This is a genomic window from Bacillota bacterium (assembly GCA_013178045.1).
GTDB lineage: Bacteria > Bacillota > Ch66 > Ch66 > Ch66 > Ch66.
On sequence record JABLXP010000002.1, the window covers coordinates 57,672 to 173,014 of the forward strand.

At 51.1% G+C, this 115,343-nt stretch carries 120 protein-coding genes, 1 tRNA gene and 1 pseudogene (2 of these 122 cut by a window edge); 116 read left to right on the plus strand and 6 right to left on the minus strand.

Annotation, left to right across the window (positions count from 1 at the left end; genetic code table 11):
• The 35 genes from HPY81_02025 to tnpB all read left to right on the plus strand — a co-directional run.
• Window positions 1-395: the 3' portion of a monovalent cation/H+ antiporter subunit D family protein gene (locus HPY81_02025; GenBank protein ID NPV26237.1), read on the plus strand. It extends 1,201 nt beyond the left edge of the window; only the last 395 of its 1,596 coding nucleotides appear in the window; the start codon falls outside the window, past its left edge; it ends in the stop codon at window positions 393-395.
• 60 nt (window positions 396-455) lie between these two features.
• The gene (locus HPY81_02030; protein NPV26238.1) at window positions 456-701 is read left to right on the plus strand and encodes a hypothetical protein; all 246 of its coding nucleotides are present in this window, start codon (window positions 456-458) and stop codon (window positions 699-701) included.
• A complete protein-coding gene (locus HPY81_02035) occupies window positions 694-2,469 on the plus strand; it encodes a Na(+)/H(+) antiporter subunit D (protein NPV26239.1) in 1,776 nt (591 codons plus the stop codon). Before HPY81_02030 ends, HPY81_02035 begins: the two co-directional genes overlap by 8 nt.
• Before the next feature lie 261 nt (window positions 2,470-2,730).
• The gene (locus HPY81_02040; protein ID NPV26240.1) at window positions 2,731-3,561 is read left to right on the plus strand and encodes an NAD(+)/NADH kinase; all 831 of its coding nucleotides are present in this window, start codon (window positions 2,731-2,733) and stop codon (window positions 3,559-3,561) included.
• A gap of 4 nt (window positions 3,562-3,565) precedes the next feature.
• Window positions 3,566-4,141, plus strand: a complete 576-nt coding sequence (locus HPY81_02045; protein ID NPV26241.1) for a methyltransferase domain-containing protein — start codon at window positions 3,566-3,568, stop codon at window positions 4,139-4,141.
• Window positions 4,142-4,145: 4 nt separating this feature from the next.
• On the plus strand, window positions 4,146-4,598 hold the full coding sequence (gene argR, locus HPY81_02050; protein NPV26242.1) for an arginine repressor: 453 nt from the start codon (window positions 4,146-4,148) through the stop codon (window positions 4,596-4,598).
• Window positions 4,599-4,619: 21 nt separating this feature from the next.
• A complete protein-coding gene (recN, locus tag HPY81_02055) occupies window positions 4,620-6,323 on the plus strand; it encodes a DNA repair protein RecN (protein NPV26243.1) in 1,704 nt (567 codons plus the stop codon).
• Between the two features lie 271 nt (window positions 6,324-6,594).
• Entirely contained in the window at window positions 6,595-8,073 is a 1,479-nt protein-coding gene (gene spoIVB, locus HPY81_02060) for a SpoIVB peptidase (GenBank protein NPV26244.1), read from the plus strand.
• A gap of 75 nt (window positions 8,074-8,148) precedes the next feature.
• On the plus strand, window positions 8,149-8,913 hold the full coding sequence (spo0A, locus tag HPY81_02065) for a sporulation transcription factor Spo0A (GenBank protein ID NPV26245.1): 765 nt from the start codon (window positions 8,149-8,151) through the stop codon (window positions 8,911-8,913).
• Between the two features lie 224 nt (window positions 8,914-9,137).
• Window positions 9,138-10,262: a M20/M25/M40 family metallo-hydrolase gene (locus HPY81_02070; GenBank protein ID NPV26246.1), complete on the plus strand. Its 1,125-nt coding sequence runs from the start codon at window positions 9,138-9,140 to the stop codon at window positions 10,260-10,262.
• Between the two features lie 22 nt (window positions 10,263-10,284).
• Entirely contained in the window at window positions 10,285-10,830 is a 546-nt protein-coding gene (locus HPY81_02075; GenBank protein NPV26247.1) for an NUDIX hydrolase, read from the plus strand.
• A gap of 28 nt (window positions 10,831-10,858) precedes the next feature.
• Window positions 10,859-12,043 carry a TIGR00375 family protein gene (locus HPY81_02080; protein NPV26248.1) on the plus strand — a complete coding sequence of 395 codons (1,185 nt, stop codon included), beginning with the start codon at window positions 10,859-10,861 and terminating at the stop codon, window positions 12,041-12,043.
• Between the two features lie 86 nt (window positions 12,044-12,129).
• Window positions 12,130-12,762 (plus strand): stage II sporulation protein M, encoded by a 633-nt coding sequence (spoIIM, locus tag HPY81_02085; protein NPV26249.1) that lies wholly within the window; start codon window positions 12,130-12,132, stop codon window positions 12,760-12,762.
• Between the two features lie 138 nt (window positions 12,763-12,900).
• Window positions 12,901-13,164, plus strand: a complete 264-nt coding sequence (locus HPY81_02090; protein ID NPV26250.1) for a hypothetical protein — start codon at window positions 12,901-12,903, stop codon at window positions 13,162-13,164.
• Window positions 13,165-13,259: 95 nt separating this feature from the next.
• Complete coding sequence (xerD, locus tag HPY81_02095; GenBank protein ID NPV26251.1) at window positions 13,260-14,147, plus strand: site-specific tyrosine recombinase XerD; 888 nt, start codon at window positions 13,260-13,262, stop codon at window positions 14,145-14,147.
• A gap of 38 nt (window positions 14,148-14,185) precedes the next feature.
• Entirely contained in the window at window positions 14,186-15,361 is a 1,176-nt protein-coding gene (locus tag HPY81_02100) for a phosphopentomutase (protein ID NPV26252.1), read from the plus strand.
• Between the two features lie 18 nt (window positions 15,362-15,379).
• Window positions 15,380-16,705 (plus strand): pyrimidine-nucleoside phosphorylase, encoded by a 1,326-nt coding sequence (locus HPY81_02105; protein NPV26253.1) that lies wholly within the window; start codon window positions 15,380-15,382, stop codon window positions 16,703-16,705.
• A gap of 197 nt (window positions 16,706-16,902) precedes the next feature.
• On the plus strand, window positions 16,903-17,055 hold the full coding sequence (locus HPY81_02110; GenBank protein ID NPV26254.1) for a DUF1540 domain-containing protein: 153 nt from the start codon (window positions 16,903-16,905) through the stop codon (window positions 17,053-17,055).
• A gap of 64 nt (window positions 17,056-17,119) precedes the next feature.
• Window positions 17,120-18,271 carry a D-alanyl-D-alanine carboxypeptidase gene (locus HPY81_02115; GenBank protein NPV26255.1) on the plus strand — a complete coding sequence of 384 codons (1,152 nt, stop codon included), beginning with the start codon at window positions 17,120-17,122 and terminating at the stop codon, window positions 18,269-18,271.
• Between the two features lie 233 nt (window positions 18,272-18,504).
• Window positions 18,505-18,870, plus strand: coding sequence for a hypothetical protein (locus HPY81_02120; protein NPV26256.1), 366 nt, complete (start codon window positions 18,505-18,507; stop codon window positions 18,868-18,870).
• A gap of 181 nt (window positions 18,871-19,051) precedes the next feature.
• On the plus strand, window positions 19,052-19,408 hold the full coding sequence (gene spoIIAA, locus HPY81_02125) for an anti-sigma F factor antagonist (protein NPV26257.1): 357 nt from the start codon (window positions 19,052-19,054) through the stop codon (window positions 19,406-19,408).
• A 19-nt stretch (window positions 19,409-19,427) separates the two neighbouring features.
• Entirely contained in the window at window positions 19,428-19,877 is a 450-nt protein-coding gene (locus HPY81_02130; protein NPV26258.1) for an anti-sigma F factor, read from the plus strand.
• Window positions 19,878-19,887: 10 nt separating this feature from the next.
• The gene (sigF, locus tag HPY81_02135; protein ID NPV26259.1) at window positions 19,888-20,661 is read left to right on the plus strand and encodes an RNA polymerase sporulation sigma factor SigF; all 774 of its coding nucleotides are present in this window, start codon (window positions 19,888-19,890) and stop codon (window positions 20,659-20,661) included.
• Window positions 20,662-20,812: 151 nt separating this feature from the next.
• Complete coding sequence (locus HPY81_02140; GenBank protein ID NPV26260.1) at window positions 20,813-21,007, plus strand: dodecin domain-containing protein; 195 nt, start codon at window positions 20,813-20,815, stop codon at window positions 21,005-21,007.
• Between the two features lie 124 nt (window positions 21,008-21,131).
• Complete coding sequence (gene spoVAC / locus HPY81_02145; protein ID NPV26261.1) at window positions 21,132-21,659, plus strand: stage V sporulation protein AC; 528 nt, start codon at window positions 21,132-21,134, stop codon at window positions 21,657-21,659.
• An 18-nt stretch (window positions 21,660-21,677) separates the two neighbouring features.
• Window positions 21,678-22,697, plus strand: coding sequence for a stage V sporulation protein AD (gene spoVAD, locus HPY81_02150; GenBank protein NPV26262.1), 1,020 nt, complete (start codon window positions 21,678-21,680; stop codon window positions 22,695-22,697).
• A 29-nt stretch (window positions 22,698-22,726) separates the two neighbouring features.
• Window positions 22,727-23,095: a stage V sporulation protein AE gene (spoVAE, locus tag HPY81_02155; GenBank protein ID NPV26263.1), complete on the plus strand. Its 369-nt coding sequence runs from the start codon at window positions 22,727-22,729 to the stop codon at window positions 23,093-23,095.
• Between the two features lie 21 nt (window positions 23,096-23,116).
• Window positions 23,117-23,701: a stage V sporulation protein AE gene (locus HPY81_02160; GenBank protein ID NPV26264.1), complete on the plus strand. Its 585-nt coding sequence runs from the start codon at window positions 23,117-23,119 to the stop codon at window positions 23,699-23,701.
• The gene (locus HPY81_02165) at window positions 23,685-25,211 is read left to right on the plus strand and encodes a spore germination protein (GenBank protein ID NPV26265.1); all 1,527 of its coding nucleotides are present in this window, start codon (window positions 23,685-23,687) and stop codon (window positions 25,209-25,211) included. The genes HPY81_02160 and HPY81_02165 overlap by 17 nt, the downstream gene beginning before the upstream one ends.
• Before the next feature lie 182 nt (window positions 25,212-25,393).
• Window positions 25,394-26,425, plus strand: coding sequence for a hypothetical protein (locus tag HPY81_02170; protein ID NPV26266.1), 1,032 nt, complete (start codon window positions 25,394-25,396; stop codon window positions 26,423-26,425).
• The gene (locus HPY81_02175; protein NPV26267.1) at window positions 26,397-27,503 is read left to right on the plus strand and encodes a CoA protein activase; all 1,107 of its coding nucleotides are present in this window, start codon (window positions 26,397-26,399) and stop codon (window positions 27,501-27,503) included. The genes HPY81_02170 and HPY81_02175 overlap by 29 nt, the downstream gene beginning before the upstream one ends.
• Window positions 27,500-28,492, plus strand: a complete 993-nt coding sequence (locus HPY81_02180; protein NPV26268.1) for a 2-hydroxyglutaryl-CoA dehydratase — start codon at window positions 27,500-27,502, stop codon at window positions 28,490-28,492. Before HPY81_02175 ends, HPY81_02180 begins: the two co-directional genes overlap by 4 nt.
• A 123-nt stretch (window positions 28,493-28,615) precedes the next feature.
• A complete protein-coding gene (locus HPY81_02185) occupies window positions 28,616-29,989 on the plus strand; it encodes a TrpB-like pyridoxal phosphate-dependent enzyme (protein ID NPV26269.1) in 1,374 nt (457 codons plus the stop codon).
• Between the two features lie 384 nt (window positions 29,990-30,373).
• Window positions 30,374-30,682 (plus strand): hypothetical protein, encoded by a 309-nt coding sequence (locus HPY81_02190; GenBank protein ID NPV26270.1) that lies wholly within the window; start codon window positions 30,374-30,376, stop codon window positions 30,680-30,682.
• Window positions 30,683-30,703: 21 nt separating this feature from the next.
• Complete coding sequence (gene tnpB / locus HPY81_02195; protein NPV26271.1) at window positions 30,704-31,822, plus strand: IS200/IS605 family element transposase accessory protein TnpB; 1,119 nt, start codon at window positions 30,704-30,706, stop codon at window positions 31,820-31,822.
• Window positions 31,823-31,957: 135 nt separating this feature from the next.
• Here the strand turns inward: tnpB and HPY81_02200 are convergent, their stop codons facing one another.
• Entirely contained in the window at window positions 31,958-34,123 is a 2,166-nt protein-coding gene (locus tag HPY81_02200; protein NPV26272.1) for an amylo-alpha-1,6-glucosidase, read from the minus strand.
• A 518-nt stretch (window positions 34,124-34,641) separates the two neighbouring features.
• On the opposite strand from HPY81_02200, the gene lysA reads away from it, so the two are divergent.
• The 5 genes from lysA (at window position 34,642) to HPY81_02225 (ending at window position 40,565) form a co-directional block, all read left to right on the plus strand.
• Complete coding sequence (gene lysA, locus HPY81_02205) at window positions 34,642-35,988, plus strand: diaminopimelate decarboxylase (protein NPV26273.1); 1,347 nt, start codon at window positions 34,642-34,644, stop codon at window positions 35,986-35,988.
• A gap of 147 nt (window positions 35,989-36,135) precedes the next feature.
• Entirely contained in the window at window positions 36,136-38,142 is a 2,007-nt protein-coding gene (locus HPY81_02210; protein NPV26274.1) for a spore germination protein, read from the plus strand.
• 2 nt (window positions 38,143-38,144) lie between these two features.
• The gene (locus tag HPY81_02215) at window positions 38,145-38,819 is read left to right on the plus strand and encodes a GerAB/ArcD/ProY family transporter (GenBank protein NPV26275.1); all 675 of its coding nucleotides are present in this window, start codon (window positions 38,145-38,147) and stop codon (window positions 38,817-38,819) included.
• Window positions 38,820-38,824: 5 nt separating this feature from the next.
• Window positions 38,825-39,277, plus strand: coding sequence for a GerAB/ArcD/ProY family transporter (locus tag HPY81_02220; protein ID NPV26276.1), 453 nt, complete (start codon window positions 38,825-38,827; stop codon window positions 39,275-39,277).
• The gene (locus HPY81_02225; protein ID NPV26277.1) at window positions 39,234-40,565 is read left to right on the plus strand and encodes a Ger(x)C family spore germination protein; all 1,332 of its coding nucleotides are present in this window, start codon (window positions 39,234-39,236) and stop codon (window positions 40,563-40,565) included. Before HPY81_02220 ends, HPY81_02225 begins: the two co-directional genes overlap by 44 nt.
• A 41-nt stretch (window positions 40,566-40,606) precedes the next feature.
• Here HPY81_02225 and HPY81_02230 read toward each other — a convergent pair whose 3' ends face one another.
• The gene (locus HPY81_02230; GenBank protein NPV26278.1) at window positions 40,607-40,789 is read right to left on the minus strand and encodes a hypothetical protein; all 183 of its coding nucleotides are present in this window, start codon (window positions 40,787-40,789) and stop codon (window positions 40,607-40,609) included.
• A 183-nt stretch (window positions 40,790-40,972) separates the two neighbouring features.
• On the opposite strand from HPY81_02230, the gene HPY81_02235 reads away from it, so the two are divergent.
• From HPY81_02235 to HPY81_02280, 10 genes are all read left to right on the plus strand, one after another.
• The gene (locus HPY81_02235) at window positions 40,973-43,624 is read left to right on the plus strand and encodes a CBS domain-containing protein (GenBank protein ID NPV26279.1); all 2,652 of its coding nucleotides are present in this window, start codon (window positions 40,973-40,975) and stop codon (window positions 43,622-43,624) included.
• Entirely contained in the window at window positions 43,605-44,270 is a 666-nt protein-coding gene (locus HPY81_02240; protein NPV26280.1) for a site-2 protease family protein, read from the plus strand. Before HPY81_02235 ends, HPY81_02240 begins: the two co-directional genes overlap by 20 nt.
• On the plus strand, window positions 44,267-44,992 hold the full coding sequence (locus tag HPY81_02245; protein ID NPV26281.1) for a segregation/condensation protein A: 726 nt from the start codon (window positions 44,267-44,269) through the stop codon (window positions 44,990-44,992). The genes HPY81_02240 and HPY81_02245 overlap by 4 nt, the downstream gene beginning before the upstream one ends.
• Window positions 44,993-45,016: 24 nt before the next feature.
• On the plus strand, window positions 45,017-45,532 hold the full coding sequence (gene scpB / locus HPY81_02250) for an SMC-Scp complex subunit ScpB (GenBank protein ID NPV26282.1): 516 nt from the start codon (window positions 45,017-45,019) through the stop codon (window positions 45,530-45,532).
• Between the two features lie 65 nt (window positions 45,533-45,597).
• Window positions 45,598-46,377: a DUF2953 domain-containing protein gene (locus HPY81_02255; GenBank protein ID NPV26283.1), complete on the plus strand. Its 780-nt coding sequence runs from the start codon at window positions 45,598-45,600 to the stop codon at window positions 46,375-46,377.
• Window positions 46,313-46,738: a sporulation protein YtfJ gene (ytfJ, locus tag HPY81_02260; protein ID NPV26284.1), complete on the plus strand. Its 426-nt coding sequence runs from the start codon at window positions 46,313-46,315 to the stop codon at window positions 46,736-46,738. The genes HPY81_02255 and ytfJ overlap by 65 nt, the downstream gene beginning before the upstream one ends.
• A 77-nt stretch (window positions 46,739-46,815) precedes the next feature.
• Window positions 46,816-47,412, plus strand: coding sequence for a spore maturation protein (locus HPY81_02265; GenBank protein NPV26285.1), 597 nt, complete (start codon window positions 46,816-46,818; stop codon window positions 47,410-47,412).
• A 2-nt stretch (window positions 47,413-47,414) separates the two neighbouring features.
• The gene (locus tag HPY81_02270; protein ID NPV26286.1) at window positions 47,415-47,948 is read left to right on the plus strand and encodes a spore maturation protein; all 534 of its coding nucleotides are present in this window, start codon (window positions 47,415-47,417) and stop codon (window positions 47,946-47,948) included.
• 148 nt (window positions 47,949-48,096) lie between these two features.
• Window positions 48,097-48,957 carry a chemotaxis protein gene (locus HPY81_02275; protein NPV26287.1) on the plus strand — a complete coding sequence of 287 codons (861 nt, stop codon included), beginning with the start codon at window positions 48,097-48,099 and terminating at the stop codon, window positions 48,955-48,957.
• A 12-nt stretch (window positions 48,958-48,969) separates the two neighbouring features.
• Window positions 48,970-49,731: an rRNA pseudouridine synthase gene (locus HPY81_02280; GenBank protein ID NPV26288.1), complete on the plus strand. Its 762-nt coding sequence runs from the start codon at window positions 48,970-48,972 to the stop codon at window positions 49,729-49,731.
• Window positions 49,732-49,764: 33 nt separating this feature from the next.
• Here HPY81_02280 and HPY81_02285 read toward each other — a convergent pair whose 3' ends face one another.
• Window positions 49,765-50,265, minus strand: a complete 501-nt coding sequence (locus tag HPY81_02285) for a hypothetical protein (protein ID NPV26289.1) — start codon at window positions 50,263-50,265, stop codon at window positions 49,765-49,767.
• A 251-nt stretch (window positions 50,266-50,516) separates the two neighbouring features.
• Here HPY81_02285 and HPY81_02290 point away from each other — a divergent pair, with 251 nt between their 5' ends.
• From HPY81_02290 to HPY81_02375, 18 genes are all read left to right on the plus strand, one after another.
• Entirely contained in the window at window positions 50,517-50,981 is a 465-nt protein-coding gene (locus tag HPY81_02290) for a hypothetical protein (protein NPV26290.1), read from the plus strand.
• 35 nt (window positions 50,982-51,016) lie between these two features.
• The gene (locus HPY81_02295) at window positions 51,017-51,871 is read left to right on the plus strand and encodes an HDOD domain-containing protein (GenBank protein NPV26291.1); all 855 of its coding nucleotides are present in this window, start codon (window positions 51,017-51,019) and stop codon (window positions 51,869-51,871) included.
• A 297-nt stretch (window positions 51,872-52,168) separates the two neighbouring features.
• The gene (locus tag HPY81_02300) at window positions 52,169-52,354 is read left to right on the plus strand and encodes a P-II family nitrogen regulator (protein NPV26292.1); all 186 of its coding nucleotides are present in this window, start codon (window positions 52,169-52,171) and stop codon (window positions 52,352-52,354) included.
• Between the two features lie 26 nt (window positions 52,355-52,380).
• Window positions 52,381-53,751 carry an ammonium transporter gene (locus tag HPY81_02305; GenBank protein NPV26293.1) on the plus strand — a complete coding sequence of 457 codons (1,371 nt, stop codon included), beginning with the start codon at window positions 52,381-52,383 and terminating at the stop codon, window positions 53,749-53,751.
• 204 nt (window positions 53,752-53,955) lie between these two features.
• Window positions 53,956-54,645: a tyrosine-protein kinase family protein gene (locus HPY81_02310; GenBank protein ID NPV26294.1), complete on the plus strand. Its 690-nt coding sequence runs from the start codon at window positions 53,956-53,958 to the stop codon at window positions 54,643-54,645.
• Window positions 54,646-54,652: 7 nt separating this feature from the next.
• Complete coding sequence (larE, locus tag HPY81_02315) at window positions 54,653-55,498, plus strand: ATP-dependent sacrificial sulfur transferase LarE (GenBank protein NPV26295.1); 846 nt, start codon at window positions 54,653-54,655, stop codon at window positions 55,496-55,498.
• Complete coding sequence (gene larB / locus HPY81_02320; GenBank protein NPV26296.1) at window positions 55,476-56,231, plus strand: nickel pincer cofactor biosynthesis protein LarB; 756 nt, start codon at window positions 55,476-55,478, stop codon at window positions 56,229-56,231. Before larE ends, larB begins: the two co-directional genes overlap by 23 nt.
• A gap of 186 nt (window positions 56,232-56,417) precedes the next feature.
• A complete protein-coding gene (locus tag HPY81_02325; protein ID NPV26297.1) occupies window positions 56,418-56,963 on the plus strand; it encodes a hypothetical protein in 546 nt (181 codons plus the stop codon).
• 130 nt (window positions 56,964-57,093) lie between these two features.
• Window positions 57,094-57,408, plus strand: coding sequence for a J domain-containing protein (locus HPY81_02330; GenBank protein NPV26298.1), 315 nt, complete (start codon window positions 57,094-57,096; stop codon window positions 57,406-57,408).
• A gap of 622 nt (window positions 57,409-58,030) precedes the next feature.
• Window positions 58,031-58,726: a response regulator transcription factor gene (locus HPY81_02335; GenBank protein NPV26299.1), complete on the plus strand. Its 696-nt coding sequence runs from the start codon at window positions 58,031-58,033 to the stop codon at window positions 58,724-58,726.
• Window positions 58,726-60,501: a phosphate regulon sensor histidine kinase PhoR gene (gene phoR / locus HPY81_02340; GenBank protein NPV26300.1), complete on the plus strand. Its 1,776-nt coding sequence runs from the start codon at window positions 58,726-58,728 to the stop codon at window positions 60,499-60,501. The genes HPY81_02335 and phoR overlap by 1 nt, the downstream gene beginning before the upstream one ends.
• Before the next feature lie 145 nt (window positions 60,502-60,646).
• On the plus strand, window positions 60,647-61,507 hold the full coding sequence (gene pstC / locus HPY81_02345; GenBank protein NPV26301.1) for a phosphate ABC transporter permease subunit PstC: 861 nt from the start codon (window positions 60,647-60,649) through the stop codon (window positions 61,505-61,507).
• A gap of 5 nt (window positions 61,508-61,512) precedes the next feature.
• On the plus strand, window positions 61,513-62,349 hold the full coding sequence (gene pstA / locus HPY81_02350) for a phosphate ABC transporter permease PstA (protein NPV26302.1): 837 nt from the start codon (window positions 61,513-61,515) through the stop codon (window positions 62,347-62,349).
• A 30-nt stretch (window positions 62,350-62,379) separates the two neighbouring features.
• A complete protein-coding gene (locus tag HPY81_02355; GenBank protein NPV26303.1) occupies window positions 62,380-63,141 on the plus strand; it encodes a phosphate ABC transporter ATP-binding protein in 762 nt (253 codons plus the stop codon).
• A 12-nt stretch (window positions 63,142-63,153) separates the two neighbouring features.
• The gene (gene phoU, locus HPY81_02360) at window positions 63,154-63,828 is read left to right on the plus strand and encodes a phosphate signaling complex protein PhoU (protein NPV26304.1); all 675 of its coding nucleotides are present in this window, start codon (window positions 63,154-63,156) and stop codon (window positions 63,826-63,828) included.
• A 76-nt stretch (window positions 63,829-63,904) separates the two neighbouring features.
• The gene (locus HPY81_02365) at window positions 63,905-64,618 is read left to right on the plus strand and encodes a metallophosphoesterase family protein (protein ID NPV26305.1); all 714 of its coding nucleotides are present in this window, start codon (window positions 63,905-63,907) and stop codon (window positions 64,616-64,618) included.
• Between the two features lie 213 nt (window positions 64,619-64,831).
• On the plus strand, window positions 64,832-64,975 hold the full coding sequence (locus HPY81_02370; GenBank protein ID NPV26306.1) for a hypothetical protein: 144 nt from the start codon (window positions 64,832-64,834) through the stop codon (window positions 64,973-64,975).
• A 659-nt stretch (window positions 64,976-65,634) separates the two neighbouring features.
• Window positions 65,635-66,471 (plus strand): phosphate ABC transporter substrate-binding protein, encoded by an 837-nt coding sequence (locus HPY81_02375; GenBank protein ID NPV26307.1) that lies wholly within the window; start codon window positions 65,635-65,637, stop codon window positions 66,469-66,471.
• A 71-nt stretch (window positions 66,472-66,542) separates the two neighbouring features.
• Here HPY81_02375 and HPY81_02380 read toward each other — a convergent pair whose 3' ends face one another.
• Entirely contained in the window at window positions 66,543-68,357 is a 1,815-nt protein-coding gene (locus HPY81_02380) for an SH3 domain-containing protein (GenBank protein NPV26308.1), read from the minus strand.
• Window positions 68,358-68,627: 270 nt separating this feature from the next.
• Here HPY81_02380 and HPY81_02385 point away from each other — a divergent pair, with 270 nt between their 5' ends.
• The 24 genes and pseudogenes from HPY81_02385 (at window position 68,628) to spoIVA (ending at window position 90,705) form a co-directional block, all read left to right on the plus strand.
• The gene (locus tag HPY81_02385) at window positions 68,628-69,044 is read left to right on the plus strand and encodes a hut operon positive regulator HutP (protein NPV26309.1); all 417 of its coding nucleotides are present in this window, start codon (window positions 68,628-68,630) and stop codon (window positions 69,042-69,044) included.
• A 21-nt stretch (window positions 69,045-69,065) separates the two neighbouring features.
• A complete protein-coding gene (aroH, locus tag HPY81_02390; GenBank protein ID NPV26310.1) occupies window positions 69,066-69,437 on the plus strand; it encodes a chorismate mutase in 372 nt (123 codons plus the stop codon).
• 100 nt (window positions 69,438-69,537) lie between these two features.
• The gene (gene aroF / locus HPY81_02395) at window positions 69,538-70,362 is read left to right on the plus strand and encodes a 3-deoxy-7-phosphoheptulonate synthase (GenBank protein ID NPV26311.1); all 825 of its coding nucleotides are present in this window, start codon (window positions 69,538-69,540) and stop codon (window positions 70,360-70,362) included.
• 14 nt (window positions 70,363-70,376) lie between these two features.
• Window positions 70,377-70,751, plus strand: a complete 375-nt coding sequence (locus tag HPY81_02400) for a hypothetical protein (protein ID NPV26312.1) — start codon at window positions 70,377-70,379, stop codon at window positions 70,749-70,751.
• Window positions 70,752-70,980: 229 nt separating this feature from the next.
• Window positions 70,981-71,994 carry a 3-deoxy-7-phosphoheptulonate synthase gene (gene aroF, locus HPY81_02405; GenBank protein NPV26313.1) on the plus strand — a complete coding sequence of 338 codons (1,014 nt, stop codon included), beginning with the start codon at window positions 70,981-70,983 and terminating at the stop codon, window positions 71,992-71,994.
• A 21-nt stretch (window positions 71,995-72,015) separates the two neighbouring features.
• Window positions 72,016-73,134, plus strand: a complete 1,119-nt coding sequence (locus HPY81_02410) for a prephenate dehydrogenase (protein NPV26314.1) — start codon at window positions 72,016-72,018, stop codon at window positions 73,132-73,134.
• 26 nt (window positions 73,135-73,160) lie between these two features.
• On the plus strand, window positions 73,161-74,462 hold the full coding sequence (gene aroA / locus HPY81_02415) for a 3-phosphoshikimate 1-carboxyvinyltransferase (protein NPV26315.1): 1,302 nt from the start codon (window positions 73,161-73,163) through the stop codon (window positions 74,460-74,462).
• Window positions 74,463-74,603: 141 nt separating this feature from the next.
• Window positions 74,604-75,278 (plus strand): (d)CMP kinase, encoded by a 675-nt coding sequence (locus HPY81_02420; protein NPV26316.1) that lies wholly within the window; start codon window positions 74,604-74,606, stop codon window positions 75,276-75,278.
• The gene (locus HPY81_02425; protein ID NPV26317.1) at window positions 75,278-75,895 is read left to right on the plus strand and encodes a 1-acyl-sn-glycerol-3-phosphate acyltransferase; all 618 of its coding nucleotides are present in this window, start codon (window positions 75,278-75,280) and stop codon (window positions 75,893-75,895) included. The genes HPY81_02420 and HPY81_02425 overlap by 1 nt, the downstream gene beginning before the upstream one ends.
• 39 nt (window positions 75,896-75,934) lie before the next feature.
• A complete protein-coding gene (locus HPY81_02430) occupies window positions 75,935-78,004 on the plus strand; it encodes a bifunctional 4-hydroxy-3-methylbut-2-enyl diphosphate reductase/30S ribosomal protein S1 (protein NPV26318.1) in 2,070 nt (689 codons plus the stop codon).
• 67 nt (window positions 78,005-78,071) lie between these two features.
• Window positions 78,072-78,284: a zinc ribbon domain-containing protein gene (locus HPY81_02435; protein NPV26319.1), complete on the plus strand. Its 213-nt coding sequence runs from the start codon at window positions 78,072-78,074 to the stop codon at window positions 78,282-78,284.
• Window positions 78,285-78,389: 105 nt separating this feature from the next.
• Window positions 78,390-79,007, plus strand: coding sequence for a molybdenum cofactor guanylyltransferase (locus tag HPY81_02440; protein ID NPV26320.1), 618 nt, complete (start codon window positions 78,390-78,392; stop codon window positions 79,005-79,007).
• A complete protein-coding gene (locus HPY81_02445) occupies window positions 78,997-80,058 on the plus strand; it encodes a type 2 isopentenyl-diphosphate Delta-isomerase (GenBank protein NPV26321.1) in 1,062 nt (353 codons plus the stop codon). The genes HPY81_02440 and HPY81_02445 overlap by 11 nt, the downstream gene beginning before the upstream one ends.
• 188 nt (window positions 80,059-80,246) lie before the next feature.
• Entirely contained in the window at window positions 80,247-81,011 is a 765-nt protein-coding gene (locus HPY81_02450; GenBank protein ID NPV26322.1) for a DUF1614 domain-containing protein, read from the plus strand.
• Window positions 81,004-82,239 carry a stage II sporulation protein P gene (locus HPY81_02455; GenBank protein ID NPV26323.1) on the plus strand — a complete coding sequence of 412 codons (1,236 nt, stop codon included), beginning with the start codon at window positions 81,004-81,006 and terminating at the stop codon, window positions 82,237-82,239. Before HPY81_02450 ends, HPY81_02455 begins: the two co-directional genes overlap by 8 nt.
• Complete coding sequence (locus tag HPY81_02460) at window positions 82,239-83,129, plus strand: hypothetical protein (GenBank protein NPV26324.1); 891 nt, start codon at window positions 82,239-82,241, stop codon at window positions 83,127-83,129. Before HPY81_02455 ends, HPY81_02460 begins: the two co-directional genes overlap by 1 nt.
• Before the next feature lie 72 nt (window positions 83,130-83,201).
• Window positions 83,202-83,393: a hypothetical protein gene (locus HPY81_02465; protein ID NPV26325.1), complete on the plus strand. Its 192-nt coding sequence runs from the start codon at window positions 83,202-83,204 to the stop codon at window positions 83,391-83,393.
• 9 nt (window positions 83,394-83,402) lie between these two features.
• Window positions 83,403-83,870, plus strand: a complete 468-nt coding sequence (locus tag HPY81_02470) for a DUF3189 family protein (protein NPV26326.1) — start codon at window positions 83,403-83,405, stop codon at window positions 83,868-83,870.
• The gene (locus HPY81_02475; GenBank protein NPV26327.1) at window positions 83,867-84,325 is read left to right on the plus strand and encodes a DUF3189 family protein; all 459 of its coding nucleotides are present in this window, start codon (window positions 83,867-83,869) and stop codon (window positions 84,323-84,325) included. The genes HPY81_02470 and HPY81_02475 overlap by 4 nt, the downstream gene beginning before the upstream one ends.
• Before the next feature lie 98 nt (window positions 84,326-84,423).
• The gene (locus HPY81_02480) at window positions 84,424-85,812 is read left to right on the plus strand and encodes a DUF512 domain-containing protein (GenBank protein ID NPV26328.1); all 1,389 of its coding nucleotides are present in this window, start codon (window positions 84,424-84,426) and stop codon (window positions 85,810-85,812) included.
• A gap of 56 nt (window positions 85,813-85,868) precedes the next feature.
• Window positions 85,869-87,200: a ribosome biogenesis GTPase Der gene (gene der / locus HPY81_02485; protein NPV26329.1), complete on the plus strand. Its 1,332-nt coding sequence runs from the start codon at window positions 85,869-85,871 to the stop codon at window positions 87,198-87,200.
• 14 nt (window positions 87,201-87,214) lie between these two features.
• Complete coding sequence (gene plsY, locus HPY81_02490; protein ID NPV26330.1) at window positions 87,215-87,814, plus strand: glycerol-3-phosphate 1-O-acyltransferase PlsY; 600 nt, start codon at window positions 87,215-87,217, stop codon at window positions 87,812-87,814.
• 32 nt (window positions 87,815-87,846) lie between these two features.
• The gene (locus HPY81_02495; GenBank protein NPV26331.1) at window positions 87,847-88,881 is read left to right on the plus strand and encodes an NAD(P)H-dependent glycerol-3-phosphate dehydrogenase; all 1,035 of its coding nucleotides are present in this window, start codon (window positions 87,847-87,849) and stop codon (window positions 88,879-88,881) included.
• Window positions 88,882-89,227: 346 nt separating this feature from the next.
• A pseudogene (gene spoIVA / locus HPY81_02500) lies at window positions 89,228-90,705 on the plus strand (stage IV sporulation protein A).
• Window positions 90,706-90,871: 166 nt separating this feature from the next.
• On the opposite strand, the gene HPY81_02505 reads toward spoIVA, so the two are convergent.
• Window positions 90,872-91,615: a ZIP family metal transporter gene (locus tag HPY81_02505; GenBank protein NPV26332.1), complete on the minus strand. Its 744-nt coding sequence runs from the start codon at window positions 91,613-91,615 to the stop codon at window positions 90,872-90,874.
• 206 nt (window positions 91,616-91,821) lie between these two features.
• On the opposite strand from HPY81_02505, the gene HPY81_02510 reads away from it, so the two are divergent.
• From HPY81_02510 to HPY81_02535, 6 genes are all read left to right on the plus strand, one after another.
• Complete coding sequence (locus tag HPY81_02510) at window positions 91,822-92,274, plus strand: ACT domain-containing protein (protein NPV26333.1); 453 nt, start codon at window positions 91,822-91,824, stop codon at window positions 92,272-92,274.
• A 31-nt stretch (window positions 92,275-92,305) separates the two neighbouring features.
• Window positions 92,306-93,601: a homoserine dehydrogenase gene (locus tag HPY81_02515; GenBank protein ID NPV26334.1), complete on the plus strand. Its 1,296-nt coding sequence runs from the start codon at window positions 92,306-92,308 to the stop codon at window positions 93,599-93,601.
• Entirely contained in the window at window positions 93,602-94,534 is a 933-nt protein-coding gene (locus tag HPY81_02520; GenBank protein ID NPV26335.1) for a homoserine kinase, read from the plus strand.
• 51 nt (window positions 94,535-94,585) lie between these two features.
• A complete protein-coding gene (locus HPY81_02525; protein NPV26336.1) occupies window positions 94,586-95,791 on the plus strand; it encodes a cofactor-independent phosphoglycerate mutase in 1,206 nt (401 codons plus the stop codon).
• A gap of 218 nt (window positions 95,792-96,009) precedes the next feature.
• Window positions 96,010-96,087: transfer RNA gene (locus HPY81_02530), tRNA-Pro, on the plus strand.
• Window positions 96,088-96,310: 223 nt separating this feature from the next.
• Entirely contained in the window at window positions 96,311-96,895 is a 585-nt protein-coding gene (locus HPY81_02535) for a hypothetical protein (GenBank protein NPV26337.1), read from the plus strand.
• Window positions 96,896-96,953: 58 nt separating this feature from the next.
• Here HPY81_02535 and HPY81_02540 read toward each other — a convergent pair whose 3' ends face one another.
• Window positions 96,954-97,157 carry a hypothetical protein gene (locus HPY81_02540; GenBank protein NPV26338.1) on the minus strand — a complete coding sequence of 68 codons (204 nt, stop codon included), beginning with the start codon at window positions 97,155-97,157 and terminating at the stop codon, window positions 96,954-96,956.
• 218 nt (window positions 97,158-97,375) lie between these two features.
• On the opposite strand from HPY81_02540, the gene HPY81_02545 reads away from it, so the two are divergent.
• The 18 genes from HPY81_02545 to HPY81_02630 form a co-directional block, all read left to right on the plus strand.
• Window positions 97,376-98,167, plus strand: coding sequence for a fumarylacetoacetate hydrolase family protein (locus HPY81_02545; protein ID NPV26339.1), 792 nt, complete (start codon window positions 97,376-97,378; stop codon window positions 98,165-98,167).
• A 104-nt stretch (window positions 98,168-98,271) separates the two neighbouring features.
• Window positions 98,272-98,649 carry an S-adenosylmethionine decarboxylase proenzyme gene (locus HPY81_02550; protein NPV26340.1) on the plus strand — a complete coding sequence of 126 codons (378 nt, stop codon included), beginning with the start codon at window positions 98,272-98,274 and terminating at the stop codon, window positions 98,647-98,649.
• Window positions 98,650-98,856: 207 nt separating this feature from the next.
• Window positions 98,857-99,639, plus strand: a complete 783-nt coding sequence (locus HPY81_02555; GenBank protein NPV26341.1) for a hypothetical protein — start codon at window positions 98,857-98,859, stop codon at window positions 99,637-99,639.
• A 31-nt stretch (window positions 99,640-99,670) separates the two neighbouring features.
• The gene (locus tag HPY81_02560) at window positions 99,671-101,116 is read left to right on the plus strand and encodes a menaquinone biosynthesis decarboxylase (protein ID NPV26342.1); all 1,446 of its coding nucleotides are present in this window, start codon (window positions 99,671-99,673) and stop codon (window positions 101,114-101,116) included.
• A complete protein-coding gene (locus HPY81_02565) occupies window positions 101,103-101,957 on the plus strand; it encodes a UbiA family prenyltransferase (GenBank protein ID NPV26343.1) in 855 nt (284 codons plus the stop codon). Before HPY81_02560 ends, HPY81_02565 begins: the two co-directional genes overlap by 14 nt.
• A 17-nt stretch (window positions 101,958-101,974) precedes the next feature.
• Window positions 101,975-102,613 carry a UbiX family flavin prenyltransferase gene (locus tag HPY81_02570; GenBank protein NPV26344.1) on the plus strand — a complete coding sequence of 213 codons (639 nt, stop codon included), beginning with the start codon at window positions 101,975-101,977 and terminating at the stop codon, window positions 102,611-102,613.
• A gap of 59 nt (window positions 102,614-102,672) precedes the next feature.
• Entirely contained in the window at window positions 102,673-103,641 is a 969-nt protein-coding gene (locus HPY81_02575) for a heptaprenyl diphosphate synthase (GenBank protein ID NPV26345.1), read from the plus strand.
• 33 nt (window positions 103,642-103,674) lie between these two features.
• Complete coding sequence (tatC, locus tag HPY81_02580) at window positions 103,675-104,517, plus strand: twin-arginine translocase subunit TatC (protein ID NPV26346.1); 843 nt, start codon at window positions 103,675-103,677, stop codon at window positions 104,515-104,517.
• A gap of 329 nt (window positions 104,518-104,846) precedes the next feature.
• Complete coding sequence (fdnG, locus tag HPY81_02585; GenBank protein ID NPV26347.1) at window positions 104,847-107,909, plus strand: formate dehydrogenase-N subunit alpha; 3,063 nt, start codon at window positions 104,847-104,849, stop codon at window positions 107,907-107,909.
• Window positions 107,909-108,712, plus strand: a complete 804-nt coding sequence (locus HPY81_02590; GenBank protein ID NPV26348.1) for a 4Fe-4S dicluster domain-containing protein — start codon at window positions 107,909-107,911, stop codon at window positions 108,710-108,712. The genes fdnG and HPY81_02590 overlap by 1 nt, the downstream gene beginning before the upstream one ends.
• Window positions 108,702-109,358 (plus strand): formate dehydrogenase, encoded by a 657-nt coding sequence (locus HPY81_02595; GenBank protein ID NPV26349.1) that lies wholly within the window; start codon window positions 108,702-108,704, stop codon window positions 109,356-109,358. Before HPY81_02590 ends, HPY81_02595 begins: the two co-directional genes overlap by 11 nt.
• 287 nt (window positions 109,359-109,645) lie before the next feature.
• Window positions 109,646-110,479: a formate dehydrogenase accessory protein FdhE gene (locus HPY81_02600; protein NPV26350.1), complete on the plus strand. Its 834-nt coding sequence runs from the start codon at window positions 109,646-109,648 to the stop codon at window positions 110,477-110,479.
• A 15-nt stretch (window positions 110,480-110,494) separates the two neighbouring features.
• On the plus strand, window positions 110,495-110,683 hold the full coding sequence (gene tatA / locus HPY81_02605) for a twin-arginine translocase TatA/TatE family subunit (GenBank protein NPV26351.1): 189 nt from the start codon (window positions 110,495-110,497) through the stop codon (window positions 110,681-110,683).
• A 151-nt stretch (window positions 110,684-110,834) separates the two neighbouring features.
• The gene (locus HPY81_02610) at window positions 110,835-111,476 is read left to right on the plus strand and encodes a bifunctional precorrin-2 dehydrogenase/sirohydrochlorin ferrochelatase (GenBank protein NPV26352.1); all 642 of its coding nucleotides are present in this window, start codon (window positions 110,835-110,837) and stop codon (window positions 111,474-111,476) included.
• Window positions 111,452-112,771 (plus strand): glutamyl-tRNA reductase, encoded by a 1,320-nt coding sequence (locus HPY81_02615; protein NPV26353.1) that lies wholly within the window; start codon window positions 111,452-111,454, stop codon window positions 112,769-112,771. The genes HPY81_02610 and HPY81_02615 overlap by 25 nt, the downstream gene beginning before the upstream one ends.
• A 12-nt stretch (window positions 112,772-112,783) precedes the next feature.
• Window positions 112,784-113,719 (plus strand): hydroxymethylbilane synthase, encoded by a 936-nt coding sequence (hemC, locus tag HPY81_02620; protein ID NPV26354.1) that lies wholly within the window; start codon window positions 112,784-112,786, stop codon window positions 113,717-113,719.
• On the plus strand, window positions 113,712-115,244 hold the full coding sequence (cobA, locus tag HPY81_02625) for a uroporphyrinogen-III C-methyltransferase (protein NPV26355.1): 1,533 nt from the start codon (window positions 113,712-113,714) through the stop codon (window positions 115,242-115,244). Before hemC ends, cobA begins: the two co-directional genes overlap by 8 nt.
• A 34-nt stretch (window positions 115,245-115,278) precedes the next feature.
• Window positions 115,279-115,343 carry the 5' end (the start) of a radical SAM protein gene (locus tag HPY81_02630; GenBank protein NPV26356.1) on the plus strand. It continues 1,114 nt past the right edge of the window, so the window shows 65 of its 1,179 coding nt (coding positions 1-65); it begins with the start codon at window positions 115,279-115,281; the stop codon falls past the right edge of the window.

Genomic DNA, 115,343 nt, shown 5'->3' on the forward strand with positions numbered 1-115,343 from the left:
GGTATCTTTCCTTGGGCGCACTAGAAGCTCAACAGTTGCTAGTGATAGTTGTTTTGCTAATCAGCTCTCTGCTTAACGCGGGTTATTTTTTGCCGATCATTTACGCAGCTTTCTTTAAGGAAGCGCTGCCGACCGAAAATCAGCAACAAGATCAGCTATCGACGGTGAGGGAACTGCCGAAACCGATATTGACAGCGGCCCACCTTGGTATTGTGGCCACTCAGCCGGATTCTTTCAGGCAAGCCTCAGTTTTCAGCAAAATAAGGGCGAACGAAGCGCCGCTTTTGATGGTCATTCCACTGTTGATCACTGCTGGTGCGGTGATAGTCCTCTTTTTCTGGCCGTCATTGTTCCTTACCCTGGCCAGAATGGTAGTGGCTGCAGTAATGGCGTAAGCTTTTTGGCTGTGTGTTGTTCATTGATATTGGCTGGAAAACAGGCCTGGAGGTGAAAAGATGCAGACAATTATCGCATTTTTTGAGCGGCCAGAGATTAGTAGAGCTGTTCGCCGGTTGTTTATTGTCAGCTTGGTATTTCTGGTGATGGCAGACTTTTTTATCGATAAACATCCTTTCTTTTATTGGGAGAATATCCCAGGATTCTATGCACTTTATGGGTTTATTGCTTGCAGCCTGATTGTGGCGGTATCAAAACTCCTTGGCAAATACTGGCTACAAAAACAGGAGGATTACTATGAGTAATTATTTTCCACCAGCTATTCTTTTCATCATTGGGGCTCTTTTAATTCCTTTTTTTAGAGGCCGGGTAAGGCAGGCCTTTATTGTACTCCTTCCCAGTCTGGCCTTTGTTAACCTGTTCATGTTACCGGAAGGTATTGGCTGGACATATAGATTTTTAGACTATGAGCTTATTTTAGCACGTGTTGACCGTTTAAGTATGGTTTTTGGCTATATTTTCGTAATTATGGCTTTCGCCGGGGCGATTTACTCACTTCATGTCAAGAATACTTTGGAGCATATAGCGGCTTTTATCTATGTGGGTAGTTCGCTAGGGGTTGTTTTTGCGGGGGATTATTTGTCCTTATATGTCTTTTGGGAAGTAATGGCCTTCAGTTCAGTTTGTCTGATCTGCGCGAGTAAAACCAGGGCTTCTCAAGCGGCTTCATTCAGATATATTCTGGTGCATATTTTTGGCGGCCTTGTCCTGCTGGCCGGCATTATATTCCATGTATCGACGACTGGTTCGATTAAATTTGAATATTTGGGCTTAAGTGGACTGGCTTCGTATTTGATTCTATTCGGTTTTGCTTTGAATGCCGCTATTCCCCCGCTTTCAGCATGGCTGTCTGACGCCTACCCGGAAGGAACTGTTGCTGGGACCGTTTTTTTAAGTGCGTATACGACGAAAACGGCTGTTTATACTTTGGCCAGGGCATTCCCAGGAACAGACATTTTAGTCTGGGCGGGGACCATTATGACCCTGTATGGGATTGTCTATGCTATTCTAGAAAATGACATGAGGCGAGTCTTAGCATACAGCATTATTAACCAGGTTGGGTTTATGGTAGCTGGGATTGGAATCGGGACTGCCATGGCTTTAAATGGCGCTACCGCTCATGCTTTTGCCCACATTTTGTACAAGGCATTGTTAATGATGTCAGCCGGAGCGGTCCTTTTCATGACTGGTCGGAGCAAGACCACGGAGTTGGGCGGGTTATATAAATCCATGCCGATCACTTTGCTGTTTTGTCTGGTCGGGGCGGCCTCAATATCTGCTTTTCCATTGACGGGCGGATTTGTTTCCAAGTCAATGGTTATTGTCGCGGCTGGTGAAGAAAAAAAGACGGCGATCTGGCTGCTCTTAAATCTGGCCTCAGCGGGAGTCTTTTTACATGCGGGGATTAAATTCCCTTACTTTGTATTTTTCGCCAAAGATTCTGGATTAAGACCGAGTGAACCGCCAGTGAACATGTTGATTGGAATGGGCATTCTGGCGTTCCTGTGCATTTTTATTGGTGTATTCCCAGGTGTGCTTTATCACATCCTGCCCTTCCCGGTAGAATACGTTCCGTATACAGCTGCCCATGTCGTCGGTCAGCTCCAACTGTTGATGTTTTCAGCGTTAGCCTTCTTTATACTATTACCATACCTGCAGCGGACAAATACGATCACTCTGGATACAGATTGGATCTATCGAAGAGGAGCACAGCGCCTGCTGTCATTGGCGGGAACTCCTTTGATCCGGCTAAGTGACAACTTGAGCTGGTTCTTTAATGAGGGCATGCCAAAGTTCTTGGTCTGGTTTGGGCAAAACCCACCCGGAGCGCTGAAAATTGCGGCCGATACCATTGTCTTGTCTTTCAGCGGCCAGAAAAAGCGAGCGGAGTTAAAGAAACAGTTAGAAATGGAAAAAGAGCTTTATCCGGCCGACAGACTTTATCCCTGGTCGATCGGAGCGGCTGTATCACTGGTTTTATTGCTCTTTTTTGTCTATTTGTTTTTCTTATAACTTATTAATCAAAAAATAATGAAGAATTAAGAAACAAGCTTTTCTGGCTTGTTTCTTATATTATGGACAAGAGGTTCTTTGAGAAAAAGGAGAAAATAACTATTTGTAGAAATAAAATTAGTAAATATATAGACAAAATAATACTACGATTATAGAAGCGATGATTTTTCCACCATATAATATTCAGATGTTTTTCGGGGAGAAAAAGGGAGAGAATGAATGCAAGGCAAACCACCAAAAGTTGTGGGAATAAAACTCAATTTGAAAAAAATAGCTGCTTTAGGGATTGTGCAAAACGTTGTGGCTTGGTTGATTCGCAATGGAATTAGCGTCCGTCTGCCGGCGGAAGCAGACCGCGACTGCGGCTTAGAGAAATTCAGTTGCCCTGATAACCAGTTTTATCAGGGCCTGGATTGTTTGCTGGTGCTGGGCGGGGACGGGACGCTTCTACAGGCAGCCCGCTCAGTGGTTGGTCGCTCGATCCCGTTGCTGGGAGTGAATCTCGGTCACCTGGGATTTTTGACTGAACTGGAAGTGGCTGACCTTTATGAAGGACTTGACCGACTGGTTAAAGGTGACTATCACCTGGAAGAGCGGATGATGCTCAAGACAGAGGTAATCAGATTTGGCCAGATGATTAATACTACCTATGCCTTAAATGACGTGGTGGTGGCCAAGGGTTCGTTTGCTCGGATTATTGACCTGGAATGCTACATTGATAACAATTATTTTACGACATACCGCGGTGACGGAATCATTATGGCCACACCGACGGGCTCGACCGCATATTCTTTATCCGCCGGTGGGCCCATTGTTTGTCCGACTTTCGAGGTCATTCTACTTACCCCGATCTGTCCCCATACCTTCTACTCCAGACCATTAGTAATATCCCCGCGTCAGACGGTGAAGATCGCCATTGCGCAGCCAGCTCAAGAAGTAATCATGACGATTGATGGTCAGACTAGTATCCGCTTGGAGCAAACGGATCAAATCATCGTTAGCCGGGCGGAGTTGTCTACCACCCTAATTAAATTAAGAGGCCGGCACTTCTTTGAGGTGCTGCGGGGCAAACTAACGCCGGGGGAAACTTGAATCAATGCAGAGGCTGTTTCCTAATGGGGTACAACTGGCCCACCGGTATCTCGCTGAGGTGGTCTGTGCCGGGGATAAGGTGATCGACGCCACTGCTGGTAATGGTCATGACACCTGCTTTTTGGCTAGACTGGTTGGCCCGGCCGGCAAGGTTTACGCTTTTGATATCCAGGCAGGAGCTTTGCAGCGTACGGCCGGACGCCTGGCGGAAGCCGAAGTGATTGACCGGGTGAAACTAATCTGTGCCAGCCATGAACAAATGGAGGATTTTGTCTCGGAACCGGTCAGCGCGGTGATGTTTAATCTGGGTTATTTACCCGGTAGTGATCATAAAATTATCACCCAGCCAGCGTCTACACTGCGGGCGCTAGCGGCGGCCACCCGGTTGCTACAGGTGGGTGGGTTGATCACGGTCGTGGTGTACCCGGGCCACCCGGGTGGATTAGACGAGAGTCGAGCAGTTGATGACTGGGTGGCGGGATTAGCCCAAGCCCAGTGGGACGTGGTCAAATTTTCTTTTCCTAACCGGGTGCATCATTCACCGTACTTAATTGTGGTTCAAAGAAGGGGGGATGGATAGATCGATGAAGACAAGGCGACATTTGAAGATCTTGGAGATCATCGAAAGCCGGGCAATACAAACCCAGGAGGAACTGGCGGAAGAACTGCGAAAAAATGGTTTTGATGTCACCCAGGCCACAGTTTCCCGTGATATTCGGGAGCTCCGGTTGGTCAAGGTTCCCTGGGGGGATGAGGCGTATCGCTACTCTGTCCCGCGTGAACATACCCCAGGAAATGTCCAGGAGCGTATGAAGCGGTTGTTTAAAGACTCGGTGACCCACATCGATAACAGTGAAAACCTGATCATCATCCGCACTCTGCCGGGAACCGCGCATGCGGTGGCCTCCACCATTGATAATGCCAACTGGCCGGAAATAATTGGCACAGTCGCTGGTGATGATACCATTCTGGTGGTGGTTAAACCCAAAGACTTAACTGAGGCTGTTCAGCAAAAATTTGAGAGTCTGCTGGGTTAGAGGATTAGGAGGAAGAAGAAGATGCTCCTTGAACTGAACATCCAGAACGTGGCGCTGATCGAACAGCTCCGGTTGAATTTTTCGCGTGGTTTGAACGTCTTAACTGGCGAAACTGGGGCGGGCAAATCAATTATTATTGACGCGGTCAGTCTGCTTTTGGGTGGGCGAGCCTCGGTAGATTATATCAGAACCAACGAGGACCGGGCGGTGGTTGAGGGGGTCTTTCAGTGTCAAGGCCATGTAGAGGTCAGCCGGTGTTTGCATGAGCTTGGTATCGAACTGGAAGAGGATGGAACGCTGATCCTGCTGCGTGAGATTACCCGAACGGGACGCAACATCTGCCGGGTCAATGGCCGGACGGTTCCTCTCTCGGTGTATCGCGAGCTAGGACAGAATTTGGTTGAAATACATGGACAGCACGAAAATCAGCGGCTGCTTAATTCTAACCAGCATCTGCCTCTGCTGGACAACTTTGGAGGTGGCGAATTACTGGGCCTGGTTAATGAACTGCAGGGGATTTACCGGGCAATAGGGGCGGTGAGGAAGGAACTTGAGCGGTGGACTGGTAACGAAAAAGAGGTGGCTCGACGGCTTGATCTACTGCAGTATCAGATTGAAGAGATTGATGCCGCCCGGCTTCGGGTAGACGAAGAACTCCAGCTGGAAAATGAGAGAACCCGGCTCATGTATGCGGAAAAGCTGGCCAGCCAGACTGAACGGGCATACCAGTATATTTTTGCTGGAGGCAAGCAGCAGGCAGCTGCGTTTGATTTGATTGGCCGGGCAGTTGCTGAACTCCGCGGTTTAGTGGGGATCGATCCGTCTTTAAACCAAATACTGGAGAATCTGGAGTCAACCCAGTACCTGCTGGAAGACATGGCTCGCGAACTCAGGACTTATCGGGAAAACATCGAGTTCAACCCCCAGCGTCTGGATGCGGTTGAACAGCGGTTGGAACTAATTCGCCAGCTAAAACGCAAATATGGCGACTCCATTCAGGAGATATTACGGTATCGAACAGAAGCAGTGGCTGAGCGGGAGGAGATCCGGCGCAGCGGCGACAAAATCACTGCCCTGAGTGCAGAACTGCAGCGGTTAGAGCAGGAATTTGCTGACCGGGCTACTATCCTGTCGGCTCGGAGAAAAGAGGCGGCACGGCGGTTAGAGGTCTTAATAAAACGGGAACTATCCGACCTGGCTATGGAAAGTACCCAGTTTCAGGTTAGTTTGCGTCTTCGCCAGAACTGGACCAGTTCCGGGTATGATGAGGTAGAGTTCCTGATTTCTCCTAACCCAGGTGAACAACCGCGACCGTTGAGCAAGATCGCCTCTGGTGGCGAACTGTCACGAATCATGCTGGCAATTAAGACTATCCTGGCTGGTGTCGATGGGATCCCTACCTTGATTTTTGATGAGATTGACACTGGCATCGGTGGGCGAGCACTGCAGGGGGTTGCCCTGAAGCTTGAGCAGGTAGCGCGGGATTGCCAGGTGATCTGTGTCACCCACGCTCCCCAGATCGCCAGCTTTGCTGAGACGCATTTTTGCATTACCAAAGAAGTCCAGGGAGAGCGGACCCGCACCCAGGTGAGAGCCCTGACCGCTGATGAGCGAGTGGAGGAGATTGCACGGATGCTGGGTGGGGCTGAAGTGACTCCTTTAACCCGCCAGCATGCCCGGGAGATGCTTCAATTAGCTAGAAGTGCAAACACCCAGGCCAACTAAAGGAATTGTTGCCATGATGAATTCAGATCATGGTTTTTTTGTTTTTTGTGCTCTGATGTAATTTAACATGATTTACCATACCAATAAAAAATAATAATTCAGGGTAATTGTTGAGAGGTTTCAAGGTTTAACCATCGGATACAGTAATTTATCATTATAAATGGTCAATATTCAGGTTAAATTAAGATTACAACCTGCAGGTAACAATACAAATTACAAATTAAAAAATTAAAAATTGAGGAGGGTTTGAAGAACTAAAACCAGGGAGACGGTGGAGGAGCGTGATCATCGCTTGCGAAACCAGTTTTGTCATCGAATTTTGGGTTTGTTGCTGATTGCCCTGGTTATTTCCATCTGTTGCACTCCAGAATTGCAAAGATATTTTTCCTTGCCCAGTGAACAGCGGTTAGCGGTTGGTGACCAACTTCTGATATTAAATCATCTACCGAAAAATGTTTTATCTCGGCTCACTGTCTCGTTGCAAGACACGTCGGAAGGTATTTTAGGCTTAAATGGGGAAGTAATTCAAAGGAGTTTTTCCCTGGCCAGCGGGAATCCTGTCGCACTGCAGCCCGGTAGGACGAATCTACAGTTTCGGTTGTTTGGCTTCATTCCGATTAAAAAGATGGTGGTGGACGTTGTCCCACCCTTGCGTTTAATCCCAGGCGGTCACTCAATCGGGGTGTTGCTCCACGGTGAAGGGGTAGTGGTCATTGGATTTTCTCCCATCAAGGATATTTCTGGCAAGTTATGTGACCCGGCTCAGGACAGCGGTATTCAAATTGGGGACGTCATTGTAAGTGTTAATGGGCAGACAATTAACAGCGATGATGAAGTTGCCTATCTGATCGACAAACTGGGACAGGAAAACCAGGAAGCCCATCTGGTTATAAGACATAATGAGACAATGAAGGAAATATTTCTTAAGCCGCATTATTGTACAGAAACCAAACGCTGGCGCATTGGCCTGTATGTTAAAGATGGAGCGGCCGGTGTGGGAACACTGACTTTTTATGATCCCGATACCAGGCAGTACGGAGCTCTGGGCCACATTATTTCAGATGCCGATAGCAACCAGGCCATCGAAGTTAAAGGTGGTCGGATTGTCGCGGCTTCAGTTGAAGGAATCCAACCCGGGAGGCGCGGTCAACCCGGCGAAAAAATTGGCATGTTTTTGGATAATCAATGTATTAGAGGAACAATTGAAAAGAATTCACGGTACGGTATTTTTGGCAAGCTAAATACGGATCTGATTAACTCTCTCTATACTCAGCCGCTGCCGGTGGCTCTGGCCAGCCAGGTTAAAGAAGGTGATGCTCAAATATTAACTGTTATTAATGGTGAACAGATTGAGTCTTTTGCCATTAAAATTGAACGTGTTCTTCCCTTTCGGACTGACGGAAAAAGTCTGGTGATCCGAGTTGTTGACCAGCGGTTGCTTTCTTTGACTGGCGGCATTATTCAGGGCATGAGTGGCAGTCCGATCATTCAGGATGGCCGGTTGGTCGGCGCAGTTACCCACGTATTTGTTAATGACCCGAGTCGCGGATATGGAGTGCTGTTAGAATTTATGCTCAAAGAAATGGACTACCTAAAAAATCGCGTATCTTTAAACACCGGGGAAGTTTTTTTCTTCCCCGGTTTAATTTATGAGCGTCGAATTATCATATATCACCCGGAAATTAAATGGCAAAATCTTAAATTATGTCGCAATTCCTTGAAGTCAGCAGATTTTTTCTTTTATTATTAAAGAAGGATAATGAAGTATAGCGTCGAAATGATATTAGAAAAAAGTGCAAAATTAAGTAAGAGGGGGCAGGAAACAATAATGGCCAAGACAATAAAAGTATTAATTGCCGACGATAATCGGGAATTCTGTGAGATTCTTCGAGAATATTTAAACAGTCAAGATGATTTCGATTTGGTTGGGGTTGCCAATAACGGAGCGGAAGCCCTTGAGGTCATCAGACAAAAGGAACCTGATATCGTAGTTTTAGATATAATTATGCCGCACCTTGACGGTATCGGTGTGCTGGAGAAACTCGGTGGAGCCAACTTTCCCCATCGGCCCAAGGTGATCATGTTAACGGCTTTTGGTCAGGAAGCAATGACCCAGCGGGCAGTTGAATTGGGTGCTGATTATTTTATTTTAAAACCTTTTGATATTGATGTTTTGGGAACACGGATTAGACAATTGGCCAACGGGCACGCTGCTCCTGCTCATACCCCGGTCAAGACCCGCAACTTGGATGTAGAGGTAACCAATATTATCCACCAAATGGGCGTACCGGCACATATTAAGGGGTATCAGTATCTGCGCGATGCGATCCTGCTGGTTATTGGTGATGTTAATCTGCTGGGAGCGGTCACTAAAGAACTCTATCCTATGATCGCACAAAAGTACAATACTACGCCGAGTCGAGTGGAACGGGCGATTCGCCACGCGATTGAACTGGCCTGGGATCGGGGTAATGTCGAGATGATGAATAAATTCTTTGGCTATACCATCAACGTGGAGCGGGGTAAACCAACCAATTCTGAATTTATTGCCATGGTGGCGGACAAATTAAGAATTGGTACCAAGAATTAATTGCCTAGGTTGATCATACACAATAAACACCGCTTATATAAATAAATGGTTTTCAACCACTAAATGGAGGTGTTTTTTAGATAATTCTTAAAGCTGCATTTTGATTAGAACCTGTCAGTTAATGAAATCTCTGGCAGGTTTTTGTGTTTTTGATTAGTTGTCAGCTGTTGGATCGAGTGGTATGATTTGTGGAGAAATACTGAGACGGAAAGGGTGTGCTGTCAGTGATTAACGAAGAGCGGATACTCCAGGAATTCCTATCTCTGGTCGCGATCCCTTCGGAGTCGGGACAGGAGCGCCAACTGGCAGATTTGTTGAAGCAGAAACTGACCGAACTGGGTTTTGCTGTGGAAGAGGACGGCGCCGGTCAGCCGTGGGGATGGAACACAGGTAATCTGATTGGTCGACTGCCGGGGACGGTTAATGTGCCGGCCCTCTTGCTTTCGGCGCATATGGATACCGTGGTGCCCGGCGTTGGGGTAAAACCTGTGGTCCGAGATGGGTTGATCACCTCAAGTGGCGACACTATTCTAGGAGGAGACGATAAGGCCGGCATCGTCGCTATTCTGGAAACCCTGCGGGTGATCACCGAGCAGCAAATCCCCCACGGGCCCCTTGAGGTGGTGTTTACCATTGGTGAAGAACAGGGGTTGCGCGGCGCTAAAGGGTTAAACTCCCGTCAACTGCAGGCAAAATTCGGCTATGTCCTGGACAGTTCAGGTGCACCAGGGACGATCGTCGTCCAGGGGCCGGCCCAGTACCAGATTGAAGCCGTTGTACAGGGAAGGGCGGCCCACGCGGGGATGAATCCCGAAGATGGAATCAACGCCATCCAGGTGGCTGCCCAAGCTATCGCCAGGATGAAACTGGGGCGGATTGACGAAGAGACCACGGCCAACATCGGTTTGATTGAAGGCGGGCAAGCCAGGAATATTGTCCCTGAAAAGTGCTATGTGAAGGGAGAAGCCCGCAGCCTTAATCGGGCCAAATTGGAGGCCCAGACCCAGGCGATGTGCGCTGCTTTTCGTGTGGCGGCGGAAGAAGTGGGGGCGCAAATTGACCTGGAGGTCGAATTGCTATACGATGAACTGGCTCTGGGTGAACATGACGAGGTGGTCAAAATCGCCGTGACCGCTGCCCAGCGACTGGGGTGGGAGCCGAAACTGGTAAAAACGGGCGGTGGAAGTGATGCCAATATTTTTCATGCCCGGGGCATCCCGACAGCCAATCTGGGTATCGGTATGACGCAGGTGCATACCACTCAGGAACGAATTGCGGTGGCCGATTTAGTTGACAATGCCCGTTATCTGGTGGAAATTATTCGCCTGGTAGGAGAAAGGGAGAAATAAATACGTAAATAAGGAGGATAACATGGAAAGTTTTGCAGAAAAGACGATTTCTTCACGGCGGATCTATGAGGGGAAGATGATCAACCTGCGAATTGACACGGTCGCCTTACCGGATGGAGCCGCGGCCGAGCGGGAGATTGTCGAACACCCGGGGGCGGTGGCGGTGGTGGCTTTAACCGCAGGGGGGGAAATCTTACTGGTCCGCCAGTTTCGCAAGCCGATTGACCGGGTGACATTGGAAATTCCGGCGGGTAAACTGAAAGCCCAGGAAGACCCTTTTCTTTGTGCCCAACGTGAATTAGAGGAAGAGACGGGTCATCAGGCTAAGGACTGGCGGCTTCTTTTCACCTACTTCACCACTCCCGGGTTCAGTGACGAGATCATGTACCTGTACCTGGCCCAGGGTCTTACGGCTACCGAACAATGTTTAGACCCCGATGAATTTATCGAAGTAGTCAGGGCGCCAATCGGTCAGGCCAGACAAATGATTACCACGGGTGAAATCCAGGACGCCAAGACAATCATAGGTATTCTAATGGCGAGCGAACTCATAAATAAGCAATTTTGACAATGGATTAATCGAACGAGGTGGGTTGATGCGCGACTACTTTGCTGATTTACATATTCATTTAGGGCGAACTCTCAACAACCAGCCAGTGAAGATTACCGCGTCGCCGAACCTCACGCTCCGCAACATCCTAACAGAGTGTCAGTTGCGGAAAGGTTTAGACCTGGTCGGGATTGTGGATACCGCTTCACCCGGTGTTCTGGCTGAACTGGAACAAATGGTCAAGGCGGGAGAACTGGAGCCATTGGCTGACGGTGGGTTAAGGTTTAAAGACCGGGTAACCCTGATTCTGGGGGCTGAGTTCGAAACCACTGAACCGGACGGAGGTCAGGCTCACTGGCTGGCTTATTTCCCCAGTCTTGAGCAAATGTGGAAATTCAGCCGGGTCATGTCCCGCTACGTACGGAATCTCAACTTAAGCACGCAGCGGTGTCAGCTGTCAGCAACCCAACTGGCTGAACTGGTCTGGGAAATTGGTGGTCTGTTTGTCCCTGCCCATGCCTTTACGCCGCACAAGAGTGTTTATGGGAGCTGCATTTCCCGCCTGACAGCCCTTTTCCCTGCGGACTGGAAAAGAATCGTTGCTCTGGAATTGGGCCTCAGCGCCGACAGCGACCTGGCTGATCACCTGGCTGAACTGCGAACGGTGACCTATTTGAGCAATTCCGATGCCCACTCTCTGGAGAAGATCGGACGGGAGTATAACGTGGTGCGGTTGGCCAGGCCGTCGTATGAGGAACTGGTCAAGGCGCTCCAGAACGCAGAAGGCCGGCAAATCGTTGGCAATTACGGGTTGGACCCGCGTCTGGGCAAGTATCACCGTTCTTCCTGTCTGCTCTGTCATACCATTGCCCGGGACATACCACCCCCGGTTTCTAACTGTCCCAACTGTGGAAGTGAGCGGATAGTGAAAGGAGTGCTCGACCGGTTGGTCGAAATTGCGGATTATTCAGTACCGGTACATCCACCGCAGCGAGCACCGTACTACCACCAGATTCCGCTCCGGTTTCTCCCCGGAGTTGGGGAACGCACGGTTACTCATCTGATCGACAGGTTTGGTAGTGAAATGGCAGTTTTGCACGCCGCCTCACCCGGGGAATTGGCGGAAGTAATCGGGGAAAAAACGGCAGAACTGATTATACAAGCCCGTCAGGGGAAGCTGAACCTGGCGGCCGGGGGAGGTGGCCGCTACGGACGGGTCATTGAAATATGACAGTACTACCAGAGAATTCTCCAGCATAAATATTTATCAGGCGACCAAATCATTGCCAATATCCACCAGTGCTGGAGAGATGAGATATGTATGGTCGGGTTCATCAGGCTCTTGGCAAATACCTACGGAATAACCTGCTGTTATATGCTTTAATCATCCTTTTTTTTATCACCGGGATCGTCTTTGGTGCCTTGGGAGTTAGAACTTTAAACGTCAAACAGGAATTGGAGTTGGTCACCTACGTTGATCGGTTTTTGTTTACCATTGATCCGGCCAGCCTCAGCAGTCAGTTGATCGCCCAGCACGCGATCACTAATAACCTTAAACTGATTTTGACAATCTGGTTTTTAGGTTTGACGGTGATTGGCATTCCGATAATTATTGGCCTGGTTTTTACGCGGGGCTTTGTGCTCGGGTTCACGGTCGGCTTCCTGGTGTACCAAAAGATGTGGTCGGGAGTCGTGCTTACCTTAACGGCTATCTTGCCCCAAAACCTGTTAAACATCCCGACACTGGTGGTGGCTGGCGTCACGGCGGTGTCTTTTTCTACCTATTTAGTAAGGGGTCGCTTCCAACCAGGGGCGGCCGCTCTCTGGGGTCAATTTATCAACTATTCGTTGCTTATGTTAATGCTATGTTTGGTTGCCGGGCTGGCGGGAATCATCGAGGCTTACATTTCTCCCCTGGCCATAAAACTGGTAACTGTTTATTTCCCATAAAGCCAATATCCTATCCCTCCCCTGGAGCGCAGTCTGGTTCAGGCCACGACTGCGTTCCTGGCTTTTACGTTCTAAGTGGGAATGATAAATCATATGAATGGACTAGGCTAAATGGGACAGCGGGGAGGTGAGGGTTCCGTGATCATTATTACGATCAGCAATCTGCGGCGCAAATTGATCACCTTAGTACAACTGGCACTGCTGATAGCGTTCCTTGGCGGGGTGGTTCCCCAGCTGCTGGCCCTGGCCGGCCGTCAGTTCTTTACCAGTCAACCTGGTAACAGGGAGCGAGGGCTGAGAGTGGAACAAACTGATCCCAAGATTGTGCCGGTAACCAGTAAGCAAACCCTGGATCGTTTCGTAATTAAACTGCGGGAGTTTTATCAGGTAGAGAAACAGTAGCATTTTTTGGAACTATGAGAGGAATTTTGAGATTTTTGTTGAAAAAAGGATTATACATCTTCCAATCGGATACTGCTGGTCAGAGGGGTTTCGAAATGCAGAGAATGGTGGATGAATTTATCCGGTACTTGACCGTTGAACGCGGACTGGCGAAGAATACCCGCGTCTCATATAACCAAGATCTGGATCAGTTTTTGCGCTACCTTACCAGCAACGGGCTGAAGGATTGGGCAGATGTCACCAAATCAGTGATTCTGGGCTACCTTTACCAGATGCAGAAGAAAGGTCGAGCAGCAGCGACCATTTCCCGACACCTGGCGGCTTTGAAGTCATTTTTTCATTTTCTTTTTATGGAGGGGATGGTGAGCAAAAATCCAACTGATAATCTGGAATCACCCCGTTTAAACAAACGGCTCCCACAGATTTTGTCCGTGGCTGAAGTTGACCTCCTCTTAGAGCAGCCGAACTGTCAGAAGCCCATGGGTCTGCGGGATAAAGCCATGCTGGAACTGCTCTACGCCACCGGTATTCGGGTGTCGGAGTTGGTTTCTTTGGATATCGATCATGTTAATCTGGAACTGGGATACATCCGCTGCTTTGGTAAAGGTGCAAAGGAACGGATTGTTCCCTTGGGAACGGTAGCGACCAGATATGTGGAAGAATACTTGACCCGGGCCCGAGGCAAACTATCAAAAGCACCGCTGGAACGGGCTTTGTTTATCAACCACCACGGCCGGCGCATGACCAGGCAGGGTTTTTGGAAATTGCTTAAACAGTACGCCCAAATGGCGAAAATAAATAAGACGATTACCCCTCATACTCTGCGGCACTCTTTTGCCACACACCTACTGGAAAACGGGGCTGACCTGCGTTCGGTGCAGGAAATGTTGGGGCATGCCGATATTACGACAACCCAGATCTACACGCATTTGACTAAAACCAGGTTAAAAGAGGTATACGAGAAGGCGCACCCCCGGGCATGAACGTTGACTCATTTCCGCTATGATTGGAGGAGTAGCGTGTGATAAATCGCATCGTCCTGATCGTTTTAGACAGCGCTGGCGTAGGCGCAATGCCCGATGCTGGCGACTATGGTGACGAAGGCAGCAATACCCTGGGAAACATTGCCGCTAAGGTTGGCGGGTTGAACCTGCCCAATTTAGGTGTTATGGGACTGGGAAACATTATTCCCATTGAAGGAGTGCCTCCGGTGGTGGAGGCACGCGCTGCTTTTGGCAAAATGGCCGAGCGTTCGGCGGGGAAAGACACCACCACTGGACACTGGGAAATTGCCGGGATTATTCTGGAGCGGCCCTTCCCCACATACCCCGACGGCTTTCCCCCAGAGGTAATCCGGGAGTTCGAACGCCGGATCGGCCGATCCGTTCTAGGGAATAAGGTGGCTTCTGGGACGGAGATCATCAAGGAATTGGGGGCCGAACACATGAAAACCGGCCGCCCAATTGTTTATACCTCGGCAGACAGCGTTTTTCAGATCGCTGCCCATGAGGAGGTTATTCCCCTGGCGGAACTCTATCGGATGTGTCAGATCGCCAGAGAGATGCTGGTTGGCCCACACGCTGTTGGTCGGGTGATCGCGCGTCCGTTTATTGGTGAACCGGGTAATTTTACCCGCACAGCAAACCGCCACGATTACTCACTCCCGCCACCCACCCCGAATCTACTGGAACTGATCGTTCAGGCCGGCCAGAGCGTAGTGGGCGTGGGTAAGATCAATGATATTTTCGCCGGTCAGGGGATTACCAAATCGATCCACACTGAGAATAATCTCGATGCCCTTGAGCAGATTGTTCAACAGGTACGGCAGCCGCAGCACGGGTTATTATTTGCTAACCTGGTAGATTTTGATATGGTTTACGGTCACCGCAATGATATCGAAGGTTATGCCCGCGCCCTGGAACAGTTTGACCAGTATCTGCCGCAAATTATAGCTGAACTCCAGCCGACCGATGTGCTGATGATTACGGCCGACCATGGTTGTGACCCGACCACGGTCAGCACTGACCACTCCCGGGAATACGTTCCCCTCCTGATTTTTGGTGAAACGATCAGGCCCAACGTCAATCTTGGGGTGCGGTCAACGTTTGCCGATTTAGGAGCCACCGTGATTGACCTGTTAGGTGCGGGGCAATTACCAGTCGGTCAGAGCATGGCTAAGCAAATTTTAAAACATTAGTCGTCTGAGGTGAGGAAAATGCGTGTTTACGACATCATCCTCAAAAAACGGCGGGGTTTGGAACTCAGTACTGAAGAGATTGAATTTTTGATCCAGGGGTATACCCGGGGGGAGATCCCCGATTACCAGATGTCAGCCTGGGCGATGGCCGTGTTTTTTCAGGGAATGAATGCCCGGGAAACGGCAGATTTAACCATGGCCATGGTACGCTCAGGTGACCAGGTCGATCTCAGCCGCATCAAGGGGATCAAAGTTGATAAACACAGCACCGGCGGGGTGGGGGACACCACGACCCTGGTGCTGGCGCCGTTAGTGGCGGCCGCCGGGGTACCGGTGGCCAAAATGTCCGGCCGGGGCCTGGGGCACACGGGAGGAACCTTAGACAAATTTGAATCCATCCCCGGTTTCCAGGTTGAACTAAGAATAGAAGAATTCATTAATAATGTTAACACCGTTGGCGCGGCGGTGGTTGGGCAGACGGGCAACCTGGCCCCGGCAGACAAGAAGCTTTATGCCTTACGCGATGTGACCGCTACGGTGGACAGCGTTCCCCTGATTGCCAGCAGCGTCATGTCCAAGAAGATTGCCGCGGGGGCCGACGCCATTGTGCTCGATGTGAAGACGGGGAGTGGCGCTTTTATGAAGACCCTGGAAGGCTCGTTTGAACTGGCGGAGGCGATGGTTAAGATCGGCCAGGCAACTGGCCGGCGCACCGTGGCCGTGATCACCGACATGGATCAACCCCTTGGGCTGGCGGTTGGCAATGCGGTGGAGGTCAGGGAAGCCATCGCGACGCTCCAGGGAAAAGGGCCGGCCGATCTCGCTGAGCTCTGTCTGACCTTAGGCAGTCAGATGCTGGTGTTGGCCGGGGTGGTCAGCAATGAGCAAGCGGCCCGATTAAGGCTCAAGGAACTCCTGACTTCCGGGGCTGCCCTGGCTAAACTGAAGGAGATGGTTGTCGCCCAGAAGGGAGACCCGGCAGCGATCGATAACCCGGCGTTGCTCCCGACGGCGGTGGAGCAAATCGCTGTCCCCTGCCCGTCAGCGGGATACGTGACCAGGATTGAGGCGGAGGAAATCGGCCATATCGCCACCATGCTGGGGGCAGGCCGAGAGACGAAGGAATCAGTGGTTGACCCGGCGGTGGGAATTGTTCTCAATAAGAAGGTGGGGGACCGGGTGGAAGTCAACGAACCGCTGGCTTTTTTACACGTCAACCGGCTTGAACGTGTAGAAGAGGCCCGGGGACGTTTAATCAAGGCCTACTCTATTGGGCTGGAACCGCCGCTACCACCCAAGTTGATCTATGGTCTGGTTACAGAAAAGGGACGAATTTATTTTTAATCAATTTTGAAGAATATATTACTGCTAGATTAACAAGGTGGAGATGTCCAGCAAGTGGACAAACCGCCTTGTTTTTTTATGTATAGTTATTTAGCAAATTGAAAAAACTAATTGTGTCTGGTTTTGGCACAATTTAGAAGCGGTGGAGGCCGCTTCGCTGTTAGATTGTGGAGGAGGTGAAACCGTTGAAGGACCGTCTGGAAAATGTCAAATGTTCAGTGAGCGACTGCCGGCACTGGGCAAGTGGCGAGCAATGCACTGCCTCGGCTATTGAAATTAGTGTTGACGGCGGTGGAAAAGTAGCCGGCAGCTCAGTGGCCACCCGGTGCCACACCTATGAAAAGAAATAGCCGATGCCAACCAGAACACTTCTGAAGAGGTGTTCTGGTTACGCTTTGAGGAGGGATGTTCAAGATGCGAAAACTTTTTTCTGTGGCGCTTGTGCTTGGCTGCGCGCTCTTCTTCTCTCTATTTCCTGTTGTGCCAACGCAGGGGGCAGAACTAGAGCTTGAGTCATCATCCGCTGTTTTACTAGACGCGAGTTCGGGACAGGTCTTGTATGAAAAGAACAGTCACGCGCGGCGATCGCCGGCCAGTGTGACTAAATTAATGACCTTGGTCGTGGCGTGGGAGGCAATTGAAGCCGGCAAGGCCAGTTTGAGTGATCAAGTGGAAACCAGTGCCAATGCCGCAAATCTTGGTGGCTCGCAGATCTGGTTGGAACCAGGTGAAAAAATGTCTCTGCAGGATTTGTTAATCGCCATCGCGGTCGGCTCAGCCAATGATGCCTGTGTCGCTGTGGGTGAGCACATTTTTGGTTCCCACGAGGCGCTGGTGGCCAAAATGAATGAGAAGGCAACAGCGCTTGGCTTAAAAGATACCCACTTTGCCAATGCCTACGGCTACACTGACCCCAATCACTATACTTCTGCTTACGACATGGCGCAGATCGGTCGTTATGCCCTGCGCTACCCGACAATCATGCAGTGGGTGGGGACAAAAGTCTATGACATTAGAGGTGGCAAACCCCGTCTGTATAACCGTAATAAGTTGCTGTGGTGGTACAAGGGGGCAGACGGTTTCAAGACTGGTTGGACGTCTGAGGCCGGATATTGTCTGGCTTCGACCGTAGAACGGGACGGCTTCCGTATGGTGGCCTGTACCCTGGGTTCACCCCGAATATACGGTAATTTTCGGGATTCAATGAAACTGTATGATTACGGCTTTAAGAAATATTCCTTCAAACAACTGGCGCCAGCTGGACAGACCTGTGGGACGGTGGCTGTTAGCAAGGAGGCGGTTTCCCAAGTGGAAGCGGTTGTCCGACAACGCGTTGGTGCGTTGGTTGTCAAAGGGCAGGAACAAGGAATTACTACGCGGGTAGAACTGCCAGTCCGGGTGGAAGCCCCAGTGAAACAAGGACAAAAACTGGGCGAGATCGTCGTTCTCAGAGGAAATGAAGAAATCAACCGGGTTGACCTGGTGGCCAAGGAAGAGGTTAGTCGGGGCTCATTTACGCAACAGATTCTGAAGATGCTTAAGGCTGTAATTGAGTGCAAATATTAATGTTTTCCGACAAGAGGCAAGAGACACAGTTTTCTATAGTCTCTTGTCTCAAGCATTTTTACTATAATAATAAAATATTTATTTATACAAGAGAAAGTGAAAACAATCACAAAAATTTATTGTAAAATTCGCCGGTAAGTATTACAATATAAGTGAAAAGAAGCACAAACTTAATATTAATATTTGATTAGGCAATATGAACAATAAAACTTATTTAGAAAGGGGGGACAGGAATGACTTTCGTCCAGGAAACACAAACCAAAATGATGCTGGATCTTTTTGAAGGATTTGCGGAGAATACGCTGGTGTACCAGAAATTTAAAAACACCTTGCCCTATGACACATATTTTGCACCAAGCGTGGCCCTGTTAAAGATCGCTGAACACTACACGGTTGATTTCTGGCTAAAGAATCATCCGGTACCGGGCGATCTGCAAATATTTAGTTGGAAAAAAGGTGAGTCATTGACTGATGCCGAGGTGCGCGAGAAAGCAATTCGGGCCCAATTGCGGCAATTGATCCAAGAATACGCGGAATACCGAGAAAGGTTTGTTCAGAAATGGGGGGCCAAGGTGATCGAAGCCTGGCTGGCCGGTTAACTAACACTTCATCATAACCTTCCATGATTATTGACCTCCAAGGAGGTCTTTTTTTTTCTCTTTTCTTATAGATCGACAATGTTTTTGGAATTATTAGGCAGGAATCCTAGCGCTCCTTGTAGAACAGATTCACTTGATTTTGTCCAACTGATTTAGCCTTTGACTAGGGGGATGCCAGCCTATGCGCCTCGAAATGAACCAGACTAGAGATACTCTGATTGTGCGGGCCCACGGGGAAATGGATTTAGCCGTGGCGGATCAGCTCCGTACGGAGATTGACCGGCGATTGGATGAAACGCCGGTTAGGAATCTGATTATCGAGCTAGCCAACGTCTCGTTCATGGATAGTTCCGGCCTGGGGGTGCTTCTGGGACGTTACAAGCGGATCAGCCGCGGCGGGGGTAAAATGGCTCTCATCCGACCGCAACCTCAGGTGCGGAGGGTTCTCGAACTTTCCGGGATCACGCGTATCATTGGGATTTACGAATCAGACATAGAAGCGCTCAAACAGATGCCAACCAACCAGGGGTTGAAATGACCAGGGGGAGGAACCAGCTATGACAATCAAAAACCAGATGAAAATCGAATTCCTAAGTATCCCGGAGAATGTGGCTTTTTCACGTGTGGTGGTTGCTTCATTTGCTGCCCAGCTTGACTTTACCTTGAATGACCTGGAAGAAATAAAGGTCGCGACTTCCGAGGCGGTTTCCAATTCGATCATTCATGGCTATGAAAATCAACCGATTGGTATGGTGCGAATCAAAGCCACCATCGATGATCGCACCCTGGAGATTATCGTGGAAGATGATGGCAAAGGTATTGCTGATATCGAACTGGCGACCCAACCGGCTTACTCTTCTGACCCGGAGCGGATGGGACTGGGCTTTGTCTTTATGAAATCGTTCATGGATCAGATTGAGGTCACGTCTGAGGTCAATAAAGGTACCCAGGTTCGACTAATCAAGTCTTTACCTGCTTCTTCTGCATCGTCCACGGCTGAGAATTAGGGTGACGAGGATGACTACCCGACTCTCCGAAATGAACCTGCCCAGATTCCCGCTGCTTTCTGATGAGGAGATGGTGGACCTGCTCAAGAAGGCCAAGTCAGGGGATGCTGCTGCGCGGGAGACTTTAATCAATTGTAACTTAAAGCTGGTCTTTAATCTGGTGCAGCGTTTCCATAACCGCGGCTATGACATTGAAGACCTTTTCCAGATCGGGACCATTGGCCTGATGAAGGCCATTGATAAGTTTGATCTGTCTTTTAACGTCAAGTTTTCTACCTATGCTGTGCCGATGATTATCGGGGAGATTCGCCGGTTTTTGCGCGACGACCACCCGGTTAAAGTATCTCGTTCGTTGAAAGAAATCGCCTACAAAGTACATAAGTCGAGAGAACAACTGGCTAAAAAATTAGAACGTGAACCAACCATCGGAGAGATTGCCGAAGTATTGGGGATGTCGCGGGAAGAAATCGTCGCCGCGTTGGAAGCTCTGCAGGCCCCGACTTCCATTCACGAGACCATTTACCAGGACGATGGGGACCCCATCTACGTCCTGGATCAACTCAGCTCTGACTCGGAGCTGGAGCCGGCCTGGTTTGATAGTTTGGTCCTTAAAGAGGTGCTCCGTAAACTCCCTGAAAAGGAACGGGAGATCATTCTCCTGCGCTTTTTTCAGGACAAAACCCAGACTGAAGTAGCGGAAATAGTTGGTCTGTCCCAGGTGCAGGTATCAAGGATTGAACGGCAGGCGTTAAGTCGAATCAGGGCCATGATGTTGGGCAAGTAGGCAGACGTTGTTTACCAGGGGAACCCTGGTTTTTTTTTTGTGCCATTTTTCGTCATCTTATTTTTTTGCATACTTAAATTGTCGTTCGGAGATAATAAGAGGCGAACAGGCCAGTTTTAAGGGCAAATCATGAAGAAAGGAGGGCGTCTCAATGTTTGTTAAAGTAATAGAACTGGTCGGCGAATCGCCCAATAGTTGGAATGATGCGGTTCAGTCGGCGGTTAGGGAGGCATCCAGATCAGTTCGGAATATTACCGGGGTTGAAGTCTATAACCTGACCGCTAATGTTGAAGGTGGGCGTTTAACCGAGTACAAGGCCAATGTCAAGATCGCTTATACCGACTAAGGTGGAACAAAACAGGCACCGACAAGGTGCCTATTTTTAACCTGACCAAAGGAGGGATCAACGCATGGCGGGCAACAGTCAGCAGCCCCAAAACCACCTGCAGCGTGTTGTCGAACAACTGCAAATGGAGCAAAAACAGGCTGAACCCGAGGTGCTCGAGGCTGCGGAGCCTGACAAATCCTTGACGCCGGCAGAGTTGCAGCAACTGCAGAAATATAAGCAGGAGCAGGCTTACGAGTTTCTTGTTGAACAGTTTAAACCCCGGCCAACCGTGCTCAAGAATGCGATCTGGGCATTTGTGGTGGGGGGGCTAATCTGCGTAGTCGGCCAAATTTTCCTGAACTTTTTCTTATTCTCTGTGGGCCTGACTAATAAAGAAGCGATCGCCAGTACGACTTTGGTGATGGTCTTTATCGGGGCCTTTCTCACCGGGCTGGGTGTTTATGATGAACTTGGTAAACGGGCCGGGGCCGGTTCAATAGTTCCCATCACCGGGTTTGCCAACTCGATCGTGGCCTCAGCCATGGAAGCGAAACGTGAAGGTTTTGTTTTTGGCGTTGGGGCGAAATTGTTTGCGATCGCCGGGCCGGTGCTGGTCTATGGCTTTGTGATCTCAACGCTCATCGGGCTGATCGTGTATTTTTTTCAATAAGGGGGTGAACGGATGATGATGCCACAACCGGTCAAAAAGCTCGGGCAACAAACCCTGCAGTTCAGCCAACCCCCGGTGATCTTTTCTACTGCCAGTATTGTTGGTCCGATGGAAGGCGAAGGACCGTTCGGAAAAAGTTTTGATTATGTCGTTGAGGATACCCTGTTTGGGGAGAGCACCTGGGAAAAAGCTGAGCGGAAAATGCTGCGGGAAACCGTCAAGCTGGCCCTGCAGAAAGTGAACTTGCAGGCGGCCGATCTTGATTTTATGCTGGCCGGCGACCTTTTGAACCAAATTGTCTCGGCGAATTTTGCGGCCCGCGATTTGGCGATCCCGTTTTTCGGCTTGTATGGGGCATGTTCTACCATGGCGGAGAGTCTGGCTTTGGCCAGCATCTTGATTGATGGTGGATTTGCCCATCGGGTCATCGTGGCTGTTTCCAGCCATCACGATACGGCGGAGCGCCAGTACCGGTTCCCGACCGAGTTAGGGGTACAGCGGTCGATGGCGGCTCAGTGGACGGTCACGGGAAGTGGCGCGGCCCTGGTGGTGAAAGAGGGGCCCGGGCCGGTGATTACCCATGCCACGATTGGGAAGGTAATCGATCTGGGGATTAAGGATGTTAATGATATGGGCTCGGCGATGGTACCAGCGGCAGCGGACACCCTGATCAGTCACTTTAAGGACCTTGGTCGACAACCGGGAGATTATGATTTGATTTTGACCGGCGACCTGGGAGCAGTAGGACGGGAACTGATGGTTGAGTTGGTAGAGCGCGCTGGTTACCGACTGGGTGATACATACACCGACTGTGGTCTGCTCATTTACGAGCAGAATCAAGATGTCCATGCTGGCGGCAGCGGCTGCGCCTGCTCGGCTGTGATGCTGTGCGGGCCGATCTATAAGCGGCTCATGAATGGTGATTACCGGCGTATTTTGTTGATTGCTACCGGGGCATTAATGAGTCCGGTTACCGCCCAGCAGGGCGAGAGCATCCCCGGGATCGCCCACGCGGTGACTATTGAGGCGCGATCTTAAAACGAAAATAGATTTAGGAGGTGCAGAAAATGCCATATCTCCAATCACTGGTGATGGCCTTTTTAGTCGGCGGCACTCTGTGCCTGCTCGGTCAGTTGATTATGGATTTGACCAGGCCTTCCATTACCCCAGCCCATGTTTTAGTCGGGTTTGTCGTTAGCGGAGCTTTATTAAGCGCTCTGGGGCTGTATCAACCACTGGTCAACCTGGGAGGAGCGGGAGCGACCATTCCGCTGTCCGGTTTTGGTCACAGCCTGACCCAAGGGGTGATCGCCAGCGTGCAACAGGATGGCCTATTAGGGGCGTTCGCTGGCGGAGTTCAGGCGGCGGCGGTTGGGATCGCAGCAGCCGTCATTTTTGGTTATACCATGGCGGTCCTGTTTAATCCCAAAGGTTAGCTCTGGAAGTGGGGTGAGGTGGTGTCCGACAAGCGGAAAATCATCTTGGTAACAGATGGGGATGAGGTGGCCCGGCGGACGGTGGAACTGGCGGCGCGAAACATCGGGGCCCGCTGTATTTCCCAGTCAGCGGGCCAGCCTTCTCCGTTAATGGGAGAGCAATTGGTTCACCTGATCAAAATGGCGCCACATGACCCGGTGGTCGTGATGTGTGATGATTGCGGTAAAGCAGGGCAAGGGCGCGGGGAGGAGGTTTTAGCCTACCTGGCCAATCACCCGGACCTGGAAGTTTTGGGAGTGTTAGCGGTGGCTTCCAATACTGAGCAGGCGCAAGGTCTGGAGGTACAGCAGTCATTAGCGTGTAATGGCCAGCTGGTCAGTGGACCGGTGGATAAATACGGCTACCCGCCTTTGTCCGACCATGCCCGGTTGATTGGTGATACCGTTGAGGTGCTGAATAAATTAAAGATAAAAAACGTTCTCGGTATTGGAGATATTGGGAAGATGGAGGCGGCCGACGAGCCTGCCGCGGGGGCCCCGATCACTACCCGGGCTTTACAAGAAATCTTGGCAAGGAGTGGTTACACTCATGGGCAAGCACATTGAAGTTTCCCGGAACTATCAGGAGAATGTGGAGTTTTTGAAAGAGGAACTGGGTGTTGGGATCAGTGTGGATATGATTGCCCGGGAATTTAAAATCGGCAACAAGAAGGCGGCCTTGTTCTTTGTGAGTGGTCTGGTCAAGGATTCGATTGTTATTGAAGTGATGAAAATGTTGATGTGGCAGGCGAGGCAGGATATTCTGCCTGACCCGGTCCAGCAACTTCGGGACCATGCCATTCCCCATGTTCAGGTCAGTTCGGTCAAGAAAATAGACGAAGCGATCATGGCGATAAACTCCGGCCAACAGGTGCTGATTGTCGATGGGGTGGACGAGGCGATCATCATTGACGCCAGAATGTATCCTGACCGGCAACCGGAGGAACCTGATATCGAACGGGTTGTCCGGGGTTCCCGGGATGGTTTTAACGAGACCATCTTGACAAATTTGGGCCTGATTCGCCGTCGGGTGCGTGACCCCAAACTGCGCACAGAGTTGATCCGCGTCGGTAAACGGGGGAAGTGCGACATCTGTTTGTGCTACATCAAGGATATTGCTAATCCCGACCTGGTGGATTTTATTCGCAACCGGATCGAAGAGATCAAAATTGACGCCCTGCCAATGGCAGAGAAATCAGTGGAAGAACTGATCACTCCCGGCAGCTACTGGAATCCGTTCCCCAAAGTCCGGTATTCCGAACGGCCGGACGTGGTGGCGGCCCACTTGCTGGAAGGGCATGTGGCCGTGGTCGTAGACACTTCACCCAGTGTGATCATCGTGCCGACGACTTTTTTTCACCACGTGCAGCACGCTGAAGAATACCGGCAGAATCCTGCGGTTGGCGTCTATTTGCGCTGGATCAGGTTTGCCGCAATTGTGGCTTCTGTTATCCTGGTCCCTCTCTGGCTGCTTTTTAGCCTTCAGCCGGGTTTGTTGCCTCCCGGATGGGAGTTTATTGGGCCGAAGAAAGTGGGGAATATACCCCTGGTTGGCCAGATCTTAATCGGGGAACTGGCGATTGACCTGGTGCGGATGGCGGCAATTCACACCCCTACACCTTTAGCGACCTCGCTGGCGATTATCGGGGCGTTGTTAATGGGTGAGATCGCCACTCAGGTTGGTTTGTTCGCGCCGGAAGTTATATTGTATATGGCGATTGTGGCCGTTGGCACTTTTGCCACCCCGAGCTATGAACTGGCCATGGCCAACCGGCTGGTGAGGCTGTTTCTGCTCGCCGCAGTGGCCTTGTTCAAGCTACCGGGCTTCATCGTGGCCCTCATAATTACCTTTTTGTTCCTGGCTTTGTCACAATCTTTTGGTATTCCGTACCTGTGGCCGTTGATCCCGTTTAACTGGGCGGCCCTCAAGCATATCCTGGTCCGGGCCCCGGTACCGGTGCAGAACGTGCGGCCGAGTATCTTAAAAACCTTGGACGTAATGCGACAGCCAGCCCCGGCCAGAAAACCTGGGCCGCCTCAAAAGGATGAAGCTCAGGAGGAGAAACAAGATAAGTAATTGTAAAAATAGAAGAATATTTTTACAAACTGGTGCTGAAGCCAGTTTTTCTTCATCATCAACCATCAAATGTAATTGATGCGGTCCATTTTCTGGTGACCTGGTCTTATTTATCTTCTCCGATTAGGCAAAATATTTTTTGGAGATACTACTACCTAGCCTGGATAAGGAGTTGAACGAAAATGAGCATCAAAGTAGGCATTCCGCGGGCTTTATTCTACTACTACTATTACCCCATGTGGAAAACGTTTTTTGAAGAGTTAGGGGCGGAAGTGGTAGTATCGCCACTGACCAATAAAAAAATCCTAGATCAAGGAGTAGGGCAGGCGGTCGATGAGACTTGCTTGCCAGTCAAAATTTTTTACGGGCACGTGCTGGCCTTAATGAATCAGGTTGATTATCTTTTTGTGCCCCGGCTGGTGGCCATGGAACCGAAAACTTATATCTGCCCTAAATTCATGGGCCTACCGGACATGATCCGGGCGAACATCGCCGGGCTACCGCCTTTGATCGACACTTGCGTGGACTTGAGCCGCAACAACAAGTCTTTTCAACGGGAACTACAGCGAATCGGGTTGATTTTTCATCGTCGACCCGCAGAAGTAATGCGGCCTTACCAAAAATCCGTCGAGCAGCTCAAACGGTATCAGGCTTGGTTGCGAGCGGGCTGGTTGCCTGAGGAGGCGATCGCGGCCATGCAAGCCGGGGAAGAATTAACTCCGCGCCAGCCGCGCAGCACCAAGCGAAACGACCAACCTGAGCGAACGCTGCGGGTAGTGGTGCTCGGCCACGGGTATACCGTATACGATGACCATCTCAACATGCGGCTGATTGACCGTCTGCGGTCAATGGGGGTGGAGGTAGTGACCCCGGATAGCCTGCCCGCCGACATCATCGAACAGGAATCAGCCCGGTTGCGCAAGCGGATGTTCTGGACACTGGGTAAAAAAATGATCGGTGGGGCTTTTCATTTTCTGAAAGCGGCCGATATCCACGGGATCATTCACCTGACCTGTTTTGGGTGTGGCCCAGATTCACTGGTGGGTGAACTGGTGGAGCGGCATGCTGCCCGGGAAGGCAAGATGCCCTTTATGCTGTTAACTTTCGACGAACACACCGGCGAAGCCGGTACAGTAACACGCATAGAAGCCTTTATTGACATGATCAAACGGAGGGTAGCACAGCGTGAAGGTTACGTTTCCGCACATGGGTAACATGTGGATCCCGGTCAAGACGATGTTGGAATACGTCGGGCTGGAGGTTATTGTGCCTCCGGTGCCCAGCAAAAAAACCCTCAGCCTGGGAACCAAATATTCACCAGCGACAGCGTGTCTCCCCTTGAAAATTAACATCGGAAATTTTATCGAAGCCTTTGAACTGGGAGCAGACACGATCGTCATGGGTGGGGGATGGGGTCCGTGTCGGTTTGGTTACTATGCTGAGGTTGAACGGGAAATTCTGACTGACCTCGGTTACAAGTTCAATATGATCGTCCTGGAAGCGCCGGACAACAAGCTCTCCGAATTTCTCAAGCAGGTCCGGGTGCTGGCCGGTGACCATTCATGGTTTGAAGTGGTCCGCGCGATCAGGCTGGCCTGGTTCAAGGCCAGAGCGGTCGACATCGTGGAAGAAGAAGCAGAACGTTGGCGCTCCCGTGAGCGTGTCTACGGTGGGGTTGACCGTACTTTCACCGAGGCGCTGGCCAAAATCGATGCCGCTAAAACCCGGTTAGAAATTGATGGTGCTGTTCGGTGGGCTCAAAATGCCTACCGACAGTTAGACCTGGATTATTATAAGTCTGTTCTGCGGATTGGTCTGGTGGGTGAGATTTATACCGTTCTCGAGCCGTTTGTTAATCTGGAAATTGAGCGGCGCTTGGGCCGGCTGGGGGTTGAGGTCAGTCGGTCGATCTATCTTTCCGAATGGATTAATGATCATCTATTCGGCGGCTTCCTGCGCCTGCCAGGGGCCAGGGAAGCGCGGCGCCTGTCCAGTCCTTACCTCAATTATTTCGTTGGTGGACACGGCCGCGAAACGGTAGGTAGCACGGTCAAGTTCGCGCAGGAGAACTTTGACGGAGTGATCCAGATCGGGCCGCTGACGTGCATGCCGGAGATCGTGGCTCAGTCGGTCTTGTCAAAAGTCAGCCAGGACCTGGGTATACCGACGATGACCTTGTACTTTGACGAACACTCTGGGGAAGCGGGCCTGGTCACCAGGTTAGAAGCCTTTGTTGATCTCCTGAGCCGGCGGCGGGCGAGAAGAAAAATGAGCGAGGTGCAGATGCAGTGAACGTTTTCTTAGGGGTTGACGTGGGTTCAGTCAGTACCAACCTGGCGTTGGTCACGGAGGATAACGAGGTGCGCTGGACCCTTTATCTGCGAACCCAGGGCCAACCGATCGCGACCATTCAACAAGGAATGTGGGTCTTACGGGAGAATTTAAGCCCTTTAATGCAAATCAAAGGGGTAGGAACTACCGGGAGCGCCCGCCGTCTGGCGGCGGTGATGATCGGAGCGGATTCAGTAAAAAATGAAATTACTGCCCACGCCGTAGCAGCTTGTAATCTGGTGCCAACAGTCCAGACGGTTTTCGAAATCGGCGGTCAGGACTCGAAAATTATTATCATCCGCGACGGGGTGGTCGTGGATTTCGCGATGAATACGGTGTGTGCCGCCGGTACCGGGTCGTTTCTTGACCAGCAAGCCGCCCGTTTGAATCTGCCAATTGAGCAATTTGGCGAACTTGCTTTACAGTCGAAAACACCAGTCCGCATTGCGGGACGTTGCTCAGTATTTGCAGAATCAGACATGATCCACAAGCAGCAGATGGGTCACAACCTCCCAGACATTCTGGCTGGACTGTGTGAAGCCTTGGTGCGTAGTTATTTAAATAATGTGGGGAAAGGGAAGGAGATCAGGGGGCCCATCGTTTTTCAGGGGGGCGTAGCAGCTAATGTTGGCATTGTGAAGGCCTTTGAACGGGCCCTGGGGCAAACCGTGTTTGTCCCCCCGCATTTTAACGTCATGGGGGCGGTTGGAGCGGCCATTCTGGCGAAAGAGGTTTACTGGGAACGGGGCGAAACGGCTTTCCGCGGCTTTGCCGTGGCTACCGATGAGTTTACTGCCACCAGTTTTGAGTGTGCCGGTTGTGCCAACATGTGTGAGGTCATCGGCATCAAGCTGAACAACCGGGTCATTGCCCGGTGGGGTGATCGCTGCGGCAAGTGGGAACAGTCGGCCCACGACGCTCAGGTGGTTACGCCGAGAGTGGCGAGTTAGACGCTACCCCGGCGAACCAATCTTTTTTTGTTTTGCAACTTGTCGGGCCAACCTGGTTTGGGTTAGAATAAATTAAACGATAAATTAGCTCAGCTGAGCTGAGGAGAGGAGAGAAGAGAAGAGATGGGGAAGAAGATTCCTACCAAAATTTTACTGCCCGAAAAGGACCTGCCGACCAGGTGGTACAACATCCAGGCGGATATGCCCAATCTGCCGGCCCCACCCCTGCACCCCGTGACCAGGAAACCGGTAGGCCCTGCTGATTTAGCCGCGATTTTCCCGATGGAGATCATTAAACAGGAGGTCAGCACCGAACGCTATATTGAGATTCCTGAAGAGGTTCAGGAAATGTACCGCCTTTACCGGCCATCTCCCTTAATCCGGGCTTACCGACTGGAAAAGGTCCTGGATACGCCAGCCCGGATTTATTTCAAGTACGAAGGGGTCAGTCCAGCCGGCAGTCACAAACCAAATTCTGCTATTCCCCAGGCCTATTACAATAAGCAGGCCGGCATCAAACGGTTGACCACGGAAACAGGCGCCGGCCAGTGGGGAAGCGCCTTGAGTCTGGCCTGCAGCTTCTTTGGTCTGGAGTGTACCGTATACATGGTCAAGGTCAGCTACCAGCAAAAACCTTACCGCCGTTCGTTCATGCAGGTGTACGGAGCCAATGTCATCCCCAGCCCCAGCAATCTGACGGAAGCGGGACGGCGGATCCTGGCGCAGGACCCGGATTCACCAGGGAGTTTGGGCATTGCCATTAGCGAAGCGGTGGAAGAGGCGGCCAAACGCGATGACACCAATTACTCGCTGGGCAGTGTTTTGAACCACGTCTGCTTGCACCAGACGGTAATTGGTCAGGAGGCTAAAGCCCAGCTGGAACTGGTTGATGAATACCCGGACGTGATTGTTGGTTGCTGCGGTGGTGGGAGCAACTTCGCTGGTTTAAGCTTTCCTTTTTTGCAAGATAAACTGGCCGGCCGCCAGGTCCGGGCCGTGGCCGTAGAGCCAACCGCCTGTCCAACCCTGACGAAAGGGGTCTTTGCCTACGACTACGGTGATACCGCCCAGTTAACGCCGGTGTTGAAAATGTACACCCTGGGCCACGATTTTGTCCCTTCGGGCATTCACGCGGGTGGTTTGCGTTATCACGGCGATTCAGCCCTGGTGAGTCAGCTCTACCATGACGGAATCATTGAGGCCAGAGCCTTTAGTCAAAAGGCGGTCTTTGAAGCCGCTCTGCTGTTTGCGCGGACGGAAGGGATTTTACCGGCTCCTGAATCTGCCCACGCCATCAAGGGGGCAATTGAGGAGGCGCTGGCCTGCCGCGAAGCGGGAGAGGCAAAAACAATTCTCTTCGGGTTGAGCGGACACGGACATTTTGACCTGGGTGCTTATGATGCCTACTTAAGCGGCAATATGGAAGACGTTGATTATTCACCGGCGGCCCTGGCCGAGAGCTTGAAGAAGTTGCCCGAGGTACCGGTAGGGAAATAACCAGGTGGTTTGAAGGACAAGAACTTTGTGAGATAAAAACCAGGTAATTAAAGGGACCCACGCTTGCGCGTGTTGGCCCCCTTTTTGTTGTTTGGAAACTACGCATAAACTCAAACTGCGGATAAATTTCCTTGTCTCTGACCTGTTGTCGTACGCGGACAGTGAACTTTTTGTTTCCCGCCGGGCCCTGATTTTTGACCGGGAACTGCCCGAACAAGCAACGCGAAGTGACCAGCCGCGTTGGAAGAAAAGATTAAAAAGACCTTAAATTTTTACCTATTACCAAACTCAGGCACTATCTGACTGGTTTAAAGACGGGTGAGCGCCCAGAAATTGATGCTTACGAGAGGATGAGAACCATTTGAAAAAATTTGGGCAAATTTATTGGACAACTTGCCCGAAGCCGAAAACCGCTGTGTTGAACCCAGGATATTCGGATTCCGCCTCGCACTGCTGATAAAAGAGGTGCTGGGGTTACTGCAGACTTACGACTACCGGGCGGCTTGGCAGCTCCTCAGCCAGCATCCTGGATTTTTTCTCGATTTGGCCCGTCAGCTGGCGGAACATGCCTGGTTACGGATTAACCTTTGTTCTTCTGAGGCGGTTTTACAAAGATCCCGCCAGAATGCCTCCGATTTTAATCGGGGGATGAATGGTGGCTTGATTTTTCCTGCCAGTTATGCTATAATTTAAGCAAACGGGAGGAGTTGTTGTATGCAAACAGTGACCCTTAAAATTAAACTCCTGCCTCCCAATAAGGGCAAGCTGGCAAAGATGGCCCGCATGGTGGAAACCTACCGCCAGGCGTGTTCGTGGTTTCTGGAGCAAGCCGAAACCTTGAACACTACCAGCCGGGCAAAATTAAATCGCGATACGTACAAACAGGGTTGTGAGCTGTTCGACTTAAACCGAGGGACGCTCCAATGCGCCATGCTCAAAGCGCTGTCGGCCTGGAGATCCTATGTCTCCCGCAAACGCAGTGGAAAAAAAGCCAGCCTGCCCAAATTTGAGAAACCTGTTCCTGCCATGGTGCGGCAGGACTGCTATTCTTTTCACCAGCTCCCTTCTGGAAGATGGATCATCAAGTTTCCTGTCTCCTCCGGCAGAAGCCAGATAGCTGTACCGCTTGCTGTTTCCGAATATCATGCCAGGAGGCTCCAAGACCTGGCAGGAGGTTCCTACCGCCAGGGGTCGATGGAGATATGGCAGAGTAAAACCGGCGAGTGGTATGTCAGCATATCCATTGTTTATCAAACTAACTTAAACGAGCCAGGTGGCGTAATTGGGGTCGATTTTGGCATAGTTAAGCTGGCTGTGCTGTCCAACAACGTATTCTTTGACGGCCGTGAAATTAGGTGGCGTAAAGAACATTGGGCAGAACGGCGCAAGGCACTCCAGCAAGCCGGTCGGCTTTCCCGTGTCAAAAGGGAAGCCGGGCGCGAACGCCGGTGGATGCGCTATATCAACCACTGTCTAGCAAAGCGCATTGTTGAAATAGCCAAGGCAGAAGGCAAGGCTATCGCGCTGGAAAACCTACTCGGAATTCGCGAGCGGGCTAAAGGCTCCCGCAAGTTCAACCGCATGATGTCAGGTTGGAGCTTCAGGGAGCTGGCTTCGTTTATAGAATACAAGGCTGCGCTTGCCGGAGTGCCGGTAGTCTACGTAGACCCCAAAGAAACTTCCAAGGCCTGCCCGCGGTGCGGGAATGTTTCCCGGTACAACCGCAAAAAGCAGGGCTGGTTTAAATGCGCCAAATGCGGCTACCAGTCCGATGCAGACAGGGTAGGAGCATTGAACATAGCCGCCAAAGCGCTCGATGCTCTCGGGGCATGACCCTGAGAGAAAGGGGAGCGTGACACCCCTTAAGGCCAAGGTGATGATCCGGGTCATCCGGGGAATGCTGGCTAACCTGCAGTAAAAGCTGCCGTCCTACGAAGGGATGCCCCTTAATTTATTGAGGGGAGGATGTCACACTTCAATGATAACCCTCACATTGCCTTCCTTTCGTAAGACGTGACAAAAGACTTGCCCTTCCTTTTCTTCAAAGACTAGATCGATGCGGCCCTGGCCTACGGCCAGGTTGCGCATCTCCAATCGCTTCGCTTCTGGTAAAAGAAACGGCCGATTAATATATATGGTGTTATCGCGGCAATCTAAACCGAGTAGACTTTGCAATAAAGAAAAAAGAGTGCCAACCGCCCAGGCCTGGGGATCGCAAGCGATTGGATAGCGGACCGGCCCGGTTAATCCCCGGCGCGTAAAGCCACAAAATAGCTCGGGCCAGCGGTTATAGGGGAAAAAGGTGCTGGCCTCAAAAAGGCCAGAGGCGACTTTGTGTAATTCAGCCAAGCACTGGTACCGACGCAGGCCCGCGGCGATAATGGCATTGTCATGGGGCCATACCGAACCGTTATGATAACTCATCGGATTATAGGCCTTTTCTTTTTTGCTCATGGTTCGAATACCCCAACCGGAATAAAAATCAGTGGTTAGCAGGCGTTGAGCTACCCGCCGGGCCTGCTCCGGGGAGAGAATGCCGGTAAACAGGCACTGGCCGCCGTTGGAAACCAGGGTGGGGATGGGCCTTTTTTGGCCGTCCAGGGCGAAAATCAGGTATCCTTCGTTTTCCCACCAGAAATCCCGGATAAAACGCTGCCGGAGCCTATTGGCCCGCCGGCGGAGATTGGTGGCGATCGTTTCCTTGTCGAGGAGCCGCAGCAAGGCAGCTGCTTCCTGGAGGGCGAGGTAATAATAGGCTTGAACCTCTACCAGAGCAAAAGGCGCCGAAGGGATCTGGCCTGCCGGGTCCACAACCGCATCCCAGGAGTCCTTCCACCCTTGATTGGTTAATCCCATGGGGGATTCCCGGCGGTATTCCAGATAACCATCATTGTCCAGGTCCCCATACTTAAAGCACCAGCGGAGGCAGCGGACCAAAGGATCGGCCATCTCTTGCAAGAATTCTTTGTCTAGGGTCCACCGGTAAACGGCACCTAGCAGGATAACAAACCATAGGGTGGAATCTATGGACCCGTAGTAAGGGTTGTAAGGTACCTCGCCACACTGGGTCATTTCTCCCCGCCTCAGCTCATGAAAAATTTTGCCGGGCCTCTCTTCCCGCCACCTGTCCTCGCATTTTCCCTGATAGCGTGCCAGGAAGCGGAGAGTATCTTTAGCAATCTCGGGATTTAAGATCAAAGTCTGCCAGGAAGTAATCAGGGAATCGCGGCCGAAAGGAGCGGCATACCATGGTATCCCGGCCTCAATGATTTTACCCTCTCCCGGATACTCGGTCTGCAGGGCGGCCAGGTCAGTGACCGCTGTTTGCAGCATGTTGCTTAAAAGGGTGTTGTCAGTAAAAATCTGGGTACATTCTCGTTCCCATTGGTGGTAGCGGCCGGCCAGCATAATGGCCGCTGCGGAAAATCCCGTGCTGATAAGACCCGGGTCTTCTGTGATTTCCTTATCTAAATCGATGCGGAGGTGGATATAGATTTTCTTTTGCGGAGGTAAAGTAATCTTGTATTGCACGCGCGCCCGGCCGGGTTCAGCAGTGATGCTGGCCGGCGCGGGATCTAAAGAGATGGCGGTGGTGCGAACTATGCCGTCCAGACCCCGGTAGGCCAGCCTGATGCCCCAACGTTTAACCTGTGGTGGCAGCCATTCTCCCCGGTGCGGTCTCTTCGTGCCCCGGACTTCAAAGATATCCTTGTAGTCCGCACCAAAAATCATATCCAGGTTAAGAGTTATGGGAAAAGAATTAAAATTTATCAGGCGCAAGCGCTGGAAAAAGGCGTCTTTTATTAGTCTTAAAAGGCGGATGTGAATAGTTTGTAGAGGGACTATTTGTCCCGAGGGAAGGGTAAACTCAGGATTGGTCAATTCAATCTGGGCAAAATGACTATCTCGAATGGCTGAAGAGAGAAAAATGGGTTTGCGCTGCTGAAGGAATAGCTCCAGGCAATCCAGATAGCGGGTATCAGCGTGATATAACCCCAGACTGCCAAGGTTTCTCCCGGTAATTTCGCCAGTGGGTAAAGAAACAACAAAGATATTTCCTTCTTTCAAAACTTTGGTTGCCAGTTCTATTTCACAGGGAGCGACATATAGATCAAATTGAGACTCTGACACCATTGATACCTCCTCACTTTGGGCTCCAACGCGGGATGGCGTATGGGCATAAATTTCGACGATAGCTGGAACTTTCCTGCCACCCGGTTACTCATCCGCAAGCTCCGGCGGACATCCCAGCAAATTTGGCCTCCTGCCTCAGCTGCCGACTTCTCGTTAATGAAGTTTATGGAGTAACCTGTTGACATGTCGAAAAAAACAATGTTAGAATAAACAAAAACATAGTTGCGCCTCATCTCATTGGAGGTGAGGTAGAGGCGCGGAGCGTCAAGAGTACAGACAGGGAGAACGGGAATTTGATGATTGGTCTGGAAAGGGGCCTCCGCCGAAGTCTTCAGGCTTGTCCCGAGCCTTGAGGCTGGGCCTGTACCGAAGAGGTGCAGGACTGTCACCAGGAAATCTCCCTTTTCCTGGTGGAGCGCTATCTCACGCAGGGAGTTGAGGGGTATACTCTAACTGGTCATTTTACGGCCATTGAGGAATACTCAATGGCCGTTTTGAGTTGATATGGGGGGAAGAAGATGAGACTTAATGGGACGATGCGAATTAACGACAGAGGGCACCTGGAGATAGGTGGGTGTGATACCGTCGAGCTGGCGCAGCATTTTGGCACGCCGTTGTATGTGATGGATGAGGCTTTGATCAGAGAAAACTGTTGCCGCTACTACCGGTCATTTGTGGAAAAGTTCGGAAAAGCGGAAGTGATTTATGCCAGCAAAGCCTTTATGAACTTGGCGATGTGCTGCCTGGTGGAAGAGGAGGGACTGGGGCTGGATGTGGTTTCCGGTGGGGAACTGTACACCGCTCTTCGGGCCAAATTCCCACCGCAACGGATCTATTTCCACGGCAACAACAAATCCCGCGAGGAACTGCGGATGGCCCTGGAGGCTAAAGTCGGACGGATCGTCGTGGACAATGCGCAAGAATTAGAATTATTACAGGAACTGGCTGCCCAGTTTGATACCAGAGCCAATATCCTGTTGCGGATTACGCCAGGTATTGAAGCACATACGCACGAATATATTCGCACCGGGCAGATTGATTCCAAGTTTGGCTTCCCCTTGCCGACAGGACAAGCCATGAGCGCGATTAAGCGGGCTTTGCAATTGCCAAGCCTGGTGGTGCGGGGACTGCACTGCCATATCGGATCACAAATCTTTGAGCTGGAGTCGTATCGGTACACCGCGCGGGTGATGATGGATTTTGTGGCTGAGGTCACGGCGACGACGGGCTTAATTGTCGAAGAGTTAGACCTGGGCGGCGGCTTTGGCATTTACTATGCCAGTAACGATTCGCCCGCGGAGATTGAAGAATACGCGGATATCGTGATGGAAACCGTCCGTGAGGAAGCAATGAAAAAAGGATTGCTGGTGCCGAAGGTAATCGTGGAACCGGGCCGTTCGATTGTCGGTCCAGCGGGGACCACCCTGTACACGATTGGTACGATCAAAGAGATCCCCGGTATCAGGACGTACGTAGCCGTCGACGGTGGGATGGGGGACAATCCTCGGCCAGCCCTTTACGGTGCCCGCTATGAGGCAATAATCGCCAACAAGGCGACCGTACCTCCGACCCAGGTGGTTTCGATTACGGGTAAATACTGCGAATCAGGGGATATGCTGATCTGGGATATACCGCTGGCTCCACCCAGCCGGGGAGATATCCTGGCTGTCTCTGCTACAGGCGCTTATAACTATTCCATGTCGATGAACTACAATCGACTAGGGCGGCCCGCGGTAGTGTTTGTCCGGGACGGTGAGGCTGATGTGGTCGTGGAACGGGAAGGTTATGAGGATTTGCTCCGTAACGACATAATCCCTGAACGAATGAAGAGGAAAAGGGTAGTTAAGTTAGCATCGATGAAGTAAGGACGAAATATTAATTAAATATTAATTAATAATGAAAATAATGAAATTATTGACAACGCGAGCCAAAAAGGGCTTGCGTTGTCGCATTTAACGGGTGAGTTTGGAGACACTAAAGCCAGCGGAATATCTCTGACGTTGAGGTTCAGAATGAATATCTGGGATAAGATAAAAAAAATCATTATCTATCGCGAACCGCCGGAGGAAAACATCTTTGAATTAATCAACCAGAATGAACCGAAAAGTGCTCCCGGGCAGGTCGGCTATCCCAGGGTGAGTCGGGAACCGGATACCCGGCCGGAACAGGCGCAGCGGCAAGCTGGGGACTTACCTGAACAAGCGTCGAGCGGGAAACAGGAGCAGTCTGCGGACGGCCGGGAAGCGCAGTCTCAAGATAGAACAAAAACCAGGTTCCAAAACCGGCACAAACCCAGGTCTGAAAATAAGGCAAAAGCCAAGCTCCGAGAGGGGACTGAAGCCAGCGCGCTCGTTGAAAAAGAGCGCCCGGCAAAGGAAGGCCCGAAACGGCGTCGGGGGGATCGACGAGAGAAAATCAGACCTGTCCGGGCCTCTGCCTGGACCAGGGAGAAGATTATCAATGCCAGGGAGCAGAGCCTGGAGGACCTCGAAGACCTGGAGGTTTCGGTTGACCTGCCCGAAAACATTGCACGGCTCAAGACGATCTTTTACCTGCCTGACAACAAAGATGTGATTATCCGCGAATTTGGCTTAGGAATCGACGGACGGATCAAGGCGGCGGCAGTGTTTATCGATGGTCTGACTGACAAACAGCTCCAGAACCTGTCGGTTTTTCAGCCGTTGATGCTGCTTTCGAACATTGAGCACAATGAGGCAGGTGAAAATATTGAAAAATTGGTCGAACACCACTTGCTCCCAAGCAACCAGGTCGAGAGCAAGACGAAATTTCGAGACGCTGTTGATGGCATTTTGATGGGGAACACCGCCATTTTTGTTGACCGCGTGCCCAGGGTGTTTGTGGTCGAGACCAAAGGCTGGGAGCACCGGCAGGTGGAAAAGCCGCTTGCAGAGATGGTTATCCGCGGCTCTCAAGAAGCCTTTACGGAAACCTTGCGGATCAACACCGGTTTGATTCGTAAAACGCTGAAATCACCCAACTTGGTGACAGAAATAATCAAGGTAGGAAAACTTGGTCAGATGGATTGTGCGATCATGTATATGAAGGGGATTACCAATCCTGAGCTGGTGCGGGAAGTGAAACGGCGAATCGAGTCTTTGCAGATTGATTACGTCCAGGACAGTGGTGTGTTGGAACAGATGATCGAGGATAATCCTTTCGGCATTATGCCGCAAATGCTGGTCACCGAGCGACCAGACCGTGTAGCTTCTCTGTTAGTTGAAGGAAGGGTAGCCATTATTCTTGACAGTAATCCTTTTGTCCTGGTCGTGCCAACCAATATTTTTGGGTTGCTGCATTCAGCGGAAGATACCAACTTAAAATGGCCATACGGGTCGTTTTTACGTTTAATTCGGGTGTTGGCCGCCATTGTTTCCCTGCTACTACCTGGCTTCTACCTGGCTTTGACCAATTACCACCAGGAAATGCTGCCGACTGATCTGCTGATGAGTATTGCCGGTTCGCGGGAAACCGTACCGTTTCCGAGCATTGTTGAGATGCTGATCATGGAGGTGTCGTTTGAATTGATCCGGGAGGCCAGTGTCCGGATGCCGGGCCCAATGGGGCCGACGATCGGAATTGTCGGGGCCTTGATTCTGGGACAAGCAGCAGTATCAGCTGCTATTGTTAGTCCGATCATGATCATTGTGGTCGCGGTGACGGCGATTGGTTCCTTTGTTATCCCAAGTTATTTTTTATCTTTTTCACTTCGGATATCAAGATTTGGCTACCTGTTACTTGGTTTTACCCTGGGGTTTGTTGGCCTGGCGATGGGAATTTTTCTGCAGCTGATTTTGATGGTTAGGCTCAAATCATTCGGGGTGCCATTTTTAGCCCCAGTTGGACCACGCACCAGTTCGGGGTCAGACCTGGTCCTGCGCAGCCCAGCCTGGCAGCAGGAACTGCGGCCCGAGTTTATTAATCCCTTGCAGATCCGACGTCAGCCCAAGATCAGTCGTCAGTGGATCAAACGAATACCGTCTGGCGGAGGGGGTGAATAACCGTGATTAAAGAAGGGCACATTGGTCCAGCAGAGGCGATGGTTTTGATCATGACCATGATTACCGCCAAAGTTTTTTTAAGTTTCCCACAGGTGATGGTCGAGGTTGGCAAAACGGCTGGCTGGCTGGTGATCATTGTTTCCGGCGTGGGTGGACTGCTTGGGTTCAGTGTACTAATCCAGCTGTTGAAGCGGTTTCCACAGCTTAATATAATCGCGATCGGGGAAGAAGTCGCCGGCCCGGTGGTTGGTCTGGTTAGCGCATTAGCCTATGCGGGTTTTTTCTATGTTTGGTTTATCATTACCGTACGGGAATTTGCCGAATTGGTGATCACAACGACCCTGCCCGAGGCTCCGCTCAGTGTGGTTCTGTTGATGTTGATCAGCACATCTCTGGCCGCTGCCTATTTCGGGTTGGAGAACATTGCTCGAACAGCTCATGTTTTGTATCCCTTTCTCTTTTTTTCTCTGGGTTTTATACTCGTATTATTAATTCCCTTCTGGAAGGGTGACTATCTATTTCCCCTTCTGGGCTCAGGTCCACGAGAGATTATCAAAACCGGCTTGCTGAAGAGTGCAAATTTCAGCGAGGTGTTCTTTTTGACCCTGATTTTACCTTCACTTGGAAATTGGCGTAAACTTCAGTCAATCGGTTTTAAGCCATACTTGCTTCTTTAGCCGTGATGCTAGTCGTCCAACTGGTGTATGAAATGATCTTTCAGTTACCAGTCGCCGAAGAAAACGTTTTGCCAGTTTATCAATTGGCGCGTATTATCAGATATGGTCGATTTTTTCAGCGATTGGAAACAATATTTGTGTTTTTCTGGCTGCTCAACGGGCTGGTTGCCCTTTCGGCCGCCTTTTATGGAGCCACCACTGGCCTGGCTAAAGGGTTGAGCCTGCCTGATTATCGGCCGATCTTGCTGGCCACGGCGCTTGTCGCCTATGCTCTTGCTTTTATTCCCCCTAATTACCCCACGACCATGATCTGGGATCGGCAATTCTTGCAAAATCTGGGATGGATAATCACTTTTGTTTTGCCTGGTTTGCTTTTTCTGGTAACTCTAATTCGTCGGAAAGGGGGACAATCTGGTGCGTCAATGGATGGTCATCAGCCTCCTGGCGATTCTGCTTAGTTTAGTGCTTACGGGCTGCTGGGGCCGGCGGGAGGTAGATGAACAGGCCTTTGTGCTGGCGATCGGGCTTGATAAAGGCAGGGAAAATCAAATTTTAGTGACTTACCAGATTGCCATCCCCCGGATCATGGGCGGTGGTGGAGGTGAAGGTAGAAGTACGGGTGGTGGTAGTGGTAGTGGCGATAATAATAAACCCGTCCTGGTGACCTCGATTGAGTCGCCGTCGCTGTTCGTCAGTATTGATATGGTCAATACCTATATCCACCGGCGGGCTTCACTGATGCACACCAAGGCGATTGTAGTTTCCGAGGAACTGGCCCGAGAAAAAGGGGTGGGAACATGGGTGCCTGGCCTGCTTCGTTTTCGGGAAGCCCGCCGGGATGTCCTGATCATGGTGGCCCGAGGATCTGCCAAAGATTTTATCGAAAACAATCAGCCAATGTTAGATAAGAACGTCAATAAGTACTACGAACTTTTAAGCTTCAGTCAATATTACACCGGCTTTATTCCCCGTAGTTGGCTGTACGATTTTGCCAATGCCATCAAATCAAAGGGTGAAAACCCGGTGGCCATTCTGGTCGGGGTGAACCGCACCAGGGAAGAGGCGTTATCTCATGATACTTCTCAGGCTAGCGGCCCGGGCAAGCGGCCAGGCCAGGCAGATGAGCAGAGCGCCGAGAAACAGTATGTGTCTGAGGGATCATACCTGGCGGGTGACTTACCCCGAACAGGAGGAAACAAGGTAGAGTTTATGGGCAGTGCGGTCTTCAAAAAGGACAGGATGGTCGGGACGATTAACGGGGATGAGACGATTGTGCTGATGATGCTGCGCGGGGAGTTTCGCCGGGGATTTATCAGCTTGCGTGACCCCAGGCAACCCGATATGGTTATTCCCCTCGATGTTACTTTGGGCCGGTTACCCTTGGTGAAGGTGCGATTGGTAGATGGACGGCCAGAGATTCAAGTAACTCTCCAAATTGAGGCAGATATTTTAGGGGTGCAGAGTGGGATCAACTACGCTGATCCCGAACTGATCCCGGAACTGGAACAGGCTTTTTCCCAAAAAATTGAAGACCTGGTGCGCAAGCTGATCGCGCGGTCCCAAAACGAATTTGACGCGGATATTTTTGGGTTTGGTAATAAGGCCGCACGCTTGTTTTGGACGTGGGATGAATGGGAGCGCTTTGACTGGCCAAGTAAGTTCCGTACGGCGGAAATCAAGGTGGCGGTGAAAACCCGGATCCGTCGGACCGGTCTGCAGATCAAGACAATGCCGCTAAGAGGGTGAAACTTGTCCCGCCTGTATTTAGCTTCGAGGGAGGAGTTACCTTAAGGATAGAGAGAAGAAAACCAGAGCAGCATCGGGACAATCACCGCCGCAATGGCAAGCAAAAACACGCCGATGGCACCCCGATAATTCTTTTTTTGCCAGACCCAATAGCCAAAGCTGCCTGTATAGACCCCTACGGCCAGACAGAACAGGGCGATGAAAATTGTCATGAAAATTTGCATGAATGGCCCCCCAGATCACTTAATTTTTAATTTTTTGATTAGTCTTTTCCGCTTTTTTACTATTATTCTCTTTAACGTCTCGACTTCGGTGCGTTTTTTAACGAAGCCGATTTTCTTGTTGTTATCGACTATCAGTTTTTCTTGTGCTATAATGCTCTTGATTACGACCAGGAGGAACCTGCTTTGGAAATCATTGTTTCGCACAATCACCTGGATTTTGATGGCCTGGCGGCAATGGTGGCGGCCAAACGCCTGTACCCGAAGGCGGAATTAGTCCTGGTGGGTACTTTGTCTGCCAATGTCCAGCAGTTTATGTCTTTGCATAAGGATTCACTACCGATCCGCTGGGCGAAGGAAATCCCTCTGGCTAAAGTGAAGCGGGTCATTATGGTAGATACGAAAAACCCGCGGCGGCTGGGGCCGCTGCAGGCGCTGGTTGATGAGGGTAAGGTGGAAGTGCACGTGTTTGACCATCACCCGGCAACCGGAGACGATGTGTCGGCGGTAGTTTGCGTGGCCGAGCAGATTGGGGCGACGACCACGCTGCTGGTAGAAAAGATTCGTCAACAAGGTTTAACCGTGACGGCCTTTGAGGCGACGATCCTGGCATTGGGCATTTATGAGGATACTGGTAGTCTGCTCTTCCCCAGCACTACCCCGCGAGACGTTCAGGCGGTGGCTTATCTTCTGGAGGCTGGCGCCAATTTAGGCGTGATCGCCAGTTTTATGGAACGACCATTGTCCGAGGAGCAAAAATTACTATTTAATCAACTGCTGAATAACGCCAGACACCAGAACATAAACGGGGTCGATGTCCTTCTGACGACGGGCTTGGCTGATGAATACGTAAGCGGGCTCGATTTCTTGACCCACAAATTGGGAGAGATTGAGGCTTATGACGTGGTGTTTACGGTAGTGGCGATGGACAAGCGAGTGTACCTGGTGGCGCGCAGTCGGTTGGATTCAGTGCTTGTCAACGAGATCTGTGCCCGCTTCATGGGGGGCGGCCACGAAAAAGCTGCTTCGGCAACCATCAAAGGGAGAACTCTGGAGAGCGTGCTGGATGAATTACAGAGAGTATTACGCGAAAAAATCCGCCCGCCGCTCTTAGCCCGAGACATTATGTCTACGCCGGTGAAGACGGTTCCCATGCACCTGTCTATCGAAGAAGCCGGCAAGATCATGCTGCGCTATGGGCACACGGGGCTGCCCGTGGTAGATGGCGACCGGGTGGTGGGGGTAATCTCCCGCCGCGATGTTGATAAGGCTAAACTCCATGGACTGGGACACGCCCCGGTCAAGGCGTATATGGCCAAATCGGTAATAGCGGTTGGGCCAGAGACGCCCGTGACGGAAATCCAGTACCTGATGATTGAGCACGACATCGGTCGGCTGCCGGTGATCGAGAACGGACGGATTATCGGGATCGTCTCGCGGACCGATGTTTTGCGAACTTTCCACGGCAAGGATCTGCCAGAAGACCACCAACTGCTCTATGATGGTGGTGATGGACTGTTAAACCCGACGAATGTGGCACACCTGATGGAGGAGTGTCTGCCCGGTGACTTGCATGAGCTACTGCGTGAGGTCGGTCGCCTGGCTGATGCCCAGGGTTGTCGGGTTTTTGTCGTGGGGGGATTTGTCCGTGATCTATTGCTCAAGGTCAAGAATCTGGATGTTGACCTGGTGGTGGAAGGCGATGGGCCGGCTTTTGCCCGGTTTTTGGCCGAATCACTGGGCGGTCAGGTCCGCGTGCATAAAAGATTTGGCACGGCCCAGGTTTCAATACCAAACGGATTAAAACTTGATGTGGCCACCGCGCGCGTGGAATACTATGAGTATCCCGCTGCCCTGCCGACGGTGGAAAGCTCAAGCCTGCGCCATGATCTCTACCGGCGTGATTTTACAATCAACGCGATGGCCATTCAATTGAACGAAGATAAATTTGGTGACCTGATTGATTTTTTCGGCGGGCGGCGTGATCTGGAACTGGGGTTAATCCGTATCCTCTACAACCTGAGCTTCGTTGAAGACCCGACGCGCATCATCAGAGCCATCCGCTTTGAACAACGCTACGGGTTTAAAATTGAGCCACAGACCCTGGAATTGGCCAAAAACGCCATGGCCAATAATTTCTTGCGGGAACTCTCTTACGAGCGGATTCGCGATGAACTGATCTTGATCCTAAATGAGCTCAGACCACTGCGCGCGCTGCGGCGACTGGCCGAACTGGGCGTGCAGCGACAGATTCTCCCCGAGGTTGAATTTGGACCGGACCTGTGGGAAATGCTGGCCCGGGTACCAACTGAATTGGACCGTTTTAAATCCCTTAAACCAACAGCTGCCGTGGAACGGTGGATTCTCTATTTTTTACTCATTGTTCACCCCGTGGGCCTGATCGGGGCTGAGGAGATTGCCCGGCGATTTCGCTTGGAAAAACGGGCGGTTCAGGCCCTCGTGGCGGCTTTTCGCGTGGAACATCAGCTGGCCCAGGTCAGCCCGCTGTCCGTGCCGATGAGTACCCTGTACCGGTGGCTCCACGGTTTGCCGCCGGAGGTTCTGGTCTTCCTGCTGGTTAGAGCAAAAACGTCCGTCTGGCGGCAAGTCTTCACCCGTTATCTTTACACCGAGCGCCACTGTCAGCCAACTATTAACGGTCACGATTTGATCCAAATGGGCCTGAAACCAGGTCCAGCATTTAGAAGGATTCTGGAAGCGGTCCGGGACGCCCGGCTGGATGGTCGAGTGACTAACCGCGAGGAAGAACTAGCCCTGATTAACGAGTTGTTGCGACAACCGGAAGGGAGTGTGGTGAATGCCCAGTCTAATTCCTGATATTACATATATGCTAATCTCGCTGCCCGCGATCGTCATCGGTTTTACCTTCCATGAATACGCGCACGCAAAAGTTGCTGATTGGCTGGGGGACCCGACGCCAGCTTACCAGGGACGCCTAACCCTCAATCCCTTGGCTCACATAGATGTGTTAGGTTTTATCCTGCTCCTGTTCGCGGGGTTTGGCTGGGCGAAACCCGTCCAGATTAACCCCCTGCGCTTTCGAGGTGACCGCTCGCGGGGGATCATGCTGGTTTCCCTGGCTGGTCCCCTGATGAACATTGTCCTGGCCTTTATCGGAGCCCTGATTTACTACCTGGTCATTTCCAACCAGGCGATGGGAATGAGGAATCAGGTCATCGCGTTGGAGCTGCTGCGGCCACTGATCAGGATTAATGTTGTCCTGGCGGCTTTTAACCTGATCCCGGTGCCGCCGCTAGACGGTTCCAAGATCCTGGCCGGATTGTTGCCGGGCCGCCAGTCAGGTCTGTTTTATACTCTGGAAACCCATGGAACACTAATTTTGTTGGTACTGATTGCCACCGGCGCCATTGGCTGGTTGCTTAACCCGCTGACGAATGTGATTATTAGCCTGATCAGCACTTCCGCCCACAGTCTGGCGACGGTATTACTCAAGCTGTTATGAGTTACCGTGTAAAACTGGATGCGTTTGAGGGTCCACTTGACCTGCTCCTCCACTTGATTGAGAAAGAAGAAATTGACATTTACGATATTCCTATTGCCCACATCACCCAGCAGTATCTCCAGTACCTGGCAACAATGCAGGAACTGGATCTCGAGGTGACCAGCGATTTTCTGGTCATGGCTGCCACCTTACTGGAGATCAAGGCACGTTGGCTTTTACCTTCCCCGCCAGCTTCTGGTGGCGAAGAGAACGTTCCTCCCGCGGACCCGCGGGAGGAACTGGTGGAACGGCTGCTGGAATATAAGCGCTATAAAGAGGCGGCCGAATATTTGCGGCAGCGTGAGGAACAAATGCGTCATTGCGTACCGCGGCCGGTAACCGATATACTGGTTGCTGATGGTTTAAACCAGATGCCCCAGCTCCAGGTCTCGCTCCCAGAGTTAATCAAGGCCTTGCGGGATGTGTTGGCCCGCATGAACCAGTCAGAGGAAGCAATGGAACTTGAGCGGGAAAAAATCACGGTCGCCCAAAAGATGGGAGAGATCCTGGACCAGATCGCCATCAACCGTCGGGGGCTGGCTTTTAGCGAATTTTTTTCTCCGCGTGCCTCGAAATTAGAGGTGGTGGTCACTTTCCTGGCTCTGTTAGAGTTGATTAGGCGCCGGCGGGTGGTGGTCCGGCAGGGGCAGCTTTTCGGGCCGATTATGGTGTACCCGGTTTGAAAAACCGAGGAGGAGAAAAACAGCATGTCAGTCTTGTTCCCTGAGGAAGCGAAAGCGGCGATTGAGTGCCTGCTGTTTGTAGCAGTTAAACCGCTGAGCATTGCGGAACTAACCGAGCTGGTCGGTTTGCCAGCAGATGATGTCCAGGAGCTGTTAGTACAGCTAGGACAGGAGTATAACCGGAATAAGCACGGGTTTCACCTGACCCGGGTCGGGAACGGTTACCGTCTCTGCACCCGACCAGAGTATTACCCGTACGTGGAAAAACTGAATAAGTCAGGACCAACCGGCCTGTCGGCGGCTGCTCTGGAGACCCTGGCCATTATTGCCTACAAGCAACCCATCACCCGGGGGGAAATTGAACTCATTCGAGGGGTCAAAGTGGACCGGTTGCTGACCAACCTGATGGAAAGGGGACTGATTAAGGAAGTTGGCAGAAAAGAGGTACCGGGACGGCCGATTCTGTATGGAACTACGGAACAGTTCCTGTGGCACTTTGGTTTGCGTGATTTGGCCGAATTACCCGAACTGGAAGAATGAGGGTCTGACGTTAAGAAAATGTCAGGCCCTTTAGTATAAACCTATAATTTGTGTGGAAACTTAGGATGCAGGATGAGACGTGTTTGACCCGGGGGTGCCGTTTGGTGGTCAAGGTCGTAGTGATTACGATTTTTATTCTACTGACCTTGGGGTTAATTTCCCTGATTTCCCTAGAATTCCGGGTCAGTTACCTCAAGAAAAGGAGTAACGACGAACTGATCATCACGGTTCAAGCCCTGCACGGCTGGTTGGTTTATAAGTTTGAGGTGCCATCGATCCACTGGTCTAATCAGGGTTGGATTCCCTTCTGGCACCTGGTCACAGAGTGGGAAAATCGCTGGGGTGAGCCAATCGCGGAGGAAACACTGCGCATTGAATCAAGCAAATTACGTCGGTTTTGGCCAGTCTTGAAGTATTTTTTGCCCAAATACTGGAAGGTCTTCCGCCTGTTACACGAGTTTTTTGGTGGAGTAAAACTTACACATCTGCGCTGGATCACTGAATTTGGCAGCGATGATCCTGCTGAAACCGGGTTGACGACCGGTTGCCTGTGGGCCCTCAAGGGCTGGATCTGGGCCAACCTGTGGCGCAGTGTGATGGTGAACGTGAGACGGCCAGTGTTTATCGTCCGGCCAATGTTTCAGTCTCCCCGGTTCAACCTGGATTTTGACTGCATATTTAAGGTGCGTTTGGGTCATATTATAATTACTGGAATTAAAGGGGTCTGGCTCACCCATGAGCTGGGATTTTGGAAAAGTGTACATAAGGGGGTAAATTCAGATGACAGGACACCCAATAGAAACCCTGATGAAGACTGCAATGGAAAGCATCAAGGAGATGGTTGATGTCAACACCGTGGTGGGCGACCCGGTCGAGACGCCGGATGGTAGTGTTATTATTCCAGTCTCGCGCGTTTCCTGCGGATTCGCCGCCGGCGGTGGTGAATATGACTCGGGAAATGCTGAGCGGGGAGGTGAGGGTTACCTTCCCTTCGGTGGTGGCAGCGGTGCCGGGGTTTCGGTTCAACCAGTCGGTTTTCTCGTGGTTGGTAACAATCAGGTCCGGCTGCTTCCTGTGGACGGCAACATGATAGTTGACCGTTTAATTGACCTGGCTCCCCAGGTAATCAACCAAATTCAAGCGATGGTGCAAAGAAAAAATAATAACCAAAATCAACAGCCAGCGTCCATCCAACCAACCCAGTAAACGGTTGGACTGGCAGTTCTATTTATCCGGCCACCCTCATAAGTTCTACCAGAAGACATGTCATGGGGGTGGACAGAATGCTGAATGCAATTTGGCTGGGTATGATTTTGCTGGGGATCGCGGTTGCCGCGATGAATGGGCGGATTGAAGTGGTGACCGAGGCCACCCTGAGTTCTGCCCGCCAGGCGGTGGAGGTCTGTTTTGAGTTAGTGGGGATCATGGCTTTTTGGCTGGGATTATTAAAAATCGCCGAAAAGGCAGGGCTCGTTCAGTTTCTGGCTAAGCTGGTCAGACCGTTTATGGTCTGGCTTTTCCCTAGCATCCCCGCGGATCACCCCGCGATGGGAGCGATGATTATGAATATCACCGCTAATATTCTGGGATTAGGCAATGCCGCGACCCCCTTTGGCTTGAAGGCCATGCAAGAACTGCAGGTTCTTAACCGCCATTCCGAGGAAGCATCTGATGCCATGTGTACTTTTCTCGCCCTGAACACCTCATGCCTGACCCTGCTCCCCGCTACCATCATCGGTGTGCGAGCGGCCGCCGGTTCAATTGCTCCCACCCAGATCGTGGGGACAACCATTTTCGCCACCGCCTGTTCGATGATGGTGGCGATCATCGCGGATTATATCTTTCGCCAGCTGCATCGGTTCATAAGGAGTGGGCGCTGATGCTGGTCGAGATTCTGGAAACCGTATCCCGCTGGGCTATTCCGGCTTTGCTTCTAACGATCCCTGTTTATGCCTGTTTCCGCGGGGTGCCAGTTTACGAGACGTTTGTCGAAGGGGCGGAAGAAGGTTTCCAAACCGCGGTGCGGATTATCCCTTATTTAGTAGGCATGTTCGTGGCCATCGGTATATTTCGGGCTTCAGGCGCGATGGCCCTGGTCAGTGGCATGATGCAACCCCTGATGTCTGGATTGGGAGTGCCGGCCGAAGTGCTGCCGATGGCGGTTATGCGTCCCTTATCCGGTAGTGCTGCCCTGGGTTTGGCGACTGAACTCATTAATCATTATGGCCCCGATAGTTTCATCGGTCGGCTGGCTTCCACCATGCAGGGAAGTACTGACACCACCTTTTTTATTTTGACCATATATTTTGGCTCAGTTGGTGTCCGTCAGGTCAGATACGCTCTGACGGTGGGACTGCTTGCTGATGTGACCAGTCTCATTGCTTCGGTCTATATCTGCAACCAGCTTTTTCGGTAACGAACATTGGTGGTGCCGGTGTCAACCACCGGGCGGTGATGCACATGAAAATTGTGTAAAGTTTCACTAAATTATATTTGTTTGGAAGGAAATAGCAATATATTGTCGAACCCTACCAACAAGAGAATAAGAGGGAGGGTGTAGTAGGATGACCACTAAGGTGGGTATTGTGGGAGCTGGTAAGGGCGGGGCATCGATTCTCAAGGCTTTACACGGGTTGCCCGAAATCGAGATCGTAGGTATAGCTGACCTAAAAGATGATGCGCCGGGGATGCAAATGGCCAAGAAGATGGGCGTCTGGACTACCAGGGACATTGTAGAGTTATTAAATTTACCGGGATTGAACATCATAATCGAAGCTACCGGTAGCCAAAAGGTGCTTGACCTGGTGTATGACAAGAAGCCTGAAGCGGTAACAGTTGTCGATTCGCACGTAGCCAAGCTGATGTGGGTCCTGGTGGCGGGGCGGGAAGAAATGCTTGAAATGCAGCGGGATCAGGCCCAGCAACTGGCGGCGATGGCCGATGAATTAACCCGCGCGGTAGAACAAGTGGCCGCGACCATGGAGGGAGTGGCCAAAGGGGCGCAAATACTGGCTAATGGGGGTGCCCAACTCTTAGGAGCAGCACAAAAAGCCAGGGAGCATCTCGGAGAAACCGACGAGATCCTTCGGTTTATCCGCAACGTGGCCCAACAGACCAAATTACTCGGCCTGAACGCGGCGATTGAAGCTGCCCGGGCCGGTGAGCAGGGGCGAGGTTTTACCGTAGTAGCCAACGAAGTGCGCAAACTGGCAGAAAATAGTACGGTGTCTGTGGAACAAATCTCCCGGATCGTCTCGAATATCGAAAAATCAATGGCGGAGATCATCGCGGCTGTAGAACAAACCGGGGCAGTGACCCAAGAGCAAGCCGCGGCGACGGAAGAGGTTTCATCGGCGGTTCGTTCTCTTGAGCAAATGGCCGAGAGTCTGAGAATGCTGGCGGTGAAGCTCGGCTCCGCGACCTAGGAGTGAAACCCTTTGGAACGCTTACAGAAGGTCCTGGCTCAGGCGGGGATTGCTTCCCGCCGGCGCAGCGAGGAATTAATCCTGGCCGGAAGAGTCAGGGTTAACGGAATAATTGTGAACCAGTTGGGGATGAAGGTTGATTGGGACCGTGATGTGATCGAGGTGGATGGGCGCCGGCTTAAAAAGCCAGTTGAGCCGGTATACATCCTGTTGAACAAACCGGTGGGATATGTCACGACCGTTCGTGACCCGCAGGGACGGAAAAAAGTGACTGACCTGATTCGAGGAGTTAGTGAGCGAATTTATCCGGTTGGCCGCCTGGATTATGACACGGAAGGTTTACTGCTGTTGACCAATGATGGTGAACTCACTTACGCCCTGACCCACCCCAAACACGAAGTGAGCAAAACCTACCTGGCTAAAGTGCTCGGCGTACCCTCGCCGGCCAAGTTGCGGACTTTACAAAGAGGAGTCCAACTAGAGGATGGAAAAACTGCCCCAGCCCGGGTGCGTTTGTTAGCCAGGATAGAGGGAAATGCTTTATTGGAAATTCAGGTTCACGAGGGCCGGAACCGGCAGGTCAGACGAATGTGCGAGGCGATCGGGCATCCCGTGCTTGAACTCAAGCGAACACAACTGGCATTTCTCAGCCTGGACGGACTGCGGGTTGGCCAGTATCGCCACCTGACCCCAGCGGAAGTGCGCAAATTAAAACAGTTGGCGGGTAGCGGCCAAAAGAAATCACCACGACCAGATAGAAAGTCCCCAGCTTAATGCAGTTGGGGACATTTATTATTACTTGTATTATTACTTGCGGGGTTTCAGAGGTTTATCAATGGTGCGGCTCCATTTTTCTACGTCTTTTCCCCCGAAAGCTGATAGGATATTAGCTACTCGGTTAACCTTGGAGTTATCGGTTTCAATCAACGCTAAAACCATGTTGTCCCGGACCTTCTGCTCATAATATTTGGCCCGGTCTTCTGACAGACCATAGTTGGCCAGACTTTGGCTTAAACCTTCGTCGCCTTCGCGCATCAGCGTTCCACCCAGCGGCCCTGCGGCTGCAACCTTCCCCAGTTCAGGTAATTCGATCGTCTGGGTCTGTACCAGCATCCCATTAAAAACTGCTAAAGGATTAGCGGCTTGCTCTGTTAACTCCTCGCCTATTTCGAACCAAAAGCGGGTTGAGTGATCGGCTTTCACCACCAGGGAGATTTCATTATTAGCCAGTTTGGCCTCACCAATTTCCTTTATTGCTCCTTGGGCCTGTTCTAGCGACTTAAACCAGCTGATCACTGCTCGTCGCAATTTTTATCCCTCCCGTTAGTGTATAATTCAAAAAGTTGGTATTATTATGCCCGGCTGAATAAAGAATATTTAGTAAGGGAAGAGGCCTGGGAACACCTACCCGGGTATTTTGACCGGGGGCGAGATATGCTCAAGCCGGGTCGCCTGGTAAGCAGGAATTTGTCAGTAAATGGCGAAGTTAAAGAAAGTTAAATTTTGGGTATTAACTTATTTGGACTCTCCGCCGAAACCGAGACAGGGAGGCTAACTGAATGGTGAAAATTCGTGAGAATGATGAAATTGTTCACACCAGCCTTAAGGTCAGAGTTCGTTTCGATTATAAAGGGGTCGCCCGACCCAGCCGATTTTTCTTTGGCGGAAAGACGATCGAACAGGTAGCGGAAGAAACCAGAGAACACAAGGTGGCTTTGCTGCGCAATGTGCCGATTCAGGGCGTGCAGATCGAGGACATTGACGTCAGTGCTGATGTTTACACGGTTTTCGATGATTTTAAGGGAGAAGGTGTGGCTTACGCTCCAGTTTTAGTAACCATTAAAGCGGAGACGATCGAGGACGTTATTCACTTTATCGCCCGTGACGAATTTCGCAAAGTCGAGATTATAGAACCTGAACATATGTATCTCTCGAAATTCGATGTGGAAAGACTGCTTTTCAAGATGAATGAAGAATTACGCGCCTACCGTATGGACATGGAGCGACGGGCAGAATTACGTTAGTCTGGTTGGTACAACGTTGAAGGGGGAGAGGAGCTATACTGGAGCTAGAGCAAATTGTCGAGAGAGTTAAAGACCTGCCAGCTTTACCTCAGATCACCCGCCGGGTGATCAGTTTGACCGATGACCCGAATTCGACTGCCAAAGACCTGAACGATGTGATCAGCCAGGATCAGAGTTTAACAGCGAGCGTGCTTCGCCTGGCCAACTCGGCCTACTACGGTTTTCCCCGTCGGATTTCCACCGTTACTGAAGCAATTATTCTCCTTGGCTTTAACGCGATTCGCGGCCTGGTCTTAGCCGCTTCTGTGCATGACGTGCTCAACCGGGAAATGAGTGGTTATGCCCTAGGACAAGGTGAACTATGGCGACACTCCTACGCCTGTGGAATCGGGGCGCGGATCATTGCCCGGCGGGTGAAATTTCCCATCATCGATCAAGCTTTTACCGCGGGCTTGCTGCATGACATTGGCAAAGTGGTGCTTAACTTTTTTTTACAGGATGTTTACCAGGAAGTAACCCGGCGAATAGAAAAAGAAAAAGTACCCTTTATGGTGGCCGAAGCAACTGTTCTTGGTTTTGATCATGCTGCCGTGGGAGCGCGGGTCGCTGAAGCCTGGAACCTGCCGGTTGAACTGGCGGAGCCGATTGCATACCACCATCAACCGATGGCGGCTCCCAACCACCGCCGGTTAGCCGCGATTGTGCACGTGTCAGACGCGATTTGTATAATGATGGGGATTGGTCTGGGTATTGATGGACTTTGTTATCCGCTTGATCCACAAGCTTTAGAACTTCTTGAGCTGGATCAGGCCGCAGTGGAACAGGTTATGTCACAGCTAGCCGATGGGTTAGTCGATTGGCAGGATTTCCCAGTAAGTTCTAAGAAATAGCAGTGGATCTGCGCCAAAAATAATTGTTTTCCACCCATTGACACGTGGAGTTAACCGGTATAAGATAATGTAAAAATGTAATTACTCAAAAAGGGAGCACTGTAGTTCCCACCATGAACGGGTAATGAGGCCCTTGAAGACAGGGATGGTACTGTCGACAAGGGCCTTATCTTTTTGTTAGAAAACAAAAAGAGTACCCGTATCTTGGGGCTAGTAGACGATGGGGTACTCTCTTCCCCAAAGGCAAGGTTGCTTATCTTCTACAGAGATGTGACACTCGATGGTGAGGTAAATTGAATTTTAGCCAGTAATCCAAAAATAAAAATCGAAATCGTGGTAACTGACCAACAGGTAGAACAGGTAATTGACATCATTGCTCAGGCTGCTCGGACGAATAAAGTAGGTGATGGTAAGATTTTTGTGTACCCGGTTGAGAGTGCCATTAGAGTTCGCACTGGAGAAACCGGTGACGCGGCGATTTAAGCATTTTGCAAGGGGAGGTAAGCAAGATGAAAAAGCGACTGACGTCAATCGCATTATTAATGTTCATGGCTATACTGTTTTTACCTGGTTTGGCTCTGGCTGGGGATACGGCTGAGATCGATACCGCGGATACCACGTTTGTCCTGCTCTCAGCGTCTTTAGTTATGTTGATGACACCGGGTCTAGCTTTATTCTACGGCGGGATGGTCAGAAAGAAGAATGTGCTGGCCACGATGATGCAGAGTTTTGCCGTAATCGCCATCGTTTCCGTGCAATGGGTTGTTGTTGGGTATACCCTGGCGTTTGGGCCTGACAAAGGTCACCTGATTGGAGCCTTTGATTGGCTTGGGTTCAAGGGGGTTGGCTTGGACCCCAACCCCGATTACGCGGCGACCATTCCGCATCAAGCCTTTGCGGCCTTCCAGTTGATGTTCGCCATTATTACTCCAGCCCTAATTACCGGGGCGTTTGCAGAACGGATGCGTTTCCCAGCTTTTGTCCTTTTCATAACTCTCTGGTCAACCTTTGTTTACGACCCGTTGGCCCACTGGGTTTGGGCGGTTGACGGCTGGCTTAGGAATCTGGGCGCTCTCGACTTTGCGGGCGGTACGGTTGTCCATATCAGTTCAGGAGTCTCCGGGCTGATTGCCGCTCTAGTTCTGGGCAAACGGAAGGGGCATGGCACTGAACCGCTCATCCCCCATAACGTTCCGATCACGATTCTGGGGGCAGCTCTTCTCTGGTTCGGCTGGTTCGGTTTCAATGCTGGAAGTGCTCTTACGGCGGGGAGTTTAGCGGTTAGTGCTTTTATAGTAACCAACACTGCCGCGGCGACCGCGGCCCTGTCCTGGGCGATGGCTGAATGGATTCACCACGGCAAACCGACCACTCTGGGCGCGGCCAGCGGCGCGGTGGCCGGCCTGGTGGCGATCACCCCGGCTTCGGGATTTGTCGGGCCGATGTCGGCCATCGCCATCGGGTTTGTGGTTGGTATCCTCTGCTATTTCGCGGTGGCCGTGGTCAAAACCAAGCTGGGTTACGATGATTCCCTCGATGTGTTTGGGATTCACGGCGTCGGCGGGACCTGGGGGGCGATCGCGACGGGGATCTTTGCTTCGAAGGCAATTAACCCGGCTGGCAATGACGGGCTCCTGTTTGGCAATCCGGCCTTAGTGGGTACGCAAATCGTCGCCGTCTTGGCCACAGTAGTTTTTGCGGCGGTCACTACCTTTATCATCCTGAAGCTTGTTGATACTGTCTGCGGACTGCGGGTGAGTGAAGAGGAAGAAGAAGCTGGCCTCGATCTGACTCAGCACGGCGAAGATGCTTATGCTGATGTGACTGTCATGGGGGCGACCTCGGGACCCTTTAACACCTCAGGGTTATTAGCCAAATAAGTAAAACTCTGCCAGTGGTGTTGAGATGCAGAAGCCGCCTGAAGAACATCTCCTGAAGAACATCTATCTAAAAATAATGAAATAATAAAAAAAGAATAGACAGATTTCAGCAGTGGAATCATTGAAAAATTGTCACACAATGGGTTAAATTAATTAAAGAGGATTCTCTCTAAGAAATAGATAGGCTGGGTGAAAAAAATTCCAGTGGAAAATAAACGGATCAGGATTTTTACCGGCAACTTTGGCAGTGGCAAGAGCGAAATAGCCATTAACTTTGCTCTGCAGAAAGCCGAGGCGGGCTTTGCGGTATCCCTGGTTGACCTGGACATTGTCAACCCTTATTTTCGCTCGCGCCAACTGCGTCACCTGCTGGCTGAACGAGGGGTCACGACTGTTGTTCCCCGCGAAGAGTGGTTGGAAGCCGATCTGCCGATCATTACGCCGGCTATCTGCAAAGTTTTTCAAGACGAGAGCCAGTATGTGATTTTTGATGTCGGCGGGGATGAGATCGGGGCCACAGTGCTGGGGACGTTTAAACCGCAATTTGTTCAGCAGGGCTTTGAACTGCTGATGGTGGTCAACCCATACCGACCCCTGACCGGGAACGTGGCCGATATCGCTGCCATGCGGCAGGAGATCGAACGAGCGGCGAGGTTGGCCATTACCGGTCTGGTCAGCAATCCCCATCTGGGGACGGCGACCGAGGCACGCACGATCTGGGAAGGGCATCGGATAGTGGAAGAAGCGGCCAGAGCCACTGGTTTGCCGATTGAATTTCTAACCGTGGCGCGTGAACTTTTGAGCAAATGCGCGGCCTACTCTTTTGCCTGTCCAGTCTTACCGATTGACCTTTATCTCCAACCGGACTGGCTGCGTGATGATGAAGGAGTCTGAGGACAACATGGAGACCATCCAGAAGAAATTGGTCATGTTGAAAAAACTATTAACCGAACTTGATAGCGTAATGATCGCTTATTCAGGTGGGGTGGACAGTGCCTTTTTGCTACGGGTGGCACTTGAAGTCCTTGGAACTGAACGCGTCCAGGCAGTGATGATCGTTTCGGAAACTGGCCCTCCCGGTGAGACCCAGGAAGCGATCCGACTGGCCCAGGCCCTAGGCGCTCCATTAAAGGTGTTGCCTTTGGCTGAGTTGGAGAACAAGAAGTTTACGGATAACGCACCTGACCGCTGTTACCACTGCAAGTTTACCCGGTTTACTCGACTGATGGAATTGGCCCGTGAGCATGGTCTAGTTGCGGTAGTCGATGGGTCCAACGCGGATGATGCTCAAGACTACCGACCTGGGCAACTAGCCGGCCGAGAATTAGGGGTACGGTCACCGCTGCAGGAGGTGGGCCTGACCAAGAATGAGATCCGGATCTTATCCCGGGAAATGAACCTGCCCACCTGGAATAAGCCAGCTTCATCCTGCTTAGCCTCCCGCATACCTTACGGTCAACCGATTACCCGTGAAAAGTTAGTCCAGATCGGTCGGGCGGAAAGATACCTGCAGAGCCTGGGTTTGCGTCAGGTCAGGGTCCGCCACCATGGACAGATTGCCCGGATCGAAGTCCAAACGAATCAGTTTAGCCTTCTCCTTCAGCCGGCGGCTGCCCGTCGGGTGGTGAATTTTTTTAAATCGCTGGGGTTTATTTACATCACGCTGGACATGGAGGGTTATCAAATGGGGAGTCTTAACAGGGAAATTGGAGGTCGTCCAGCCCATGAACACGAAGAGCTTGCGTGAACTACTGGCCGGTGTTCAAGCCGGGCAAATAACTGTGGACCAGGCCTTAGAACAGCTCAAAAGCTGGCCTTATGAAGATCTAGGTTTTGCTAAACTCGATCACCACCGGCACCTGCGCAACGGTTTCCCGGAGGTGATTTTCTGTCCGGGTAAAACAGTTGAGCAGATCGTCTCAATTATGCAACGCATGTCTGCTGCTCACAACAACGTCCTGGCGACGCGGGCCTCGGCAGAAGTTTTCGCCGCGGTCCAGGCCGTGATCCCAGAGGCTGAGTACCATGAACTGGCCCGCCTGATCATTGTTCGCCGTCAGGTTACTCCACCGCGGGGAAAAGTATTAGTGATTAGCGCTGGTACAGCGGATCTGGCGGTGGCGGAGGAAGCCCGGCTCACCGCCGAGTTGCTTGGATGTGGTGTTGATTGCCTGTATGACGTAGGTGTGGCGGGGATTCATCGCCTGTTCGACCAGTGGCAAAAGTTGCAGGCGGCTCAGGTGATCGTGGTGGTGGCAGGAATGGAAGGAGCCTTAGCCAGTGTAGTTGGCGGTTTGGTAGACCGGCCGGTAATCGCTGTGCCAACCAGTGTCGGTTACGGGGCTAATTTTGGTGGCCTGTCGGCTTTGCTGGGGATGCTGAACAGTTGCGCGGCGGGAGTTGGGGTGGTCAATATCGACAACGGTTTTGGGGCGGCGGTCCTGGCCTGGTCGATCACGCGGGTCAATTTGCCGGAATAGATACACGGAGATGATTACAGGTAATGACCAGACACGTTATCGTGGTCGGCGGTGGAACGACCGGTATAGCAAAAGCTAGTCCATTTTTATAGGATAATTTTCCGGTTCAGCGCATATGATATTAGTGCCCGGTTGTCGGTATCGGCGACGGTGCAGAGAAACAAGGCCAAGAGGGAGTGAGTCTAAGTGAAACAGCCTCTCCCCGAGGAGCGGTTTCTGTCCTGGGCTGACCGGATTGAGCGATTTCTGCTGCGGTTTGTGATTATCGGACTGGTAGTCTTAGTAGTAACCCAATCACTTTTAACCAGTGACCCGCTTCGCTTTTATCTGAGTTTTGCTGAACGAATGGAAGGGAGAAGTCTTGACCTCGATAACGCGTACGTATTTAAAGATGTAGATGACGCAAACCAGCCGGGGTCTGAGATGAGCCTGAGCGGGAGACCTTCTGTCCCTACCGGTACCTTGACGGTTAGTCTCCTCAATTATTCTTCTTTGCAGAAAGCAGTTCTGCTGCGTAATGGTGAACCGATTGGCGATTTTCGCGACAAACACCTCACGGTCAGGGTACATGCTGGTGATGTGCTGGAGGTTGACGGTTCTTATTACAACTACCCGTTGGCGTTGGAGATCACCGCCGCTTCAGAGAACATCGTTAGTCCCAAAGTTAAACAACGAATTGAAGTTAAACACAACGTGGTCAAATTAGGGGTAGTACAACTAAAGGATAAGTGATTGGCTGTGATTGGCTAATTCTAATGACTGACCTTCTCGAACTTTTGGGAAGGTTTTATTTTTTGGTCAGTTGACTGTTATTATTGTCATTGTTAAGCTGAAGACAGCAAGTACAAAAGGAGTTGCCAGCATGGAAGATTATTATGCTGTATTGGGAGTGGCCCGCCACGCTTCGCTCAAGGAAATTAAACAGGCATATCGCCGTCTGGCACGCAAATACCATCCTGACGTTAACCGAAATAATCCCGAGGCGGAAGAAAAAATCAAGCTCATCAATCAGGCTTACGACACCCTAAGTGATCCCGGGAAACGCGCGAAGTACGATGCTCACGGGTTCGTGCCTATCTCACCCACCAGCCCAGCGGACGCTCAGCCAGATGATGGAAATGATTTTGACCCGGGTTTGGAGTTTATGCGTTTATGTATGATGTGGATGAACAGATAAGCCAGTATTGTAATCAATAATACTGTCTTGGGAAAAATCTGAATGAGTTCGAGTATTGATGGAAAGGTTGAGCGAATTGGACAATGTGACTGTAGTTTGTGGCATGCCCAAGGCGACAGAAAAGAATAAGGCGATCTGCCTGGGAACCTGATGCAAACCCGTGGTGCAATTGGTGATTGCGAAGGTGAAAGCTTTTTTAACTGAAAACTAACAATTCCTTAACTGAGAGTTAACATTGTTCTATTAATCTAGTCTTAGGCAGCCAGCCCTATCTTTTGTAAAATTAAAACAGTTACAGGAGGGATTTTGCTTAAAAGGTGGCCCCTGGGTTTTGATAAACTGAGGGTTTACGCATATGAGTAGAGTTTCGCGTAAATGTAATAATTGCTTAACAATTTTTAAATCTTTCCATGATAAAATGATTCTAGAAAGGAGGGAGGCAACCGCGTGACTAAAGAACTAATTGAGCAAATTTTGCGAGAGATTGGTTTAGAGCATCTTCCCCAAACTGAACACGTTTCTCAGGAGAGCACCACTGAGCAAAAACGCTGAAGTGGTGTTTTTCTTTGGGTTTTGATATAGTAATTTTATCAAGCAGTTATAATGAGGGGGATTGGCCAAGATGGGTAAGCGGATCCTGGTGGTCGACGATGAGGAAGCCATTGCTCGCCTGGTTGCCTATAACTTGAAAAAAGAGGGGTTTGAGGCGATTATGGCCAGTGACGGTCTGGAGGCGCTGCAGAAGGTTAAGTCTGAGCAGCCCGACCTGGTGATCCTGGACATTATGCTGCCAGGGATTGACGGCTACGATGTCTGCCGGCTGATGCGGAAAGAGGATATCTCGATCCCGGTGATCATGTTGACGGCCAAGGATGATGAGGTGGATAAAATCCTGGGATTAGAACTGGGCGGTGACGATTATGTTACTAAACCTTTTAGCCCGCGGGAGTTGATTGCCAGGGTCAAAGCCGTCTTGCGGCGGGTGCAGAAGAAACAGGACGCGTTTGCCAGCGACCAAATTGCTATCGGTGACCTGGTGGCTGATTTGGCCCGCCATGAGGTGACCGTTAATGGCCGGGAGGTGCAACTGACTCCCAAGGAGTTTGAACTCCTGGAATACTTGATCCGGAACGCTGGCCGCGTGGTCAGCCGGGATTTATTACTTGATCAGGTGTGGGACTACGAGTTCGCTGGCGATACCCGGATCGTGGACGTGCACATCAGCCGGCTGCGCGAAAAAATTGAGCGTGACCCAAAGAATCCCGAATATATTCTGACGATTCGGGGTGTGGGTTACAAGTTTAAGGAGCGAAACTAATGTTTAAGAGTTTGAAATGGAAGCTATCAGCCAGCTTCATTGCCCTGGTGCTGGTCTCGATTCTGGTGCTGGGCGGGTACTTGATTGAGGTGCTGGAACGGTATTTTATTGAGGACTTACGGGGGCAACTCTTAACTGAAGCCAGATTAGTCCGGGAGATGGTCGCGCCGGCTATTGACCGCTCTGACCGGTCGACGGTGATGGTGCAGTTGGCTGAACGTCTTAGCCGCGTAACCGAGACCAGAGTGACTATTATCGACGCTGATGGGGTGGTGCTGGGGGATTCTCAAGAGCTGGCTTCGCAAATGGATAACCATTTACAACGGCCAGAAATCCAGCAGGCCCTGACCGAAGGGATCGGGATCTCGGAACGGGAAAGTACCACCGTCAAAACCCGCATGATGTATGTGGCCTTGCCGATCGAAGGGCCAACGGGGCCTAAAGGGTTTGTGCGTCTAGCCCTATCATTGACAGAAATTCACCGAGCTTTATCTCGCCTGTGGGTGATGGTTATTACTGCCTTCTTGTTTTCTGCGGTGCTGGCGGCGGTAATTGGCTTGAAGCTGGCGGAACGTTTAACCCGGCCTATTCAAGAAATGACGCTGGCGGCGAAAAGAATGGCTGAAGGGGATTTCAGCCTGCGCACCTACACAACGCACCAGGATGAGGTTGGGGTGCTGGGTTTAGCTTTGAACCGAATGGCTCAGCAACTTAAAGAAACTATTGACGAAGTCTCCATGGGTAAGAGTAAACTGGAATCTGTTCTGGCCAGCATGGTTAGTGGCGTGATCTTTGTTAGCGGCGATGGCCGAATCGATTTAATCAACCCGGCGGCCAAAAAGATCCTGGGGATCGAGCGAAATGTGCTGGTTGGCCGACCGCAGGCGGAAGTAATCCGTAACTATGACCTTAGCACTTTGGTCAGCCGAGTTCTCAAGAATCGGGAAGCGGTACATGAAGAACTGTTATTGCTTTCGCCGCACGAGAAAACGGTTGAAGTAAATTTCACCCCAATTCATGGGCAAGGGGAACAGAACCTGGGGGTAGTGGTTGTCCTCCACGACATTACAGAGATCCGTAAACTTGAGCGGATGCGGGCTGATTTTGTTGCTAATGTATCGCATGAATTAAAAACACCGGTAACGTCACTTAAGGGATATGCCGAGACCTTGCTGGATGGGGCGTTAGATGACCCGGAAACTGCCCGGGAATTTGTCAAGATAATTTTAAACGAAGCTGAGCGGTTGCGGTTGTTGATCCATGACCTGTTGGAATTGTCCAAGATCGAGTCTAAGGTAGATCCAGTCAGAATGGTGAGTTTTAATCTGAGCGAGCTGCTCAAAAATTTAGCGGTGAAGTTTAAACCTCAGGTGGAAGAAAAGCAGGTCCGATTTGCCTTAGTGGTACCTGAGCCCCCGGTTTATGCCCTGGGAGACCCTGACCGGATCGAACAAGTAATGATTAATCTGATCGATAATGCTATTAAATACACTCCGCCAGGAGGACGAGTCGAGGTCAGAGTAAGCGAAAGAGAAAACGATGTTTTAGTAGAAGTGGTCGATACCGGTATCGGGATCCCCGAGCAAGATTTATCCCGGATTTTTGAGCGGTTCTACCGAGTGGATAAGGCCAGAAGCAGGAAGCTAGGCGGAACTGGACTGGGTTTGGCGATTGTCAAACATATTCTGGAGGCCCACAACACCCAGATTCAAGTGGAGAGTACCCTGGGTCAGGGATCAAGATTTTATTTCACACTATCGAAGGGTAACAGATAAATCCCATTATTATCTTTTGAACATAACGGCTTAAACGGCCGTCTTTTGTTTTGTTAACGAAATTGTTACAATTCTTCAATCCCACTTTTACAATCAATTGATATGCTGTAAATGACCAGATCCAGTAGAGGAGGGTGTTGACCAAATGCCAAAACCCATTCACACCAAAACAACTGAACTCATCGTGGAAAAAACTCTCTTCCTCAGCGCAATTGCGGCGGTGCTGATCATCATCCTGATCGGTGTCTTTGTGTTTATCTCCGGCTGGCCGATCCTGCAAAAAGTAGGTCTCTTTGATTTTGTTTTTGGTACCAAGTGGGACCCCGACCACGGGGTGTATGGTATTTTACCGATGGTGGTGGGCTCAGTCCTGGTTACCCTGGGCGCCCTAGTCCTGGGTGTTCCGTTTGGCCTGGCCGGGGCGATTTTTTTGGCGGAAATTGCTCCACCGCGGGCGGCACAGTGGGTGCGGCCAGCCATTGAGCTGTTGGCCGGGATTCCCTCGGTTGTCTATGGTTTTTTTGGCCTGGTGGTGATCGTGCCGTTTTTAAGGGAGCATGCCGGGGGTTCAGGTTTTAGCGTATTGGCCGGGGCAATCATTCTAGCGATTATGATTCTTCCGACAATCCTCAATATATCAGAGACTTCACTCAGATCGGTGCCGGGGGAGTATAAAGAAGGTTCATTTGCCCTGGGGGCCAACCACTGGCAGACGATAAAATGGATTTGCCTGCCGGTTGCTCGTTCCGGTATTGTAGCCGGGGTGGTGCTGGGGATGGCCAGGGCGATTGGCGAGACCATGGCGGTGATTATGGTGACCGGCAACGTTACCCTTATCCCCAGTTCCATATTTGACCCAATTCGGACACTCACGGGAAATATCGTGATGGAAATGGGCTATGCCGCGGGCGAGCACCAGCAGGCTCTGTTCGCGACGGGGATTATCCTGTTTATCTTTATTATGCTTTTAAATCTAATGGTTCAATTAAGCCCCAAAGGTAGGTGAACGGCATGTTTTGGTCGGCTAAACAAGAAGAAAAGATCTTCAAGTTTATCCTCTGGGCGGTCGCGGTGGGCACATTGCTGATCCTATTCACGATTATTGGTCATATTTTAATTCACGGGGTTGGCGGGCTGAACTGGGAGTTTATTACCGAGGAACCGCGGCGGATGGGGAAAGAAGGCGGTATTTTCTCAATGATCGTCGGCACCCTTTATTTGATGGTTGCGTCACTGGTCGTGGCTACTCCGATCGGAGTAGGAGCGGCGATCTTCCTCACCGAATACGTCAAAAAAGGCCGGGTGGTTCAGGTAATCCGCTTCGGTACCGAATCTCTGGCGGCCGTACCCTCAATCATTTTTGGGCTGTTTGGCTTTGTGTTGTTTGTCATCACCCTGGGAATGGGGTGGTCGATTCTCTCCGGCGCGCTGACCCTTGCCTTTATGATCTTGCCCACCATTATTCGATCCGCTGAGGAAGCCATTAAAATGGTGCCAGACTCCTATCGTGAGGGTAGTTTGGCCCTGGGGGTGACGAAATGGTACACCATCCGAAAGGTTGTTCTTCCCTCCGCCCTGCCCGGGATTGCGACGGGGGTAATTCTGGGGATCGGTCGGGCGGTTGGCGAAACGGCGGCTGTTTTATTGACGGCTGGGAGCGCTCTGGGTTTGCCAACTTCGATTATGGATCCCGCCCGCACGTTGTCCGTGCATTTGTATATTCTGGCTTCCGAAGGGATATCCATGGAAAAAGCTTATGCCAGCGCTACCGTCTTGATTATTGTGGTCATCGCAATTAATTTCTTGGCCAACCGGCTAATGGCCAGGTTAGTGGGCCGAGCGGTGTGACCGCCCCTGACCGACTGAGAGGAGGTTACCATGTCAGTTACTAACAAGATGGAGACCCGGGAACTGGAATTGTTCTACGGTAATTTCCCTGCCCTGCATTCGATCAGTTTACCAATCTTAGCGAACCGGGTAACGGCGTTAATCGGTCCCTCTGGTTGTGGTAAGTCAAGTTTCCTGCGGACGCTCAACCGGATGAATGACTTGATTGAAGGGACGACGGTTAAGGGAAAGGTTTTTTTGGATGGGCAAGACATTTACGCGCCTGAGGTTGACCCCGTCAGCCTGCGGAAGCGGGTCGGGATGGTCTTTCAGAAACCCAATCCGTTCCCCATGTCGGTTTACGACAATGTGGCTTATGGCCCGCGGGCCCATGGTCTGAAGGACAGGCGAAGGTTGAATGAAATTGTGGAGAAAAGCCTCACCGAGGCCGCGCTCTGGGAGGAAGTCAAGGATCGGCTGAACCAGTCTGCCTTACGGTTATCGGGTGGGCAGCAGCAGCGCTTGGTCATCGCCCGTGTCCTGGCCGTGGAGCCCGAAGTTTTGCTGATGGACGAGCCGGCTTCGGCGCTTGATCCAATTTCGACGGCCAAATTAGAGGATTTAATTTTAGATTTAAAAAAACAGTACACGATAGTTATAGTGACCCATAACATGCAACAGGCGGCGAGAATTTCGGACTATACCGCATTCTTCCTGAATGGAGAAATGATTGAGTATGGACCGACGAAAGAGTTGTTTACTCAGCCCCAGGATAAGCGGACCGAAGACTACGTCACCGGCAGATTTGGGTAAGGAGGAGAGCTGATGAGCAGAAAGTCGTTTCACACTGCTTTAGATGAATTAAGTCAGGATGTCCTGCGGATGGGTACCCTGGTTGAGAATGCGATTTGTTTGGCCGTCAAATCGCTGGCGGAACGAGATCTGAAACTGGCGGAGAAGATTATTGCTGATGATGATCTGGTTGACAGCTTGCAGTTAGAGATTGAAGACAAATGCTTAACAATGCTGGCCCTGCAGCAGCCGATGGCCAGCGACCTGCGGATGATCGGCGCCGCCTTGAAGATCGTCACCGACCTGGAGCGGATGGCGGATCACGCGGTTGACATCGCGCGGGTGACGTTGGAACTGCGCGGTGAGCCGTTAATCAAGCCCCTGGTCGATATTCCCAAAATGGCCAGACTGGCCCAGGAGATGGTGCGTGAAAGTTTAACCGCCTATATTGAACGCGATCCACAATTAGCGCAAAGTCTGGCGATTAAAGAAAAGGAAGTAGACCACCTATTTAACCTGGTCTTTCAAGAACTGCTCCAGTTGATGACCAGGGATCCCTCGACCATCCGTCAAGGGGTGTACCTTCTGCTGGTGGCCCTTTTCCTGGAACGGGTCGCTGACCACGTAACCAACCTGGGGGAATGGACAATTTATCTGGTAACTGGGAAGAGAAAAGACCTCAATGATGACGAAGAGATGTTTGAATAGAGTGGCTGGTTTAAATTCAAAAGTTTGAAAAGGGATGAAATCAAATTTAGAGGAAAGTGAAGCGGGGTCAAGAAGGATGAAGATTGCTTTTCTGGCTGATATCCATTCCAACATTCACGCGCTGACTGCGGTTCTGGAGAATATTGCCCAACAGGATGTTGATCTCGTAGCCTGCCTAGGTGACCTGGTTGGTTATGGCGCCTTCCCCAACCAGGTCATCGACACCATCCGGCAGCGCAATATTCTTACGGTGATGGGGAACTATGATGACAGCGTGGGCAATGACCGGCTGGTTTGTGGCTGTGCGTTTAAAGATGACCGGGCAGCGGAATTAGGGCTGAGGTCTCTTTTGTGGACGAAGACCAACACCAGCAAGCACAACAAACGGTGGCTGGCGAATTTGCCGTGGACAATTGTCCTGGAATACACAAACTGGAAGGTCAGAATGGTCCACGGGAGCCCTTCTTCTCTGAATGAATACCTGTTCGCTGATACCCCAGTTTTAAACCAGGTAGCCGCCAACTTAGCGGAGGATATTCTGGTCTGCGGGCACACCCATTTGCCGTATTTCCGAGCGGTGAGCGAGAAATGGGTCTTAAACGCGGGCAGTGTAGGCAAACCGAAACACGGCCGGCCGACTGCCAGTTATGTCATTCTTGATCTGGATGATCGTGTTCCTCGGGCAGAGATTGTAGAAGTCAACTACGATTATGCGAGTGCGGCGAATGAGATCGTCAAGGCGGGTTTGCCAGCGGAATTTGCTGAAATCATTAGGACTGGGAAAGTATAAGATAATTAAAAATAAAAAAGAGCCCGTAATGACCTACGCTACAGCTACTACAGATCCCTGCATAGCCCACGGCAATCTTTCGACTACCGTAGACCATTACGAAACCTATAGTAACCTTTGCTCGGCTATCATGAGTCCCTGAGAAGCCGGTAGCAATCTCTCGACTGCTACCGACCTCTTGAATTTTCCTCAAGGAAAAGACCTTCGGCACCCATGACAACCTTAGCTCGATTACCAGGCATCCCTTTTGACCCGGCAGTAATCGTTCGGACTACTGCCGAGCCTGACAGGACACCTGATAGTCTGCTCGCCGGCTATTATCAAGCCTTAAAACACGAGGTGTTAATATTGACCTGATAATAACCTTTGACCGACTATTACAGAGCCTGGTTAGACCCTGTAACAGTCTTGGCTCGGCCATTACGAACCCTTCTGAGCATTAGTATAACCAGATGATCTCGGAGCATTCATGGTATTTAATACCTGTAATCATAAAAATTGGAATAGTGGCCACCCCCTGGACAGTTGCCGACGGTCGTTACCCGATTGTCCGTCCTTTTGTATTGGTAAAGCGATTCCTAGTAAAATCAGTTGAACTTAAATAAACTGGTGTGAAATCGGACTTATAGAGTCCGTTTTTGTTTTCCCCAGCAACCTGAAATTTACAAGATGTTAAACCGGCCTTAATAGGAACGAAACAATCGCGAGCTATCCTAAGATTGAAGAAGAAATATTCATTATACGCTCGATAAACAGGAGGTGTTAGTATAAGGAGACTGAAGGCGGACTTGCACACAAAGGTTGTTTACGTAATTGTAACCAACTTGTTACCTTGGCTAAAAAAATTCTTTACACAACCTTGTTAAGATGAATGGTAAGAAAGAGAAAGCACATCTTCAAAGTAACCATTTTACTTGGGGGGTGGGGGATAGGCTTATTGAGAATCAGAGGAGTAAAGGATTGTATTGAATTTAAAGGATTGTATTGAATTTAGAGGAAAGGGATGATCGAGTAAAATGTTCAAAGGTAAAAAACTACTAGTAGTGATTGGCCTGATTTTTTCGGTAATGCTCACTCTGGTTGTTGGTTGTGGGACCAGTTCTCAATCCGAATCCGATAAGTCAAAGGTTACCGAAATTACTATTGCTGGTTCAACTTCGGTTCAGCCGATTTCAGAGGTTTTGGCTCAAGCGTTTATGGCCAAGCACCCGGAAATCAAGGTTAATGTTCAGGGTGGCGGCTCTACGGCTGGGATTCAAGCGGCAAAGACCGGCACAGCTAACATCGGTTCTTCTTCCCGGGAATTGAAGAGCGAAGAAAAAGGTCTGGTAGAAACCATGATCTGCAAAGACGGGATTGCCGTAGTGGTAAATCCGAAAAATGAAGTCAAGAATTTAACGATTGACCAAATTAGAAAAATTTATAAAGGTGAAATCACTAATTGGAAACAAGTTGGCGGTGCTGATAAGGAGATAAACGTGGTTACTCGAGAAGCAGGTTCCGGTACCCGGGGAGCGTTTGAAGAACTGGTCATGGGCAAAGATAACCCGATCAGCAGCAAAGCCATCGTGCAAAACTCAACCGGTGCTGTACGCACCACGGTAGCCGGAGATGTTAACGCAATTGGCTATGTTTCTCTAGCCAGTTTGAATGAATCAGTTAAAGCCCTCTCTGTTGATGGGGTAGAGCCTACGGTAGAAAATGTAAAGAACGGTACCTATAAGATTTCCCGTCCATTCCTGTATTTAACGAAAGAACCCCCGGCTGGAGCAGTTAAGACTTTCATCGATTTCGTCATGTCACCGGAAGGCCAAAGTTTAATCCAAAAGGAAGGGTTAGTTTTAGTTAAGTAAAGAGCATATATAAATATGTTTTCAGACTAATAAAACGGGAGGTCTGATCACAGGCGCTCCCGTTGGCTTATTTACAGGTTGTTTTCCAGATCTGGCTCGCTGTTTTTTGAAATAGGCCGGGCAAAGTAGTTAACCAGACCGACGGTGATGGCTTCGGCGGTGCGCTGTCGGAAACTGTCGCTTCTGAGCAGGGCCTCGTCAGACGGATTGGAGATGAAGGCGGTTTCCACTAAAATCGCGGGTACCTTGCTTTCTCTCAGAACGACATAGCCGCGGCCGGGACTCTGTTTGGTGCCGTGGTCAGTTAAGCGGAGTTCTTGTACCAGCGCTTTTTGCACATCTGCGGCCAGCTGCAAGCTGCGTTCATCTTGAGTGGAACGATTAGCCGCACCAGTCGTGACAAAGTAATATGTAGTTATGCCATTGATTGACCGGTCGCCATCGGTTGAGTTGGCGTGAATGCTCAGGAACAAATCGGCCTTGAGTTCATTGGCCACGGCCGGTCGCTGCTCGAGAGGAATCAGCGTATCCGTTGTCCGCGTCAGCACTGCTTTGGCCCCCAGGCTATTCAGCAGTTCGGCCAGTCGCTGGGCGGTGTCTAAATTAAAGTCCTTTTCTTTAAGGCCGGTTGAGCCGGTGGCGCCAGGGTCTTCACCCCCATGGCCGGGATCAATGACAATGGTTTTACTCTTCAGACTTGGGGTAGACAGGTCTAATTGTAGGCTCTGGCCGGCATTGTTCACGATTGTCCGCAGGTTAACCGGTCGTTTCAGATCAATCACGAGCTGGGCCAAACCAGTCTCGTTATCCCGGCAGTTCAGCTGAACCTGCTCGACCAGATTATTGCGATCAACCTGAACCGTGGGGACGGCCTTAATTGGGTCTGATTGTGGATCAATGTTTTTAAAGGTTAGGACCAATCGATTGTTGGATTTGAGAACATCAAAATCAAGCATCCCGGTTGAGGTAATGTTGATCTGGAATCGTTCAGGATCGGCTAGTTGGGTCTTGATCGCTTTTAGTTGCACCGGCGGTAATAGCTGTGGAGCTGGTGGTGCCGGGTGTTCGTTCGAGCCGCTCCGTGAGGGTTGTTCAGTCCCCTGGATATCTACCAGCCAACCGGCGATCCAGCCAAGCCGGTGGTTTGAGAAAGTAACCTGGTACCAGTCGCCTGATTTCTTCAAGACGGAAAGACGGGTGCCTCGTTTAAATGTAGCCAGAATGGATGTTCTGGTGCTGGGACCACTGCGGATGTTGGCATACTTACCAGTTATCACTGCCGTCAGTTGCCGTCCCGTTTGCGCCGGTGTTTCAGTCGGGTTGTCCCGATCATCTCCGGTCATACTACTTGACACGGGTGCAACTACCCAGTTGGCTACCCAACCTTGACGGCCGTTGAAATCAATCTGGTACCACTCACCGCTTTGACCGGTTACAGCCATGGTCTGACCGGCGGTTGCCTTGCCGAGCAAGGAATAGCTTGTCCCCGGTCCAGTACGGATATTCGCGTAAGAACCCGCTACTCGGACGGCCTGAGCGTTTGACCCATTTTCGCTTACCTGTAACAGCCAGCCAGCCGCCCAGGCGGTTTTTCCATTAGACAGCTTAACTTGATACCAATCCCCCTGCGATTTAATTACCGAGAGGCGAGTGCCGCGCTCGACTTCTCCGATCTTAGCTGTGTTGGTGCTGGGTCCGGAACGAAGATTAAGGTACTTCCCAGTTACGACCGCAATGGAGTTTGCAAGTGTCGGTACCGGCGTAGCCAGGGTCAGGAAAAGTCCAAGACATAGCCCAGAAACCGTAACCACCATCACTACTCGGGGGAAAGTCGAAATTTTCTTGTCCGTCAGTAACCACACCTCCTTGAGATCCCTAATTGACATAATTCGGTTACCATAATAGATATTCGTCACTGACAGCAGAAAATCCTACCTGGTTTGACATTTGTCAACATTTACCAAAAAATATCCCGATATATCTAAAAAAATAACTCGAGTTTCTTAGTTTTTGAAACATTTACCAAACTTGCTGACCCTGTTTTCGTGTAATATAATACAGATAACCGCTGAATAAAGTGTACAGAAGAGTTATTTTATTAGCTTGAAGTGCTTATCTTGTGGTCTGAGTAATCAATAATTTGTGGGGGTGAGCGAATGAGCCATCTAGGAAGTAAAAAGGTGGCCAGCGCGGCGATTCGGATGGCTTTAAGCGATAGCCGGGTGGAAGAGGCCAACCTGAAGAAGGCTTTTCTGGAAGACGGGATTAAAAGCGTGGCCGTTGACTACGGTGGAGAATTTGTCAGCTCGGTCGGCAAGATCGTGGAGCGAGCGGTTGTGGCCGCCAAACGAGAAGGTGTCATCAAAGATACTCACCCCGACGAAGGAGCGGTGGCCGGGGCAGCGCGGGAGGCCTTATCCCAGATCATGCCCAAGGCTTTGGGCTTGAATGTTGGGGGTAAGATCGGGATTGCCAGGTGCCAGGACCACATCAGTGTGGCGATCTTTTTTGGCATCGGTTTGCTGCACCTGGATGAAGTCGCCATCGGTCTGGGACATCGAGCAGTGCCATAAGAATCAGGAAAGGAGAACAGTATGGCTGACAAGCAGTGCCGTGGTATTCGAGGAGCCATTACCGTTGAAGAAAATACTGACCATTGTATAAAATCTGCTACACGTGAACTATTGGTCAACCTGGTTGAAGAAAACCAAATCACTCCTGAAGACATTGTCAGCATCATTTTTACTGTAACCAAAGACTTGAATGCTGCTTTTCCAGCCGCGGCGGCCCGGGATTTGGGTTGGCGACACGTACCCCTTTTATGCTGTACTGAAATTGATGTTCCTGGGGCGATGGCGCGATGTGTTCGGGTGCTGCTCCACGTCAATACCACCCGGACGCAGGAAGAGATCAAACACGTCTATCTGAAAGATGCTGTCCGGTTACGACAAGATCTTTTTGAGTAAAAACAGGATTTAATGTGTTTATATTGAATATGTTATTGGTGAATTATAGCTTTTTTTCGAAAATATTGGATGGCGATTGAATATTAGGGAGAGATCGTTGGTGAAGCCGTACAGTCTGGTCTCCCGCGAGCAACATCAAGAGAATACAATTATCAAGCTGGGGCAACAGGAGATTGGCGGTACTGACCTGGTGGTGATGGCTGGTCCGTGTGCGGTAGAAAATCGGGAGGAGTACCTGCTTCTGGCCCAGCGGTTGAAAGAGTTGGGGGTACACGTGCTCAGGGGAGGAGCGTACAAACCCCGCACTTCACCCTACTCGTTTGCCGGCCTGGGGCGACAGGGACTGGCCATCCTGGCGGAGGCCAGGGAAATGACTGGTCTGCCAGTGGTGACCGAGGTCCTGGATGTCCGGGAACTGGAATGGGTAGTGGCGGCGGCTGATATTGTACAAATCGGCAGTCGCAATATGCAGAACTATAGCCTCCTGCATGAGGTTGGCCAGGTGGACAAGCCAGTCCTGCTCAAACGCGGTTTTTCCGCCACCATTGAAGAGTGGTTGCTTGCTGCTGAGCATATCGTAGCGGCGGGTAACCCCAAGGTAATCCTGTGTGAACGGGGAATCAGGACGTTTGAGACTTATACGCGGAACACCGTGGATATCAGCGCGATCCCGGCGGTGAAGCAGTTGTCCCACTTACCGATTATCGTTGATCCCAGTCATGCGACTGGCCGCTGGAATCTAGTAGCCCCGGTAGCCAGGGCAGCCATCGCAGCGGGGGCTGACGGCTTGTTGGTTGAAGTGCATGTCAACCCTGCTTGTGCCCTCTCAGACGGTTTTCAATCTTTGACCCCGGAGAACTTCGCGGAGTTGATGGCCGAACTTGCGCCCCTTGCTCGGGTAATGGGCCGACGGCTGATTCGTTAGAAAGGAGAATACTTATGACCAATGAAGAAAGAATTCTAAAGATATTAGAAACAATGCAAACTGAGATGAAAAGCATGCAAACTGAGATGAAAAGCATCCAAACCGAGATAAAAAGCATCCAAACTGAGATAAAAAGCATCCAAACTGAGATAAAGAGCATGCAAACCGAGATTAGAACTCTTAATCAACAACAGAAACAAACAATCGAGATGGTCTCAGACCTGATTCGGATCGTCGGCAACACCAATGCTGCTGTTGAAGAACTCCGCGAGGGCCAGTTCCACCTCGAAACCGAGGTTAAAGAAATCAAAGAAGGGCAGAAATCGATCTACCAACTGTTGGGTGAACACGAAATTGCCATTAGGACTCTGCAACGGCGTCCTGTGTAAGAAGAAAATGGTGTTGTCAGCTGAGTAAACCTTGTGGTATGATAATTTTTAACCAGTAGGGTTTGTAGGATGGAAGTTGCTAGTTAGCACGGTAGAGGAAAAGAACAACTCATGTAGGACGGTAGGACGGGTGTGATTGATACTTCTGGCACTCCGCCTCGGGGTGCTTTTTGTCTTAACCGCATCTTCACCTGGCCCTATTGGGAAAATATGCGGGGAGGGAAGAAACATGATTGTGGTCATGAATCGAGGGGCAAATCAGGAAGAGATTGACCAGGTTTTAGCGAAACTAGAGAAGGAAGGATTTAGCGTCCACCTGTCCCAGGGGGTGGAGCGGACCATTATCGGAGCGATCGGGGATAAAACTCGCTTGTCGATGGTGGCCCTGGAAGCTATGCCCGGCGTGGATAAGGTGGTGCCGATCTTGCAGCCATTCAAATTGGCCAGCCGTGACTTTCATCCGGACGATACGGTGATTCGTCTGGGCAATATCGAAATCGGTGGTAATCAGGTTCAGGTGATGGCCGGTCCGTGCGCCGTGGAATCCCGGGAACAGTTGCTGGAGACGGCCTACCGGGTCAAGGAAGCGGGGGCAACCATTCTGCGCGGTGGGGCTTTTAAACCCAGGACGTCGCCCTATTCCTTTCAAGGGTTGGGGGAAGAAGGCCTGCGTTTGCTGGCAGAAGCCCGCGAACAGACTGGGCTCTTAGTGGTGACTGAAGTCATGGACCCCCAGTCGGTTGATTTAGTCAGCAGTTACGCGGATATCCTGCAGATCGGGGCCAGAAACATGCAGAACTTCTTCTTATTGCGCGAAGTGGCGAAGACGAACAAACCGATTCTCCTGAAGCGAGGACCGTCAGCGACGCTGGAAGAATGGATCATGGCCGCTGAGTACATCATGCTGGGCGGTAACTACAACGTGATGTTCTGTGAACGAGGGATCCGCACCTTTGAATCCTACACCCGAAACACCCTGGATTTGAGCATGGTGCCGGCGCTCAAGTACCTGACCCATTTACCGGTCATCGTTGACCCCAGCCACGGGACTGGCAAGTGGCGCCTCGTGTCTCCGATGGCCCGGGCGGCGGTAGCTGCCGGGGCGGACGGCTTGATCGTTGAGGTTCATCCTCAGCCGAGTGAAGCCTTGTCCGATGGGCCGCAGTCTTTGACCCCAGACAATTTTGCCCTAATGATGAGCGACCTGCGCCGGGTAGCAGCAGCTGTTGGCCGGAGCATTTAAGGGATTAAGGGGGTAGGTGGTATGGTTAACACAAAACCCTACCTATTTAACCGGGCAGCCATTATTGGTCTGGGGTTGATTGGTGGTTCGCTCGGGATGGCTTTTATTCAGCGTAACCTGATCGCGGAGGTTGTCGGGATTGATTTAAATGAAGAGACTATTCAGAGCGGGATGACCTTGCGGGCAATACACTGGGGGACTACTGACCAGCGCGAAGGCATAAAAGGTGCCGATCTGGTTATCTTAGGCACGCCAGTCAATCAAATTGTGCCAACAGCACTGGCGATTGCCGATTGTTTAGCCCCTGGAGTGATTGTCTCCGATGTAGGCAGCACCAAGACAGGGATCGTGAATCGTCTGGAAGAATGCCTGCCCGGACATGTTTTGTTTGTTGGCGGCCACCCTATGGCCGGATCGGAACAGCAGGGTGTTCAAAATGCTGATCCGTACCTGTTCGAAAACGCAGTTTATGTGCTTACCCCCACGCCCAAAAGCAGCCCACAGGCGGTTGACCGGTTGCAGCGGTTATTCGAGGGGATTGGTGCCCACGTCCTGCAACTCAGCCCGACGGAACACGACCTGCTGGTGGCGGCGGTCAGTCACTTGCCTCACCTGGTGGCGATGAATCTGGTTAATACGGTAGGAAAAATCGCGGAAAAACACCCAATTACCTGGCAGCTAGCGGCGGGAGGATTTCGAGATACTACCCGAATTGCTTCCGGTGACCCGGCCCTCTGGCGTGATATTTGTACCGCTAACCGCGAGCCGATCCGGCAGTGCTTACATCTGTTTCGGGAGAGCCTGGACAGCCTGATCCATGACCTGGAGACTGGAGCTGATGAGAAGATTTTAGCGGGCTTGATCAGAGCGAAAGATTTAAGAACAGTTATTCCCGAGAAAAAGAAAGGGTTGCTGCCGGGTATATTTGAGGTCGTGGTCAATGTGCCTGACCGGCCCGGGATGATCGCCCAGATTGCCAATAGTCTGGGAGAACGAGGTTTAAACATTGCTGATATCGAGATCCTGCGGGTACGGGAAGGTGACGGTGGCACGATCCGGCTGGGCTTTACCCGCGAGGAAACTGCGGCCAGTGCTTTTGAGACCCTGCGGGAGCAGGGATTGGTGGCCCGGAGACGGTGAATAAAATTTACGGGAGGATAACCACCATGCAGGAGCAGCATGTTGATCTACATCTTCAGCCAGTCAAACAGTTACGGGGAGAGGTGACAGTTCCCGGTGATAAATCGATCTCCCACCGGGCAGTGATGTTGGGCAGCCTGGCTGAAGGTACAACCCAGATCGAGAACTTCCTCATGGGAGCCGACTGCTTGAGCACCGTAGCGTGCTGTCGGGCCCTGGGGGTGGACATTCGGCAGACCGGACCGACTTCGCTGGAAGTTAAGGGGCGCGGTTTAAACGGCCTGCGGGAGCCAGACCAGGTGCTGGATACCGGCAATTCCGGGACAACCACCCGCTTGCTGATGGGGATTCTGGCTGGACAGGATTTCTTCAGCGTGCTGACGGGCGATGAATCGATCCGGCGCCGACCGATGGGGAGAGTGGTTGAGCCTTTGCGGCAAATGGGCGCCCGGATTAACGGACGCCGTAGAGGAACCCTGGCACCACTGGCTATTTCCGGCGGCAATTTGCAGCCGATCGCCTATACCTTGCCGGTCGCCAGCGCTCAGGTCAAGTCGGCGGTGCTACTGGCGGGCCTGTTTGCAGATGGGATAACAAAGGTGAGCGAGCCAGTGCCGTCCCGTGACCATACGGAGAGAATGCTGAAGAACTTTGGGGCTGAGTTAACAATTGAAGGAAGACAGATCGCGGTCCATGGCCGGCCGCGGCTGGTTGGCCAAACAATCGTCGTGCCGGGCGATATTTCCTCCGCAGCCTTTCTACTGGTGGCAGGCTGTTTGGTGCCGCAGTCTGAATTACGCTTGCTGAATATCGGGATCAACCCGACCCGAAACGGAATTTTAGAGGTTCTCTGGCAAATGGGTGCTGACATCCAGGTCGAAAACGAGCGAGAGACGGCCGGCGAACCAGTAGCGGATCTGGTGGTCCGGACCAGTCGGCTCAGAGGTGTCACCATCGAGGGCGACCTGATCCCGCGGCTGATTGACGAAATTCCTGTGCTGGCAGTGGCTGCTTCTTTGGCCGAGGGGAAGACGGTGATCAAGGACGCTGCTGAACTTCGGGTTAAAGAGACTGACCGGATTGAGGCGGTGGCGACGGAATTATGCCGGCTGGGGGCCCGGGTGACTGCCCGTCCAGATGGGCTGGAGATCGAAGGAGTTGAATACTTGACTGGCACGGTCTGTCACACTTATGATGACCACCGGATGGCAATGGCGTTAGCAGTGGCCGGTCTGGTTGCCCGTGGCCAGACAATAGTCCGAGGATCAGAGTGCGTCAATGTTTCTTTTCCCGGGTTTGCGGAAAAATTGCTCAACTTATTACAGTAACATCTGGTTAGATTAATCTTAAAGAACATATACTAAACCCTAAAACAGCCGCCTGGCTGTTTATTTTTCACCAAACGAAATTAAAACTGACAAGCTCCTGGGATTGTGCTAAAATATTCCTGAACGGGGAGTGAGTGTATTTTGCACCAGCCAAGAATCGCTATTGACGGGCCAGCCGGGGCCGGAAAAAGTACTGTCGCCAGGATTGTTGCCAAACGGCTGGGATATCTATATATTGATACGGGGGCTATGTACCGGGCCTTAACCCAAAAAGCCCTCCGGCTCGGGATCGATGTCCGGGACGCTGAAGTCTTGACTAAACTGGCGGAAGAGACGGAAATTGTCATGGTTAACCAGGGTGACTGCGGACAGCGGGTCCTTTGTGATGGAGAAGACGTGACTGACTTGATTAGAACTCCAGAAGTTTCGCAGCAGGTATCATGGGTGGCCATGGTGGAAGGAGTTCGTCGCCGTATGGTCATTCTGCAGCGGCGGCTGGCTGGGAACGGCGGGGTAGTCATGGATGGCCGGGATATTGGTAGTTTTGTCATTCCAGATGCTGAATACAAGTTTTTTCTTACCGCTTCCATCGAAGAGAGGGCTGAACGTCGGCGGCGGGAACTGACCGCGAAGGGCTACGTGGTTGATCTGGAAGAATTACGCCGAGATATTATGCAGCGGGATGAGTTAGACAGCCGGCGGGCTGTTGCCCCATTGAGACAAGCTCCTGATGCTGTTCTGATTGACACTACTGGTTTGTCAGTTGAAGAGGTGGTTGATAAGATTTTGACTTGTTGCCAAGGAGGAGAAGCTTAGTGCTTTATGCCATATTGCGCCAAATACTGCGCTGGTTTTTCCGCTTGTGCTGCCGTTGGCGAGTAGAGGGGCTGGAGAATGTTCCCCCCCAGGGACCAGTTGTTGTGGTGTCCAACCACGTCAGTTGGTGGGATCCGGTGGTCGTGGGCTGCGCTTTGAACCGACCAGTGCATTTTATGGCGAAAGAAGAACTTTTCCAGATACCTGTTTTCGGCAGCCTTCTGGTGCGTCTGAACGCTTTCCCAGTGAAGCGTGGCCAACCCGATCGCCAGGCGATCCGTCATGCACTCCAGATTTTAGAAGATGGTAAAATTCTTGGCCTGTTCCCTGAAGGGACGCGGAGTAAGACGGGGGAATTGCAAAAACCCCATCCCGGGGCAGCGATGATCGCGCTGAAGGCACGTGCTCCGATCGTACCCGTGGCCTGTATTGAGACCCAACGACTTTTTGCTAAAGGATGGTTTCATCCTTTTACTGTTCGGATTGGGAAACCTTTGGTTTATAGTGACTACTTTGAGCAGAAACTAACCACGAAGACCCTGGAAGTAGTCAGTCAGGAGATCATGGACGAAATTGGCGCTTTGTTTGCAGGATTTGACCAGATAATCGCGAAGTAAACTATTTGTTGACCAGTTTGGCAGGAGGGTTGAGGTTTATTGGAGATTATTCGAGCCAGATCGGCGGGTTTTTGCGCCGGGGTGACCAAAGCGATCGAGTTAGCCCAGCGGGCAGCCAAACTGAGTGATGAACCTTTGTATTCGCTTGGGCCAATTGTTCATAATCATCAAGTTGTTGAAAAACTGGCTGCTCAGGGTGTGAAGGTGGTGCACGACCCAGCGGCGGTTCCCTCAGGCCGACTGCTGATCCGTTCACACGGCGTCTCGCCTGAGGTCTGGGAGGCAGCTCAGACCAGGGGTTTAACCTTGATCGATGCCACCTGTCCCCGGGTGCGTCGGGTTCAGGAACTGGCCCGTCAATTGACGCGAGAAGGGTATCAGGTGGTGGTTGTAGGTGAGGCTGAACATCCTGAGGTGATTGGCATCATCGGCTGGTCTGACAGCCAGGCGATCGTGATAAACGGGGTCGATCAGTTGGAGATGGTTCCGGCCAGTGCTCGCCTAGCGGTCATCAGTCAAACCACCTATCCGGAAGACAAGTACTTTCAGGTGGTCAGAGCCCTGGTCGAATGCTGTCATGAGCTCAGGGCTTACAATACAACATGTCCAGCGACGCGCGAACGCCAGGAGGCAGCTCTTGAGCTGGCTGGACAGGTCGATTTAATTATTGTCGTTGGTGATAGAGACAGCGCTAACACCCGTCAACTGACCAATCTGTGTCTCAGGTGTGGTATTCCTGCCTACCAGGTAGAAACCGCGGACGAATTGGACCCCACCTGGTTTAACGGGGTTAAACGAGTGGGGTTAACTGCCGGGGCATCAACCCCAGAATGGATCATTGAGGAGGTAAAAGAAAGAATGATGGAATTTAGTGAGGACAACGCTGCTGCTCAAGAACAGGTCAAAACTGATCTGGCACCAAACCTTGACCCGAAAATTGAGGAGCAAGATGCAGAAGAAGGGATGGATGCTCATTTTCAATCCTTTAAAGACATCAAACCGGGTGATATCATTACTGGGACGGTTGTCCAGGTCCGGGATGATGAAGTATTGGTCGATGTCGGCGGTAAATCAGAAGGAATTATCCCCTTAAAGGAACTTTCGGTTCGAAATTTGGCTTCTGCCCGTGATACTGTCCGGACAGGAGAAAAAATAGACGTTCTGGTGCTGCGGGTGGAAAATGACGAAGGTAATATGCTTCTTTCCAAGCGGCGGGCCGATCAGGCTAGGGCGTGGGACTGGCTGGAAGAGGCTTTTCAGTCGAAGAAAGAAATTACCGGTGAAGTGACACAGGTGGTTAAGGGTGGACTGCTGGTTGACGTGGGGGCCCGTGGATTTGTACCGGCCTCGCAGATCGAGCGCAGTTACGTGGCTAATCTGGGAAATTATCTTGGCAAAACACTTCGTTTGCGGGTTATTGAACTTGACCGCAGCAAGAACAAGGTGGTCTTATCGCAAAAAGCCATTCTCGAGGATGAATACGCGCGTGCCCAGCAAGAGTTGTGGGAGAATATTGCTGAAGGGCAGGTCCGGCGCGGGATTGTCCGTCGGCTGACCAATTTCGGCGCATTTGTGGACTTGGGTGGAGCGGATGGTCTGCTCCACATTTCGGAGATGTCCTGGACCCACATTAAGCACCCCTCAGAAGTAGTCAAGGAAGGGGATGAAGTTGAGGTTCAGGTCTTGGCGGTTGATAAGGCCAAACAGAGGATTTCTCTTGGCCTAAAACAGGTGACGCCCAGCCCGTGGCAGAAGGTTGAGGAAAAGTATGCGGTTGGCCAAATTGTTACCGGTAGAGTAATGCGGCTGGTGCCTTTCGGGGTGTTTGTGCAGCTTGAACCGGGGATTGAGGGGCTGGTGCATATTTCTCAACTTGCCGACCGGCGGGTGGGTAAGCCCGATGACGTAGTGCGGGTAGGCGAAGAGGTCAAGGTGAAAATCCTGGAAATCAAGCCGGCCGAACAGCGGATCAGCTTGAGCATCAGCCAGGCGAAAGCCGAAGCGCAGGCGGCGGAGTATCGGGAGTATTTAGACAATCAACCCCCGGCCCCGATGGTAACCGTCCAGGAGGCCGTGGGTGAAATGAAATCGGGTGTGGATCAAAAGTAAGCGTCTAAAAGAATAGACACTACAACTAGGTAAACCAATCTTTTCAAGACCAGGAGGTGTTTTGCTGGTGCCCTTCTTTGATTTTAAGTGTGACAGCTGTGGACATCGTTTTACTGTGCGTGTATCTAATCAAGAAAAAGAAAAAGTGACCTGCCCTGAATGTGGCGCCAGCCATCCGCGTCAAATCTTTACCCCATTTGCCATCGGTGGAAAGTCAGGGAGTGTGGCTGGACCAAGCGAAAGCTGTAGTGGTTGCAATCAGCGTGGTGGATTCGGTTGAGCGGTTTAGGACCCGGCTGGTAGCCGGGTTTTCCTTTTTCTAACCAAAGGAATTATTGTCCCCGATGTTGAAATTTAATATTCAGGGGAAGAACGGAGGTAGTAAATGAAAGTCAGTGGGATAATCTTATCGGGGGGCAAAAGTTCCCGTATGCAGATGAATAAGGCTTTTTTAATCATTGACCGGGAAAGAATAATCGAGCATATTATCAGTGTGCTGCGGCAAATATTGAGGGAAATCGTGATCGTGACCAATGAGCCGGAACTTTATGCGGGGCTAGGGGGAAAAGTGGTGTCGGATGTCATCCCCCAACAGGGCCCCTTGAGCGGTGTTCATGCCGGCCTCCTGGCGGCTTCTCATCAGCATGGGTTTGTGGTGGCTTGTGACATGCCTTTTGTCAGTGTTCAGTTAATTCAGTATCTCCTTGGTCAGACGACGGCTGAGGACGACGTGGTTGTGCCCCGCCTTGGCCCTTATCTCCAACCTTTACACGCCGTATATTCTAAAAGATGTATTCCCGCGATTGAGGAGTGCCTCCACCATGATATCCACAAGTTAACGGCTTTTTACTCTCGGGTTCGGGTAAAATATATTGAGGAAGAATTAATTCGTCAGTTGGCCGACCCCGATGAGGTGTTTTTTAATGTAAATACCCCGGCAGATTACGAATTGGCATGCCAGTTGGTGCGACGGATTGAGAACAGGGGGAGCCATGAGAAATAGACAGAAGCGTAAACTGGAGCATATTAAACACAGTTTAGCCTTGAACGATGGGCCAGAGACCAGTGGGTTCGGAGATGTCAGATTAATTCACCAGGCGGTGTCGGCCCTGGCTCTGGACGATGTGGACGTGAGCTGTAGTTTTCTTGGGAAAAAACTTAATCTTCCACTGATTATCAATGCCATTACCGGGGGAGTTAGGGAGGTCCTGGAGATCAACCGTGCCCTGGCGGAAATTGCCCGGTCCACCGGCGTGGCCATGGCAGTCGGTTCACAAACGGCGGCTTTAGAAGATGACCGGGTGCGGGAAACTTTTGACGTGGTGCGGGACGTAAATCCAGACGGGGTAATTCTGGCTAATGTAAGTGCCTTAACCCCGGTTGAACGGGCGATGCAGGCGATTGAAATGATTGAGGCTGATGGCCTGCAGGTTCACTTGAATATCCCGCAAGAGTTGGCCATGGACGAAGGCGATCGGGATTTTCGGGATATTATTCGGAATCTAACCGAGATCCTTCGCTTTTCACCAGTGCCGGTCATTGTCAAAGAGGTTGGCTTCGGTATGTCCCGGGAGGCGATCACGCGGCTGTACGGATTAGGAGTGACCTACCTTGATGTAGCCGGACAAGGGGGAACAAATTTTATTGCCATTGAAAGTCGGCGTGGTAATTCCCTGTTTGGGGAGGAGCTTTTGGCGTGGGGGATCCCGACCGCGGTCAGCCTGGCCGCAGCCGCCGATCTGAAGCTACCCCTGCACCTGATTGCTTCTGGCGGTATTCGCCAGGCCCTCGACATGGCCAAGGCTTTAGCATTGGGGGCGGAACTGGTTGGGGTCGCCGGGCACTATCTCAAGCTTCTGGTCCAGGGGTCACCGGAAATCCTGCAGGAACATATTCAGAAAACGGGTTATCAGTTGCGGTCAATCTTTTTGATGACTGGGGCCCGTAATCGAGCCGAGTTGCAGCAGTGTCCAATCGTAATTCTCGGACGTACGCGCGAATGGCTTGAGCAAAGAGGGGTGAACACTGCAGCCCTGGCGAGACGGAATCGATAATATCATTTGAACTTATATCATTTGAACAAGTTGTTCCACAGGGGGCAACTTTTTTCATTCTCCCTTTTTTACCTGCTTACGAGGGATTTTGCGGTGGTAAAAGCGGTAAACCAGTATTTACGGTATAGTTTTGGTGCTGCTCGGGCAAGATATAGTGAGAACACCTTGTTTGAAAGGAGAGAACTTTTATGCCCAGGTTTCCTATCGGTATGTTAGCATTATTAATCATTTCGATCCTGGTTTACTTTGGCTTAGCCCACCGGGTTTTGGACCGGATGCGCCTCAGTGATAAAGGGGCGCTGGGGGTAATCGCGGCGATGGTCGTGGGGAGTTTTATCACGCTCCCCCTTGGGGCGCGCGCTTCCATTAATGTTGGTGGCGGCCTGGTGCCAATCGGTCTGGCTGTTTACGTCTTGAGCCGGGCGGGGACTACTAAGGAGTGGGTTCGCGCGCTGATCGCGGCCGCCGTCACCGGGGTGGTGGTTTATTTCACGGGTCGTTTTCTGAGTGCCGAACCAGAAGGAATCTTCATTGATCCTCTATACATCTACCCACTGGTTGGTGGTCTTGTGGCCTATCTGGTCGGCAGATCACGCCGGACAGCCTTTATTGCCGCGGCCCTGGGCGTGCTGCTCCTGGATATAGGTCAGTACATCTATCTGCTGGCTACCGGCCTGCCCGGGCGGGTGGCCATCGGGGGGGCCGGGGCGTTTGACTCAATTGTCCTGGCCGGCCTGGTGGCAGTTCTACTGGCCGAGATCGTTGGCGAGGCCCGAGAACGAATTCAGGGTGGACCAGCCAGAGAGGGTCGTCCAGAGAAGCTCACCGACCGGCTGAAAGGATTTCGCCTGTCGCCCGAGCCGGGGCGGAAGCCACTGGTTGAACCCGACGCCGAAAAGAATAACCCTAATGAGACCCGAGAAAAAACGGCCGGAGGTGACAGAAATGCGTAAGTGCTTGACCAGTGTAATGATCCTTCTGGGGGTTCTGGCCGTTCTTACCGTTGCCAGTTGGCAACAGGGATACCTACCTGAACCGGTGGCAGAGGCGATATCACCGGTGTTTAATTCCCTTGGTGTGATTGGAATGGGTAAGTACGAAATGGAACGGGATGATGGTCGGTACTATACCGTGATCGATTCCCGCGGGCGAGTACTGATGGAAACGGCGCTCCCGGTGTTTGTGGGAGACGAATACATCGCTGAGGATAACCGGCATTACCGGATCACCCAAATCCAGGGTGACACCGCCCAGGCGGAGTTGATTGGTTACGAGGAAATTGCTTTGAGCCCAGAAGAGGAAGCTGCAGTTGCTGCTTTGGCCCAGACTGTAGAAGCGCGTGGTGGAGCCAAAGTCGGCATTTACCACACCCATGATGATGAAGCATATGTCCCCAGTGACGGTAAGGCCAGCATTAAAGGGGGCGGCGGCATTAAAGATGTGGCCGCGCAACTGCAAAAGGCCATCCAGGCCAAAGGGATAACTTGTGACCTGAATGATGCGTCCCATGCTCCCCATGATGCAAATGCCTATCACCGGTCGCGCCGAACGGCGATGGAATTAATGAGGAAGGCTCGACCGCAGATCTTGCTCGACGTTCACCGGGACGCGGTGCCCGCCAGGGCGTACCAGTCCAATGTCGGGGGACAGGATTGCACCAAAGTTAAGTTGGTGGTTGGCAGGCAGAATCCGCGGTATTCTGCGAACCTGAGTTTCGCGAAAAAGGTCAAGGCTGTGATGGACAAGACCCATCCAGGATTAAGTAAAGGGATCTTTATTGGTCGCGGCAGTTATAACCAGGACCTCAGTCCAGCGGCACTGCTGATCGAGGTTGGCGCAGATAAGAACAGCAAAGATCAGGCGATGCGCGGGGTAACATTGTTTGCCGATGTGATCCCACAGGTGCTGGGAGTGGCAACTGCTGCCCCAGGAGCGCCAGGTGCGGCGGTTGGTCGGGTAGTTGATACTGGCGGCAGCGGCCGAGCGATCGCCTGGATACTGGGAATTCTTATCGTGGCGGGGGGCGCGTTTCTCCTCTTAAGTGCCGGCAACTGGCCAGGTGCAGTCGGTAAACTTCGTCAACTGGGTGGAAAAGAATGGGCTAATCTGCTGGGTAAGGTGCGGGTGCTTAGCCGCCGGGAGAGTTCATCCGATTCTACTGATGACCGGCAAGAGAAATGATCCAGCAACACCTGGTTACTATTTCCGTGGGCATAATCCTGGGGGTACTGGCCAGATTGTATATGCTGCGGATTGATTACCGACAATATCCCAGTTATCCCCATGGTTTTGTGACTCATCTGTCGCTCGGCTTTATCGCGGCTGCCCTCGGGGCAGTCGCTGTGCCGGCTATCGCCAAACCCGATTACACCGCGGTGACGTTCCTGGCCCTGGCTGCCCAGCAGTTCCGTGAAGTGCGGAACATTGAGCGCGAGACTCTCTCAAGATTGGATCAGATGGAATTAGTGCCGCGCGGGTTTGATTACATTGAGGGGATCGCCCGTGTTTTTGAAGCCCGCAATTATCTGGTGATGGCCACGGCCCTGGGGACCAGTCTGGCGACTTATTTCCTGGGCTGGGTACCAGGGGTGGTGACAGGAATTATCCTGATCCTGTTTTTCGGACGGCTGATGCGGGGCGAATGGGTCCGCGACATCGCCGAGGTGGTCCCCGGTCAGGTACACTTTGACGGGGCCTTTCTCAAAGTCAATCAAATCGTCATCATGAATGTCGGCCTGCCAGCGTTTCGGGAGAAAATACTAAAAGAGGGTCTGGGCGTGGTCCTCAAACCTAAAGATGATAACGCCCGAGCAACCCTCAATACAGTTGGTCAGCGCCAGGCCATTCTCCATGTGGCCGCGGCGTTACTTGGTTCAAAAAAAGAAATTGGCGAACCCGAGTTTAACCCGCTGGCCCGCAAAGATATTGACACTGGGGAAATCGCGATTTTCCTTCTGCCAAACGAGCCTGACATCGAGTGTCTGGTGGAGGCCGTTGGTCGAGTGCCGGTTCTGGAAAGCGCAAAACGAATGCCCTTATCGACCCGGGTTAGCCGTTCGGCAGCTGACTGAGAGATACTCTGGAGGAACCACAAGCTAACAAACTATCCCTGATTAATAAGGATAGAAAAGAGTGGTGGAAGTATGGAAGTGTTGATTAAAGATCAACTCCAGGCGGTGGTGACGCGTGAGCCGCACCTGGTTGGCGGCAGCGTGCCGGTGTTTATTGCCCGGGATGAGGAGGAACAAGAGCGTTTAGCCTTATACCTAAGTCGGATTTTGGGTGGAAATGTCCACGACCTGGAAAACGGGGTCTATCTTATTGTCAGACATTAGGAGCAACCGATGAAGATCATTTATCACTGTTACGGTGGTTCCCATTCTTCAATTACTGTAGCTGGTATTCACCTGGGCTTCTTGTCTGTTGACCGTCAGCCGACAACCGAGGAATTGCTCCGATTACCGTATTATGATGAAACCACGTTGGGTGACCACGGGATTCTTCACTTTATGGGGCAGGATGAAAAGGGAAATCAAGTCTTCGCTGTGGGTAAACGAAATCTCGGTGACAAGTTTGGTCCGATTGTCCGGGGGATTGCCGCTCTGATAGGAATCACCGGCAAAGACCTGATGGTGGTCAATGCACTTTCCTGTGTAAATTTACCAATGAAAGTAGGTGGATTCATTTCACGACGGATGGGGTTGGTGAGACTCGGTCGGCCGATTGTCATCTGGGGGACCAAATTGGCTTTCCCGCGTATGGTTAATCTGGTCAAAATGGTGAAACAACAGGCTGAAGGTGAGACTGGATGAAGATTATTTATGTCTGTCCCACTGGTGTTAACAGCTCGTTGTTAGCCGCCACTCTCCACCTGGGTGGCATTGGGGAGCCCAACTCAGTCTGCTTTAACCGCTGGATTAAGTCACTGCAAGAGATGAACTATCGAACTCAGGCAGTCTGGCGACCGATCTTCCGCGGATATGACGAAGCCGGCCATGAAGTCTACACCCTTGGGGTTGGTGATCAGGCAGAAGTTATTGCCAGGACGGTGAGATGTCTGTTAGATATTTTTGAACTCCCTGCTTCGATTTTATTAATGGTTGACGTTAGTCAGCAGAATAACTTTGAGATCCGCCTGGGTGGGTTATTAACAAGAGGACTTCGGATGAGAGCGTTGGGACGCTTTTTTTTGAACCGGGGCGCGGAAAAAATTCGGTTGGACCTGGTCAAACTGGTGACCGCTGTTAAGGAAGAACTGTTTTCTTGACTAAAGTTGGCGAATGTTGGATAATGGTGAGAGAGTTAGTGCAGCAGATAAGCTGCCTTTTTATGACTTTAGCGACGGCAGGAAAAGCAGGGGTGGCTATGTCCAGACCAAATGAGGTACCGGTAGCTGAGATTATTGGTATTCTGCCGAATAGCCTGGCCGAAGAAGTTGGGCTTGAAGCAGGCGACCGGCTGCTGCGCGTGAACAGGTGCCAGATACGGGATTTGATTGATTACCAGTATGCCTGCGCCGATGAAGAACTGGCCCTCGAAGTGGAAAAGGCTAACGGAGAGAAATGGTTGATCGAAATCGAGAAAGATTACGATGAGGAGCTGGGGGTCCGGTTCGCCTCGGCGACCTTTGATGGGTTGAAACGCTGTCGAAACAAGTGTGTTTTCTGTTTTGTTGACCAGCTACCCCGCGGCTGTCGGGCTACTTTGTACGATAAGGATGATGATTACCGACTCTCGTTGCTCCAGGGTAACTTTATTACGTTAACCAATATGGGGGATAAGGATTTTCGACGGATTATCAAACTTAAACTGAGTCCTCTGTATATATCTGTGCATACTACAGACCCGGGTTTAAGGGTAAAAATGCTGGGGAACAGGGCAGCTGGCCGTATTAGGGAGCAGCTCGAGCAGCTTGCCAGTGCCGGGATTGAGATGCATACCCAGATCGTCCTGTGCCCGGGGCTAAACGACGGTGAGCACCTGCACCAGACAGTGCGCGATCTGGCTCAGTTCTGGCCATCTGTTCAGTCAGTGGCGATAGTCCCCGTGGGATTAACCCAGTTTCGCACGGGGCTGTATCCTCTGCGCCTACTGCGTCCGCCAGAGGCCAGGCAGTTGATTGAGGTTGTCCAGACCTGGCAGACGGCTTATCGTCAGCGCTTTGGACAGGCGTTTGTGTATTTATCGGATGAAATCTATCTCCTGGCTGGTGAGGATTTTCCGCCTACCGAAGAATATGATGATTTTCCTCAGACGGAAAACGGGGTTGGCCTGGCCCGTTTATTTCTCGATGGATTTTTCGCGCTTGAGGCTGGACTGCCCCGGACCGTTCAACCAGCGAAAAAAGTTACGGTGATTACCGGCGTGTTGGGGGAACAGGTACTGAGCCGCGTGGTGAGCCGGCTTAGGAAGATCAACGGCCTGCAGGTGGACCTGCGGGTTGCCGAAAATCGTTTCTTTGGCCCCAGTATAACGGTAACCGGTTTATTGACAGGTGGTGATCTGATCACTATGTTTGAACATAACCCGCCGGACCCTGAAAGTGAGGTGATTATTCCTGGGGTGATGCTGCGGCAAGGGGAAACAGTTTTCTTGGATGACCTGACTGTTGACGACTTAAGCGATCGGCTGGGGGTAAAGATCCGGGTGGCGGAAAACACCGCTAAGGGGCTGGTGGAAACGGTCTTGGGGCCGCCGGACCCTGGAGTAGGCCGCGAGCACCAACGAGTAAGAGGGCGAAAGATTTTGCGGTAGCGACTGATCCATTCGGGTGCGTAGAAACGGCGCGAATGGGCTTTGGAGGTGTTAACATGCCCAAACCGATTGTCGCCATCGTCGGTCGGCCGAATGTTGGCAAATCAACTCTCTTCAATCGAATCACGGGTGGAATGGTTGCCATTGTTGAAGACGTCCCGGGCGTCACCCGAGATCGTCTCTATCGGGATGCCGAGTGGCTTGGCCGGCAGTTCACCCTGGTGGACACGGGCGGAATCCTCTTTGAAGATGATAATCCTATGTCGCTGCAGATCAAGCGGCAGGCGGAATTGGCCATGGACGAAGCCGACGTGATCGTTTTTGTTCTCGATGCGCGGGCCGGTATCACCCCGGATGATGAAGCGGTCGCTCATATCTTAAGGCGTTCAAAAAAACCAGTCGTAGTGGCCGCCAACAAGGTGGACAACTTCCAAAAACCAGCAAACTATTACGAATTTTATGAATTGGGCCTGGGAGAGCCGATCCCGATTTCCGCAGCTCAGGGCATGAATGTCGGCGATCTGCTGGATCAGGTGACCGCTTACTTTCCCGCTGCGCCAGAGGAGGAGTACGAGGAAGACGTCATCAAGGTAGCGGTGATTGGCCGGCCGAATGTCGGCAAGTCGTCGCTGGTCAATGCGATTCTGGGCGAAGATCGCGTGATCGTCAGCGATGTGCCGGGAACGACCAGAGACGCCATCGACACTCATTTTGAGCGAGACGGCCGCGCGTACATTTTGATTGATACCGCGGGCATGAGGCGGAAAGCCAAAATTGACCAGCCGACAGAGCGCTACAGTGTGATCCGGGCGCTGCGTGCTGTTGACCGAAGTGATGTGGTGTTGGTGGTGATTGACGCTACTGTCGGTGTGACTGAGCAGGATAAAAAGATCGCGGGCTATGCCCACGACGCAGGAAAAGCCGCAATTATCGTCGTTAACAAGTGGGACTTGCTGATTAAAGATGATAAAACGATGAACCGGTTTGATAAGGAAATCCGAGACGCTATGGCCTTCATGCAGTATGCACCGACGATCTATGTTTCGGCACTGACTAAACAGCGAGTTCCCAAGATTCTGGAATTAGTGGACTTTGTTGCTGAACAGTACTCGATGCGCATTACAACCTCTGCCTTAAATGACGTGATCCGGGAAGCCACCCAATTGAATCCGCCGCCAACGGACAAAGGCCGGCGCTTAAAAATTCTCTACGTGACCCAAACTCAGGTGAAACCTCCAACCTTTGTCTTTTTTGTTAACGAACCCGAATTATTACATTTTTCTTACCGCCGGTATCTGGAAAATCAACTGCGCCAGAATTTTGGTTTCGAGGGTTCACCAGTCCGGATGATCGTTCGGCGTCGGGAAGATGAAGGGGGAAAAAGGTAAGGAGGGAGAATTAGGTGTCCAAGCTCATTGTCTTGCTGATCGCTTTTTTGTTAGGGTCAATTCCTTTTGGTCTGCTGGTTGGCCGCTATTTGAAGGGTATTGATATCCGGAAATACGGCAGCGGAAACATTGGTACAACCAACGCCTTTCGGATTCTTGGTCCGAAAGGAGGGATGATGGTATTGACTGGGGACATCCTGAAAGGGGTGGTGGCAGTCTTGCTAGGTAGATCCTACGGCGGCGAAGTCCTAGCGATCCTGGCTGGACTGGCAGCGATAGCCGGGCACAACTGGTCAATTTTTCTGGGTTTTAAAGGGGGGCGTGGGGTAGCCACCGGCGCTGGGGTTATCCTCGGACTGATCCCCAGCGTTACTTTGAGTCTGGTGGTGGTCTGGGTGGTCACCCTGTTATTGACCCGCTATGTTTCGTTGGCCTCGATCGTCGCGGCGGTTTGTACTCCTTTGTTCATGTGGATCTTCACCCACTCCTGGGCTTACTTATTGTTTGGGTTTGCTGCGGGCGCCTTTGTGATCTACCGACATCGGCCCAATATTCAACGGCTCCGTAAGGGGACTGAGCCTCGGATCGGCGAAGGGCGAACCAGACTCAAATAATTTCATTTTGAAGGGTGGTATATGCAATATATATGAAAGGGAAGATAGCTGTTCTCGGGGCGGGAAGCTGGGGGACGGCTCTCGCTGTTTTACTGGCAAAGAAAGGGTGGTTGGTTTGGCTGTGGGGCCGGGTGGAAGACGGCGTTGAGATTATCCAGCACACACGGGAAAACCAGCGCTTTCTGCCGGGGGTGACCATTCCCTCTTCGGTCAGAGTGACCGCAGATATAGCGGCGGCCTTGACTGGGGCGGAACTGGTGGTGTTATCAGTTCCATCCCAGGCGGTAAGAGGAGTTATTGCCCAGGCTCGACCTTTTATCAGTCGAGGGACGATTGTGGTTAACACAGCTAAGGGGATTGAAATAAATTCGCTGCTCCGACTGACGGAAGTGCTCAAACAAGAACTACCTGCATCCATGCATCAGCAAATTGCCGTTCTCTCCGGACCGAGTCACGCGGAAGAAGTGAGCCGAGATTTACCAACCGCCATTGTGTCGGCTGCTCATCAGCGTCAGGTGGCTGAGTATGTTCAGGATGTCTTTATGACGCCGCGCTTTCGCGTATATACCAATCCAGATGTTATCGGGGTAGAATTAGGGGGGGCGCTGAAGAATATCATTGCCCTGAGCGCCGGTATTGCTGATGGTTTGGGATATGGGGACAACAGCAAGGCGGCGCTGATTACGCGGGGGATTAGGGAAATATCTCGCCTGGGTGTGGCCATGGGGGCTGAGGCTTTAACTTTCGCCGGTTTATCCGGTATTGGGGACTTGGTGGTGACGTGTACCAGTATGCACAGCCGGAACCGACGCGCCGGGATTCAGCTTGGCCAGGGGAAGTCGCTCTCCGAAGTGTTGGCTAGCATCGGGATGGTTGTCGAGGGGGTCGAGACCACCCGGGCCGCGTACCGTCTAGCCGAGAAGTATGGAGTAGAGATGCCGATTACGAACCAGACTTACCGTGTGCTTTTTTATCATCTTGACCCGCGCGAAGCCGTGGATAATTTAATGCTTCGCCTGAAGACTCATGAAGTGGAAGAAGTGGTCCGCGAGCGCAAAGATTGGTAGACCATCAAGTACGGGTAAATGTGATGCAGACAATTGGAGAGAATGAACCAGTGCGGACGGGTCCGCCCGTTTTTTTGTTGCCTGTTTGGTAGGAATTCGGTTTTTTCATTTAATACGTTCACCGTGAATGGTGGGCCATTTTTTTGTTTTTGGTAATATTCGTGCTTTACTCAAAATATATATATAATGTTAATGCATGCCAAATTCTTGAATTTAGGTCAGGAGACATTTATCTTCAGCAATTCGCATCCATTGGGTAAGGGGGAGGGATGGATGAGCTACAGTTTCAACCAGACTGGGACCGCCGGGTTTTACATCTCATTAATCAATGAAGGAGGGAAAGCTGATGGAGAAAGTGGACATCTTTCGTGATATCACCGAACGCACTGGTGGTGATATCTACGTCGGAGTAGTCGGCCCGGTGCGTACCGGCAAGTCGACGTTTATCAAGAAGTTTATGGAGTTGCTGGTTATCCCCAATATTAAAAATCAGTATGATCAAGAACGGGCCAAGGATGAGTTGCCCCAGGCCGCAGCTGGCCGAATGATCATGACCGCAGAACCCAAGTTCATTCCTAATGAGGCCGTTGAAGTCACCGTCAAAAATGGGCTGAAGGCGAAAGTTCGGCTGGTTGATTGTGTTGGCTATACCGTAAACGGTGCAGTCGGTTACGAAGAAGGGACCGGACCGCGGATGGTGATGACGCCTTGGTTTGAAGAAGCAATTCCGTTTCAAGAGGCGGCCGAGGTCGGCACTCGCAAGGTGATTACTGATCATTCCACTATTGGGATCGTGGTGACTACTGATGGAACGATCACTGATATTCCCAGAGATGCTTACGTGGATGCGGAAGAACGGGTTGTCGAGGAATTAAAACAACTTGACCGTCCGTTTGTCATCCTGCTTAACTCAACCCAGCCTTACGCTCGGGAGACGGCGGAACTGGTGAATGAATTAGAGTGTAAGTATGACGTCCCGGTGTTACCAGTGAACTGTACCCAGCTTAATCAGGATGACCTAATTAGGATTCTGGAAGAAACGCTTTATGAGTTCCCAGTTCGGGAAGTCAATATAAACTTACCCCGGTGGGTGGAAGAGCTCGACCATCACCACTGGCTTCGGCACAAGCTGGAAACTGCGGTTAAGGATGCGCTCAGTGATGTCAAACGTCTACGTGATATCGACCAAGCGGTGGAGAAACTGTCAGAGTGTGATGTTGTCCAGGATGTCACTCTGCAGGAGATGAACCTGGGTACTGGGGTGGCGACCATTGATATTCTAGAGATGGAATACCTCTTTTACCAAGTGCTCGAGGAAGTTTGTGGTTTCCGGATCGAGGGCGATCATGACCTGTTCCGTTTAATCAAGGAACTGAGCGTGGCCAAGAATGAGTATGATAAAGTCGCAGGTGCCCTGCAAGAGGTGCGAGAACACGGTTACGGGGTGGTGATGCCCCGGCTGGATGACATGGTATTGGAAGAACCCGAGCTGATCAGACAGGGGAGAAGCTTTGGAGTAAAACTGAAGGCCAGGCTCCTTCGCTGCACATCATTCGAGCCGATATTGCTGCGGAATTTACTCCGATTATCGGCACAGAAAAGCAATGCGAAGACATGGTACGCTACATGCTGGACGACTTCGAAGAAGACCCCAAAAAGATTTGGGAGTCGAACATCTTTGGTAAGACTTTGCACGATCTGGTGCGGGAAAGCATCCAAAGTAAACTTTACCGGATGCCGGAAAATGCACAATCCAAGCTCCAGGAAACAATCCAACGCATTGTTAACGAGGGGAGCGGTGGGCTTATCTGTATCATCATCTAGCTATCTCAGTGGTCCATTCTCGACCAGGCCCCTGAAACCGCAAGGGCGGATCTTGTTAGGGGCCGCTTTGTCATGTCTGGCTGTAGCCATTAAGCAAACGGAATCCAAGAATCTATGGTCACCCAGTTGGGTGACCTAAAATATTATCAGATATAGCAGGTCGAGTTTACAGTGGCCAGAGATAGGAAAAAATAATTCCCACAATTACTCCGGTCACAATCCCAAACGTGGCTGTATGTCCCTGAGAGAGACGATGAGCATCAGGGATCAGGGAATCACAGGTAATAAACAGCATGGTCCCACCGGCAAAGCCTAGGGCGACGGACAGAATGTTGGGAGAGATTCCGCCGATGAGAATGCCAAGCAGGGCGCCAGGACCCATCGGCAGTCCAGCCAGAAAAGTATACAGCACGGTTCTGCTGCGGGAAATGCCGCCCAGGAGCAGAGGGGCGGCGATGGCCATTCCTTCGGGGAACTTCTGAAGAGCTATAATCAGAGTTAATTTTAAACCTAGAAGGTGACCTACTGCGAAACTGGTCCCAACTGCCAGCCCTTCTGGAAGCGAGTGCATGGTCAAACCAATGGCCAGCAGGATGCCGGCTCTGATGAAGTGCGATTTTTTATCTTCGGCGGTTTCGTGTGAATGAGGGATGTACAGGTCAACCAGGGTCAGCATGATCGCTCCCCCGATTAATCCCAAGAGTCCATAGGGTAGGCCGGCTACCCGAATCGCTTCTGGGATCAGGTCAAAGCAGATGATGGAGAGCATAATGCCACCAGAAAATCCGAGGATCACACTTAATAAACCTTCCCGTAAGCGGCCAAACCAGACGGTGATCAAGCCACCGGAGATAGTACCGAGTCCACCCGCCATTAAACCCATCAAAGTTGCCCACAGAATTGTATTCATGTTCTCACCTCCGGCAAAAGATCATTCCGTTATTTCCTGTTATTTCTACATTGAGATTGAAAGTCCTTCTCAATTCATATTTGATTATTACAGCACTATTAACATGATTGTGAAAAAAACTTAAAAATGGTTGCCAATCCGGCGAGGTGGTGCTATAATGTCTACCATGTAAAGATAAATATCCATCCCTGAAAGACACTGGGGGTGTGACGTTGAAAAGAAAGGAAAAGGAGTTCTATCTGGTCAGCCGGGACATTTTACCGGAAGCGATTGTCAAAACGATTCAGGTCAAGGAAATGTTGAGTCGGGGCGAAGCGGAAACAGTTAACGAGGCAGTTGAACGAATAGGTCTTTCCCGGAGTGCTTTTTACAAGTATAAAGATGGAGTGTTTCCTTTTTTTGACGCGCGGCTGAATAACATCATTACCATCAGTCTAGTATTGGAACATCAGGCCGGTGTCTTGTCCAATGTATTGAACACCGTAGCCGAAGCACAAGGTAATATCCTCACGATCAACCAGGGTATCCCGCTTCATGGCATGGCTAACGCTACCCTGTCCATCGAAGCCGACCAGTTAACTGTCCAGGTCGAAGAATTACTAACCAACCTGGCTTACCTGAAGGGGGTAAAAAAGGTAGAATTGATCGGACGCAGCTAAGTCATTTTTACATACAAAGGGAGGTTACAATATGGAGAAATCAGTGAAAATTGGTTTGCTGGGGTGTGGTACGGTTGGTTCGGGAGTAGTAATGCTGCTCCACCAGAATGGTCAGCACATCGCTCAGCGTCTCGGTGTACCGGTCGAGATCAAAATGATTCTGGAGCGGGACCGGGAGAAGGTCACTGCGCTGGGGATTGAACCAGCGAGAATAACTACCGATGCGGAAACTATTCTCGGCGATTCCGAGATTGATATTGTTGTGGAGGTAATGGGCGGAATCGAACCAGCCAGAACATTTATCCTGGAGGCCCTGCACCGGGGAAAGAACGTGGTCACAGCCAATAAGGACCTGATCGCCCTTCATGGCAAAGAATTATTCGCCGCGGCCCAGAAGCACGGGCGAGATCTGTACTTCGAGGCCAGTGTCGGTGGGGGAATCCCGATTATTCTGCCCTTGAAGCAAAGTCTGGCCGCCAATCAGATCCACATGTTAATGGGAATTGTGAATGGGACAACTAACTACATTCTGACCAAGATGTCTACTGAAGGCCGCTCATTTGACGAGGTTTTAGCCGAAGCGCAGGCCCTCGGTTATGCGGAGGCGGACCCTACTGCCGATGTAGAGGGATTGGATGCGGCCCGAAAACTGGCGATTCTGGCGTCAATCGCTTTTGGCAGCCGGGTGACTTTCTCCGACGTTTACGCTGAGGGGATTACCCGGATCACACCTCAGGATATCGAGTACGGCCGGGAATTAGGGTATGTCGTTAAACTGCTGGCCATCGGCAAGTGTGACAACGGCGAAGTTGAGGTCCGCGTGCACCCCGCTTTTATTCCGCAGAAACATCCCCTGGCCTCGGTGAATGACGTGTTCAATGCCATCTTTATCCGTGGCGATTTTGTTGGAGAGATTATGCACTATGGTCGGGGCGCCGGCCAGAAACCGACTGCCAGTGCGGTAGTGAGCGATATCATGGAAGTCGTCCGCAACCTGATACACCAGAATACAGGTCGGATATCGTGTACATGTCTGGAACATAAGCGTATTAAACCAATCGGTGAGATTAGGAGTAAATACTATATCCGGCTGCAGGTTAAAGACCGCCCCGGGGTGTTAGCAGGGATCGCCGGGGTGTTTGGTAACCAAAACGTCAGCCTGGCTTCAGTAATCCAGAAACGTACCGAGGGCACGATGGCCGAGATCGTGCTGGTGACCCACGAGGTCCAGGAAGAAAACATTCAGGATGCCTTGAAGATATTAGACGGGATGTCGATGGTCGGGGCAATCCAGAACGTCATCAGGGTTGAAGGAGGGGAGTTTTAGTTGTCCACGGTACGGCCGGGAAGCGGGGATGAAGGGCGGAGGGTAAGAGTACGGGTACCGGCCACCACAGCGAATCTTGGCCCAGGCTTTGATACATTAGGCATGGCTTTGTGTTTATACAATTACCTGGAGATGTGGGAGACGCCGGCCGGCCTGGAGATTGTCGTTGAGGGAGAAGGAACTGGTCAGATTGTTGCCAACGACACCAACATTGTTTATCAGGTGGCCTGTCAAGTTTTTAACCAGTCCGGCTATCATCCCCAGGGAATTGGGATAAAGCTGACTAATCAGATCCCGGTGGCACGGGGCCTGGGTAGCAGTGCTGCAGCCTTAGTTGGTGGGATCCTGGCGGCCAATGAGTTGGCCGGCCGACGGTTGTCCCTGGACCAACTACTGGAACTGGCTGTTGGGTTGGAAGGGCACCCGGATAACGTGGCGCCAGCTCTGTTGGGCGGAATAGTGGTTTGTGCTCAGGTGGGGTCGGGACTGTGTTATCGTCGGATTGCTCCACCTCAAGGGCTGCAGGTGATCGTGGCGATCCCCAAATTTGAACTATCCACCCAGGCGGCGCGGAATGTTTTACCGCGGCAGGTGCCACTGGTCGACGCTGTTTTTAATATCAGTCGTGCTTGTCTGCTGGTAATGGCCTTTTTAAACCAGGATTTTGCACTCATAAGCCAGGTGATGGATGACCGGCTGCATCAGCCTTACCGGACTGCGTTGGTGCCGGGGCTCGACCAGGTTTTCCAGGCGGCCAGAGAAGCCGGGGCTTTGGGTGTAGCCCTAAGCGGGGCCGGCCCGACGGTGGTGGCTCTGGCCAGGGAACATCTGGCCGATGTTGAGGCGGCGATGCGTAAGACTTTGGCCGATCATGGAATAGATTGCACCATTAAAAGACTGTTGCCCAGTACCCTGGGAGCAGAAATATTGTAAGAAATGTTTAACTACAATGAAGGCACACTTAACAAGAAAGGAGAATGTTTTATCAAATACATAGTGCTTGTTCCTGATGGCATGGCCGATTACAAGATCAAGGAACTGGGTGATCGCACCCCACTACAATACGCAAAAACGCCCCATATGGATTGCTTAGCCCGCACCGGCCAGGTGGGTATGGTAAAAACCGTGCCGGACGGTTTGCCGCCTGGCAGCGATGTGGCCAACCTTTCGGTCATGGGCTACGACCCCCAAGTCTACTATACCGGCCGCTCTCCCTTAGAAGCAGCGAGTATGGGGGTACCACTGGGTGAAAACGATGTGGCCTTTCGCTGCAACCTGGTGACGCTGTCGGATGAACCTGAGTATGCCCAAAAGACCATGGTCGATTACAGCTCTGATGAGATCAGTTCTGAGGAGTCGCGCGAGTTGCTCGCAGAAGTCAATCGGCGCCTGGGCACTCCGTCCATCGAATTTTACCCAGGTGTGAGCTATCGCCATTTGATGGTCTGGCGAAATGGTCCGGCGGAGTTTGACCTCACGCCACCGCATGATATTTCTGACCAAAAGATTACCGCCTTTCTACCGAAAGGCGAGGGCAGCGAGATTCTGCTGAAGCTCATGATGGAAAGCAGCCGCTTCCTGCCTGAACACCCGATCAATCTGGCCCGTGTCCGTCGAGGGATGCGGCCAGCTACTTCGCTATGGTTCTGGGGTCAAGGAAGGAAACCGGCTTTGACCAGTTTTGCCGAACGGTACCAACTAACCGGTTCGGTGATCTCAGCGGTTGATCTGACCAAGGGTTTAGGTGTGTGTGTTGGTCTAGATGTGGTTGAGGTTCCCGGCGCCACTGGCAACATTACCACCAATTTCAAAGGCAAGGCTCTGGCTGCGCTTGCTGAACTTAAGCGGGGCCAAGATTTTGTCTACATACATATTGAGGCCCCGGATGAGGCCGGCCATCGAGGTGAACTGGAGACAAAGATCAAGGCCATCGAAGAGGTTGATGAAAAAGTACTGGGAGTACTCCTGGATGGCTTGCAAGAGTATGATGACTATAAGGTTTTGCTCCTGCCGGATCACCCAACTCCCTTGAGCGTACGTACCCACGTGGCGGAAGAAGTACCTTTCTTGATTTACCAAAAATCCCGCCCGCTAAGCAGCGGGGTTAGTGGTTTTGACGAAGACTCTGCCCGGGCAACGGGGCTCAGGTTTGAGCATGGCCACCAGTTGATGAGTTATTTTATTCGTTAATCGTATGGCTTTACTTCAGAATTTCGCAAGCGCTCTAGGTGTTCACGGAGAGTTTTTTGCTTTTGTATTGTTGCCTCTCGTAAATAACCGGAAAAAAACACCAAAGTGACATTTTCAAGAGAATATTTCAAGGTGACATTATCACAGAATGAACACACCACCAACCCGGGACTTGACCTTGACATTAGGGTGCTTTCCTGGTAAAATAACTGATGCGTCGGGGCGTAGCTCAGCTTGGCTAGAGCGCTTGCTTGGGGTGCAAGAGGCCGGGTGTTCAAATCACCTCGCTCCGACCATTTCTATTTTAATTTTATTTCTGCTTTTTCTCAGACAGGGCATAAGAGTAAACAAAAAGGGTGGCTGTTTATTCAGTCACCCTTGATATTTCTAAACCAAAACTGATAACTGCCAATCGGTTATAATAGTACTTTTTGTTAAGAAACTATAATTATTATTTCTTTTGGTAATAATAAGAATGTTAAGGTTGTATATTTATATTTATTGGTGATTTAAGTTAAGATGCAAGATCAGTTTGAGCAATTTTGGGCACAAGACTTGAAAGAAAAACGGAAAGTTATCAGTGGAGCACGCCACAGAGCATCAAGGCTGGGCAGAGTCGGGCGGATGCGGCTGCCCGCTGATTGTATGGATCGTAAACAAAGAAAAGAATATATGAAGCCAGGAGAGGTGAAGGTTTATAACATGTATGATAATGTTATTCCTAAAGAAGAATTTGGGTCTTTGCCCGTAGAAAAGCAGAGGGAACTCCTGCTCAAGTGGCGGGATGATCCGCGAATTGGGGTCAAGGGGATTATTGAATCATGGAATGTTTCCCGGGGGACGTATTATAAGAAAACGAAAGAACTTGGCCTATCTTTCTCAAAAATGAGAGAGAAGCGAACTGCGACAAAAACTAAAGAGCAGGCCCAAGAACTTTCTTCCAATACCGTTCATATAATAGAGGAAAAATTGATTAACCGGTTTGCCCTGCAGCTAGAAGGAGAGTATGAGGGCCGTTGTTTAACAGATCGCCTGGAAAAATTGGGCTTAATTCTGAATAGCGAAGCTAAGTATATGATTAGTATCCAAATTATTGAATTATAGTTTATTTGAATTTAAGCCTTTCTCGGTTGGAGAAGGGTTTTTCATTATTTTTGTCTTCTCAAAACAGCGTCTCCCAGAGCAACCAGATGCTTAGTATGGCTAAAACCACGGCCATAACTAAGCGAAGGCAGCCAAAGCGATGAAGCCGAAAATCGATCGCATCATGGATGATGAGCGCTCCGATTTTTAGGGTAACGATTTGGATAATTCCAATGATTAAAACGGCTAACCCAATGAATAAGTGACTCAGTTGGCTTTTCAATACACTACCCCTCCGACGGCGTAAACAAAGCCCATCTACACAAGAATTCTCCTAATCCCAAAGAAATATTCAAACCAAACTAAAACTTATTGAATATTATAGTCAGGTGGACCTACTTGTGGTAAAATTAGGTGGTACCAGTTGTTTGAACGCGCTCAAAATGGAGATGCTACCGGCAGTCTATCAGCGTGAGCGGAAAATACAAGGGGGGAGCTTGAATGCGTTGGGCCAGGTTCAAAACTGAAAATCAAGAGTATTATGGAGTAGTGGAAGGGCAACGGGTTGAAAGAATCGAGGGTTCCATGTTTGGTGAGTATCAACTGACCGGTCAATCGTATAAACTAGAGGAGGTGAGATTATTATCTCCATGTTTACCTGGCAAAATCATCTGTGTCGGGCTGAATTACGCCGATCACGCCCGGGAGTTTAACCTGACCCCACCTGAAGAACCAGTGCTTTTTTTAAAGCCGCCGACTACGGTGATTGGACCCGACGATGACATTGTTTATCCCAAGATGAGCCGGCGGGTCGATTTCGAGGCTGAGCTAGGAGTAATCATTAAAGAAGTTACTCGTGCGGTGTCGGTCAACGAGGCTAGCCAGAAGATTTTTGGTTTTACCTGTGCCAATGATGTCACGGCTAGGGATTTGCAGAAGAAAGATGGCCAGTGGACCCGGGCCAAGTCATTTGATACATTTTGTCCTTTAGGACCGTTTATTGTCACTGATGTCGACCCACAGAGTTTGGCGATTTCATTAACCCTAAATGGGCAAAGAAAACAGTTCTCGAACACCTCGCAGATGATTTTTTCCGTTAACCAACTGGTCAGTTTTGTATCGCATATTATGACGTTATTGCCTGGTGATGTTCTGCTTACGGGCACTCCCAGCGGTGTTGGGCCGGTACAGCCCGGAGATGAAGTTGTGGTAGAAATCGAGGGTATTGGAACATTGAAAAACCGCGTAGTTATGGGAAAAAATCAAGTTGAAAATTTCGTTGACAAAGAGTGAGAATGTGCTAAAATTTAATTTGATTGGAATTTGGATTCCGAACATTTTTTTGTTCAGGATTTAAATTCCATCGTATTTTCTCGAATAAGGGAGGTAGGATGACCATGAGTGCATTAGGCCGCCACATTTTAGCCGAAATTTATGGTTGCAGATTTGATGTTCTAAATGACATCAAAAAAGTCGAAGAAATTATGATTAATGCGGCTCTGGAAGCAGGCGCTGAGGTCCGCGAGTATGTCTTTCAAAAGTTTAGTCCCCAGGGGGTCAGTGGGGTTGTCGTTATTTCGGAATCCCATCTGGCGATACACACCTGGCCGGAACTGGGTTATGCGGCGGTGGATGTATTTACCTGTGGGGACAGAGTGGATCCTTGGGATGCTTGCAACTACCTGGTTGATAAGTTCCAAGCGGGTCACATGACTGCTACTGAAATGAAGCGCGGAATTATGGAAACTCCTCATAAGGTAGCGGTAAATTTATAGGAGGGATATTTATTCTAGCCCACAGTAAAATGAATAAAGGTTAGCGTGAGCCCAAACACGATGATAAGAATGGAGTGTTCGGGCTTATTGCTTTTTGTGCGGGAAATATAAATGAGAAATATTCCCAGGTGATTGGGGTTGTCAGGGCAGGATTTTTGTACGAAAATGTAGAATAGCATACTGCTGTATGGAAAAGGGGGAGTATTGATGCCCGGTGTCTGGGAAACCTTGCGGCCAGAACTATTATTAGTCAAGCAGCGGATGAACAAGGAACTGCAACTGAAGACAGGGCCAGTGTCGAATTTTTTGGAGTTGGATTTAGATACTACTCCCCTGTTGGTACTGCCTGCTCTGGTCATTCTCAGTGCCCGGGCCTATGGCTATACCCACCCGCGGGTGACGTGTATGGCTGGTGTAGTGCAAATGATGTTTTTAGCTGCTTCGATCCACAATGAGGTCCCTGATGATGGTGAGAGGTTGAACGGCGATCCGTTGGTGGCTGATCGAGAAAGGTCCCAATTTTCCGTGCTGATCGGGGATTATATTTATGGGAAAGTGCTGCGCCTGTTGTGTGAAGCCGATTGTGTGGAGATGCTCCCGTGGCTGGCGGGGGTGATTTGTGAAATGAATGAGGCCGCTATGGTTCGCCTCCAGGCGGAGAAAACGGGGCGGATCAACCTGGAAATCCAGCTAGAAATTTTACGTCGGGAGTTTGCTGTTTTATTTGGTGCGGCGTGCCGGATCGGGGCAATCCTGGCTGGGGCAGCGGATGAACAGATTCTTAACCTGATCCGGGTCGGAGAAAATCTAGGGATGGTCCTCGGGATTCGCGAGCGACAGTTGGATGGGCAGTTACTTGCCCAGTACATTGAAGAAGCGCGGCGGGGAATCACCCAGGTGACTTCCGATTGGGGGCGGGAAATGCTGGAAGCGGGATTAAAAATTTTGGCCAGCCCTCGCGGACAGATGGTTCAAACTTTGGCGGGTTAACATCCTGTCGATGAAGGAGTTGTGACGACTGATGGCGTATCAGGATCTGCGGGAATTCATCCAGGTGTTAGAAAAACGTGGCTTGTTAAGACGAATTACGACCGAAGTGGACCCAGTCTTAGAGATTACGGAGATTACGGACCGAGTTTCTAAACAATTCGGTCCGGCTCTTTTATTTGAAAACGTCAAAGGTTCGGACTTCCCGGTGTTAATTAATGCCTTTGGTTCGTACGAACGGATGAACCTGGCCCTTCAGGTGAACAGTCTGGAGGAAATAGCAGATGAAATATTAAGTTTTATTCAAATGGAGGTTCCTACGTCTTTATTGGGCAAGCTGCGGACTTTGCCCAAACTGGCCCAAGTTTCTTCCTTCCTACCCAAGCTGGTTAAGTCTGGACCATGTAAAGAAGTTATTGTTAAAGAAGGACCATTCCTGGACAAACTACCAATTTTAAAGTGCTGGCCGGGTGATGGAGGCAAGTTTATTACTCTGCCGATGGTTTTTACCAAAGATCCGGAAACTGGTCGGCGCAACGTGGGGATGTACCGGCTGCAGGTCTATGACGGCCAGACTACGGGGATGCACTGGCATATCCACCATGATGGGGCAGAAAACTATAGGCGAACCTGCCGGCAGGGGAAAGCCATGGAAGTGGCGGTAGCCCTGGGGAGTGATCCCGCCGTGATTTACTCAGCCACAGCCCCGCTGCCTAAAGATATTGACGAAATGCTGTTTGCGGGATTCTTGCGTAAACAGCCGGTGGAGCTGGTTAAGTGCGAGACGGTTGATCTTGAGGTGCCAGCCAATGCGGAGATCGTGCTGGAGGGTTATGTTGACCCTGAAGATAGACGGCTGGAGGGACCCTTTGGTGACCACACTGGGTACTACTCTCTGGCCGATTACTATCCAGTCTTTCACATCACCTGCATGACACACCGTCGTAATCCGATCTACCCTACGACCATTGTGGGTAAACCGCCGATGGAAGACTGTTTTTTTGGTAAGGCAACGGAAAGAATCTTTTTACCTCTGCTCAAGCTTAACCTGCCAGAAGTGGTTGATATGAACCTGCCCCTGGAAGGTGTATTTCACAACTGTGCGATCATTTCGATCCGCAAGAGTTATCCCGGACACGCCAAGAAAGTCATGAGCGCCATCTGGGGAATGGGGCAGATGATGTTCACCAAGTTTATAATTGTGGTAGACGAACATATTAACGTCCATAATATTTCTGAAGTTATGTGGAAAGTCTTTAATAACGTTGATCCTCGGCGGGACGTGATGGTGGTGGATGGCCCGCTTGACGCTCTGGATCATTCTTCACCTTTGGCGCATTTGGGGGCGAAAATGGGCATCGACGCCACCAAAAAATGGGCGAGTGAGGGACACCCGCGTGAATGGCCCGATGAGATCATCATGTTACCTGAGATTAAAGAATTGGTCGATAGAAAGTGGCAGGAATATGGGCTGGAATAAGGTAGTTATTTTCTTACGGCTGATCGATTTTGAGCATACTCTGTTCGCATTACCTTTTGCTTATTTAGGGGCATTTTTAGCGGTTGGTGGCGTGCCGACTGCCCATGATTTCTGGTGGATCACCGCCGCTATGGTTGGTGCCCGAACGGCAGCCCTGGCCCTGAACCGGTTGATTGATCGGCACATTGATGCGCGCAATCCCCGCACCGCCAACTGGATTTTGCCCCGGGGGTTGATCGGTCTGCCAGTTGTTTATCTAGCCATCGTTTTATCCCTGGCTTTACTTTTTATCGCGGCGGCCCATTTGAACCCGCTTTGTTTAAAGCTGGCACCGGCGGCAGTTTTTGTCCTGGTAATCTATTCTTATACAAAGCGGTTTACATGGGCCTGTCACCTGGTCCTGGGTTTCGCGATTGGGCTGGGGCCGGTCGGGAGCTGGATCGCCATCACGGCCAGATTTGATTGGCCAGCCATCCTGCTGGGGGCGGCTGTCGCCTTGTGGGTAGCAGGTTTTGACGCTATGTATGCCTGCCAGGATGAGGAATTTGACCGGCAAGAAGGACTGTATTCTCTGCCGGCCCGTTTTGGCACGGCCAGAACTTTGCAGATTACCGCGGGATTCCATCTGTTTACTGTCTTGTTGCTGGTGGCGGTGGGAGTTACGCTAGGCCTGGGCTGGTTGTACTACATGGGTGTCGGGATTGCTGCGGGAGTGTTAATCTACGAACATTTACTTGTTTCCCCTGGTGACCTGTCGAAGATGAATACGGCGGCTTTTCGCCTGAATCGTTATGTCAGTACAATTATTTTTGTCTTTACCTTGGTTGATATGTTCAAGTAGCTAAAGGAGGCTTTTATTTGTCCAAAATAATTGTGGCAATTACCGGTGCCAGTGGCTCAATCTACGGTCGTCGGTTGCTGGAGGTGCTGGCCGGCAAAGGGCATACTGTCTACTTAATCATCACTGACCCGGGACGGCAGGTATTGAGTAAAGAACTGGGGATGGTTTTTCCCCGTGAGGTTGAAGCGGCTCAAGAACAATTAGCGGCTTACTTCGGTAGCCAGGTGACGGCACTGGGGTGGCAGTATTTTGATTACCGCGATGTCGGCGCGTCTATCGCCAGTGGTTCTACGCGAACCGACGCAATGGTGGTGATCCCTTGCAGTATGGCTACTGTTGCCGCTATTGCCCATGGTTTATCGTCAAACCTTGTGGAAAGGGCGGCTGACATCATGCTGAAGGAACGTCGACCGCTCATCGTGGTGCCGCGGGAGACCCCGGTCAACGCGATCCACTTGCGTAATATGTTAACCCTGGCTGAGTTAGGCGTGCACGTGGTTCCAGCCATGCCTGCTTTTTATCATCAGCCCAGGACGATCAATGATCTGGTTGATTTTCTGGTGGGGCGAGTGCTCGACCTGCTGGGTATCGAGCACCGCCTGTTCAGGCGGTGGCTGGAAATCACCAACGATGAGAAGGAATTTGAATACCCATAACGAATAAAAGTTTGAATGTACAAGATATTTATATTTTTCTTTAAGCAGGTGTATAGTGAATGCAAGGCATTGGTCTATTGGCGGAAATCCAGAATGACCTGGCGGTAGTTGACCGAGAACTGTATAAATGTGTTGGCTCCCCTAATCCTCTGCTTACGGAAACTTCCACGCATTTACTGCAGGCAGGAGGCAAACGCTTACGACCTGCCTTTGTTCTTTTGGCCGGGCGGCTTTGTCAGCATTCGCTTGAGCGTTTACTGCCGCTGGCGATGGCCCTTGAGATGATCCACATGGCTAGCCTGGTGCATGACGACGTGATCGACGCTTCGCTAACTCGCCGCGGGGTGGCAACGGTGAAAGCCCAGTGGGGTAATCGTGTATCTATCCACACGGGAGACTATCTGTTTGCGAAATCGCTTGCTCTGGTATCCCAGTACAATAACCCCCGGATTATAAAAATCCTGGCCGATGTGAGTGTAGAAATGTGCGAGGGAGAAATCCAACAGATCGCTACTGCTTTTGATACCCGGCAGAGCGTGCGTGATTATTTGTTGAGAATTAAGCGGAAGACCGCTCTGTTAATCTCGACCAGTTGTCAACTGGGTGCCATGGTTAGTGGCGCCCCAGAACGGGTGATCTGGGCCCTGACGCGTTACGGCCATTACCTGGGCATGGCCTTCCAAATCACTGATGATATTCTGGATTTAACGGCAGACGAAAAGACCTTGGGAAAACCGGTGGGCAGCGATATTCGGCAGGGAATCATTACTTTGCCCATTATCCGGGCACTGCGGACCAGTTCCGACCGCCGGCAATTGGAGCGGCTGGTAGCCAAGGTAAAGAAAACAAACCAGGACGTTGAGGATATTATTGAGCTGGTGATTGCTGCCGGCGGTGTTGACTATTCGTTTGCGGTCACCCAGGCTTACCTGGCAAAGGCAAAAGCTGAACTAGAACACCTTCCGGCTGTGCCAACCCGGCAGACCCTGGCCGAGCTCGCTGACTTTATTAATATCAGGAAATTTTAGACGGTAGATTTGCTGCTTTAAGGGGGCTTAAATGTGAACGAAAAGACTATGTCGCTCATGGAACATCTCGAAGAGTTGCGGCGCGTCCTGATTATTAGTTTGTTGGCGGTGTTGGTGGGGACTGTTGTTGCCTTCTTCTATAGTGACCGGCTACTCGCTCTCCTTAAACGGCCGATTACTCAGTTGAACCTGCACCTGATCTTTATCGGGGTTACGGAGGGTTTCTTCACCAAAATTAAGGTGGCGTTATATGGAGGTATCGTACTGGCGTTCCCCGTGGTTATCTGGCAGCTGTGGCGATTTGTCTCACCAGCGCTTTATCCGCATGAACGACGGTACATTCTAATCTTGATGCCAGTTGCCATTATGTTATTCGCCGGGGGAATAGTTTTCGCCTATTTTACAGTGTTCCCAGTGGCGACGGTGTTTCTCCTAACCATCTCGGGCGATCTGGAACCGATGATCACCATCAGTCAATACGTATCATTTGCTGTTTCATTCCTCATACCATTTGGACTGGTTTTTGAGTTGCCATTGGTAGTGATGTTTCTAACCCGTCTTGGAATAATTACTCCGCAATTTCTAGCCACCAAACGAAAGTACGCTTTGCTGATTGTGTTTATCATTGGGGCTGTCCTAACCCCAACCCCGGACCCGATCTCACAAACAATGATGGCGCTACCGATGTACATTCTCTATGAAGTCAGTATCATTGTCTCCCGCTTTATTCGCGCCAAAAGGAAGGCTGCTGAAGAAGAAATCCTGCTTGATGAGGAGGATGTGACCAGCGAGGACATACCCCCGGCTTCAGCTGAAGGTGGGCGGGAGTTACCCGCACCGAAAGGGGGGTTACCCGCGATAGATGAGAAAAATTGATCTCAGTCTAGAATCGAGAAGCGTGCCGTTGCTCAGGCATGCTTCTTTTGCCAGGAGGGAATCTGCCTCTGGCTTAAGAATTGTCTTATCAAGATAGGCATTCTGCGAAAAAAATTGTTATTACCTGGCAGGAATTTTCAATGTCACATAGAAAATCTATAGTAAGTGCTTATTAACACCAACAAACTGGGGTTAATTAGCAAGAATGGCTAAATATGGTAAAATTCTGATTTAAAAAATATTTTGTCCAAGAAAGGTGGTGATGTTTCGCTATCGCGACCTGACATTTTTATGCATGGCCAGAAAGGGACGAAAGGAGAGAAGACGTAGTGAAGGTTTCAAGGAGAGACTTCTTGAAAATCTCGGGGGCAACCGCGGCTGCTTTTGCGGTGATGAACCTTGGCTTCGACCTGTCGGCGGCGGCTGCGGAAGTCAAAGGGCTGCGCATTAAAGATGTGAAGCCGGTGCCAACGATTTGCCCCTACTGCGGATGTGGGTGTGGCGCGGTAGTCTACGCTGCCGGTGGAAAAGTGATCAACATCGAAGGCGATCCCGACAACCCCATCAACCAGGGTTCGCTGTGCAGTAAGGGGTCGGCGTTGTTCCAGCTGTACGACAACGAAAAGCGCGTTAAGAAGCCGTTGTACCGGGCCCCCGGCAGCAACAAATGGGAAGAAAAGGATTGGGATTGGGTTTTAGACAAGATCGCGGAGAAGGTTAAAGCCACCCGTGATGCCAGCTTTATCAAGACCCAAAAGATTAAGGTTAAAGATCCGGTGACCGGCCAGGAGATAGAGAAAGAGGTCGTGGTTAACCGGACGGAAGCGATCGCGTCACTTGGTGGAGCGGCCCTTGATAACGAAGAGGCTTATTTGCAATCTAAAATGATGCGCAGCCTGGGCGTAGTGTACCTCGAACACCAGGCCCGGATCTGACACTCCTCTACGGTCGCCGGTCTGGGACCATCATTTGGTAGAGGAGTAATGACTAACCACTGGGTTGACCTTAAGAATACTGATTGCGCCCTGATCATGGGCAGCAACCCGGCGGAAAACCATCCGATGTCGTTCAAGTGGCTCACCAAAGCCAGGGAGGAACGAGGGGCTAAGATCATTTGTGTTGACCCACGGTTTACCCTTTCGGCGTCAAAGGCGGACATCTATGCGCCGCTGCGTCAGGGAACGGATATCGCTTTCCTCGGCGGGATGATTAAGTATATCCTGGATAATAATAAATACTGGCATGATTATGTTGTTAATTACACTAACGCTCCATTCCTGATCCATGAAGGCTTTGATTTCAAGGATGGCTTATTCTCCGGGTATAATGAACAAACCCGTGCGTATGATACCACCACCTGGGATTATCAGGTCGATAAGGACGGTAACCCGCTGAAGGACATGACCTTGCAGCATCCCCGGTGTGTTTTCCAATTGTTGAAAAAGCATTATTCACGGTATGATTTGGATACCGTATCTAAAATTACCGGTACTAAGAAGGAAGATCTCCTGAAGGTTTATGAGGCTTTTGCCGCCACTGGTAAACCCGATAAGTCCGGGACGATCCTGTACGCGATGGGTACCACCCAGCACACGGTTGGTTCCCAAAACGTGCGGGCCTTCGCGATTATCCAGTTGTTGCTGGGTAACATTGGTCTGCCTGGCGGTGGAGTACAGGCGATGCGGGGCGAGTCGAATGTGCAGGGTTCGACAGATATGGCACTGTTATTCCACCTGATCCCGGGTTATCTGAATTCACCTAGTACCGACTGGCCTGACCTGAAGACATATCTGGAGAAGGAAACTCCAAAATCAGGGTACTGGTCTAATAAGCCGAAGTTCTTGATCAGTATGCTTAAGGCCTGGTGGGGAGCGGCGGCAACCAAGGAAAACGATTTTGCTTACGATTATTTACCTAAACGGGACGCTAAGAAGAACTATTCCCATATTGCCCTCTTTGAAGAGATGTACGGGAAAGACGGTAAGGGTGGGAGCATCAAAGGATTGTTTATCTTTGGTTCCAACCCGATCGTCGGTGGACCGAACGCCAACAAGGAAAAAGCCGCGCTGGCTAACCTTGACTGGCTGGTAGCCGTTGACTTATGGGAAACTGAGACTTCAGCTTTCTGGCAAACCGAGGCGGGTTCTGACCCGACCAAGATCAAGACGGAAGTCTTCCTGTTGCCGGCCTGTGGTTCTTATGAGAAAGAAGGGACGGTATCAAACAGCGGCCGGTGGATTCAGTACCGCTGGAAGGCGGTTGAGCCGATCGGTCAATCCAAGCCCGACCTGTGGATCATCGACCAGATCATGCGGCGGGTCAAGAAGCAGTACGCCAACAGCACCGACCCCAAAGACCGGCCGATTCTGGACCTGACCTGGGACTATGGCCATGGTCACGAGCCAGAAATCGACCTGATCGTCAAAGAAATGAACGGCTACGAAGTCGCGACGGGTAAACCACTACCGAATTTTGGGGCGCTTAAAGAAGACGGATCAACAGCCTGCGGCATCTGGATCTGGGGTGGAATCTACCCAGAAGAAGGCAAGTATCTGGCCAAACGGCGTGATACGGTCGATACAACCGGCATCGGGGCCTACTTGAACTGGGCCTTTGCCTGGCCGGCGAACCGCCGGATTGTGTACAACCGCTGCTCGGCTGACCTGGAAGGTAAGCCCTGGAGTGAGGCCAAGAAAATCATCTGGTGGGATCCGACCAAGGGTGATGCTTCTAAAGGCGAAAAGGGCAAGTGGGTTGGCTTAGACGTTCCTGACTTCAAAGCCACGACTGCGCCCAATGAACCGGGTGGAAACCTTCCCTATATCATGAAGCCTGAGGGTGTGGGTTGTCTGTTTGCTAATAAGGCCCAAATGAAGGAAGGTCCATTCCCCGAGCACTATGAGCCGTGGGAAAGTCCGGTCCAAAATATTATGAGTAAGGTCCAGTTCAACCCGACCATCAAGGTTTGGGAACCTGATAAACAGGGTAAGCCTGACAAGTACCCAATTATTGGCACCACCTATCGGGTGACGTCGCACTGGCAAGCCGGGGCAATGACGAGAAACTTGCCGTGGCTGGCCGAGTTAACGCCCAATGTCTATGTGGAAATGAGCGAATCGCTGGCCAAGGCTAAAGGGATCAGCAATGGAGATGAGGTCATTATCTCTACCACCCGGGGTGAAATGAGGGCCTACGCATTGGTGACCAAGCGGGTCAAGCCGTTTGATCTCAACGGCAAGAAAGTCGAGCAAATTGGGGTCCTGTGGCACTTTGGCTTCAAGGGTGTGGCTACGGGCGATTCGGCCAACAAGTTGACGCCGCATATTGGTGACGCCAACACCATGATCCCCGAATACAAAGCATGGCTGTGCGATGTAAGGAGGGCGAAATAATGGCTAAGTTAACTAATTTGATTGACGTCACCAAGTGTACGGGCTGTCGCGCCTGTCAGGTGGCCTGTAAGCAGTGGAACCAGTTGAAGGCGGAGATCACGCCATTCAAAGGGACTTACCAGACCCATCCTGATTTAATGGCCCATACTTATACCGTGGTTATGTTCAACGAGTATGAGGAAAAGGATGGCCAGATCAAGTGGTACTTCCGTAAGCACCAGTGCATGCACTGTGAACATCCCGTATGCGTGGAGGTTTGTCCGCGTCAGGCCCTGATGAAAACGGATACAGGCGCGGTGATTCGGGATAAAGACAAATGCATTGGTTGTCAGTACTGTGTTTACAGCTGTCCCTTCCAGGTGCCTAAGTATGATAAACAGGCTGATAAAGCCACTAAGTGTGAGCTCTGTTATGACCGCATGGTTGCTGGCATAATCCCTGCTTGTGCCAAAGCCTGCCCGACTGGAGCAATTATGTATGGTAAACGGGATGAATTGTTGGCTTACGCCCAGAAGCGGATTAACGAATTAAAACCGACAAACCCCAAGGCCAACGTTTATGGGGTCAAGGAATTGGGCGGACTGAACGTGCTCTATGTTCTGGCGGACGAGCCGGAGAAGTATGGGTTACCTTCTAATCCACAGGTGCCGGCGCACGTTGGCTTGTGGCAGAGGGTTGTGCAGCCATATGGCGGCTGGCTGATCGGCTTGGCTGCAGCTGGAGCCATCGGAAGTTTCTTCAGCACCCGATTAATCAATCTCATGAATTCCAAGGCCAAAGGAGGGAAGACCCATGGCCACTAGAGTTAAAGAGCGTGTCTTGCGGTTCAGTGCCAGTGCCCGTATTGCGCACTGGGGGCACACGGTTACCTTTTTAGTTCTGTTGTTCACCGGCCTGGCCCTCTTCTCCCCATCGTTGAGCTTTCTGGCTCCAGTGTTCGGTGGCTACAGCACAGCCGGTAAGATTCACCGGATCATGGCGGTGTTCTACACGGCGATTCCACTGGTGTGTTTGATTGCTAACCCGAAGGGCTTTATCGAATGGTGGAAAGATGTTTTTAACTTTACCAAGGATGACCTGAAGTTTGTCATGATCTTCCCGCTAGAGTTCTTTGGGTTTCCGGTCGAGATTCCACCCCAAAGCAAATTTAACGGTGGGGAGAAGATGAATTCGGTTGTAACCACTACTTCCTGTGTGTTGCTGGCGATTAGTGGTTACATCATGTGGTTCCCCCAGGCCTTCCCGGTCTGGCTGATCCGGGCTGCTTACCCAACCCATGACATCTGCATGATCCTGGCCACGACCATGGTTTGTATGCACGCCTACCTTGGTTCGCTGCACCCAGGATCGCGCGAGTCGCTGCAGGGGATGCTGCGGGGTACTGTTCGGGCGGATTGGGCGGCTCACCACCATGCCAAGTGGTATCAAAAAGTAACCGGTGGAAAATAAACCCATGACCGCAACAGTTTAAAAATCGAGAGGGAGTAACCAGTGCGTTACTCCCTTCTTTTTCCTTTACTTTTCTAACTGTTTTTCGATCAACGGAGCACTTCTTTTTTCAGGTTAAAAGAAGGATATATGCAGATGGAGAGAGAATTGAACGTAATTATAAGCGAACGGGAAGTAAAGTTAAGGCTTATTTATACTTACCTGTTTTAAATAAATTATTTATGGCTTATAAATATTGTTTATAGCTCAAGGACAAATTAGTGAAAGAAAAGTAAGGAGGGACTGAGGTGTCTAAAAACCCGCCCGTAGTTATGCCTGTCGAATTGATCGAATTCTATCAGGCTCTCATTAAACTCCAGACAGAAATTGGCGAGCTGTTGGTTAAACCCCAGTGGCAAATTGATGAAGCTCAGGCATTTCAGCACCAGTACCAGGGTAAACCATGGCTGGAGATTGTGCATTTGGGGATTGAGCCGCCGGTGTTCGCGCGAGTTTGGCGCCAGATGGCCGAGTTTTTGGCTGAACAGCGGCCACCGGTCAGAGAGGAAATTGAGCGGATTCTGGCTACCCAGAACGAGTTGGATTTTGGTGAGCTGGCAACGAGGGCTGTACAGCAGGACGAAGGATATCTGGCCGGTAAGGCGGCACGACTGGGTGTCAATTCTAGTTTGTTTTTCCTGCTGGCCGAGCATGCCGTGCGGCCATTTATGCGGGGGGCGGCACTGGTCCTGGCCCCATATATTGATCAGGAACGCTGGTTGAAGGATGTTTGCCCCGTGTGCGGGAAGAAAGCTTCAATTTCAAAACTGCGGGAAGAAGACGGCAAGCGGGTAATGTTTTGCCCGCATTGTTCTACCGAGTGGCTGTACCGACATCTGGCGTGTCCGCAGTGTGGTAATGATGACCATCAGAGTATCCGTTTCTTTACTGTGGAAGGATACGACGCCCACCAGGTTTATGTCTGCGAAAAATGCAAGGGGTATATTAAAACTTATGACGAGAAGAAGGGTGGACCGCTTAACAATATCGAACTGGAAGATGTCAAAACGATTTATCTGGACATGCTGGCTGAGCGTGAGGGATATGTTAATGATAGTCTCCAAAAAAAACTCTTACACTAGACAGGAGGGCTGAGAATGTTTGGTTTGTTACCTTTTAGTGTTGGACCCTGGGAATTGATTCTTATCCTGCTGATTGTACTGATCATTGTTGGACCTGGCAAACTACCCCAGGTTGGCGGTGCCCTGGGTCGAGGTTTGGGAGAATTTCGCAAGGCCCGGAACGAGGACAATGAAAGCGAACCGGAGAATCCAAAGAAAGCCTAACTGACCATACACAGAGGCTGCCTGTTGCTAAAAACAAGATACCAGCGGGGACAATATACAATATACAATGGCGAATCATTTTTGTTATAATGTCGCTAAGACATAAGACAAGGGACCCCGGCGTACTTTGATTGTGGCGAGAGGTAGAGGTATGAGCCATTTGTATCCGGTTTATTTACGACTTGAGGGGCAAAAATGTGTTGTTGTGGGTGGTGGTCAGGTGGCGGCCAGAAAAGTTGCCTCGCTCCTGGAGTGTGGGGCGGCTGTCACCGTGATCAGCCCCCACGTTACGCCAGAACTGGCGGACTTATCCAGACGGCAGTTGATCACCTATCACCAACGTCCTTACCGGTCGGGTGACCTGGATGGCGCTTTTCTGGTGATCAGTGCGACCGACGATGAACAGGTTAACCAGCAGGTAGCGCACGATGCGCAAACGCAAAAGATCCTGGTTAACGTGGTGGATGATCCGACGTATTGTTCATTTTATGTGCCTTCTGTCATCCGACGGGGATCGCTGTGTATCAGTATTTCGACTGAGGGGAAGAGCCCGCTGTTGGCCAGGAAGCTGCGGGAAGAACTGGCGGCACGCTTTGGACCGGAGTACGGTATTTTGGTGGATATCCTGGGTGAAGCCCGGGTCGAAGTTCTCGAAAGGATAGCCGATCCGGCCCAAAGAAGGTATATTTTTAACCAACTGGTAGAGCTTGACCTGATCACCTTAATTAAAGAGGGAAAAGTAGATTTGGTGAAGGAGCGGGTAGCGCAATGTTTATCGTCGTTGTCGGATTAAACCACAAAACAGCACCCGTGGAAGTACGGGAACGACTGGCTATATCTGCCGCTGCTCTGTCGGAAAGGCTGGCTGAAGTGAAGCAGTTGCCCAGTGTTGAGGGCGTCGTGATTTTATCGACCTGCAACCGAACGGAAATTTACGCGGCGGTAACGGATATCGAAAGAAGCCTGGCGGGGATCCGTGAGGTCATGGCGCGGGTCGCTGGAGTGGATATGACTGAACTAAAACAGTATCTATACAGTCCGACCTGTCACGATGCTATTGCGCATCTTTTTCGCGTCGCCGCTGGTCTTGACTCAATGATCATTGGCGAAACTCAGATTCTGGGTCAGGTCCGGGAGGCTTACCAACTGGCCTGTGAGTATGGCGCCAGCAACGGCGTTTTGAACACCCTGTTTCAGCAAGCGATCACGGTCGGCAAGAGGGTGCGGACAGAGACGGCAATTGACCGCCACGCGGTGTCAATCAGCTACGCTGCGGTAGAGCTGGCCAAACAAATCTTTGGCCGGCTGGACGGATGCACGACCCTGATCATTGGTGCTGGTGAAATGAGTGAATTGACGGCCCGACATTTGGTAGCCAATGGCGTGGTCAGTGTCCTGGTGTCTAACCGTTCGTACGAGCGAGCCGTCGAACTGGCGACTCAGTTTGGTGGTGTAGCGGTTAAATTCGACCAGCTTAGTCGCTACCTGGAGAGGGCGGACATTGTGATCAGTTGCACGGCCGCCTGCCACTACGTAGTGCATCCTGCAGCGGTGGAACAGGCCATGCAGGCGCGCGAGGGACGCAAGATATTCATGATCGACATTGCCGTTCCCCGCGATATTGATCCGGCCGTTGCCAATATCCCAGGTGTCTACCTGTATGATATTGATGACCTGCAGCATGTTGTTGATAGTAACCTGATGGAGCGTCAGAAAGAGGCGGTTAAAGCGGAAAAAATTATTCAACAGGAGATTATTGAATTCAATAACTGGCTGAACAGTCTATTTGTTGTCCCGACCATCCGGGCCTTGAAGGAGAAGGGTGAGCGGATCAAGCAGACAGAGCTGCAGCGGGCCTTCAATCGCCTGGGGACGGTGAGCCCACGCGAGGAAAAAATAATTCAGTCTCTAGCCAATTCGATCGTTAACCAATTACTGCATGATCCAGTAATTCAGTTAAAACGGTATGCCACTACCCATCAGGGGCATCTGTATACCGAAGTATTACAGAACCTGTTTAATCTGGAAATCGAAGGGCAGCGACTGAAAACTGCCAGCGAAAAAACTGAGGTGGTCGCTGAATCGTAGGAGGGACGAAAAATGCGGGAAATCGTTGTCGGCAGCCGGGACAGCCAGTTGGCCATGTGGCAGACCAAATGGGTGGTTGACCAACTGCGGGAGCTGTACCCGACCGGCCGGTTTCGAATCGTCCCGATCAAGACAACGGGAGATAAAATTCTGGACGTGGCCCTGGCCAGGATTGGTGATAAGGGCCTCTTCACTAAGGAACTGGAAATAGCCTTGTTGAAAGGTGAAATAGATCTGGCGGTCCACAGCCTGAAAGACCTGCCGACGGAACTGCCTGCCGGCTGTCAGATTGGTGCCATCTGCTGCCGGGCCGATCCGCGAGACGTATTAATTTCGCCAACGGGTTTAACCTTGCGTCAATTACCCCTGGGAGCCAGGATCGGGACAAGCAGTCAGCGGCGACGCGCCCAACTTTTGAACTATCGGCCTGACCTGGAGATCCTTGACCTGCGCGGAAACCTGAACACCCGGCTGGAGAAATTGACCCGGCAGTCTTTAGACGCCATTGTCCTGGCTGCAGCCGGGGTGGAGAGGCTGGGGATAACGGAGCGAATCAGTGAGTACTTACCGTTTGAGGTTTGTCTGCCGGCCGTGGGACAGGGCGCGATCGCGGTAGAGATTCGTCAGAATGATCCCGAGATCGGAGCTGTTGTAACGCTGCTTAACCATTTTGAATCGGTAATAGCTGTCACTGCGGAACGGGCCTTATTGAAGCGCCTGGGCGGCGGTTGCCAGATTCCTATCGCCGCTTATGGGGAGGTTACTGGAGAATCATTGAAGCTCCGTGCCCTGGTAGCCAGTGTGGATGGCCGTCAAGTGATCCGGGGGCAGAAGCAGGGAGCAGTCAGTGAGGCCGTCCGACTGGGTGAGCAGTTGGCTGAGGAATTATTGGGGCAAGGGGCCGACGCAATTCTCAAATCTTTAGAGCGGGAGATAAGAAATGACTAAAGGAATTGTCTATTTGATTGGAGCCGGACCCGGTGATCCAAAGCTGATCACTCTCAAAGGTCTGGAGTGTCTCCAGCGGGCCGATGTAATTATTTACGACCGATTGGCTAGCCCTCGGCTGTTGAATTATGCCCGGCCAGATGCTGAGCTAATTTTTGTGGGCAAATCGCCGGAGCGGCATACCCTTAGACAGGAAGAGATTAATCAGGTTTTAGTTGATCAGGCCCGGCAGGGTCGGATTGTTGCCCGGTTAAAAGGGGGTGACCCGTTTGTCTTCGGCCGGGGCGGCGAAGAGGCTGAAGCGCTGGCTGCTGCCGGGATTCTGTTTGAAGTGGTACCGGGGATTACTTCGGCGATTGCTGTACCAGCTTACGCAGGGATACCAGTGACTCACCGTGATTTTACGTCTACTTTTGGCATTATCACCGGTCACGAAGACCCCACCAAGGATGATACCAGCATTGCGTGGGACAAACTGGCGACTGCGCTCGGGACAATGGTTTTCCTGATGGGGATGGAAAACCTGCCCCAAATTGTGCAGCGGCTGCTGGCTAATGGGCGCCCAGCCACTACGCCTATCGCTTTGATCCGCTGGGGGACTCGGTCGGAGCAGGAAACCCTGGTTGGAACGCTTAGTGATATCGTGGCCAAAGCGGAAGCGCATGGTTTCAAATCGCCAGTGGTGATTGTTGTTGGAGAAGTGGTTAGCCTGCGTGAGAAACTGCAGTGGTTAGAGAAAAAGCCGCTGTTTGGTAAACGGGTCGTGGTAACCCGGGCCAGGGCTCAGGCCAGCGTTTTTGCCCAAAAAATTGAGGCCTTGGGCGGGGAAGCCTGGGAGTTTCCAACGATAGAAATCGTTCCACCTTCTTCCTGGGCGGATCTAGATCGCGCCATCGATGAAATCGATTCGTACCGGTGGATCGTATTTACCAGCATCAACGGGGTGAAGTCGTTTTTTGACCGACTCCTGGTCAAGCAACGTGATATTCGAGATCTCAAAGGAATCAGCTTGGTCGCGATCGGCCCGCAGACGAAAGAGGGCCTGGCCAGGCTGCACCTCCAGGTTGAGTATGTTCCCACCGAGTTTCGGGCAGAAGCGGTAGCTGAGGGTCTGCGTGGTAAACTCCAGCCCGGTGACCGGGTCCTGTTGCCCCGGGCGAAAATCGCGCGGAAAGTCCTCCCTGAGACCTTGCGCTTGATGGGTGCCGTGGTCGATGAAGTTACAGCCTACGACACTGTTCAGGAAAGCGGAAATGCCCAGTTCTTGAAGAAAATGCTCGCCAATGGGTCGATTGATCTGATAACATTTACCAGTTCCTCCACGGTACATAATTTTATGGCGATGTTAAAACCAATCAGTTTGGCTGAGCTAAAGAGGGTACGGATTGCGTGTATCGGTCCGGTTACCGCGGATACCGCTCGCCAGTATGGTTTGTCCGTAGATATTGAGGCCAGGGAGTATACCATTGACGGCCTGTTGCAGGCGATCCTGGAGTATTATGGTTCAGATGGGGCGCAGGAGTGAGTTAAAGTTTACTCAAGAAGGGAGTACTGCTTAAATGATTGGTTGTACGAAACTGCTGTGTGGTACCGCTACTGTTTCCGAGGCCATCAAATATCAGCG

Coding starts and splice junctions, on each gene's coding strand:
- HPY81_02495 (NPV26331.1), top strand. CDS start 87,847: ATGAAAGGGAAGATAGCTGTTCTCGGGGCGGGAAGCTGGGGGACGGCT.
- HPY81_02105 (NPV26253.1), top strand. CDS start 15,380: ATGCGTGTTTACGACATCATCCTCAAAAAACGGCGGGGTTTGGAACTC.
- spoVAE (NPV26263.1), top strand. CDS start 22,727: ATGCCATATCTCCAATCACTGGTGATGGCCTTTTTAGTCGGCGGCACT.
- HPY81_02445 (NPV26321.1), top strand. CDS start 78,997: ATGAGAAATAGACAGAAGCGTAAACTGGAGCATATTAAACACAGTTTA.
- HPY81_02545 (NPV26339.1), top strand. CDS start 97,376: ATGCGTTGGGCCAGGTTCAAAACTGAAAATCAAGAGTATTATGGAGTA.
- HPY81_02370 (NPV26306.1), top strand. CDS start 64,832: ATGACAACCTTAGCTCGATTACCAGGCATCCCTTTTGACCCGGCAGTA.
- HPY81_02475 (NPV26327.1), top strand. CDS start 83,867: ATGAAGATTATTTATGTCTGTCCCACTGGTGTTAACAGCTCGTTGTTA.
- HPY81_02595 (NPV26349.1), top strand. CDS start 108,702: ATGGCCACTAGAGTTAAAGAGCGTGTCTTGCGGTTCAGTGCCAGTGCC.
- HPY81_02210 (NPV26274.1), top strand. CDS start 36,136: ATGAATATCTGGGATAAGATAAAAAAAATCATTATCTATCGCGAACCG.
- HPY81_02465 (NPV26325.1), top strand. CDS start 83,202: ATGGAAGTGTTGATTAAAGATCAACTCCAGGCGGTGGTGACGCGTGAG.
- HPY81_02515 (NPV26334.1), top strand. CDS start 92,306: ATGGAGAAATCAGTGAAAATTGGTTTGCTGGGGTGTGGTACGGTTGGT.
- HPY81_02550 (NPV26340.1), top strand. CDS start 98,272: ATGAGTGCATTAGGCCGCCACATTTTAGCCGAAATTTATGGTTGCAGA.
- larB (NPV26296.1), top strand. CDS start 55,476: ATGAACACGAAGAGCTTGCGTGAACTACTGGCCGGTGTTCAAGCCGGG.
- phoR (NPV26300.1), top strand. CDS start 58,726: ATGTTTAAGAGTTTGAAATGGAAGCTATCAGCCAGCTTCATTGCCCTG.
- scpB (NPV26282.1), top strand. CDS start 45,017: ATGTCAGTCTTGTTCCCTGAGGAAGCGAAAGCGGCGATTGAGTGCCTG.
- aroH (NPV26310.1), top strand. CDS start 69,066: ATGGCTGACAAGCAGTGCCGTGGTATTCGAGGAGCCATTACCGTTGAA.
- spoVAC (NPV26261.1), top strand. CDS start 21,132: ATGGAGCAAAAACAGGCTGAACCCGAGGTGCTCGAGGCTGCGGAGCCT.
- sigF (NPV26259.1), top strand. CDS start 19,888: ATGACTACCCGACTCTCCGAAATGAACCTGCCCAGATTCCCGCTGCTT.
- HPY81_02075 (NPV26247.1), top strand. CDS start 10,285: ATGGAAAGTTTTGCAGAAAAGACGATTTCTTCACGGCGGATCTATGAG.
- HPY81_02165 (NPV26265.1), top strand. CDS start 23,685: ATGGGCAAGCACATTGAAGTTTCCCGGAACTATCAGGAGAATGTGGAG.
- spoVAD (NPV26262.1), top strand. CDS start 21,678: ATGCCACAACCGGTCAAAAAGCTCGGGCAACAAACCCTGCAGTTCAGC.
- HPY81_02265 (NPV26285.1), top strand. CDS start 46,816: ATGCTGAATGCAATTTGGCTGGGTATGATTTTGCTGGGGATCGCGGTT.
- HPY81_02335 (NPV26299.1), top strand. CDS start 58,031: ATGGGTAAGCGGATCCTGGTGGTCGACGATGAGGAAGCCATTGCTCGC.
- HPY81_02305 (NPV26293.1), top strand. CDS start 52,381: ATGAAAAAGCGACTGACGTCAATCGCATTATTAATGTTCATGGCTATA.
- HPY81_02535 (NPV26337.1), top strand. CDS start 96,311: ATGCAAGATCAGTTTGAGCAATTTTGGGCACAAGACTTGAAAGAAAAA.
- HPY81_02130 (NPV26258.1), top strand. CDS start 19,428: ATGACAATCAAAAACCAGATGAAAATCGAATTCCTAAGTATCCCGGAG.
- xerD (NPV26251.1), top strand. CDS start 13,260: ATGCAGAGAATGGTGGATGAATTTATCCGGTACTTGACCGTTGAACGC.
- pstC (NPV26301.1), top strand. CDS start 60,647: ATGCCAAAACCCATTCACACCAAAACAACTGAACTCATCGTGGAAAAA.
- HPY81_02505 (NPV26332.1), bottom strand. CDS start 91,615: ATGAATACAATTCTGTGGGCAACTTTGATGGGTTTAATGGCGGGTGGA.
- HPY81_02375 (NPV26307.1), top strand. CDS start 65,635: ATGTTCAAAGGTAAAAAACTACTAGTAGTGATTGGCCTGATTTTTTCG.
- HPY81_02400 (NPV26312.1), top strand. CDS start 70,377: ATGACCAATGAAGAAAGAATTCTAAAGATATTAGAAACAATGCAAACT.
- HPY81_02610 (NPV26352.1), top strand. CDS start 110,835: ATGAGCCATTTGTATCCGGTTTATTTACGACTTGAGGGGCAAAAATGT.
- spoIIM (NPV26249.1), top strand. CDS start 12,130: ATGTATGGTCGGGTTCATCAGGCTCTTGGCAAATACCTACGGAATAAC.
- HPY81_02140 (NPV26260.1), top strand. CDS start 20,813: ATGTTTGTTAAAGTAATAGAACTGGTCGGCGAATCGCCCAATAGTTGG.
- HPY81_02230 (NPV26278.1), bottom strand. CDS start 40,789: ATGCAAATTTTCATGACAATTTTCATCGCCCTGTTCTGTCTGGCCGTA.
- HPY81_02170 (NPV26266.1), top strand. CDS start 25,394: ATGAGCATCAAAGTAGGCATTCCGCGGGCTTTATTCTACTACTACTAT.
- HPY81_02245 (NPV26281.1), top strand. CDS start 44,267: ATGAGTTACCGTGTAAAACTGGATGCGTTTGAGGGTCCACTTGACCTG.
- aroF (NPV26313.1), top strand. CDS start 70,981: ATGATTGTGGTCATGAATCGAGGGGCAAATCAGGAAGAGATTGACCAG.
- HPY81_02440 (NPV26320.1), top strand. CDS start 78,390: ATGAAAGTCAGTGGGATAATCTTATCGGGGGGCAAAAGTTCCCGTATG.
- tnpB (NPV26271.1), top strand. CDS start 30,704: ATGCAAACAGTGACCCTTAAAATTAAACTCCTGCCTCCCAATAAGGGC.
- HPY81_02560 (NPV26342.1), top strand. CDS start 99,671: ATGGCGTATCAGGATCTGCGGGAATTCATCCAGGTGTTAGAAAAACGT.
- aroA (NPV26315.1), top strand. CDS start 73,161: ATGCAGGAGCAGCATGTTGATCTACATCTTCAGCCAGTCAAACAGTTA.
- HPY81_02365 (NPV26305.1), top strand. CDS start 63,905: ATGAAGATTGCTTTTCTGGCTGATATCCATTCCAACATTCACGCGCTG.
- HPY81_02565 (NPV26343.1), top strand. CDS start 101,103: ATGGGCTGGAATAAGGTAGTTATTTTCTTACGGCTGATCGATTTTGAG.
- HPY81_02555 (NPV26341.1), top strand. CDS start 98,857: ATGCCCGGTGTCTGGGAAACCTTGCGGCCAGAACTATTATTAGTCAAG.
- HPY81_02200 (NPV26272.1), bottom strand. CDS start 34,123: ATGGTGTCAGAGTCTCAATTTGATCTATATGTCGCTCCCTGTGAAATA.
- HPY81_02385 (NPV26309.1), top strand. CDS start 68,628: ATGAGCCATCTAGGAAGTAAAAAGGTGGCCAGCGCGGCGATTCGGATG.
- argR (NPV26242.1), top strand. CDS start 4,146: ATGAAGACAAGGCGACATTTGAAGATCTTGGAGATCATCGAAAGCCGG.
- HPY81_02455 (NPV26323.1), top strand. CDS start 81,004: ATGCGTAAGTGCTTGACCAGTGTAATGATCCTTCTGGGGGTTCTGGCC.
- HPY81_02575 (NPV26345.1), top strand. CDS start 102,673: ATGCAAGGCATTGGTCTATTGGCGGAAATCCAGAATGACCTGGCGGTA.
- HPY81_02080 (NPV26248.1), top strand. CDS start 10,859: ATGCGCGACTACTTTGCTGATTTACATATTCATTTAGGGCGAACTCTC.
- phoU (NPV26304.1), top strand. CDS start 63,154: ATGAGCAGAAAGTCGTTTCACACTGCTTTAGATGAATTAAGTCAGGAT.
- HPY81_02355 (NPV26303.1), top strand. CDS start 62,380: ATGTCAGTTACTAACAAGATGGAGACCCGGGAACTGGAATTGTTCTAC.
- HPY81_02410 (NPV26314.1), top strand. CDS start 72,016: ATGGTTAACACAAAACCCTACCTATTTAACCGGGCAGCCATTATTGGT.
- der (NPV26329.1), top strand. CDS start 85,869: ATGCCCAAACCGATTGTCGCCATCGTCGGTCGGCCGAATGTTGGCAAA.
- HPY81_02030 (NPV26238.1), top strand. CDS start 456: ATGCAGACAATTATCGCATTTTTTGAGCGGCCAGAGATTAGTAGAGCT.
- recN (NPV26243.1), top strand. CDS start 4,620: ATGCTCCTTGAACTGAACATCCAGAACGTGGCGCTGATCGAACAGCTC.
- lysA (NPV26273.1), top strand. CDS start 34,642: ATGAGACTTAATGGGACGATGCGAATTAACGACAGAGGGCACCTGGAG.
- HPY81_02290 (NPV26290.1), top strand. CDS start 50,517: ATGGTGAAAATTCGTGAGAATGATGAAATTGTTCACACCAGCCTTAAG.
- tatA (NPV26351.1), top strand. CDS start 110,495: ATGTTTGGTTTGTTACCTTTTAGTGTTGGACCCTGGGAATTGATTCTT.
- HPY81_02035 (NPV26239.1), top strand. CDS start 694: ATGAGTAATTATTTTCCACCAGCTATTCTTTTCATCATTGGGGCTCTT.
- pstA (NPV26302.1), top strand. CDS start 61,513: ATGTTTTGGTCGGCTAAACAAGAAGAAAAGATCTTCAAGTTTATCCTC.
- HPY81_02045 (NPV26241.1), top strand. CDS start 3,566: ATGCAGAGGCTGTTTCCTAATGGGGTACAACTGGCCCACCGGTATCTC.
- HPY81_02380 (NPV26308.1), bottom strand. CDS start 68,357: ATGTCAATTAGGGATCTCAAGGAGGTGTGGTTACTGACGGACAAGAAA.
- HPY81_02275 (NPV26287.1), top strand. CDS start 48,097: ATGACCACTAAGGTGGGTATTGTGGGAGCTGGTAAGGGCGGGGCATCG.
- larE (NPV26295.1), top strand. CDS start 54,653: ATGGAGACCATCCAGAAGAAATTGGTCATGTTGAAAAAACTATTAACC.
- HPY81_02185 (NPV26269.1), top strand. CDS start 28,616: ATGGGGAAGAAGATTCCTACCAAAATTTTACTGCCCGAAAAGGACCTG.
- hemC (NPV26354.1), top strand. CDS start 112,784: ATGCGGGAAATCGTTGTCGGCAGCCGGGACAGCCAGTTGGCCATGTGG.
- HPY81_02330 (NPV26298.1), top strand. CDS start 57,094: ATGGAAGATTATTATGCTGTATTGGGAGTGGCCCGCCACGCTTCGCTC.
- HPY81_02220 (NPV26276.1), top strand. CDS start 38,825: ATGCTAGTCGTCCAACTGGTGTATGAAATGATCTTTCAGTTACCAGTC.
- HPY81_02590 (NPV26348.1), top strand. CDS start 107,909: ATGGCTAAGTTAACTAATTTGATTGACGTCACCAAGTGTACGGGCTGT.
- HPY81_02240 (NPV26280.1), top strand. CDS start 43,605: ATGCCCAGTCTAATTCCTGATATTACATATATGCTAATCTCGCTGCCC.
- spoIIAA (NPV26257.1), top strand. CDS start 19,052: ATGCGCCTCGAAATGAACCAGACTAGAGATACTCTGATTGTGCGGGCC.
- HPY81_02255 (NPV26283.1), top strand. CDS start 45,598: ATGCAGGATGAGACGTGTTTGACCCGGGGGTGCCGTTTGGTGGTCAAG.
- cobA (NPV26355.1), top strand. CDS start 113,712: ATGACTAAAGGAATTGTCTATTTGATTGGAGCCGGACCCGGTGATCCA.
- HPY81_02120 (NPV26256.1), top strand. CDS start 18,505: ATGACTTTCGTCCAGGAAACACAAACCAAAATGATGCTGGATCTTTTT.
- HPY81_02115 (NPV26255.1), top strand. CDS start 17,120: ATGCGAAAACTTTTTTCTGTGGCGCTTGTGCTTGGCTGCGCGCTCTTC.
- HPY81_02450 (NPV26322.1), top strand. CDS start 80,247: ATGCCCAGGTTTCCTATCGGTATGTTAGCATTATTAATCATTTCGATC.
- HPY81_02480 (NPV26328.1), top strand. CDS start 84,424: ATGTCCAGACCAAATGAGGTACCGGTAGCTGAGATTATTGGTATTCTG.
- HPY81_02615 (NPV26353.1), top strand. CDS start 111,452: ATGTTTATCGTCGTTGTCGGATTAAACCACAAAACAGCACCCGTGGAA.
- ytfJ (NPV26284.1), top strand. CDS start 46,313: ATGACAGGACACCCAATAGAAACCCTGATGAAGACTGCAATGGAAAGC.
- HPY81_02470 (NPV26326.1), top strand. CDS start 83,403: ATGAAGATCATTTATCACTGTTACGGTGGTTCCCATTCTTCAATTACT.